Origin of the sequence: Streptomyces sp. NPDC046931, from assembly GCF_040644655.1 — a bacterium.
GTDB lineage: Bacteria > Actinomycetota > Actinomycetes > Streptomycetales > Streptomycetaceae > Streptomyces.
The window spans coordinates 394,472-500,057 of the sequence record NZ_JBEYWX010000003.1; the positions used below are offsets into that span (position 1 = coordinate 394,472).

The window sequence follows — 105,586 nt, forward strand, 5'->3', positions numbered from 1 at the left end:
GGCGCGCTCGCAGCACGGGGGTTGAGAGCCCGGGGGCCTGCGATCCCGTAGGCGGACAACTCGTGGGGGAACATCCTGCGGGCGGATGTCCGGTGGCGGATGTCCGGTGGCGGATGTGGGCGGACTGTCTCCTGCGGGCGGACGTGAGCGGATCGTCTCCTGCGGCCGATGTGCTGTGCACGGATGTCCGGTGGGCGGATGTGGGCGCAGGTCCTGTCGTGGGCGCAGGTCCTGTCGGGAGGCGGACGGGTCCGCGGACATTGCCGGCGCATGGACCGTCGTTGAGATGTGCGCCCGCTTGCCGGGCAGCGCTTGGGGGGTTCATGGAAGAGCGTCCCCGGACGTCGGTCCGCGTTCAACCGGTGTTCAGGCCCGGGCGGGACCGTGTGCGCGGCATTGAGGTCCGCCGAGCCACCCCCCGACCGACTTCGCCTTCCACAGGAGACAGCATGTCGCTCACCCGCAGGGACTTCGCCAGACGGTCCGCGCTCACCGGCACCGGTATAGCCCTCGCCGGCAGTGTCGGTGCCCTCGCCACCGCTCCGGGCGCGCTCGCCTCCACGGACACCGAGACCGCGGGCGACCAGGGGGAGGACCACCACCCCCGCATCGGCTACGGACCGCTCCTCCCCGACCCGGACGGCATCCTCGCGCTGCCCGCCGGTTTCTCGTACCGGATCATCACCTACAGCGGGAAGACCAAGCTGGAGTCCGGGGAGTTCACCCCCTCCAACCACGACGGCACCTCCACCTTCGACGGCCCGCGCGGCGCGACCCTTCTCGTCAACAACCATGAACTGAGGGGCCCGCGCGCCGACTGGGCGCACCCCGTGCCGCTCACCGAGGGACTCGTCTACGACCCGGCCGCGTCCGGTGGCTGCACCGTCGTCGAGGTCCGCCACGACCATGTCGCCGAGTGGGTCGGCATCGCGGGCACCTCCACCAACTGCGCCGGTGGCAACACCCCGTGGGGAACGTGGCTCACCTGCGAGGAGACCGAGGACAGGGCCGGCCAGCACGGCATGACCAAGGACCACGGCTATGTCTTCGAGGTCGACCCGGAGGACCGCCGGGCCAACCGCGACCCCAAGCCGATCAAGGCGCTGGGCCGCTACGCCCACGAGGCCGTCGTCGTCGACCCCAAGCGCGGCCACCTCTACCTGACCGAGGACGCGTCCGCCCCGAACGGCCTGTTCTACCGCTGGACCCCGCCCGAGGGCTTCCGCCACGGCCGCGGCAGGCTGCGCACCCTCGCCGACGACGCGGGCCGTCTCCAGGCCTTCAAGTGTTTCGACTCCGGCGGCCGGTACGTGGACGACCTCTCCCGGGCAACGAAGATCGGCACGGTCTACGGCGTCGACTGGATCGATGTCCCGGACCGTGACGCCAAGACCGTCTCCGTCCGCAAGCAGTTCGCGTCCGGCGAGGTCACCCGCGCCCGCAAGCTGGAGGGCATGTGGTGGGGCGACGGCGGTACGTACATCGTCTCCTCGTTCGCCCGCGACGAGAGCCCCGTCCAGCACGACGGCCAGGTCTGGTTCTACGACCCCCGGCGCCGCACCCTCACCCTGAAGGTCCTGCTCGGTGTGAACGCGGACCCGGCGCGGGACGGCGCCTTCGACGGCCCGGACAACATCACCGTCTCGCCGTACGGCGGTCTGGTCATCGCCGAGGACGGCGAGGGTGTCCAGCACCTCTTCGGTGCCACCGACAGCGGCCGCACATATCCGATCGCCCGCAACGAGCTGAACATGGGCTCCGCCGAGAAGCCCGAGTACAGCGAGTTCACGGGCGTCACCTTCTCGCCCGACGGAAAGACCCTGTTCGCCAACATCCAGGAGCCCGGCATCATGCTGGCCATCACGGGCCCCTGGAAGCGCCAGAAGCGCGACTGACATCCGGCGGCCGCCACCCGGTCCGGTCCTCGCCCGGACCGGGCGGCTCGCGCCGACACCGTCCGTGTACACCTCCAGGACCCGCCTCGGGCCCGGGAACCGGGGATTGTCTCCGCTCGTTGCCCGATAAGGTACGGCGGGATCCCCGGTTCGCAAGGAGTATCCGGATGGCACAGGTCAGGCCTATGCGAGCGGACGCCCGGCGCAACTACGAGCGGTTGCTCAAGGCGGCGGCCGTCGCCTTCGCCGAGCACGGTGAGAACGCGTCGCTCGACGACATCGCCAAGCGGGCGGGAGTCGGATCCGGCACCCTCTATCGGCACTTCCCCACGCGACAGGCCCTGCTGGAGGCGGCCTACGTCGACCGGATCGAGGCGATCGCGGTCAGGGCCGACGAGCTTGCGGCGGAACTGCCGCCGGGCGAGGCGCTGACGGAGTGGCTGAACGAACTCTGCGTCGGGACCATCCAGGTGCGCGGACTCAAGGCCCTGGTGGGCTCGGCCGTGGCGGACGGCGGCTCGGCGGCGCTCACGGTCTGCGGCACCTCGATCAAGGGGGCCGCGACGCGTCTGGTGGAGGCGGCGCAGCGGGAGGGGACCCTGCGTCCGGACATCGAGCCGATCGAGGTTCTGCGGCTGGCGCACGGGGTGGCCACGGCCTCTGAACTGGCGGACGGGGAGGGCAGGCGTATCCGCCGCTATCTGTCGCTGCTGACGGAGGGGTTGCGGCCCTGACACCGGCAGCCACACCCTTGCGGACCCCGAGGGGCCCGCAGGGTGGCGGGTGACTGCCTAGAGGGCCTGCGCCGCCGGGTTCACCATGTTCCGCACCGTGCGCGCCTTGACGAAGTCGCCCATCGCGGTCATGTCCCACTCCCCGGAGAACTGCCGGACCAGCTTTGCCATCATCACGCCCGTCTGTGGCTCGGCCTGCGTGAGGTCGAAGCGGACCAGTTCCTGGTCGGTCGCGGCGTCCACGAGACGGCAGTAGGCCTTGGCGACCTCGGTGAACTTCTGCCCGGAGAAGGAGTTCACCGTGAAGACCAGGCCCGTGACCTCCTGGGGAAGGCGTCCGAGGTCGACCGTGATGACCTCGTCGTCGCCTCCGCCCTCGCCCGTGAGGTTGTCGCCGGAGTGCTTGACCGCGCCGTTGAGAATGGTCAGCTTGCCGAAGTAGCAGCTGTCGATGTGGTTGCGCTGCGGGCCGTACGCGATGACCGACGCGTCCAGGTCGATGTCCTTGCCGTGGAACGCGGGCTCCCAGCCGAGGCCCATCCTGACCTGGGACAGAAGAGGGCTGCCGCCCTTGACCAGGGACACCGTCTGGTTCTTCTGTAGGCTGACCCGGCCCTTGTCGAGGTTGATCTTCCCGGCGCCGGGGACCGGGGCGGGCGGAGCCGGGGGCTGCGTCGCGGGCGCGGGCGGGGTCACGGGCTGCGGAGGCGCGGCCGGCTCCTCCACCGTGACGCCGAAGTCGGTGGCGATGCCCGCCAGCCCGTTCGCATACCCCTGGCCGACGGCGCGGGCCTTCCACACGCCGCCTCTGAGGTAGACCTCCACGACCACCAGGGCCGTCTCGGTGCCGAGCTGCGGCGGCGTGAACGTGGCCATGATGCTGTTGTCGTCCGCGTTGCGGATGGTGGCCGTGGGCTCGATGCCCTGGAAGGTCTGGCCCGCGGCGTCGGGGCTCGCCGTGACGACGATCTTCTCGATGCCCGTGGGGACGGTCGCGGTGTCGACCATGATCGAGTCGGGACTCGTACCGCCGCCGGAGCGGTAGGTGACGCCCGGGCCCATGGGCTGGTTGTAGAAGATGAAGTCGTCGTCGGAGCGCACCTTGCCGTCCGCGGTGAGCAGCAGGGCCGATACGTCGAGGCGCACCGGGGCGGCGACGTCGACGGTCACACGGGTGGCTCCGAGCGGGATGTTCGAGCCGGGGGTCATAGCTGTCATGCCCCGTGAACGAACGGGGCCGCTTTACCGTTCCCTTACCGACGGCCGTATGGCTGAGGAGTGGACCCCGGGCCCGGGCCGCTACGGCACGACCACGATCTTGCGCCCCACTCCCGCCGCGAACTGCTCCAGCGCCTCCGGATAACGCTCCAGCGGGATACGGTCGCTGATGAACACGCCGGGATCGAGCACCCCGCCCGCGAACAGCTCGGCCGCCCGCTCGAAGCTGTGCAGCACCGCCATCGAACCGGTGATCGTGATCTCCTGGTTGTAGATGCGGTACGGGTCGATCGTGACCCGTGTCGCGTAGTCCGCCACCCCGAACTGAAGGAACGTGCCCGCCTTCGCCACCCGCCCCAGGCCGTCCTGGATCGCCGCCGCGTTGCCGGTGGCGTCCACCACCAGGTCCCAGCCCTGCGGGCGGTCCAGTTCCTCGGCGCTCGCCGCGGTACCGCCGACACCGAGCCGGCGCGCGGTCTCCAGGCGCGCCGGGTTCACATCCACCACGTCCACGCCGGCCGCGCCGGTGCGCTTGGCCAGTTCCAGCATCATCAGGCCCATCGTCCCGGAGCCGTAGATCAGCACGTGCGAGCCCAGCTGGGACTTCAGGACGTCGTAGCCGCGCACCGCGCAGGACAGCGGTTCGATCAGTGCCGCGTCCTCGGTGCGCACGTGCTCGGGGAGTTTCACACAGTTGGCCACGGGTGCCACCGCGTACCGCGCCGCCCCGCCGGCCGTCGTCACACCGATCGCGGCCCACCGCTCGCAGAGGTTGTTGTGGCCGGTACGGCAGTACCGGCACTCGTAGCAGTACAGGGACGGGTCCACGGCCACCCGGTCGCCGGCCGACACCTCCGTGACCCGGGTGCCGACCCCGACCACCTCGCCCGCGAACTCGTGCCCGGGCACGATCGGCAGCTTGGGCGCGAACTCGCCCTTGAGGATGTGCAGATCCGTGCCGCACAGCCCGCACGCAGCGACCTCCACGACGACTTCCCGGGGGCCGGGCGTCGGGTCCGGGATCTCGGTGACGACGGCGCGGCCCACGGACTCGATGACGGCGGCCTTCATTTCACGGCTCCCAACGACAGGCCCTGGACCAGCTTGTCCTGGGCGGCGAACCCCGCGGCGAGCACCGGCAGGGAGATGACGAGCGACGCGGCGCACACCTTCGCCAGGAACAGGCCCTGGCTGGTGATGAAGCCGGTCAGGAAGACGGGGGCGGTCTCGGCGACCACGCCCGTCAGGACTCGGGCGAAGAGCAGCTCGTTCCAGCTGAAGATGAAGCAGATCAGGGCGGTCGCCGCGATGCCCGGCAGAGCGATCGGGGCCACCACCCGGGCGAGGATCACCGGCAGGCGTGCCCCGTCCACCCGGGCCGCCTCGATCACCGCGACCGGCACCTCGGCGAGGAAGGACTGCATCATCCATACCGCGATCGGCAGGTTCATGGAGGTGTAGAGGACGGCCAGCAGCCAGATGTTGTCGAGCAGCCCGGCGTTCTTGGCGAACAGATAGACGGGCAGCAGGCCCGCCACGGCCGGCAGCATCTTGGTGGACAGGAAGAAGAACAGGACGTCCGTCCACTTCCTCACCGGCCGGATCGACAGCGCGTACGCCGCAGGCAGGGCGAGCAGCAGAACGCAGAGGGTCGAGACCAGCGAGGCCACCGTGGAGTTGATCAGCGCCGGCCACGGGCTCGCCCCACCGCCCGACCCGAAGAACTCGCGGTAGCCGTCCAGGGTGAGGGAGGCGGTGAAGGAGGGCGGGTTGGCCGCCGCGTCCGCCTCCGAGTGGAAGGACGTCAGGGCCATCCACGCGATGGGCAGGAAGAAGACGATGCCGGCCAGCCAGGCCACCAGGCCCAGGCTGCTTCCTCTGCGTACCCGGCGCCACGGAGCCGTTGTGCTCATGCGCGGGACACCTCCTCACGGAAGAGGGACGACACCACGCGCAGGGCGAAGGTCGTGATGATGATCGAGCCGATGACCACCAGGACGCCGGCGGCCGAGGCGAGGCCGTTCTCATGCGCCTGGTAGAAGCTCTGGTACACGGTGTACGGGAGGTTCGCCGTGCCCAGTCCGCCGGACGTGATCGTGAAGACCGCGTCGAAGTTCTGCACGATGTAGATCGAGCCCAGCAGGCCGCCGAGTTCGAGGTAGCGACGCAGGTGGGGCAGGGTCAGATGGCGGAAGATCTGCCAGTCGCTCGCGCCGTCGACCCGGGCGGCCTCGATCTGCTGCTGGTCCCGGCTCTGGAGCCCGGCCAGCAGGATCAGCATCATGAACGGCGTCCACTGCCAGACCAGAGAGGCCTCGACCGCCAGCAGCGGGCTGTTCGAGATCCAGTCCGGCTGGGGGCCGCCCACAGAGTGCAACAACCCGTTGAACAAGCCGTATTCGGGGTTGTAGAGCACATGCTTCCAGAGCAGGGCCGCGGCCACGGGCACCACCAGGAACGGGGCGATGAGCAGGGTGCGGACGACACCCCGGCCGCGGAACCGCCGGTCCAGCAGCAGGGCCAGTGCCAGGCCGAGGACCAGACTGGCCAGCACCACCCCCACCGTGAGCAGCACGGTCGTCCACACCGAGTGGCGCAGGTCCGCGTCGGTCAGCACCTGGCGGTAGTTGTCGACGCCGATGAAGTGGCGGGCCTTGGGGTAGAGGGCGTTCCAGTCGAAGAAGGAGATCACCAGCGTGGCCACGAACGGCAGCTGGGTCACCACGATCATGAAGACCAGGGCCGGCAGCAGCGGGGCCCGGGTGGCCCAGGCGCGCAGCCGGGCCGAGGGCTGTTTCACCGTCCGCACGGGAGTGCCCGCGAGGGGAGCCGTCGTCGCTGTCATCGTCCCTCGTACTCCTTGGAGATCTTCTCGGCGAGTTGCTGGGACTTCTTCAGGGCCACGCCTGTGGACTGGCGCCCGGCGATGGCCGCGCTGATCTCCTGGGAGACCTTGGTGCCGAGGTCGGTGAACTCGGGGATGCCGACGAACTGAATGCCGGGCGCGGGGCGCGGCTGCACGCCGGGGTCCTTCGGGCGGGCACTCTCGATGGCCTGCTCGGTCATCTCCTGGAAGGCGGCGGCCGACTTGCGGTAGTCGGCGTTCGTGTACGTCGACGCCCGCTTGCCCGCCGGGACGTTCGACCAGCCGCTCGTCTCACCGACCAGCTGCTCGTAGCCCTTGCCCGAGGCCCAGGACACGAACTTCCAGGCCTTGTCGGGATTGCGGGAGGCCTTCTGTATGCCCCAGGCCCAGGTGTAGAGCCAGCCGGACGAGTCCGTCCTCTCGACGGGGGCGGGGGCGTAGCCGAGCCTGCCCTTGACTGGGGAGTCGGCCGCCTCCAGCAGTCCGGCCGCGGACGTGGCGTCGTACCACATGGCGACCTTGCCCTGGGTCATGTCGTTGAGGCATTCGGCGAAGCCGGACTGGGCCGCGCCGGACTCGCCGTGGCTGCGGACGAGGTCGACATAGAACTTCGTCGCTTTCTCGAACTCGGGGGAGTCGAGACGGGCCTTCCAGTCCTTGTCGAACCAGGTGCCGCCGAAGGTGTTCACGACGGTGGTGAGCGGTGCCATCAGCTCGCCCCAGCCGGGCAGCCCGCGCAGACAGATGCCCTTCATACCGGGCCGCGCGCCGTCCACCTCGGCGGCGAGGCCGGCCACCTGCCGCCAGGTGGGGTGCGCGGGCATCGTCAGGCCCTTCGCGGCGAATACGTCCTTGCGGTACATCAGAAAGGACGACTCACCGTAGAAGGGCTGGCCGTAGAGCTTGCCGTCGTCGCCGGTGAGGGACTGGCGCATGGGCGTGAGGACGTCCTGTTCGTCGTAGACCGGATCCCTTGCGGTGTACGAGTCCATCTCGTGCAGCCATCCGTTGCGGGCGTAGATCGGTATCTCGTAGTTGGACAGGGTGGCGACGTCGTACTGCCCCGCCTGGTTGGCGAAGTCCTGACTGATCTTGTCGCGGACGTCGTTCTCGGGCAGGACGGTGAAGTTCACCTTGATGCCGGTCTCCTTGGTGAAGTGCCGGGCGGTGAGCTTCTGCAACTCCACCATCTGAGGGTTGTTGACCATCAGGACGTTGAGGGAGCCGCCGCCTGAACCGGACCCGCCCGCACCGACCCAGCAGCCGGAGAGCAGCGGTACGAGCAGCGTCCCTGCGGCGGCCGTGGCGAGTGTGGCTCGCGGCCTTCGTCGGCTGTGGGTTCGCATGGATCGCTCCTGGATGTATCGGGATACAAAGGGCGCTCATCGGGAGTAAGCGGCCCTGTGGGTGGGCGGGTTCGACGTTCAGACCCGGATGACCTGCGGGCCCAGAAGGGAGTAGCGGTGGGCCTCGGCGGCCGGCAGCAGCGTGCTCGTCACGATCGCCTCCAGCGCGCCGACCTCGGCGAAGCGGCAGAAGCTGACCGCCCCGAACTTGGTGTGCACGCCCGCGAAGACGGTGCGCCGCGCGGCACGGATGGCCTGGGCCTTGACCTCGCTGACCGCGGGGTCGGGGGTGGTCAGGCCGTGTTCCCGGGAGATGCCGTTGGCGCCGATGTAGGCGAGGTCGACCACGAAGCCGGCCAGCATCTTGGTCGTCCAGTGGTCGACGGTCGCCAGCGTGCCGGCGCGGACCCGCCCGCCGAGGAGCAGGACCGACACGTTCCCGGCCCCGGCGAGGGCGCCCGCGACCGGTAGCGACGCGGTGACCACGGTCAGCGGCCGGTCCGTCGGCAGGGCCTCGGCGATCAGCTGCGGGGTGAACCCCTCGTCCACGAAGACGGTCTCGGCGTCCTCCAGCAGCTCGGCCGCGGCGGCCGCGATCCGGCGCTTCTCGGGCACATGACTGGTGGCGCGGAAGGCGAGGGTCGTCTCGAAACCGGCGCTCTCCACGGGATAGGCGCCGCCGTGCGTGCGGCGGACGAGCCCATGGTCCTCCAGGGCACGCAGATCCCGCCGGACGGTCTCCTTGGCCACGCCCAGTTCCGCGGCGAGCGTGGTGACGTCGACCGAGCCCGTGCGGCGGGCGGCCCTGACGATCTCACGCCGGCGCTCTTCCGCGGTCATCGTCGTCATCGTCGCCTCCCGCCTTCGGTCCGCTGTTCCTCGTGGCCGGGTTTCGCCCATGGCTTGTTTCGTCCATGGACAGCTCCAGCCGGTGCCCGTTCGGGCCCGGTGGGCCCCTTGGGGGCTTTTCTACAGCGGGTGTGCGGGTGGTGACCAGGTCCGTTCCCTGCCCGCGGGTGCCCGACCCCGCCCGTTCGGCGGATGCCGTGCCCGTCGCGGACCTGCGATGGAGCGGGGTGGCCCTGTGGGATCGGGCAGCCCTCGTGCCCGGTATACGGGGCGGGCGGGCCCGTTCGGTGCCCGCCCGCACCGGAGCGCTCGGTCAGGAGGGCCAGATCGGCGGGTCGGTGACGAAGTGGCCGCCGAGGTGCGCGTGCGCCGGGTTGTCCGGGTCCAGTTCGCCCTGCTCGGCGATCAGATGGGCGGCGAAGGGCTCGGAGTCGTCCTGCGGCTCGTAGCCGAGCGCCCGCGCGCTCGTGAGGTCCCACCACAGACGGGTGTTGGCGGAGGAGCCGTGGACGACGGTGTGTCCGACGTTCTCGGCGGTCAGGGCGGCGTGGAACAGGCGGGCGCCGTCCTCGGGGCTCATCCAGACGGAGAGCATGCGCACGCTGGTCGGCTCGGGGAAGCAGGAGCCGATGCGCACGGAGACCGTCTCCAGGCCGTGTTTGTCCCAGTAGAGCTGGGCGAGGTCCTCGCCGAAGGACTTCGACAGTCCGTAGAAGGTGTCCGGGCGGCGCGGGGTGTCGACCGGGATCAGCGGGTCGTCGCCCCGGGGGCGCGGGGTGTAGCCGACCGCGTGGTTGGAGGAGGCGAACACGATCCGGCGCACGCCCTCCTCGCGTGCCGCCTCGTACAGGTGGTAGGTGCCCTCGATGTTCGCCTTGAGGATCTTCTCGAAGGTGGACTCCAGGGAGATGCCCGCGAGATGGATGATCGCGTCGACGCCCCGCACGGCCCCCCGCAGCGCATCCCGGTCGGCGAGATCCGCGGTGATCGCGTCCGGCTCGTCCTCGATCGGCCTGAGGTCCAGAAGCCGCAGTTCGTAGCCGTACCGGGGCAGCAGTCCCCGCATCAGGGTGCCGAGTCCGCCGGCGGCGCCGGTGAGCAGAACGGTACGGGGAGCGGGCATCCTCGGATCTCCTTGTCTTCCGGCTCGTTCGCCTACGGGGCGCGCCCCTCCGGCTTGGTCGTAGTCCGCATACATATAACGAATTCACATCCGTGGAGACGCTAGGGACCCTCGAACCGGCCCGTCAAGTGTCGCGCGGGCGCCGTCCACATCAGCGGCGGCGGCCTCGGCGCCTGGGAGTTCGCGTTCACCGCGCTCCTGACCTACGTCGCCCACCGGGGCCCGGAGTCGTGGACCTTCATCGGCATCGGCTGGCTGCTGCACACCGCCTGGGACGTCGTGCACCATCTCAAGGGCAGCCCCATCATCCCCTTCGGCCACAACTCGTCACTGGGCTGCGCGATCTGTGACCCGGTGATCGCCCTGTGGTGCCTGCGCGGCGGGCCCTCGCTGCGCGACCTCGTGCACGGCGGGCGGCGCGCCGCCGCCCCGGACCGGAGGGCCGCCTGAGCGGCGCGCGACGGCCTCGCGAGCGTGATGGGCGGCAACGGGCCCGTCACATCCGCCGAAAAGGTATCGATCACGCAACGAGCCTCGCGCTGGGAGGGGTGACGCGCGTAGAAAACCTGTCATGCATAAGCCACTTCGCATCGCGGCCCTCGTTGCCGCCTGTGCCCTCGCCGGCGGCGCCCTGTACGGCGCCGGCGCGGCCACCGCCGGTCAGTCGACGGCGAACTCCACCCACGAGCCCTACAACATCGGGCTCCTGGTCAAGGACATCGACACCTACTACGGGGCCACGCTCGACAGCAACGGCGTCTACCAGGCGTCCGCGGACAGCCCGTACGCCAAGGACCTGGCGCGGATCGAGTCCGACGCCAAGCGCTACATCGACAGGGCGGCCCGCAAGGCGCACCGCCACGGCGAGAAGCCCGCGGTCGTGTTCGACATCGACGACACGCTGCTGCTCAGCCTCGACTACGAGAAGAAGACCAACTACACGTACAACTCGACCACTTGGGCCGAGTACGTGGCCAAGGCCGACCGCCCGTCCGTCCCCGGCACCCCGGCGCTCGTCCGGTACGCCGAGAACGAGGGCGTGGAGGTCTTCTACAACTCGGGCCTCAAGGAGTCGCAGCGCTCCGCGGCCGTCGCGAACCTGAAGAAGGTCGGCGCCGACATCAACCTCGACGCCGAGCACATGTTCCTCAAGAACGCGGACAACCCGCCGTCCTACCTCAAGGACTGCGCCACTCCGGGCACCTGGACCTGCACCACCGTCCAGTACAAGTCCGGCACCCGCGAGCACATCGAGGACCTCGGGTACGACATCATCGCCAACTTCGGCGACCAGTACTCGGACCTCGACGGCGGTTACGCCGACAGGACGTACAAGCTGCCGAACCCGACGTACTTCGTCAGCTAGGGTCTTTCGTTCGGATCAGTCCGGATCAGAAAGCGGGGTCTGGTGCCGTGCATCACAAAGCGGCGGAGGGCGTCATGGCGGAGCCATGGCAACCGACGACAACGCGGCGAGGCGCGGTGCCAGACCCCGCGAGCCCGGCGTGATCCGAACGAGAGGCCCCAGTCCCCTGCGCGGGCCCGAACGGGCCTGATCGATTCCACGGGCCCATCCGGGCGAACGCCCCCGCCGGTCGTCACCGGCGGGGGCGTTCCTTCTGTCCGGCCGAGGGGGGCTCAGGCCGGCAGCTCCGCCCGGTAGGACGGCGGCGGCGCGGCCGGGGTTGCCTGCGCCGCCCATGTTCTTCGGGCGCGGGGACACGGGGCGCGGGGACGCTGGACGCGGGGACACGGGGCGCGGAAGAGGCCGGACCGAGCTCGACCCGTAACACGGAGAAAACCTGAATCCGGTTCACCGGGGGAACAATCCAGCCAACATCCCGCACTGCTTCCCCAGTCAACGAGGAGTGTCGCCATGCCCGACAGACAGCAGGTGGCCGAACGGTCGAACACCGCACCCCCCGAAGTGAACGGTGTCGACCGGTTCTTCAGGATATCGGAACGGGGCTCCACCTTCGGCCGTGAGATACGCGGCGGCTTCGCCACGTTCTTCACCATGGCCTACATCCTCGTCCTGAATCCGATCATCCTGGGCAGCGGGAAGGACAAGTTCGGCCATCACCTGGATGCCGGCCAACTGGTCACCGCGACCGCCCTGGTCGCCTGTGTGATGACCGTGGTCATGGGTGTCGGCGGCAATCTGCCGCTCGCCATCGCCGCGGGCCTCGGCCTCAACGCGGTCGTCGCCTTCCAGCTCGCCCCGCTGATGAGCTGGGCCGACGCCATGGGTCTGGTCGTCATCGAGGGCGTGCTGATCTGTGTGCTGGTCGTCACCGGGCTCCGGGAAGCGATCATGAACGCGATCCCGCAGCAGCTCAAGCAGGCAATCGGCGTCGGCATCGGCCTCTTCATCGCCTTCATCGGCTTCGTCGACGCCGGGTTCGTCAGCCGCATCCCTGACGCAGCCCACACCACGGTGCCGGTGCAGCTGGGTGCCGTCGGGCGGCTGACCGGCTGGCCCGTGCTGGTGTTCTGCCTCGGTGTGCTGCTGACCATCGCCCTGCTCGCGCGCAGGGTCAGGGGCGCGATCCTGATCAGCATCGTGACCATGACGGTCGTCGCCATCGTCATCGAATCCGTGGCCGGCATCGAGAACTGGGGCCTGACCACCCCGAAGGTGCCCGACAAGCTCGTGGCCACCCCCGACTTCGGACTCCTCGGCCACTTCAGCCTGTTCGGTGCCTTCGGGAAGGCCGGGGCGCTCACCGTCGTCCTGCTGGTCTTCACCCTGATCCTGTCGGACTTCTTCGACGCGATGGGCACCATCGTCGGCATCAGCGCGGAGGCGGGGCTGCTCGACGAGAACGGCAAGGTGCCGGGCATCGGCCGGGTCCTGTTCATCGACGGCGCCGCCGCGGTGGCCGGCGGTGTCGCCTCCGGCTCGTCCAACACCGCCTACATCGAGTCGGCGGCCGGCGTCGGCGAGGGGGCCCGCACCGGCTTCGCCAACCTGATCACCGGCGGTCTCTTCGGCCTCGCGCTGTTCCTCACCCCGCTGCTGACGATCGTGCCGCTCCAGGCGGCGGCCCCCGCCCTGATCGCCGTGGGCTTCCTGATGATGACGCACGTCAAGCACATCGACTGGGACCGGTACGAGATCGCCATCCCGGCCTTTCTGACCATCGCCGCGATGCCGTTCACGTACTCCATCACCGACGGCATCGGTGCCGGGTTCCTGTCGTACGTCGTCATCAAGGCGGTCCTCGGCAAGGCCAAGGAGGTCAACTGGCTGCTGTGGGCCGTGTCGGCGCTGTTCCTCGTGTACTTCGCGATCGATCCGGTGGAGCAGATCCTCGGCGTCAAGTGAGCCGCGGGGACGCCCCGGTGGGGACGGCCCGGCCGAGCCGCCCCCACCGCTCTAGTTCTTCAGTGCCGCCTGCATCACGGACCTGGCGACCGGTGCCGCCAGCCCGTTGCCGCTGACCTCCGACCGCGCCGCGTCCGACTGCTCGACCATCACCGCGACGGCGACCTCCTTGCCGTTCGTGTCGGACTTCGCGTACGACGTGAACCAGGCGTACGGCGTCTTGCTGTTGTTCTCGCCGTGCTGGGCCGTGCCCGTCTTGCCGCCCACCGTCGCGCCGGGGATCCGCGCGTTCGTGCCGGTGCCCTGCTCGACCACCGTCCGCATCGCGGACCGCAGCTGCTCGGCGGTCGACGAGCCGACGATCCGCCGGGTCCCGGGGTCCTCGTCGTAGTCCTTCAGCACATCGCCACCGCTGTCGGTGATGCGCGCGACCATATGCGGGGACACCAGCTTTCCGTCGTCGGCTATCGCCGCCGACACCATGGCCATCTGGAGCGGGGTCGCCGTGACGTCGAACTGCCCGATGCCCGACAGGGCCGTCTGCGCCCGTTCCATGCCCTTCGGGTACACGCTCGGGTACGCGCGCACCGGCACGTCCTGCCGGTCGTCGTCGAAGCCGAACTTCTCGGCCATCGCCCTGACCTTGTCCTGGCCCAGGTCGACGGCCATCTTGCCGAAGACGTTGTTGCACGAGTAGCGCAGGGCCACGCGGATCGAGGCGTTCGTACAGGGGGCGGCCGGGTTCTCGTTGGACAGGGCGCGGGTCGTGCCCGGCAGGGTGTACGGGTCCGGGCTGTCCGTCTTCTGGTCCACCGAGGAGTACAGCCCGTCCTCCAGTGCGGCCGCCGCGACGACGAGCTTGAACGTCGAGCCGGGCGGGAGCGGCTGGCGCAGCGCACGGTTCGTGAGCGGTTTGTCCGCATCGGCGTTGAGCTGCTTCCAGGTCGCCCCGGCGGTGCCGGCGTCGGTCAGTGCCGACGGGTCGTAGGAGGGGGTCGACACGACCGCGAGGATCCGGCCGGTGGTGGGGTCGATGGCCACGGCCGCGCCCTTGTTGTTCCCCAGTGCCCGATAGGCCGCTTTCTGGACGTCCGGGTCGACGGTCGTCACCACGTTGCCCGGGTCGGCCCGCTTGTCCGTGATGGTGTCCATGGCGGTCTTCAGCCGGCTGTCCGTGCCGTTGAGCACATCCTGGTAGATGCCCTCCAGCTGGGTCGGCGCGTAACTCTGCGAGGCGTAGCCCGTCACCGCCGCGTACAGCTTGCCGTCCGTGTACGTGCGTCTGTAGGCGAGGTCGCTGCCGCCGGTGCGCGCCGAGCCCGTGATCGACCGGCCGGCCACGATGATGTTCCCGAGCGGTGCCGCGTAGGTGTCGATCGCGTTCCGCCGGTTGTCCTTGTCGTCCGCGAGCGCCTTGCCGTCGTAGAACTGCACCCAGGTGGCTCTGACCAGCAGAGCGAACACGAGGAGCAGTGCGAAGACCGATGCGCGTCTGATCGTCTTGTTCATCCCGTCCAGGAGACGTACGGGAACGAGTGGATCGTTCCCTTCCGCCCCGTTTTCTCATCGGGACTTCATGAACCGGGCCCGGCGCTCAGCCCTTCAGGACGAGGACGACCTCCTCGATCTCCGCGCCACGGGCGTGGGCGTACCCCCTGACCCGGGCCGTCTCCTCGAAGCCGCACTTGCGCAGCACCCGGCCGGAGGCCACGTTGTCGGCCGCCGCCCGGGCGTACAGGGGGCGCTCCGGCACCTGCTCGAGGAGCGTCCGCAGGGCGGCCGTCGCGATGCCCCGGCCCCAGTAGGCACGGTCGATCCAGTACGTGACCTCGCGCTCGCCCGGCTCGCCGTAAACCGCCGCGCTGCCCACGACGTCCCCGTCCGCGAGCACCGTCCGCACGTCGACGTCACAGGAGCCCCGCAGCCGTGCCCAGTGGGCCTCGAATCCGGCCGGGTCGGCCAGGTCCTCGGGGGTGAACGCGGCCATCCGGAGCGCCACGGGGTCGTTCATCTGGCGCCGGAAGACCGGCAGGTCGCTGTCGTGGACCTCGCGCAGCGCGACCTCCATGTCACAGCCTCCGCGTCGCGAGCGTCAGCCGGTCCCGGGCGTCGAACAGCGAGTCCTTGATCATCTGTTCGTGGGCCGGGGTCAGCCGGGCCACCGGGACCGAGCAGCTGATCGCATCGCGGGCCGGTGTGCGGTAGGGAATGGCGACTCCGAAGCAGCGCAGCCCGAGCGTGTTCTCCTCGCGGTCGACGGCGAAGCCCTGCTCGCGGACCTGGTGCAGCTCCTCGATGAGCCTTTCCCGGTCCGTGATGGTGTGTTCGGTGAGCGCGGGGAGCGTCTCGGGGAGCATCTTGCGGACCTGCTCGTCCGTGTAGGTGCTCAGCAGCGCCTTGCCCAGCGAGGTCGAGTGGGCGGGCAGCCGGCGGCCGACCCTGGTGAAGGGGCGCAGGTAGTGCTGCGACTGACGGGTCGCGAGGTACACCACGTTCGTGCCGTCCAGCCGTGCCAGGTGGATCGTCTCCGTCGTGTCGTCCGACAGCCGGTCCAGGGTGGGCCGGGCCGCCGCCACCACCTCGTCCCCGTCGATGTAGGAGGTGCCGACCAGCAGCGCCCGCACCCCGATGCCGTAGCGCGTGCCGGTCGCGTCCGTCTCCACCCAGCCCAGCTCCACGAGCGTGCGCAGCAGCATGTACAGGCTGGACTTCGGGTAGCCCACCGCCTCCTGCACCGCGGCCAGGGAGTGCATACCGGGGCGGCCGGCGAAGTACTCGAGCAACTCGACCGTCCGCACCGCGGACTTGACCTGTGCTCCGCCGCCTGTCTCGCCTGCCGACATCGCCCTTGACCCCTTCGCTCGACGGGAAGCCGGAGATATAGTCTCCGAGCACCATATTCACCATCAGAGACATTGTTCAGTATATCGAACGACTCTGCTGGCCGGCGGACGAACTGCGGCATGACATCTGGAGGGACCCGCGGTGGCAGCAGCACCAGTCTGGAGTGTCGACCCCCGTACCGGGAAGCAGCGTGAACAGGTTGCGGTGGAGGCCACCGCCCGGTCCGTGGACGCCGCCGTCCGCGCGGCCCACGCCGCACGCGGAGCCCTCGCCGACCGCACGGTCCGCTCCGCCTTCCTGCGCACCGCGGCCGAGCGGCTCCAGGCCGAGGCGGAGAGGCTCGTCGGGACCGCCGACGCCGAGACCGCGCTGGGCCCGGTTCGCCTCACCGGCGAACTCGCCCGGACCTGCTACCAGTTGCGGGCGTTCGCGGACATCGTCGACGAGGGCGCCTTCCTCGACGTGATCATCGACCACCCCGACGCCACGGCGACCCCGCCGGTCCCCGACCTGCGCCGCTACAAGGTCCCGCTGGGCGTCGTCGCGGTCTACTCCGCCTCCAACTTCCCCTTCGCCTTCTCGGTCGCCGGCGGCGACACCGCGAGCGCCCTGGCGGCCGGCTGCCCGGTGGTCGTCAAGGCACACCCGGACCACCCCGCCCTGTCCGAGCAGGTCGCGAGGATCCTGCGCGAGGCCGCCGCCGAGCACGGGATCCCCGAGGGCGTCCTCGGCCTCCTCCACGGCTTCGAGGCGGGCGTCGAGCTGGTCAGGCACCCGCTGGTCGCGGCGGCCGGGTTCACCGGTTCCGTGCGCGGCGGCCGTGCGCTCTTCGACACGGCGGCCGCGCGCCCCGTGCCGATCCCCTTCCACGGCGAACTGGGCTCGCTCAACCCGGTCCTGGTCACCGAGGCGGCGGCCGCCGAGCGCGCCGAGGCGATCGGGGCCGGGCTCGCCGGCTCCATGACGCTGGGCGTCGGCCAGTTCTGTGTGAAGCCCGGTCTGGTTCTCACCCCCGTCGGCGCGGCGGGCGACCGGCTCGTGAAGTCCCTGACGGACGCGGTGTGCGGCGTCGAGGCGGGGGTCCTGCTGGACCACCGCATGCGCGACGCCTTCCTCGCCGGAGTCGCCGAGCGCGCCGGGCTGCCGGACGTGGAGTCCCCGGTGATGCCGGGCGCGGGCGGCGAGCACACGGTGAGCCCGGGCTTCCTGACGGTCCCGGCCGGGAGACTGACCGCCGGCGCCGCCTGGGACCTGCTGCTCGAGGAGTGCTTCGGCCCGGTCACGGTGGTCGCCCGGTACGAGGACGAGGACGAGGCGAACGCCGTGCTGTCCCGGCTTCCCGGCAACCTCACGGCCACCGTGCACCTGTCCACGGAGGAGGCCGCCGGCAAGGGCCGCGGCGCGGAGATCCTCGCGGAGCTGACCCCGCTCGCGGGCCGCGTCCTGGTGAACGGCTGGCCCACGGGGGTGGCGGTGGCGCCCGCCCAGCACCACGGCGGCCCCTACCCGGCGACGACCTCCACGTCCACGTCGGTCGGCGGCACGGCGATCGAGCGGTGGATGCGGCCCGTCGTCTACCAGGGCACTCCCGAGGCGCTGCTGCCGCCGGAGCTGCGGGACGACAACCCGCTGGGGCTGCCGCGGCGGTTCGACGGTCGTGCGGAGCGCTGACGCTCCCGCCCGGCGGGGCCGGGCCTGGGGCGCTCCCGGGCCTGCGACACTCTCCCCATGGACCTCGAACTACCCGAACTCCCCTTCCCCTTCCGCACGTACGGGCCCGATGGCCACTGGTCCTACGAGGACGGGGTGCTCACCGGCTGGGCGGGGGCCCGGCAGGATCGCTTCGTGCCGCCCACCGGTGAGGGGCTCGACCCGGCCTCGGACGCACCCAGGCTGCTCGGTGCGCCCGAGGGCGACTTCCAGCTCATCGCCCGCGTCACGGTCGGGTTCGGCGCGTCCTTCGACGCCGGCGTGCTGTATGTGCACGTGGGGGAGCGGTCCTGGGCGAAGCTGTGCCTGGAGTACTCGCCGGACGTGCCCACCGTCTGCACCGTGGTCACCCGCGGCCACTCCGACGACGCGAACTCCTTCACCGTGGAGGGCAGTTCGGTCTGGCTCCGGGTGAGCAGAACGGGCCGGGCGTTCGCGTTCCACGCGTCCCGGGACGGGAAGCGGTGGACGTTCGTCCGTCTGTTCACCCTGGCCGACGAGGAACCGACCTCGGCGGCCCTGGTGGGCTTCATGGCGCAGTCGCCGGTGGGGGAGGGCTGCGTGGTCACCTTCGACCATCTGGAGTACCGGCACTCCTGGCCGGAGGGCCTGCGGGACGGCTCGTAGGGAACCGCGCCGGGGGCGGTCACGTCCTCCGTCGCATGATCGAAGACCGTGTGACCGGACGCCGCGTGATCCGTACCGCGCTGCCCGCCGACGCGCGGGCCGTCGCCGCACTGCACGCACGAGCCCGGGCGACCTACTACCCGGACGGCCTGCCGCAGGACGGCATCGACTGGCTCGACGCCTGGCGGAGCGCCATCCGGCGGCCGGACGGGCTCGTGCTGTGCGCCGTCGTGCAGGGCGGCGTCGCCGGCATCGCCTCCTTCCGCACCCCGGACGGCTCCCCCGCCGACACCGTCAAGCTCTTCCAGTTCCATGTCGACCCGGGCCACTGGCGCCACGGCATCGGCACCGCACTGCACGCGGCCTGTGTGGAGCAGTGGCAGGCCGACGGCAGGCGGACGGCCGTCCTCGACGTGCATCGGGACAACGGGCGGGCCCAGGCGTTCTACGGGCGTCTGGGCTGGGTCCCCGACCCGGAGAACCCGCCCGCCGAGGAGGACCACCACCTCTTCCTCCGGTACGCGGTCCCCGGGGAATGAAACCGGACCCTTGAATGTTCACGTACGCGGCGGAGGGAGGCTCCGTACCCGTACGGACTGGAGAGAAGCCGAACACATGCGCGTCGAGATCTGGAGCGACATCGCCTGCCCCTGGTGCTACGTCGGCAAGGCCCGCTTCGAGAAGGCGCTGGAGGCCTTCCCGCACCGGGACGAGGTCGAGGTGGTGCACCGCTCCTTCGAGCTGGACCCCGATCGGGCCAAGGGCGATGTCCAGCCGGTCCTGGGGTTGCTGGCCAAGAAGTACGGGATGACCGAGGCGCAGGCGCAGGCCGCGGAGAACAACCTGGGAGCGCAGGCCGCCGCCGAGGGCCTGGACTACCGCACCACCGGCCGCGACCACGGCAACACCTTCGACATGCACCGGCTGCTGCACCTCGCCAAGGAGCGGGACAGGCAGGACGAGCTGATCCAGATCCTGTACCGGGCGAACTTCGCCGAGGAGCGTTCCCTCTTCTCCGAGGGCGACGACCGGCTGGTGGAGCTGGCCGTGGAGGCCGGACTCGACGCCGACGACGCCCGCGGGGTGCTCGCCGATCCCACCGCGTACGCCGACGCCGTGCGCGCCGACGAGCGCGAGGCCGCCGAGCTGGGCGCGAGGGGCGTGCCGTTCTTCGTCCTGGACCGCACCTACGGTGTCTCCGGTGCCCAGCCCGCCGAGGTCTTCACCCAGGCGCTGACGCAGGCGTGGGGCGAGCGCTCTCCGCTGCGGCTGATCGAGGACGGCGGAGCGGAAGCCTGCGGTCCGGACGGCTGCGCCGTTCCCCGGAGCTGAGCTACGACGCAGGTCACGGCGGTCGTATAAGCGTTCCTTCGCGGAACCACGCAGGAATTGGCAATGGACGGGGACTTCACCGGGCCGCACAGTGGTCCCATGGAGACCTTCGAGACCCTCGTACGTGCCGAGTTCGCCCCGAAGAACACCTATCTGAACACCGCGAGCACCGGGCTGATGCCGGCCCGCGCGGTGGACGCCATGCGGACCGCCCTGGAGGCGGCGGCCGCCGGGCAGCCGACCGACATGTTCGCGGACGTCGAGGCCGCCCGCGCCTCGTTCGCCCGGCTGGCGGGGGTCCCCGTCGGCCGGGTGGCGGCCGGGGCCTCGGTCGCCGTCTACACCGGGCTGATCGCCGCCTCGCTGCCCGAGGGGGCCGAGGTGGTCACCGCGGAGGGCGACTTCAGCTCCGTGGTGAACCCCTTCCACGTCCGCCGCGATCTGAAGGTGCGCAGTGTGCCCCTGGAGCAGGTCGCCGAGGCGGTGCGGCCCGGCACCGCGCTGGTCGCCGTGAGCGCCACGCAGTCGGCCGACGGCCGGGTCGCCGATCTGCCCGCGATCCGTGCCGCGGCGCACGCGCACGGGGCGCGTACGTACCTCGACGCGTCGCAGGCCGCGGGCTGGCTGGACCTGGATGCCGGCGCGTACGACTACGTCGCCGCCGTCGCCTTCAAGTGGCTGCTGTGCCCGCGGGGCGTGGCCTTTCTGACCGTCCCGGAGGACCTCGGCGGACTCAGCCCGCTGTTCGCGGGCTGGGTGGCGGGAGAGCGGCCCTGGGACAGCTGCTACGGCCCGGTCGGCGAACTCGCCCACTCCGCCCGGCGTTTCGACGAGAGCCCCGCCCTCTTCTCCTACGTCGGCGCCCGTCGTTCCCTGGAATTCGTCGAGGAGCTCGGCGTGGACGCCGTACGGGCCCATGACCTGGCTCTGGCCGGACGGTTCCGCGCCGGACTGCGCTCGCTCGGCCACGAATCGATCCCCGCGCCGGGCTCCGCCATCGTCTCCGTGCCCGGACTCGGCCACCGGCGGGGCGAGTTGAGCGGGTCGGGCATCGAGGTCTCCGACCGCGAGGGCAATCTCCGCGCCGCCTTCCACCTGTACAACACGCCCGAGGACGTCGACCGGCTGCTGGAGGCGCTGGCCGGATGACGACCGGGCCGGGGCCTTTCGTCCCACACGAGGAGGCCCCGGCCCGGATCGTTCCGGGATCACGCCGGCTCAGCGCACCGGCGTGAAGTCCCTCGCGCCGATGAACTCCGGCCGCCGCACCGGTGCCGCGAACGGCTCCACCGCCGTGTTCTCCACGCTGTTGAACACGATGAAGACGTTGCTGCGCGGGAACGGGGTGATGTTGTCCCCCGAACCGTGCATACAGTTGCAGTCGAACCAGGTCGCCGAACCGGGCTTCCCCGTGAACAGCTTGATGCCGTACCGGCCCGCCATCTCGGTCAGCGCCTCGTCGGACGGAGTGCCGGCGTCCTGCATCTGGAGCGACTTCTTGTAGTTGTCCTTCGGCGTCGCGCCGGCGCACCCAAGGAACGTCCTGTGCGACCCGGGCATGATCATGAGCCCGCCGTTGGTGTCGTGGTTCTCGGTCAGCGCGATCGAGACGGACACCGTCCGCATGTTCGGCAGGCCGTCCTCGGCGTGCCAGGTCTCGAAGTCGGAGTGCCAGTAGAAGCCGCTGGCCCCGAAGCCCGGCTTGACGTTGATCCGCGACTGGTGCACGTACACGTCCGAGCCGAGGATCTGCCGTGCCCGGCCGACGACGCGCTCGTCGCGGACCAGCCCCGCGAACAACTCGCTGATCTTGTGGACCTCGAAGACGGAGCGGATCTCCTTCGACTTCGGCTCCACGATCGACCGTTCGTCGGCGCGGATCGCCGGGTCGGTGACGAGCCGGTCCAGCTCACGGTGGTAGACCTCGACCTCTTCCGGGGTGATCAGCTGGTCGACGGCGAGGAAGCCGTCGCGCTCGTACGCCTGGAGGTCGGCGGTCGAGACCGGGCCGGGCGTGTCGGGGGAGCCCCAGACGACCGGGTCCTGACGGGGGACGGACACCTCGGTGGTGCCGCGGCTGGGGTACAGGTCGGTGACGTTGGTCGTCACGGTCACTTCACACCTCCTCGGTCAGCAGTGGATAGACGCCGTTCTCGTCGTGGTCCTCCCGTCCGGTCACGGGCGGGTTGAACACGCAGATGCAGCGGAAGTCCTCCTTGACGCGCAGCGTGTGCCGCTCGTGCCCGTCGAGGAGGTACATGGTGCCGGGGGTGATCGAGTACGTCTTCCCGGTCTCGTGGTCGGTGAGTTCGGCCTCACCCTCGACGCAGACGACGGCCTCGATGTGGTTGGCGTACCACATCGACGTCTCGGTGCCGGCGTACAGGACCGTCTCGTGGAGGGAGAAGCCGACCCGCTCCTTGGCGAGGACGATGCGTTTGCTCTCCCAGGTCCCGGACGCCGCCTTCACATGCCGGTCGGTGCCTTCTATGTCCTTGAACGAACGGACGATCACGGTGGTGTTCTTCCTCCTTGCTGGACGGCCGGACGGCTAGACGGTTTCCCGGATGGCCCGGGCGAGGGTGCTCAGGCCCTCGTCCAGTTCCTCCGGGGAGATGGTGAGCGCGGGCAGCAGCTTGACCACCTCGCTCTCGGGGCCCGAGGTCTCCACGAGCAGCCCGAGGTCGAAGGCGCGGCGGGCGATCCGGCCGGCCCGCTCCTTGTCGTGGAACTCCAGGCCCCACACCAGTCCGCGCCCGCGGTACTCCTTGACGTCGGCGAGGTTCTCCTCGGTGATCGAGATCAGCCCCTGCTCGATCTGCTCGCCGCGTGCCCGGGTCTGCTTCTCCATGGCGGACCCGTCGGCCCAGTACGTCTCCAGGGCTGCGGTGGCCGTGACGAACGCCGGGTTGTTGCCGCGGAAGGTGCCGTTGTGCTCGCCCGGCTCCCAGACGTCCAGCTCGGGCTTGAACAGGCACAGAGACATGGGCAGTCCATAGCCGCTGATGGACTTGGACACGGTGACGATGTCCGGCACGATCCCGGCCTCCTCGAAGGAGAAGAAGGCGCCGGTACGGCCGCAGCCCATCTGGATGTCGTCGACGATCAGCAGCATGTCACGGCGCGCGCACAGGTCGGCGAGCCCGCGCAGCCACTCGGGCCGGGCGACGTTGATGCCGCCCTCGCCCTGCACGGTCTCGACGATCACGGCGGCGGGGCGGTTGAGCCCCGACCCCTGGTCCTCCAGCAGCCGCTCGAACCACAGGAAGTCGGGGACCCTGCCGTCCAGGTAGTGGTCGAAGGGCATGGGCGTCCCGTGTACCAGCGGGATCCCGGCACCGGCGCGCTTGAAGGCGTTGCCGGTGACGGCGAGGGAGCCCAGGGACATGCCGTGGAAGGCATTGGTGAAGGACACGATGGCCTCGCGTCCCTTCACCTTGCGCGCCAGCTTGAGGGCGGACTCCACCGCGTTGGTGCCCGTGGGGCCGGGGAACATGACCTTGTAGGGCAGGTCGCGGGGCCGCAGCACCAGATCCTGGAACGTCTGGAGGAACGACCGCTTGGCGACGGTGGACATGTCGAGGCCGTGGCTGACGCCGTCCCGCTCCAGGTAGTCGATCAAGGCCCGTTTGAGTACGGGGTTGTTGTGGCCGTAGTTGAGGGAGCCCGCGCCGGCGAAGAAGTCCAGGTACTCGTGGCCGTCCTCGTCGTACATACGGCTGCCGCGTGCGCGGTCGAAGACGGTGGGCCAGCCGCGGCAGTAGCTGCGCACCTCCGACTCGAGGGTCTCGAAGACGCTGAGGTCCGGCTGGGTGATGGTCACGGCGAAATCGCTCCTCGTGCGTGGGGGGGAGTGGGTTCGGTGCGTACTGGTGGGCTGAGGGGGCGTCGTGGGCGGAGCCAGACGGAGAGGGGGTCGTGGGGGGAGTCAGACGGAGAGCGGACCGATGCGGTAGAGGACTTCCGGGTCGTGCGGTCCGTCGGGGAACTGGCCCGTCTCGAAGAGGACCTCCGTCTCGACGGCCGCGCCGTGGCGCCGGGCGTACGAGGTGAACAGGCGCTCGGAGGCGGTGTTGCCCGGGGTGATGGTCGTCTCGATCGCGGTCACTCCGTACTCGTCCGCGACCCGTGCCGTCAGTCCGTCCAGCAGCCGGGCCGCGAGACCGCGCCCGCGCTGGTCGGCATCCACGGCCACCTGCCACACCAGGAGGGTGTGCGGACGGTCGGGCCGGAGATAGGCGGTGACGAAACCGACGGGCCGGCCCTCCGGTCCGCTGCGTGCCACGGCCGAGGTGCCGGCGAAGTCACGGCACCACAGCAGATAGCTGTAGGAGGAGTTCAGGTCGAGCTTTCCGGAGTCCCTGGCGATGCGCCAGAGTGCGGCCCCGTCCGCCACCTCCGGACGGTCGATCCGCAGTCCTTCCGGCATTTCCAGGAATTCCGCTTGCAGGTCTGCTTGTGCGGCGGTCATGTCGTTGCAACTTACCCAGCAGAATTGAAAATTGCATCGTCGGGCGGGGTTACGGACCGGCAATATATATGTTATCGCGCGGGCGCGTGCCTGCATGCGAGCCGGGCCACGTTTGCACCGCTAATGCCCGGAAAATACCGGGCGAAAGGGTTGAGGTGTGGAGTCGGTCACACCTGCGCGATCATCACGAGATCTACTCGAATTAGGCCGCCGGATGTTCGCAGAATCTTTGCGTTTAGCCTGCGGAAGATCGGGCAGAAGGATATGGGATTCTGTCCGTCACTAATTCGATAATTGCGCGTAAAGATGCGGGATGCAATGCAGATTTTTTCACGGGGCGGGGATGGGGATGCCGGGCCGTGCGCAGGGTCCGCAGTGACCGCGGGCTCACGGAGTGTGGCGTGAGGCTCTGCCGTACGGCCCGTTGATCACGACCATGCGAAGACGGGCCTCGTCGTCGGGTGGTTCACCCTTTCGACCGGTTGGTTCTTAGGTAGGAGGGCCCCGGAGCCATCAGATTAATTTGGGACACTCAAACTTCTCCTTATAATCAGACCCTGCACATCCCCCACACCCCACAGAGAGGTCCCCCGTGAAGACGCTCCTCGGCCGCCGGGCCCGCTTCCTGGCCGCCATCACCGCGACGGCCGGTGCCGTGCTCGTGGCCGGCTGCACCTCGAGCGGCAGCGGCGGCAGCGCAGGCGACACGGCCGCCGGCGGGGTCGACCTCGTCAAGGCCGGTCAGCTCACCACCTGCACACACCTGCCCTACCCTCCCTTCCAGTCGGAGATCGACGGCAAGGTGCAGGGCTTCGACGTCTCGCTGATCGACCTGGTCGCCAAGGACCTCGGGGTCAGGCAGCAGATCCTCGACACGCCCTTCGAGAACTTCAAGACCGGCGCGTTCCTCAACTCCGGCGAGTGCGACCTGGCCGCCGCCGGCATGACGATCACCCCCGAGCGCAAGAAGAACGTCGACTTCTCCGACCCGTACTTCGACGCCACCCAGGCCGTCCTCGTCGACAAGAAGAGCGGCGTCGGCTCGCTGGCCGACCTGAAGGCCAAGGGCAGGAAGCTCGGCGCCCAGGCCCAGACCACCGGCGAGGACTACGCCAAGAAGCAGGGCCTCGACCCGATCTCCTTCGAATCCTCCGACGCCGTCCTCAACGGCCTGCGCACCGGCCAGGTGCAGGCCGTCGTCATCGACTACCCGGTCGTCCAGGGCTGGCTCAAGGACAAGGCCAACGCGGACGCCTTCAAGGTGGTCGACAACCTCAACACCGGTGAGCAGTACGGCTTCACGGTGAAGAAGGGCAACGCGAAGCTCCTCGCCGCCGTCAACAAGGCGATCGCCGGTGCGAAGGCCGACGGCACGTACAAGAAGCTGTACGAGAAGTGGATCGGCCCGTACACCCCGTCCACCCCCTCGCCCTCGGCCTCATGAGCGATCCCACGGACACGGCCGGGTCCGTCGTCGCGCCGCGCAGGAAGGGCCTGACCCGGCGCGGGCGGCACAGGCTCTCCCGCGGCGCCCAGTACACCCTCTTCGTCGCCGCCGTGGTCGCTCTGGCGGCCTCGGCGGACTGGGGCCGGCTTCGGAACCAGTTCGCGCAGATGGACATCGCCCGGCAGATGTTCCCGGACGTCATCACCCTGGCGTTGAAGAACACCGTGCTGTACACCCTGTCCGGCTTTGCCGTCGGCCTGGTGCTCGGCATGGTCATCGCGCTGATGCGGCTGTCGTCCGTGGGCCCCTACCGCTGGGTCGCCGGCATCTACATCGAGATCTTCCGCGGCCTGCCCGCCCTGCTGATCTTCATCTTCGTCGGGGTCGCCGTGCCGCTGGCCTTCCCCGGGATGGAGATCGTCGGCGGCACCTACGGCAAGGTGGCCCTCGCGCTCGGCCTGGTGTCGGCCGCGTACATGGCGGAGACGATCCGCGCGGGCATCCAGGCCGTACCCAAGGGACAGATGGAGGCGGCCCGTTCGCTGGGCTTCTCGCCCGCCCGGGCCATGGTCTCGATCATCATTCCGCAGGCGTTCCGGATCATCCTCCCGCCGCTCACCAACGAACTGGTCCTGCTCTTCAAGGACTCCTCGCTGGTGCTGTTCCTCGGCGTCACCCTGGAGGAGCGCGAACTGTCCAAGTTCGGCCGCGACCTCGCCAGCCAGACCGCCAACTCCACGCCGATCCTGGTCGCCGGCCTGTGCTACCTGCTGGTCACCATCCCGCTCGGCTTCCTCGTACGCCGTATGGAGGCCAAGGCCCAGGAGGCCGTCAAGTGAGCCGTACCCCAGAGATCCGGATCCGGGGCCTGCACAAGTCCTTCGGGGACAACGAGGTGCTGCGCGGCATCGACCTGGAGATCGGCCAGGGCGAGGTGGTCTGTGTCATCGGCCCGTCGGGCTCCGGCAAGTCCACCCTGCTGCGCTGTGTGAACCTCCTGGAGGAGCCCACCAGGGGGCAGGTCTTCGTCGGCGGCAACGAGCTGACCGACCCCGACGTGGACATCGACGCCGTACGCCGCCGCATCGGCATGGTCTTCCAGCAGTTCAACCTCTTCCCGCACCTCACGGTCACCGAGAACCTCACCCTGCCGCAGCGCCGCGTCCTCAGGCGGGACAAGGCGCAGGCCGCCCGCACCGCCGCCGAGAACCTGCGGCGGGTGGGCCTCGCCGAGAAGGCGGACGCCTACCCCTCCTCCCTCTCCGGCGGCCAGCAGCAGCGCGTGGCGATCGCCCGCGCGCTCGCCATGGGCCCCGAGGTGATGCTCTTCGACGAGCCGACCTCCGCGCTCGACCCCGAGCTGGTCGGCGACGTCCTCGCCGTGATGCGGATGCTCGCCGACGAGGGCATGACGATGATGGTCGTCACCCACGAGATGACCTTCGCGCGGGAGGTCGCCGACCGGGTCGTCTTCATGGACGGCGGTGTGGTCGTCGAGGACGGCACGCCCGACCAGGTCATCGGCAACCCCCGTCACCAGCGCACCCGGCACTTCCTCTCCCGGCTCCTCGACCCCGCGATGGCCGAGGTGGAGGAGGGGATCTCCGACCGGGCGGGCAAGAGCGAGTAGCGGGCGGACTAGGGTGCGGTACATGAGGGATCACGCGGTACTGCACGTGAAGGGGCGGGTGCTCGCCGGACCGGAGGAGGTCCGGGACGGGCTGTGGGTGATCGACGGCCGGATCTCCTACGACCGGCCGGCCGGAGCGAGGGACGTCCGTACCGTCGAGGGCTGGGCGCTGCCCGGTCTGGTCGACGCGCACTGCCACGTCGGCCTCGACGCCCATGGACCGGTCTCCGAGGACGTCGCCGAGAAACAGGCGCTGACCGACCGGGACGCGGGCACCCTGCTGATCCGGGACGCGGGCTCCCCGTCGGACACCCGCTGGATCGACGACCGCGACGACCTGCCCGCGATCATCCGGGCCGGCCGGCACATCGCGCGCACCCGCCGCTACATCCGCAACTACGCCTGGGAGATCGAACCCCAGGAGCTGGTCGCGTACGTCGCCCAGGAGGCCCGGCGTGGCGACGGCTGGGTCAAGCTCGTCGGCGACTGGATCGACCGGGAGACCGGGGACCTGTCCGCCTGCTGGCCTCGCGAGGCGGTCCAGGCCGCGATCGCGGAGGCCCACCGGCTGGGGGCGCGGGTCACCGCGCACTGTTTCGCCGAGGACTCGCTGCGCGACCTGGTCGAGGCGGGCATCGACTGCATCGAGCACGCGACGGGCCTCACGGCGGAGACGATCCCGCTGTTCGCGGAGCGGGGCGTGGCGATCGTCCCGACCCTCGTGAACATCGCGACCTTCCCCAGGCTCGCACGGGGCGGGGAGACGAAGTTCCCGCGCTGGTCGGCGCACATGCGAAGGCTGCACGACCGGCGGTACGACACCGTGCGCGCCGCGTACGACGCCGGGATCCCGGTGTACGTCGGCACCGACGCCGGCGGTTCCCTGGCGCACGGGCTGGTGGCCGGTGAGGTGGCCGAGCTGGTCACCGCCGGTATCCCGCCGGTTCAGGCACTGTCCGCGACCACCTGGGGCGCCCGGCGGTGGCTGGGCCGGCCCGGCCTCGAGGAGGGGGCGCCCGCGGACCTCGTGGTGTACGAGGCGGACCCCCGCGCGGACGTCCGGGTGCTGGCGGCGCCCCGGCGGGTGGTGCTGAACGGGCGGATCGTCGGGTAGGCGCCAAGGCGCCTCCACGCGACGACCACGCGCCCCCGGTGTGGGGGATGTGCTGGGGACGCGGGGGAACAGACGTGCCGCATATTTCGAAAAAGTTCGCGAAAGATCCCCGATGGGGTGAAGCCGTGCCGTATCGCTGACGGTGCGTTCCCGGTGCCGCGATTCTTTCCGGGTCCCAAGCCTGACTTCCCTGGGGGTCCCACCCGTGAACGGCACCACCTTCCGCATGCCCGCACGCCGTCTGGCCACCGTCGCGGTGGCCACCGCCCTGGCCACAGGTCCCACGGTGCTCGGTGCCGCCGGTTTTGCCGGCGCCACCGAGCAGCACGGGCACGCGAGCGCCGTGGTGCTGCGCACCGGACTCGATGTGTCCCTGCTCAACAAGACCGTGAACGCCCCGCTCACCGTCTCCCTCAACGCCGTCGAGGCCCCCCGGAGCGCGGACCGGACCGCGCTGTCGGCACGTCTCGACGGCGTGGACGGCGGGCGGCCGTTCAGCGTGCTCACCGCGGAGGCCGCCACGGCGAGGGCCACGGTGTCCGCGACCGGAGCGGAGGCCTCCACCAGCCTGGCGCACGCACGGGTCCATGTGCCCGGGCTGCCCCTGCTGTCCCTGATCGAGGTCGACGGCGTCACCTCGAAGGCCGTGTGCGAGGCCGGGAAGAAGCCGGTCGCCACGGCGAACCTGCTGGGCGCGGTGACGGTGCTCGGCAGGAAGACGAGGGTGACGGCGGGCGGCCCCACGGACGTGAAGGTGCCGGGCGTGGGAGAGGTACGGCTGGAGGTGTCGCCGACCCGTACGACCTCACGGACGGCGGCGGCCTCCGCGCTGCGGCTGACGGTGACGGTGAACCCGGCGAAGCTGAACGTGGCGGAGGTACAGGGGGCGCTGACGCTCGGCGGCGTCTCCTGCGAGGCGCCGTCGGCCCCCGCCGCGGCGGGCGGCACACCGGCCGCTCCCACCGCCTCCGCCACACATCCCGCCGAGGACCTCAGGCCGCAGGGGGCGCCCGGGAGGAAGGCCGGCCTCGCGGAGACCGGCGGAAGCGCGGTGACGCCGTACGCCGTGGCCGGGGCGGTCGTGATGCTCCTGGCCGGTGCGGGAGCAGTGGTCCTCGCCCGCCGCCGGCGCGGCTGACCCCACGCCGGGACCGGCTCGTCCGGCGTTCTCCCTCACCGCCCCGCCAGTGTCACCGCACGGTCCAGGGCCTGCACGAAGCGGTTCACCGTCGCCCGGTTCCGTACCGCCAGCCGCAGCCACTCCTCGTTCAGGCCCGGGAACGTGTCCCCGCGGCGCACCGCGAAGCCCAGATCCCGCAGATGGCGGCGCACCGCCGCCGCACGCGCCAGGCGGACCAGGACGAAGGGGCCCTCGGCCGGCTCGACCACATGCAGCCCGTCGGGCCCGAACTCCCGCAGTCCCGCCACCAGATGCGCCCGGTCCGCCGCCACCCGGTGCGCCGCGTGCGCCGCCTCCGCCAGCGCCCGGGGCGACACACACGCCTCGGCCGCCGCGAGCGCGGGCGTGGACACCGGCCACAGCGGCTGCGCCCGTTCCAGTTCGGCGATCGTCCCGGGGTCGGCCAGCACGTAGCCGATGCGCAGGCCCGCCAGCCCCCAGGTCTTGGTCAGGCTGCGCAGGACCACGAGACCGGGCACGTCCGTGCGGCCCGCCAGCGCCTCCCGCTCCCCGGGCACCGCGTCCATGAACGCCTCGTCGACCACCAAGGTGCGCCCGGGGCGGGCCAGTTCGGTGATCGAGGCCGCCGGGTGCAGCACCGACGTCGGGTTCGTCGGGTTGCCTATCAGAACCAGGTCCGCGTCCTGGGGAACCAGTGCCGGATCCAGGCGGAAGCCGTCCTCCTGCCGCAGCAGGACCCGGCCCACCGCATGCCCGGCATCCCGCAGCGCCGCCTCCGGCTCGGTGAACTGCGGGTGCACCACGACCGGTCGACGGGCCTTGAGGGCACGCGCGAGCAGGACGAACGCCTCGGCCGCGCCCGCCGTGAGCAGGACCCGCTCGGCGGGCAGCCCGTGCCGCGCCGCCACCGCCGCCCGGGCGGTCCGCCCGTCGGGGTACGCCGCGAGCCCGTCCAGCGACCCGGCGATCACCTCGCGCAGCCATGCGGGGGGCGTGTCCGCCCGCACGTTCACCGCGAGGTCGGTGAGCGCCGCGCCGCCGTCCCGGACCTCGGCGTCCCCGTGATGCCGCAGGTCGTGCGGACCGCCCTCGTGTTCCGTGTGCATGGAGGTGTCAGTGTGCATGGGAGTGTGTGTGCCCACCGTGGTGGTGATGCCCATGACCGTGGTGGTGGCCGTCGTCGTCCGGGTGGAAGTGCGGCTGCTGCGGCAGCCCCACCTTGTTCTCGAAGCCCGGCAGCGCGATCCGGTACACACACGAGTCGCAGTTCATCCGAAGATCTCCCTTCACCGCCTCCTCGTACCGCTCCATCACCAGGTCGAGCAGCTCCGGCTCCGGCCCGATGACGTCCGCCGAGCGCACCTCGACGTCCGGGTGCGCCTCCGCCCAGCCCTCCGTCTGCTGCCGCACCCGGTCCGGGAGGATCCCCGTGAAGAGGAAATACGGCAGGACCACGATCCGCCTCGCGCCCAGCTTCGCGCAGCGGTCGAGGCCGCTCGGCACATCCGGCGCCGCCAGGGACACGAACGCCGTCTCCACGCCCGCGTACCCGCGCCCCTCCCACAGCAGTCGTGCCGCCTTGTACACCTCCGCGTTCGCGTCGGGGTCGGTGGAGCCCCGGCCCACCAGCAGCACGGTCACATCGGCCCGGTCCTCCGGCGTCCGGGCAGAGCCGCCCAGCGCCTCGTCCAGCCGCCGTTCCAGCACCGACAGCAGCGCCGGGTGCGGGCCGAGCGGACGTCCGTACGTGTACGAGAGCCCCGGGTGCCGCTCCTTCTCGCGGGCCAGTGCCGCCGGGATGTCCCCCTTGGCGTGACCGGCTGACACCAGCATCAGCGGCACGGCGGCGAACCGGCGCACCCCCCGCTGCACCAGCTCGGCCACCGCCTCGCCCAGCGGCGGCGGCGACAGCTCGATGAAGCCGCCCGCGACGGGCAGTTCGGGGTGGCGGCGCCCCAGTTCCCGCACGAAGTCGCGGAACGCCTCGGCGCCGGCCTCGTCCCGGGTGCCATGGCCGGCGATGAGCAGGGCGGGCGGCGGGGTGGTCACAGGGTCTCCTTCGAAGTGGGGTGGTACAGCAGGGCGTTGAGCGCGGCGGCGGCGACCGCCGAACCGCCCTTCTCGGACACGTTGCTCACGGCGGGCAGCCCGCTCTCGCGCAGCGCCGCCTTGGACTCGGCCGCGCCGACGAAACCGACCGGCAGACCGATGACGAGTGCGGGGGAGGCGTCCAGGGTCAGCAGCTCCTCCAGGGCGGTCGGCGCGCAGCCGATCACCCAGAGCGCTCCGGGGCCGACCTCCTCGTACGCCAGCCGGATCGCATGCGCCGACCGCGTCAGCCCGGGACCGGACCTGGCGTCCTTCAGACGGCAGACCGTCTCGCGCCGGGTGATTCCGGCCGCCACCATCTCGACGTCCACGACCACCGGCGCCCCGGCGTGCAGCGCGGTGTGCGCCCCGACCAACTCCGCCTCGTCCAGCACGAGATCCGTCGCGTACTCGAGGTCGGCGGCGGAGTGGATGACCCGCTCCACCACCGCCCGCGTCAGCGGAGCGAAGTGCGAGGTGTCCAGACGGGCGCGCAGCCGCCGGAACGACTCCTGCTCGATCGGGTGGACCACACGGTTCACTTGGGCTCCTTCTGCCAGCGGTAGCCGCGCGGCGTCACCATGCGCCCCGCGATCTCCCGGGTCGCCGTGTTGCCGACGGTCACGACCGTCATCATGTCGACCGTCGCCGGGTCGAGACCGGCCAGGGTCGTCACCCGGGCGGACTCGTCCGGCCGCGACGCGTTCCGTACGACACCGACCGGCGTGGTGGGTGTCCGGTGCGCGGCGAGGATCGCGAGCGCCTTCGGCAGCTGCCAGTCCCGGCCCCGGCTGCGCGGGTTGTAGAAGGTCACCACGAGGTCGGCCTCCGCCGCGGCCCGTACCCTGCGCTCGATGACCTCCCATGGGGTGTGCAGGTCGGAGAGGCTGATCGACACATGGTCGTGGCCCAGCGGCGCGCCGAGAATCGCCCCGGCCGCGAGCGCCGCCGTGACCCCGGGCACCCCCACCACGTCGATGTCGTCGGACGCCTCGGCCAGCGCGGGCGACGCCATCGCGTACACCCCGGCGTCGCCGCTGCCGATCAGCGCCACCGTATGCCCCTTCCGGGCCTCGGCGACCGCCGTACGCGCCCGCTCCTCCTCGGCACCGAGCCCCGACTCGAGGATCCGGGTGCCGGGCCGCAGCAGATCGCGGATCTGGTCGACGTACTGGTCGAGCCCGACCAGCACCGACGCGCGCCGCAACTCCGCCCGGGCGCGGGGCGTGAGCAGGTCCCGGGCGCCGGGGCCCAGCCCGACGACGGCGAGCCGTCCGCGCCCCGGCCTGCGGACCACGGCACAGGTCGCCATCGCCGGAGTCCCGGCCGACCTGCGCTTGGGGACCAGGAGCTCACCGCCGCCGACCAGCGCGGCCGCCTCCGCCACGGACGGCGTGCCGACCGCGGCGAGCGGCGCGTCCGAGGGGTTGGGCACCTCTACCTTCGCCAGCTCCTCGGCCGGATACGTCACCAGGGGCACCCCGAGCCGCTCGGCCGCGCCCAGGATGCCGGGCTCCTCGGCCTTGGCGTCGACGGTGGCGAGTTCGGCGAGCGACGCTGGGCAGAGCCCGGCGTCCCGCAACGCGTCCTGCACCAGGGCGAGGACCTCGTCGACCGGAGCGCCCCTGGACGCGCCGACGCCGACGACCAGGGACGGCGGCCGCAGCACGACCTCGTGCGCGGCGGGCTCCACGGCCCGATCCGTCACCCGGATCGTGTACGCGCCCTCCGCCGCGACCGGCAGCGGCGGCAGCGGCCAGCTCACCTCCGCCGCCAGGGCCACCGACTCCCCGTCGAGCAGCGCCCGCGAGACCCCGGAGACATCGCCCTGAACGGGGAGCCCCAGCGTGTCGAGGCCCGGCAGCCCCACCGCGTCCGTCGCGGTCGTCACCACGGGCTCGGTCTCCAGCACCTCGCCGACCGCCCGGGCGAGTTCATTGGCCCCGCCCGCATGCCCGCCGACCAGGGACACCGCGAACCGGCCGCCCTCGTCGACACACACCACGCCCGGGTCGGAGACCTTGTCCGCCAGCAGCGGGGCGACCAGCCGGACGACCGCCCCGGTCGCCAGGAAGCACACAAGCTGCTCGCACTCCGCGAACGCGGCCCGCACGGCGTCCCCGACCGGGCCGTCGTACACCCGCGTCCGGTCGGGCCACGCCGCCGCCAGCCGGTCCCGCGCAGCCGCCCCCGCCACGGTGGCGGAAATGAGGCCGATCACTGAGCAACTCCTTCGGTACGCGCCGGAGGCCGCGTGCCCCACAGCAGGAAAACAGGGTTGGTCGCGGCGAGCCGGGTCACGTCCCCCGGCAGCGGCGCGAGCCGCGACGACTGCAACAGCACGCCGTCGCAGGTGAACCCGGCCGCCATGAGCGCCTCACGCGCCGCGGGTACGCGGTCCAGCGCGGCCATGGCGATCACCACCGCACGCCGGGCCCGCCGCGCGCACGCGGTCACGATGGCGGGCAGCTCGCGTCCGCCGCCCCCGATGAACACGGCGTCGGGCTCGTCCAGACCGCCCAGCGCGCCGGGCGCGGCGCCGTGCACCACCCGCACGTCGACGCCGTGCGCCGCGGCGTTGGCGCGGATCCGTGCGACACCGTCCGTGGTCTTCTCGATCGCGGTGACGGCCGCACCGAGCCGGGCGCACTCCACGGCCACCGACCCGGAGCCCGCGCCGACGTCCCAGACCAGATCGCCGAGGCGCGGCCCCAGCCGGGCCAGCGCCAGGGCACGGACCTCGAACTTGGTGATCATCGAGTCGCGGTGGGCGAACGCGCTCTCCTCCAGGGCCCAGACGGCGGGACCGGGCTCCGGCCCCGCCACCGTGCGCACCGGCCCGAGGGCCGCCGCCGGGTCGAGGCACAGCACCACGCTGACCGCCGCGCCCCAGTCGCGCCGCGCGGCTTCGGCGGGCGTCAGGCGCTCCACGCGCTCCTGCCCGGGATCGCCGAGCGCGCTGGCCACGACGAGGACCCGCTCGCCGGGGCCGCCGGCGAGCGCCGCCCCCAGTTCGGCGGGGCCGGCACCCGGACCGGTCAGCACGGCCACCTTCGGCCGTGCCCGGCACACCTGCACCGCGGTCCGGAGATCACGGCCGTGTGCGCTCACCACCACCGCGTCGTCCCACGGCAGCCCGAGCCGTGCGAAGGCGGTGGCCACGGAGGACACACCCGGCCGCACGTCCAGCCGCTCCGGCCCGAACCGCTCGGCCAGCGCGCGGACGATCCCGAAGAAGGCGGGGTCCCCGGAGGCGAGCACGGCCACCCGTCGCCCCTTGTCGAGGTGGCGCTCGATCGCGTCGAGCGCGGGCGCCAGCGGCCCGAGGACGATCCGCTGTGCGTCCCCGGGCAGCCGGGCGGCCGCCAGATGCCGGCGGGCGCCCACCACCAGGTCCGCCCCGGCGACCGCGTCCGCGGGAAGGGGCGTCCCGGTGCCCGTGCCGACGACGGTGATCACGTGCTTGCGCCGCGAGCGCGCAGCGCCTTGCGGGCCTCGGGGTCGGCCTTGCGGTAGCCGTGGAAGTGACCGGGGTGGTACAGGTGCGAGCGGGTGCCGCGCGCGTCGAGCGCCGGGCCGACCAGGAACAGGGTGTGCTTCCACAGCCTGTGTTCCTTGACGGTCTCCTCCAGCGTGCCGATGGTGCACCTCACCATCAGTTCCTCCGGCCAGGTCGCCTGGTAGGCCACCACGACCGGGGTGGTCGTCGGATAGCCGCCCTCCAGCAGCTCCCGTACCAGCTGGCCGCTGCGGGCCGCCGACAGGAAGATCGCCATCGTGGTGCCGTGCCGGGCGAACTCGCGCACCTCCTCCCCGGGAGGCATCGGTGTCTTGCCGCCGCCGAGCCGGGTCAGCACGACGGACTGGGCGACCTCGGGGATCGTCAGCTCCCGCTGTGCGAGCGCGGCGACGGCGGAGAACGCGGAGACACCCGGCACGACCTCGGTCTCGATGCCGATCCCGGCACACCGGTCGAGCTGCTCCTGCGTGCCGCCCCACAGGGCCGGGTCGCCGGAGTGGATACGGGCCACGCGCAGGCCCTGCGCGTGCGCCCGCTCGTACACGGCGACGACGTCCTCCAGGGACAGGGTCGCCGAATCCAGGATCTCGGCGCCCTCGCGCGCGTGCTCGAGGACCTCCGCCTGCACCAGGCTGGCCGCCCAGATCACGACGTCGGCCTCGGCGATGGCGCGCGCGGCACGGAACGTCAGCAGGTCGGCGGCGCCGGGGCCGGCACCGACGAAGGTCACCTTGCCGGTGGGGGCATCGGCCATGGGAATCGGTCCTCTCCTACGAAAAATCGGGTGGTGCGGAACGCGGCTGCGCACACGACCGGCGTTCGTCCGGCCGTCGGCGCTCCTCGCGCGCCGGTCTGCCGACGGTCACAGCTTGCCGCCGCGGGTGCCGTCGCGCCGGGCCGGCGAGATGAGGGTGGACAGGTAGGGGAGCGGCCGGCCGTCGAGGTCGGAGGCCGGCCGGACGGACTCCTCCGGCAGCCCGAGCGAGGCCCCCCACACGGCGTCGTCGATGCGCCCGGTCTCGCGCAGCGCCTCGGCCACCTCGTGCGCCTGCCGCCCGAACTTGTAGGCGACGACGGTACCGGGACCGCCGAGGGCGTCCTTGAGCGCCGCGGAACCGGCCGTGACGGGCACAAGCGTCAGCGGTTCGGTGCCCTCGGTCAGCACGGCACCCGACCGTGCGGCGAGGTCCTGCATCGCGGTGATACCGGGCACGGTCTCGATGCGCGTTCCCGGCACCAACTCCTGCACGGTGTGCGCGAGGTAGGTGAACGTCGAGTACACGTTGGGGTCGCCGATGGTGGCGAAGGCGACGGCGGAGTGCCGCCCCAGGAGCCGGGCCACGCGCTCTCCGGCCGCGTCCCAGGCCGCCTCGCGCCGCGACCGGTCGGTGCGCTCGTTGAGCGCGAACACGACGCGGACGACCTTCTCCTCGGGCACGTAGTGCAGCACGGTCGCCTCGGCGCGCCCGCGCTCGCCGCCGTCCGCTCCATCGGGGGCACCCATCACGGGGACGACGACGACGTCGGCCTCCCGCAGAGCGTTGACGCCCTTGACGGTCACCAGCTCGGGGTCGCCGGGGCCCACCCCGACTCCGATCAGCCTGCTGTTCATGACGTCCGGCACCTCTCCACGAACCGACGGGCCGCACCGGGCGCGGCGGCCCAGTGCGTGTGCAGATAACTCGCGTGCACACCTTGCTGTACAAAACCTTCGACGCGGCGCACGGGGGCGCGCACCCCCCAGGCGGGAGCCGCCCCTGCCGCGGGCTCGACCACGGTCCGGTGGAACTCGTGGCCCCGCATCCGCGTCCCCGCCACGGCGAGGACACTGTCGCTCACTGCCACCGCGTCCCGGTAGCCGAGGGTCAGCCGTTCGCTCATCCTGGCGCTCGCGTCGAACACCCCGCACATGGGCTGGCCGTCCAGCTCGCGGCACAGGTACAGCAGTCCGGCGCACTCGGCGGCGACCGGGGCGCCGCCGAGCGCCAGCTCGGTGACGGCCTTGCGGAGGGGCTCGTTGGCGGACAGTTCGGCGGCGTACACCTCCGGGAACCCGCCGCCGATGACCAACCCGGCCGTGCCGTCCGGCAGTCGCTCGTCCCGCAGGGGGTCGAAGACGACGACCTCGGCGCCGGCGGCGGTGAGCAGTTCGCCGTGCTCGGCGTAGGAGAACGTGAAGGCGGGGCCGCCGGCCACGGCGACCACGTCCCGTGCGCCGGTCCCGGAGACCGGCGGCTCCCATGGGGCCTCCGGCAGCGCGCCCGCGCTCCGCGCCAGCGCGTACAGCGCGTCCAGATCGCACCCCTGGCGCACCTGCTCGGCCATCGCGGCGACCGCCTCGACCGCCTCCGCCCGTCGCTCGGCCACCGGCACCAGCCCGAGGTGCCGCGACGGCGTGCCGATCCGGGCCGCCCTGCGCAGCACCCCCAGCACCGGCACCCCGGACGCGTCCAGCGCGTCCCGCAGCAGCTCCTCGTGGCGGTCCGAGGCGACCTTGTTGAGGATCACGCCCCCGATCCGCACCTCCGGATCCCACGACGCGAACCCGTGCACCAGCGCCGCCACCGACCGCGACTGCGAGGACGCGTCCACGACCAGCACCACGGGCGCCCGCAGCAGCTTGGCCACCTGCGCCGTGGAGGCCAGCTCCCCCTCGCCGGCGGCCCCGTCGTACAGCCCCATCACGCCCTCGACCACGGCCAGGTCGCAGCCGTGCGCGCCGTGCAGGAACAGCGGCGCGATCAGCTCCGGCCCGCACAGGTACGCGTCGAGGTTCCGTCCCGCGCGCCCGGTCGCGAGCGCGTGGTACCCGGGGTCGATGTAGTCGGGCCCCACCTTGTGCGGGGACACGGCGAGCCCCCGCCCGGCGAAGGCCGCCATCAGCCCCGTGGCCACGGTGGTCTTGCCGCTGCCCGAGGAGGGCGCGGCGACGACCAGCCGGGGGACGGAGGAGGGGGAGGACATCACCACTCGATGCCCTTCTGGCCCTTCTGCCCCACGTCCATCGGGTGCTTCACCTTGGACATGTCGGTCACCAGGTCGGCGAACTCCACGAGCTGCCCGGGCGCGTTCCGCCCGGTGATCACCACATGCTGGGTGCCGGGGCGGGCACGCAGCACCTCGACGACCTCCTCGGTGTCGACCCAGCCCCAGTGCATCGGGTACGCGAACTCGTCCAGCACGTACAGCCGGTACGTCTCCGCGGCCAGGTCACGCTTGACCTGCTCCCAGCCCTCCCGGGCCTTCTCCTCGTTCGTCGCGTTGTCCCCCTGGAGGTCGCGCTGCACCCACGACCAGCCCTCGCCCATCTTGTGCCAGTCGACGGTCCCGCCCTGACCGGACGCCCCCAGCACCCGTAGCGCGTTCTCCTCGCCGACCTTCCACTTGGCCGACTTGACGAACTGGAACACCCCGATCGGCCAGCCCTGGTTCCAGGCGCGCAGCGCGAGCCCGAAGGCGGCGGTCGACTTGCCCTTGCCGACGCCCGTGTGCACGACGACGAGCGGACGGTTGCGGCGCTGACGGGTCGTCAGTCCGTCGTCAGGTACGACACTCGGCTGTCCCTGCGGCATTACGCGGCCCTCCTCGTGGTCCTCTGAGTGCCCTGCACATCCCGTACGAGCCCGGCGATGCTGTCCGCGCGCAGCTCGTCCAGCGTCACCGCCGTACCGCCCAGCTCCTCGGCGAGCCGACCGGCGAGCCCCAGCCGCACCGGCCCCGACTCACAGTCCACGACCACGGCCGCGACACCCTCGGCGGCCAGCAGCCCCGCCGCACGCCCGGCGAGCGCGACCGGATCGGTGCCGCCGGTGGCCCGTCCGTCCGTCACCACCACGACCAGGGCGCGCCGCGCGGGGTCCCGCAACCGCTCGACCCGCAGCACGTCATGGGCCTTGAGCAGCCCGGCGGCCAACGGCGTCCTGCCCCCGGTCGGCAGCGACTCGAGCCGGGCCGCCGCCGCGTCCACGGACGAGGTCGGCGGCAGCGCGACGTCGGCCGCCGAGCCGCGGAAGGTCACCAGGCCCACCTTGTCCCGCCGCTGGTAGGCGTCGAGCAGCAGCGACAGCACGGCGCCCTTCACGGCACTCATCCGCTGCCGGGCGGCCATCGACCCGGAGGCGTCGACCACGAACAGCACGAGATTGCCCTCGCGGCCCTCCCGCGTCGCCTGCCGCAGATCGTCCCGGCGCACCACGAGCCCGGGGCCCGACCGCCCGCGCGCCCGCTGATGCGGTGCCGCCGCCTGCACGGTCGCCGCGAGGTGCAGCTTGGTCAGCGCTCCCCGGGGCCGGCGTGCCCCCGTGGTCCGCCCGTGCTCGGTCCGCGCCCGGGACCGCCGCCCCGCGGCGCCGTCACCGAGTCCCGGAACGGTCAGCACCTTGGCGCGGAAGGGCTCACCCGAGCGCACGGCCTGCTGCTCCCCGGAGCCCGAGGACTGGGGCTGCCCGCTCTCCCCGGCCTCGGGCCGCGCGGCTGTGTCACCGCCGGCCTGTGGACCGTCGTCCGGCGCGGGCCGGCCGCCCCCGCCGCCGGGCCCGTCCGGACCCGGATCGTCGTCGTCCGAACCGCCGAACTGCTCCAGCGTCTCGTCGAGCCTGTCCTCGTCGAGTCCCGGAGCGTCGAACGGGTTGCGCCGCCGCCGGTGCGGCAGCGCCAGCAACGCGGCCTGCCGCACGTCCTCGGCGAGCACATCGGTCCGCCCCGCCCAGGCGGCCAGCGCCGTGGCCGTGCGCGCCATCACGATGTCCGCGCGCATGCCGTCCACCTCGAACGCGGCGCAGGTCGCCGCGATCTGCCGCAGCGCCCCGTCCCCGAGCCGCACGGACGGCAGCAGCTCCCGCGCCGCCACGATCCGCGCCCGTACGGCGGCCTCCTCCTCGGCCCAGCGTGCCGCGAAGCCCTCGGGGTCGTCGTCGTAGGCGAGCCGCCGCCGTACGACCTCCACACGCTGGTCGGGCTCGCGCGAGGCGGACACCTCGACCGTCAGTCCGAACCGGTCGAGCAGCTGCGGCCGCAGCTCGCCCTCCTCCGGGTTCATGGTGCCGACGAGCAGGAAACGGGCGGCGTGCCGTACGGAGACGCCCTCGCGCTCGACGTACGAGGCGCCCATCGCGGCCGCGTCGAGCAGCAGGTCGACCAGGTGGTCGTGGAGGAGGTTGACCTCGTCGACGTAGAGGATCCCGCGGTGCGCGTCGGCGAGCAGCCCCGGCTCGAACGCCTTCACACCCTCGGCCAGCGCACGCTCGATGTCGAGGGCGCCCACGAGCCGGTCCTCGGAGGCGCCGACCGGCAGCTCCACCATGCGCGCGGGCCGTCGCGTCCCCCCGCCGGCCTCGTGCGGCCCGTCCGGGCAGCGCGGGTCCGGCGCCGCGGGGTCACAGGAGAAGCGGCACCCGGGGACCACGTCCACCTCCGGCAGCAGCGCCGAGAGGGCGCGTACGGCGGTGGACTTGGCGGTGCCCTTCTCACCGCGTACCAGCACTCCGCCGACCGCCGGCGACACGGCGTTCAGCAGCAGTGCGAGCCGCAGGTCGTCCTGGCCGACGACGGCCGTGAACGGAAAGGGAGTACTCACTTCTCGTCGCCCTCCAACTCGCCTTCCAGCTCCAGGTAGGTGGCGCGCAGCCGTTCCAGCGTGTCCGCGTCCGGCTCGGCCCACAGGCCCCGGTCGGCGGCCTCGAGGAGCCGCTCGGTGATGCCGCGCAGCGCCCACGGGTTGGACTTCTTCATGAAGTCGCGGTTCTCGGCGTCGAAGACGTACTCCGCGCTGAGCTTCTCGTACATCCAGTCGTCGACGACTCCGGCCGTGGCGTCGTAGCCGAAGAGGTAGTCGACGGTGGCCGCCATCTCGAAGGCGCCCTTGTAGCCGTGGCGCCGCATGGCAGCCATCCAGCGCGGGTTGACGACACGGGCGCGGAAGACCCGGTGCGTCTCCTCGCCCAGCGTGCGGGTCTTCACCTGGTCGGGCACGGCGGAGTCGCCCACGTACGCCTCCGGGGAGGCACCGGTCAGATGCCTGACCATCGCGACCATTCCGCCGTGGTACTGGAAGTAGTCGTCCGCGTCGACGAGGTCGTGCTCACGGGTGTCCACGTTCTTCGCCGCGACGGCGATCCGCCGGAACGCGGTCTCCATGTCCCCGCGCGCCGCCCGACCGTCGAGCCCGCGCCCGTACGCGTAGCCGCCCCACACCGCGTACACCTCGGCGAGGTCGGCGTCGGAGCGCCAGTTGCGGGCGTCGATCAGCGGCAGCAGACCGGCGCCGTACGCGCCCGGCTTGGAGCCGAAGACACGGGCCGTGGCACGCCGCCGGTCGCCGTGCTCGGCGGTGTCCTCGTCGGCGTGGGCGCGGACGAAGTTCTGCCCGGCGGGCTCGTCCAGCTCGGCGACGGTGCGTACGGCGTCGTCGATGAGGCCGACGACGTGCGGGAAGGCGTCCCGGAAGAAGCCCGAGATGCGCACCGTGACGTCGATGCGAGGACGGCCCAGCTCCGCCGGGGGGATCACCTCGAAACCGGTCACCCGGCGCGAGGCGTCGTCCCAGACCGGGCGGCAGCCGAGCAGCGCGAGGATCTCGGCGATGTCGTCGCCCTGGGTGCGCATGGCCGACGTGCCCCAGACGGTGAGGCCGACGGACTCGGGGTACTCGCCGGTGTCCTGGAGGTACCGCGCGACCAGCGAGTCGGCCAGCGACTGCCCGACCTCCCAGCTCAGCCGGGACGGAATGGCCTTGGGGTCGACGGAGTAGAAGTTCCGGCCGGTCGGCAGGACGTTGACCAGACCACGGGTCGGGGAGCCCGAGGGACCGGCCGGGACGTAACCGCCGTCGAGCGCCTTGAGGATGTGCCCGATCTCGTCGGTGGTCCGGGCCAGCCGGGGCACGACCTCCGTGCACGCGAACTCGAGGACCGCGACGGCGTCCGGCAGGTCCGCGCCGAGCACCTCACGCACCAGCCCCGGCGCCGCCGACACGTCCCAGGCCCGCTCCTCCATGCCCTCCGCGATACGGCGGCACAGGACCTCGAGCAGGTCGATCGCGTCCGAGGCGGTCCGGGAGGGGCCGTCGACAAGGTTCGTCAACTCGGCCGGCACCTTCACCGGCGCCCCCGGCTCGGCGAGCAGCTCCTTCTCCACCAGCCCGAAGTGGTCGGCGAGCGAGGCCCGCAGGCCCGGAAGGGCGTTCGCCTGCCCGCCCCACACCTGCGAGGCGCGCAGCACGGCGAGCACGAGGTTCACCCGGGGCTCGCCGACGGGGCCGCCGCCCAGGATGTGCAGACCGTCACGGATCTGCACATCCTTGATCTCGCACAGATAGCCGTCGATGTGCATGACGAACTCGTCGAAGTCGCCGTCCTCCGGCTGCTCGTCCACATGCAGGTCGTGGTGCAGCTCCGCGGTCTTCACCAGGGTCCAGATCTGGGCCCGCACGGCGGGCGCCTTGGCCGGGTCCAGGTCCGAGACGAGCGCGTACTCGTCGAGGAGCTGCTCCAGCTTGGCCAGGTCGCCGTAGGTGTCGGCGCGCGCCATCGGCGGCACGAGGTGGTCGACGACCGTGGCGTGCCCGCGCCGCTTGGCCTGGGTGCCCTCGCCGGGGTCGTTGACGATGAACGGGTAGATCAGGGGCAGCTCGCCGAGGACGGCGTCCGGGGCGCACCCGCGCGACAGCCCGAGGCCCTTGCCCGGCAGCCACTCCATGGTGCCGTGCTTGCCCATGTGGACGATCGCGTCGGCGCCGAACGAGTTCTCCAGCCACCTGTACGCCGCCATGTAGTGGTGCGACGGCGGCATGTCGGGGTCGTGGTAGATCGCGATCGGGTTCTCGCCGAAGCCGCGCGGCGGCTGGATCATCACCACGACGTTCCCGAACCGAAGGGAGGCGAGGACGATGTCGTCCCCGTCGACGTACAGCGAGCCCGGCGGCTCCCCCCACGCCTCCACCATCGCCTCCCGCAGCTCGGGGTCGAGCGTGTCGAACCACGCCCGGTAGTCGGCCAGCGGCACCCGCGCGGGCGCGGCGGCGAGCTGCTCCTCCGTCAGCCACTCCACGTCGTGGCCGCCGGCCCCGATGAGCCGGTGGATCAGCTCGTCGCCGCCCGCCGGGTAGTCGGTGAGGCCGTACCCGGCGTCCCGGAGCGCGTCCAGCACGCGGACGGCCGACGCGGGCGTGTCCAGGCCGACCGCGTTGCCGACCCGCGAGTGCTTGGTCGGGTAGGCGGTGAACACGAGCGCCAGCTTCTTCTCGGCGTTCGGCTTGTGCTTCAGCCGGGCGTGCCGTACGGCGATTCCGGCGACGCGCGCGGCCCGCTCGGGGTCGGCGGCATACACCGGCACCTCGTCCGGGCCCTGTTCCTTGAAGGAGAAGGGGACCGTGACGAGACGGCCGTCGAACTCCGGGATCGCCACCTGCATCGCCGCGTCCATGGGCGACAGCGCGGCGTCGGACTCGTCCCACGCGGCGCGCGAGGAGGTCAGGCACAGGCCCTGCAACACGGGGACGTCCAGGTCGGCGAGCGCCCCGATGTCCCAGGCCTCCTCGTCACCGCCCGCCGACGCCTGAGAGGCGTGCGTGCCGCCCGCGGCGAGGACGGTGGCCACGAGCGCGTCGGCCTTCGACAGCAGCTCGTACAGCCCCGGGTCGGCGCCGCGCAGGGAACCGCAGTACACCGGAAGGGCGTTGGCGCCCCGCTCCTCGATGGCGTCGCACAGCGTGTCCACGAACGCGGTGTTGCCGCCGAGTTCGTGGGCCCGGTAGAAGAGCACGCCCACGGTGGGGCGGCCCTCGACCCACGGGCGCTCCCCGTGGACGCCGTACTCGGGCATCCTCTGCGGCTCGACGAAGCCCTCGCCCGTCAGCAGCACCGTGTCGGACAGGAAGCGGGCCAGCTCCGTGAGGTTGGCAGGACCGCCCTCGACCAGGTACCGCAGCGCCTCCGCCACGACGCCCGCGGGCACGGACGACTCCGCCATCAACTCCGCGTCGGGGACGGCCTCCCCGCCGAGCAGCACCGTGGGGATGCCGGCGGACCTGAGCGCGGCGAGCCCGTCCTCCCAGGCGCGCTTTCCGCCCAGCAGCCGTACCACGGCGACGTCCGCGCCCTCGATCAGCCCCGGCAGCTCCTCCGCGACGTCCACGCGGGCCGGGTTGCCGATCCGGTAGGGCGCGCCGGAGGCACGGGCCGCCAGCAGATCGGTGTCGGCGGTCGACAACAACAACACTGTGCTCATGCAGGCGCTCCCGGTGGAATGAAAGGCAGTCCTTGCGGCGCGCCCGACTCGATGAGCCGCCACAGCGCGTCCGTGTCCGCGTGCTGTTCGATCAGGTCGCCGAGCCGGTCGAGCTGCTCCTCGCGCAGCGCGGCGAACGACGTGCCCGGGGCCGGCACGAAGCGGCGGCCCGCGGCGGCCGCCACCTTGCGCAGGAACGCCCGCCGGAAACCGTCCGACTCCAGGGAGCCGTGCCAGTGGGTGCCCCAGACGGCGCCCACCCGGCAGCCGTCCAGGAAGGGCTCTCCCCCCAGGACATCGGCGACCCCGTGGTGGATCTCGTATCCCCCGACCCGCTCGCCGAGCGCCTCGCCGACCGGACGGGTCAGGGTCTTCTCGCGCGCGAACCGCACCCGCACGGGAAGCACCCCGAGCGCGTCCACCGGGCCCCGGCGACTCTCGACGTCGTCCTCGATGTGCTCGCCGAGCATCTGGAAACCGCCGCAGATGCCGAGCACGGGCCGCCCCTCGGCGGCCCTCCTGACGATCGCCTCCGCCAGCCCCCGCTCCCGCAGCCAGTCGAGGGCCCGGACCGTGCCCCGGGTGCCCGGGAGTACGACGAGATCCGCGTCGGCCAGTTCCTCGGGCCGGTCCACGAACCGCACGACGACGCCCGGTTCGGCGGCCAGGGCGTCCACATCGGTGAAGTTGGACATCAGCGGGACGGCGCACACGGCGACCCGCAGTACGTCCTCGCCTACGGGCGCGGCCACCTGCGACTCGCGGACCGCGCCCCGCAGCGACACCCTCAGCCCGTCCTCCTCGTCGATGCCGAGGCCGTGCCGGAACGGCAGAACCCCGTACGTCCGTCGCCCGGTGAGGCCGTGCAGCATGTCGAGCCCCGGCTCCAGCAGGGAGACGTCGCCGCGGAACTTGTTCACCAGGAACCCGGCGACCAGCTCCTGGTCCTCCCGCGAGAGCAGGGCGAGGGTCCCGAAGAAGGAGGCGAACACACCGCCGCGGTCGATGTCGCCGACGACGAGCACGGGCAGCCGCGCGCCCCGCGCGATGCCCATGTTCACGATGTCCGTCCGCCGCAGATTGATCTCGGCGGGACTGCCGGCCCCCTCACAGATCACCGCGTCATACGTGCCCCGCAACTCGGCGAGGCAGTCCAGGACGGTGCCGAGGAGCCGCTGCTGCCGCCCGCCGTGGTAGCCGCGCGCGCTCAGCTCGCCGACCGGCTTGCCGAGCAGCACGACCTGACTGCTCTGCTCGCCGCCCGGCTTGAGCAGCACCGGGTTCATCAGCGCGGTCGGCTCGATGCGGCAGGCTGCCGCCTGCATGGCCTGCGCCCGCCCGATCTCGGCGCCTTCGCGGGTGACGAACGAGTTGAGGGACATGTTCTGCGCCTTGAAAGGCGCGACCTTGACCCCCTGCCGCACCAGCCACCGGCAGATCCCGGCGGTCACGACGCTCTTGCCCGCGTCGGAGGTGGTGCCGGCGACGAGGAGACCGCCGCTCATGACGTACGTCCCTTCGCGAGAACCCTACGGGTGAGGAGGCGACCGGCGACGGTGACGCCGAGCGCGAGCGCGGTCACGCGGCGGGAGAGCCGCACCGCTCGTTCGATGTCGTCGATGCGGACGGCCCGCCCCCGGGCGTTGAGCAGCGGCCGGTGCTCGACCCGCCCCGCGTACGACAGCGTCCCGCCCAGCCGCAACCCCAGCGCCCCGGCGAACGAGGCCTCCACGGGCCCGGCGTTGGGGCTCGGGTGCCGTCCGGCGTCCACCCGCCAGGCGTGCACCGCCCCGCGCCGGTCCGGACCCGTCGCCGCCGCGAGGAGCGCGGTCAGCCGGGCCCCGGGCCAGCCCACGAGGTCGTCGAGACGCGCCGAGGCCCACCCGTAGCGGCGGTAACGGGGCGACTTGTGCCCGACCATGGCGTCGAGGGTGTTGACGGCCCGGAAGCCGACGAGCCCGGGCACCCCGCCCACGGCTCCCCACACCAGCGCGCCCACCACGGCGTCCGAGGTGTTCTCGGCTACGGACTCGACCACGGCCCGCGCGATCCCGTCGGCGTCGAGCGCCTGCGGATCCCGCCCGCACAGGTGCGGCAGCCGTGCGCGGGCACCCTCGACGTCGCCCGCCGCGAGGGCACGCCCGATCACCCGGGCCTCGCGCGCCAGCGAAGTCCCCCCGACGACGGCCCAGGTGGCGGCGGCGGTCAGCGCGACGGACGCGGTAGGGGAAGGACGTACAACCCGTGCGGCGAACGCCGCGGACGACACGGCGCCTCCGGCGCACAGGGCGGTGTGCAGCGTGCCCCATCCGCGGTGGTCCCGCCACAGCACCCGCTCCACGGCAGCCGCGGCCCGTCCGAACGCGGCGACCGGGTGCCCGCGGCGCGGATCGCCGAGGAGAAGGTCGCCGAGGAGGCCGGCGGCGGCGCCGTACGCGAAAACGCGATCGGCACCCATCGGCTCAGCCGAGCGTGGGGTGGGGAAGGATCCGGGTACGGGTACGGGACCTCAAACGGCGGCCGCGCATGGCGATATGTCCTCACTCAGGGTGTCCACGCCCTGGATCGACGAGACCGGCGGCGAGAGTTCCTGGCTCCCGGGGCGTGTGGTGCCCCGGTGACAGTGGCGGGACCGCGCCGGACTCGCACCGGCTTCCTCTCCTGCCGCCGTATTGGCTCCGGCAGTCCACCACGCACCCCGAACACCCGTCAACTTGCTCTTGACCTGCGACGCAGCGGTGTGCTGAGACCCACATCGCCGAAATGTCGCCAGCCACTCGAATCGGCGCTTTCTGCGCTCTTTCCTGGCGGGCAACCTGGGAACAACACTCAAGGGAGCGGCAGGACGAACGCGAAAGAGCGCCGACGAGCGGCATTGGGTGATTCGTTGCGGGGAGACGACCCTGGTGTGGCCGGCCTCTGCTGCCCCGGGCAGCGGTGGGGCACGGCGCTCGGGAGCGTCGCGGTGAGGACGCCGGGTCGGTGCGCTGACTGATGAGACGGAGGTCGGTGTGATCGGCAGGGTGGCGTCGGCGCGTGTGTGGCGGAAGAGCAGTCATTCGGGTGGTGACCACACCGACTGTGTGGAGGTGGCCGTCGAGGGGGCGCACATTCTGGTGCGTGACTCGAAACGGCGCACCGGCCCGGTGCTCGTCTTTCGCCGTACCGCGTGGTGTGGTTTGCTGGCTGGACTCGAGGACCCGGCAATGGACGGTTTCTGAAGGTCCGTCCGGAGGACGGGAGGGACCCGCATGGGGGACAGTGCCAAGGAAGTCCGGGCGCGCGCGGGAGGTCCTCACACGCCGCGCACCGCTCTGTCGGCGGCGGCCCCGCTGGCGCTCTTCTCCCTGACCACGGGGGTGTTCGCGGTGGGCGTCGGAGCGCTCGCCGCACTGCTCGTGCCGGGTTCCACGGCACGGGCCCTGGTCTGGCTGGTGGTGACGATCGTCGCGGCGGCCGGCGCCGGCCTGTGGTGGGGCCTCACCCCGGTCACGGAACGTCTCCGTGTTCTCGACCGGGCTGCGGCGACTGTTCGTCCGCGGGGCTCGGGGACCCGCTGACCTCCGGGGCGCGCGCCGCTCCCGAGCGGCCGCGCAGCGCCCGTCCGATCCGTGCGGCGAGGGCGGTGACCACGGCCGCGCCGAGCGTTGCCAGCACCGTCTCGGTCAGGGGGGTCAGGACGCCCGTGCCGAGGCCGGTGGCCACCCGGGCCGACACGGCGATGCTCAGCAGCAGGACGCTGCCGCACGCCGTGCCCAGCAGCAGACGGGTCGCGGGCGGGTGTATCCCGCCCTCGGCGGGGGAGTCCCCCTCCTCCGCCAGGGGCCCCGCCCCGCCCGCGGCGGCGGTTCCCGCGGCGGGGCCGGGCGGGTCACCCGCCGCCGGGAAGCGGAACGCGCGCAGCTGCCTGTACCACTCAAGGAACCCGAGGACCGCCATGGGTCTTTCCTCCCCGTTGTCCGCCCGGGCCGTCCTCCCGGACTTCAGCTGTTGCCGAGACTCTCCTTGACCGCGTCGATCAGCTCGACCATCCGGTCGCCCTCGTACGCCTTGGTGCTGATGTCCTCGAAGCACTCCTGGTAGCGGGCCGTGAGGCCGAGGTCCTCACGGTTGGCCACGCTGCCGGTGGCGCCTTCCAGGTAGAGCAGGTCGTCGCCGTCCGTGAAGCCGAGCAGGGTGAAGGACGCGCCCATGCTGTAGTGCGCGCCGGCCGTGAACGGCAGCAGGCGCAGGTCGACCCGGGGATGCCGGGACATCGTCTTGAGGTGTTCCAGCTGACGGCGCATCACCCCCGGGCCGCCGATGACCCGCCGGACGGCCGCCTCGTCCATGACGATCTGCACGTCCGGGCCGTTGTCCCCGTCGAAGATGCGTTCCTGTCGCGTCGCGCGCAGTTCCGCCGAGCGGCGGGCCAGATCCCCGTTCTCGCGAGGTGCGAGCTGGGCCAGTGTGTAGTCCTCGATCTGGAGCAGCGAGCAGACGACGGACGGGTGGTAGAAGCGGATCGAGGTCGCGGCGCCCTCGTAGCCCAGGTACTGGGCGAACTGCGGCCGCACCATGTCGTTGTACGGCGCCCACCAGGACGGTCCCTTCGACCCGCGGGCGGCGTCTTCGAGCTCTGCCACCAGCCCCGGGTCGGTGACGCCGTACAGCTGGAGCAGTGCGCGCAGGTCCGTGACGCTCAGGCTGACCGTCCCGGCCTCCAGCCGGATCAGCTTGGACAGCGACCATTCCAGCGCGTCGGCGGCCTCGCGCTGGGTGAGACCGGCATCCTCGCGCGCCCTGCGCAGTTCGATGCGGAGCCTGCGCCGGTTCAGGCTCGGATCGATGTCCCTGGCCATGTCGCTCCTTGCCACACGTCGGGGGTCGGGCGGCCGACGTCGAGCAGCAACTCACCCATCAGACTAGGTGGATTGGGCGTGCGCGGCCAGACCACTTCGTTCTGACACCTGTCTTTTCGACGCGGTCGCGATGCGGTGTAGAACGTAGCAAACCGGCACATGTCCCGCCAAAGACCAAGCCCCCACAGTGAGGCTCACTGCGGGGGCTCGACGTGTGCCCGTGCGGGCGGGGGTGCGGGGTCAGGACACGATCAGATAGATCCCGTACGCCACCGCCGCCGCGCACGCCGCGAAGCAGGCGTATGCGCCGGTGGCCGCGAGCGCGGCGCCGCCCCGGGGCGACTCCTTCTTCGCGAGTCCCACGACGCCGAGGGTGAACAGGCCCACCAGGGCCACGGTGACCACGAGGCTGACGCCGAAGACGGAGCCGAGTGCCGCCCAGTCGATCTTCATGAGAGGTGTGCTTCCTTAAACCGTCGCGGGGCTGGTCGGCTCCGCGGAGGGGCCGGTGGTCTGGGCCGGGATGGTGGCCTTCGGACCGGTGTTCTGAGCCGGGATCGTGACCTTCGGGCCGGGGGCCGGGGCCGTCGGGGCGTCGGCCGTGGCGAGCTGGCCCGCCGGCGGCGGGGTCACCGCGGCGATGGCCGTCGTGACGACGCCGGCGGGCTCCGTCTCGACGTCGTTGACGTTGTCGACCGTGACCGGCTTGCGGCGGGACAGGGACCAGATGGCGCCGGCGCCGGCGACCAGCAGCACACCGGTGGTGACGGTGCCCCAAGTGCCCTGCTTGGTGAGGAGTTCGGCGCCCGCGCCGACCAGACCGGCGGCAGGGAGGGTCAGGCCCCAGGCGGCGAACATCCGGGTCGCGGTGGACCAGCGGACCACTCCGCCCTTGCGGCCGAGGCCGGCGCCCATGACGGCACCGGAGCAGACCTGGGTGGTGGAGAGCGAGAAGCCGATGTGCGAGGAGGCGAGGATCGCGGTCGCCGCGCTGGTCTGGGCGGCGAAGCCCTGCTGCGGCGCCAGGTCCGTCAGGCCCTTGCCCAGGGTGCGGATGATCCGCCAGCCGCCCAGGTAGGTGCCGAGCGCGATGGCCAGGCCGGCGGAGACGATGACCCAGGTGGGAGGGTTCGAGCCGGGGGCGATGACGCCACCGGTGACGAGCGCGAGGGTGATGATGCCCATCGTCTTCTGGGCGTCGTTGGTGCCGTGCGCCAGGGAGACAAGACCGGCCGAGGCGATCGACCCGGCGCGGTAGCCCTTCGCGGTCGCCTTCTCGTCGGCGCGGCTGCCGACGGCGTACGACAGGCGCGTCGCCAGCATGGCGGCGAGTCCCGCCACGATCGGCGCTGCGACCGCCGGGATCAGGACCTTGGTGACGATCGTCGAACCGTTGACCGCGGACCAGCCGGCCGAGGAGACGGCGGCGCCGATCAGACCGCCGAAGAGAGCGTGGGAGGAACTGGAGGGCAGGCCCAGAAGCCAGGTCAGCAGGTTCCAGAGGATGGCGCCCACCAGGGCCGCGAAGATCACTTCGACGCGTATGCCCTCTTCCTTGATGATGCCGCCGGAGATGGTCTTGGCGACCTCGACGGAGAGGAAGGCGCCGACGAGGTTCAGCGCGGCGGACATGGCCACCGCCGTCTTGGGCTTCAGAGCGCCGGTCGAAATGGTCGTCGCCATCGCGTTGGCAGTGTCGTGGAAACCGTTCGTGAAATCGAACACGAGAGCGGTGACGATCACGATTCCGAGGAGGAGCGTGATGTGTTCCATTTACCCAGGCTTCTGTGGGAGGTCAGTGGCAGCTAGACCGTAGGCAACCTGGGTGAACGGAAGATGAACTGAGGTGTACCTGGGGGTATATCAAACGGGGTGTTCCCCCTCCGTTTACGGGCCGTGACGACGGCGCCGCTCTCGAACGAAGGCGGAACTTTGCCCTCCGAGGGCCTTGGTGGGCTCGGCTACACCTTGGTGAACGTCTTCAGCCGGGCCAGGGAGCCGTTGAAGAGATTTTGGTCACCCGGCAGGCTGCCGCCGTTGTCGTACTGCCGGAAGGCCCAGAACGACCACCCCGCGGGAAACGCCCCCGCGCCCGGCGCGCCATGGCGGGCGATCCACAGCGCGTGGTCGGCCGCGAAAACCGAGCTGCCGCCGGTGCAGTTGTCCCACCAGCGCGCGGTGGTGTAGATCACAGGGCGGCGGCCGGTCTCGCGCCTGACCTCCTCGCTGAAGGACTTGATCCAGCCGACCATCGCGGCTCTGCTCAGCGCGTAGCACGTGCGCCTGCGGTCGTACGGGTTGTCCTCGAGGTCGAGCGCGGGCGGCAGGGTCCAGCCGTCCGCGCGCCAGGCGCCGCCGTGGCGCACGGAGTACGCGGCCTGCCTGGCGCCGGAGGACCGCTCGGGTGCGGCGAAGTGATACGCGCCACGGATGATGCCCGCGGCGCGGGCACCGTCGTACTGCCGGGTGAAGTAGGGGTTGCGGTAGGTGGTGGACTCGGTCGCCTTGATGTAGACGAACCTCGCGCCCCTCGCCTTGGCGCCGGCCCAGTCCACGTTCTTCTGGTGCGAGGAGACATCGTGTCCCCTCGGTGCGCCGGCCGCCGACGCCGCACTCCCGGTGAGGGATCCCGCGAGGACGAGTGCCGCCGCGGACACCGCGGCGCCGGCGACGCGGACGAAACGGCGGGACGATGTGCGATCACGGGCCATGATTCCCCCCGGAATGGCAACGTGTGCGACAAATCGTCCAGACGCTACTGGAAGATCGCCGGAAGCCGGTCCGGCACCGGCCATTCCGCTCCTAGGGCCGCCTCCACGGATGCACGCCCTTACGGACGCACGGCTTCCGCCCTGCTGTGCGCCGGAGCACCGGCGGACCCGGCGCCCGCCTGGGAAGATCGCGGCATGGCTGAGCAGCGACACGGCGCACGGGACACGCGGGATCCACGGGAAGACGTACGAGGGGAAGCGGGGAAGGGGGCGCCGGACACGAAGGACGAGGTCGCACGGGCCTGGGACGAGCTCGTCGCGACGGCCCGCCGGACCGTGGCCGACGGACTGGTCGTCGGCACGTCCGGCAACGTCTCCGTACGCATAGGCGACACCGTGCTGGTCACACCCACCGGAGTGCCCTACGAGCGGCTGGCGCCCGGCGACGTCGTCGGTGTCGGACTCGACGGCCGGCAGGTGCTCGGCTCCCTGCGGCCGACGAGCGAGCTGCCGATGCACCTCGCCGTCTACCGTGCCACCGGGGCGCGGGCCGTCGTCCACACGCACGCCGTGCATGCGACAGCCGTCTCCACCCTGGTACCGGAGCTGCCGCTGATCCACTACATGGCGGGAGCGCTCGGTGGTGCGGTCAGGGTGGCCCCCTATGCGACCTACGGCACCGAGGAGTTGGCCGAGAACATGCTCGGCGCCCTGGCGGACCGCACCGCGTGCCTCCTGCAGAACCACGGCACGATCGCCTACGGATCGTCACTCACCCAGGCATACGACCGCACCGCACAGCTGGAGTGGATGTGCCGGGTATGGCTCACGGCGTCGTCGGTGCCGGGCCTCACCCCCGCCCTCCTCACTCGTGAGCAGCTGGCGGAGGCTGAGCAACGCTTGCGGGGGTACGGACAGCAGTAGCAGCAGTGGAGGGGCCGCGGGCGCGGCCGCACGGTGCACCCCCGCACAGTGCCCGCGCCGTCCTCCCGCTGGCCGGGGGCGACCTGCGACGGGAGACTGGACAAGTGCGCACTGTGAAAGCGGCGGCCGCAGCCGTCACCGTAGCCATCGCCGCGGGCGCGGCCGGTATCGCCGCGGGCCGCTTCGCCAGCAACGCCGCGCTCAAGGCACCGCCGGGCCGCCCGCTGCCCACCGAACCCCGCCTCACCGTGCACTCCACGGCCGCCGGGCGGATCACGCTCACCCGCGACCTGGCCTCCCGGCGCCCCGGCGTCTACGGACTGTCCGGGGACGGCTCCCACGCGGTCGTCGGCCCGGTGCTGAACACCGCACCCCACTCCGCCGACACCGTCGTACGCCGCCTGGAGCGCGTCACCCACGGCACGCTGGAACCCGGCGACAGGACTTGGCTCACCCCGAACCTCTACATCGGCGACCCGGGCACCGCCCTCGGCCTCGACCACACCGACGTCGACGTGCAGGGCGAACTCGGCGCCCTGCCCGCCTGGTTCGTGCCCGGGGCCCGCGACACCTGGGTGATCACCGTGCACGGGCTCGGCACCACCCGGGAACACCCGATGAACGTCATGGAGTTCCTCAACCGGCAGCAGTTCCCGGTGCTCGACCTCGCCTACCGCGGCGACCCCGGGGCGCCACGCCCCCTGGACGGCCTGAACCACCTCGGGGAGACCGAGTGGCGCGACGTCGAGGCCGCCATCCGCCACGCGGTGCACCACGGCGCCGAGCGCGTCGTCCTGTACGGCTGGTCCACCGGGGCCACCATGGCCCTGCGCGCCGCCACACACTCCCCGCTGCGCGCGCGGGTCTCCGGACTGGTCCTGGACTCGCCGGTGCTCAACTGGGAGGCCACGCTGCGTTCCCTCGCCGTGGCCCGCCGCACCCCGGGCGCGCTGCTACCGCTGGCCGTCCGTGCCGCCCAGGGCCGCACCGGTCTGTACGGCGACCACGTCCACGGGCCCGCCGACCCGCGGCAGCTCACGGTGCCCGCCCTCATCTTCCACGGCCCGGACGATGCGGTCGCACCCTGGGCACCCTCACGCCGCCTCGCGGAACGCCGCGGGGACCTCGTCACCCTGCACACGGTGCGGGACGCTCCGCACGGAGCGATGTGGAACGCCGACCCCGAGGCCTACGAAGAGGCCCTGCGCCGCTTCCTGACCCCCCTGATGTGACCCACCGGGTCCCGGCCTCGCGTACCGCGCCAGGCCCCGGCACCGCGCCAGGCCCCGGCACCGCACTGGGCCCCGTCCCCCCCACACCCCATCGGGCCCGCTGACGTATCCCCACCCCGGGCCGCGCTGACGCACCCCGCGGAGCCCTCGTGCCCCGGCCCGCCCCAGCCCCTTCCGCTTAGCTCCTCCCGAGGGGCCCTTCACCCTCGCTCCCCGTCTTCGGGACCAGTGCGTTGGCCAGCCCTGTCGCCCGCCGTGACATTCCGTTTGGGTTTTCGGACCGTCAACCGGAAGACTGCCCCTGTGACGTCCCGTACCCCGCGCGACTCCAGGCTCCGACTCGTCCGCCCGCGGCCGCTCGCCGCCGCTCCCCGAGCGGTGGCCCAGGGCCGCTCGCGCCGCCCCGCACCCCGCCCGCCCGAGGGCACGCCCCCGCCCGCGGAGCTGGCCGGAATGGCCCGTGCCCGCCTGGCCGACGCCGCCCGTGTCGCCCGCTGGGCCGACGTCTCGCTCGGGCGGGGCCGTGACGGCGCGACGTCCGACGGCAAGGGCACGCTCTCCGACGCCACCGCCGAAAAGGCCGCCGCCGACCTGGGCCTGACCCCCGCTCAGGTGCGTGCCCACTGGGACACCGCGCGCCTGGCCGGCCTCGTCGAGGTGCACGGCGACATCGCCCGCCCCGGCTGGCGGCTGCGTGCCTGGAACCGCGACGACTCCGCGGTCCTGCGCGGCTGGGTCGCCCTCTTCGACGCCTGGTCGCTCGCCTACCCCGAGCCCGCCGGCCGCGAGCACGCCGCCGTCGCCGAGGTCGTCTCGGCCATGCCCCAGGTGCTGTCCTTCCTCCAGCTGTCCGCAGGCCCCGTCCCCGTCGAGCAGCTCCTCGACCTCCTCGAACAGCGGGTGACCGAACTGCGTACCGAACGGTGCGAGATCGCCTACGTCCCGCCCGTCGCCCCGCACCTCTGCGACGACAGGGTGCGTGCCACCCCCGCCGGTCCCGGGACGGCACCCGCTCCGGCCCAGGACACCCCGCTCGCCCCCCTGCTCGACTGGGCCCTCGACGCGCTCGCCTGCGTCGGGGCGCTCACCTGTGCCGACGGGCAGGCCACCCTGACACCGCTCGGCAACTGGGCGGTCTGGGTCAAGCTGGAGCAGATCTGCGTCGCCGCGCAGAGCCCCGCCGGGAACATCGAGCAGAACGCGGAGGACATGCTGCGCGGCTGCGCCGGGCTCCGCCCGAACGCGGCCCGCGCCGAGTGCCGCGCCTGGCTCGCCGCCCGCCCCGTCGGCAGTGCCGTCACCGAACTCCTGGACGCCGCCCGCGGCGAGGACGCCCTGCTGCGCGGACTGGCCTTCGAGGCGCTGCGCGTGGTCGGGGCGCCCGCCGAACCGGATGTGCGGGCCGCCGCCGAGGAGACCACCCTGCGTCCCTACGCGCTGATCTGGCTCGCCGAACAGGAGGGCACCGATCCCGAGGACGCACACGAGGTGCTCACCCGGGAGGAGGCCACCTGGCTGTGGGTCGACACCGCCGCGGCCGTCGCCGACCACGGCGAGGCCCCGCTGCTGGTGCGCCACCTGGAGTCCGCCGTGCAGGCCACCGTGCCCACGCTCCTCGACGAGGTCCGCGCGGTCGGGCATCCCCGCACCGTGCAGGTCCTGGTCGCGCTCGCCGCCGCCCACCCTGACCCGGCGCTCGCCAGGGCCGTGCGCCGCGCCGCGTTCCAAGTGCACACCGGTGGAAGCTGACCGCCGCTCAGACGGCTGTCTCGGGAGCGTAGGTGCCGAAGCTCCAGATGTTGCCCTCGATGTCGCGGGCCATGTAGTCCCGCGAGCCGTACTCCTGGTCCGTCGGGGGCATCAGGATCTCCGCACCGTGCTCCACGGCCCGCTGGTGGTGGGCGTCGACGTCGTCCACGACGACGTACACCGCGCACGGGCCCGCCCGCTTCATGGCCTCGTCGAAGGGGCCGCCGCGGCCCTTCGATCCGAGCATCACCGCGCCGTTGCCCTGCACCAGCTCGGCGTGCAGCACCGAGCCGTCGCCCTCCTCGTCGCTCTCGTACACCGACAGCTCCGTGAAGCCGAACGCCTCCGTGAGCTGTCTGATGGCCGCCTTCGCGTCCGCGTACAGCAACGCCGGGTAGATACTCGGACGCCTGCCGTCCATGCCCGCCATCCCGCTCATCCCTCCTGCAGTCCCGCCCGCAAACCCGGCCTTTCCCCAGTCTTGCACCGGGCACCGACAGCGCCTCCCGGCGCCGCGAGGACGGGCCCGCCCGGCCCGGCGGGCGCGCCACCCGCCGTGTACACCGCCCCGCGGCGCATCCTGGTACGCCCCCGGCAACGGGTGGCGACCCGCTTACCCGGACGAGGGACATCCCGGCCGCGTCACCGCACGGTCCGCCGCCCCCGCGCATACCCTCCGGTCCCGCACAGCAATGAGCATCACAGTGCCGACGACCGCGTACAGAACAAAGCGCTTGCATGCCCCCGTTAGACTGGGGCCCATGGCCATTCTCCTCGCGCATTAGACGGCGGGAACGTCCTCAGCCGCCCATCCCGCCATCCCTCCCGCTCTGGAGTCTGTCCGTGATCTCTGCTTCCGGCATCGAGCTGCGCGCCGGTGCCCGCATCCTCATCGAGAACGCCAGCTTCCGTGTCGCCAAGGGTGACCGCATCGGCCTCGTCGGCCGCAACGGCGCCGGCAAGACCACCCTCACCAAGGTCCTCGCCGGTGAGGGCATCCCCGCCGCGGGCACCGTCACCCGCTCCGGCGAGGTCGGCTACCTTCCGCAGGACCCGCGCACCGGCGACCTGGACGTGCTGGCCCGCGACCGCATCCTGTCCGCGCGCGGCCTCGACGTGCTGATCCGCAAGATGCGCGACAACGAACAGCGCATCGCCGGCGGCAAGGGCGCCACCCGCGAGAAGGCCCTCAAGCAGTACGAGCGCCAGGAGACCGAGTTCCTCACCAAGGGCGGGTACGCCGCCGAGGCCGAGGCCGCCACCATCGCCGCCGCGCTCAACCTGCCCGACCGTGTGCTCGGCCAGCCCCTGCACACCCTCTCCGGCGGTCAGCGCCGCCGCATCGAGCTGGCCCGCATCCTGTTCTCCGACGCGGACACCCTGCTGCTCGACGAGCCCACCAACCACCTCGACGCCGACTCGATCGTCTGGCTGCGCGACTACCTGAAGACCTACCGCGGCGGCTTCATCGTCATCTCGCACGACGTGGACCTGGTCGACACGGTCGTCAACAAGGTGTTCTACCTGGACGCCAATCGCGCCGCGATCGACGTCTACAACATGGGCTGGAAGCTCTACCAGCAGCAGCGCGAGGCCGACGAGAAGCGCCGCAGGCGCGAGCGGCAGAACGCCGAGAAGAAGGCCGCCGCGCTGAACGCGCAGGCGGACAAGATGCGCGCCAAGGCGACCAAGACGGTCGCCGCGCAGAACATGGCCCGCCGGGCGGACAAGCTGCTCGCCGGACTGGAGGCCGTCCGCCAGTCCGACAAGGTCGCCAAGCTGCGCTTCCCCGAGCCGGCCCCGTGTGGCAAGACCCCGCTGATGGCCGAGGGCCTGTCGAAGTCGTACGGCTCGTTGGAGATCTTCACCGACGTCGATCTGGCCATCGACAAGGGCTCCCGGGTGGTCATCCTCGGCCTCAACGGCGCCGGCAAGACCACCCTGCTGCGGCTGCTCGCGGGTGTCGAGCAGCCGGACACCGGTGCCGTCGTCCCCGGTCACGGCCTCAAGCTCGGCTACTACGCCCAGGAGCACGAGACCCTCGACGCGGACCGCACGGTCCTGGAGAACATGCGCTCCGCGGCACCCGACATGGACCTCGTGGAGGTCCGCAAGGTGCTCGGCTCGTTCCTGTTCTCCGGCGACGACGTCGACAAGCCGGCCAGGGTCCTCTCCGGCGGCGAGAAGACCCGCCTCGCCCTCGCCACCCTCGTGGTGTCGTCGGCGAACGTGCTGCTGCTCGACGAGCCGACCAACAACCTCGACCCGGCCAGCCGCGAGGAGATCCTCGGCGCGCTGCGCACCTACAAGGGCGCCGTCGTCCTGGTCACCCACGACGAGGGAGCGGTCGAGGCACTCGAGCCGGAGCGGATCATCCTGCTGCCCGACGGCGTCGAGGACCTGTGGGGCGCCGACTACGCCGACCTCGTCACCCTCGCCTGACACCCCCGTCGGCGCGGTCAGCCCCGGTTGATCGCACGGGTGATCACCTGCGTATGGATCATTCGGCCGATCCGTGATCCATCATCTGTGTGAGATCTCCTCGTACCGGGGTGTGTCCTACACACAATCGACGGTCGAGCCCTTCTGTCCCAAGGGATCGGCCGTCGTGCGTCGCTGACCTGGGGGTTCCCGGATGAACCCGTTCGGGCGTACGCACACGACCGGTCGGAACCCCGGATTCCGTTCGTGGGGATGTGCTCCTGTCGTCACAACCTTGTGGCACGGACCTTGCCGAATGGGTGGCCATCGCGCCTCCGAGGGGTGATCATGAGGAGACCAGAGCGCACTTCCCATGAGGAGGCACGGGTGGCCGAGACTCTGAAGAAGGGCAGCCGGGTGACCGGCGCCGCGCGCGACAAGCTCGCGGCAGACCTGAAGAAGAAGTACGACTCCGGTGCGAGCATCCGGGCGCTGGCCGAGGAGACCGGCCGCTCGTATGGCTTCGTTCACCGGATGCTCAGCGAGTCGGGTGTCACGCTGCGAGGGCGTGGCGGGGCGACGCGGGGCAAGAAGGCCCCGACGGCCTGACGCCGGGCGGCCCATCGGCTTCGGCGGTGGCCACCCGGTCGGTCGGGCGACCGGCCGGGTGGTTACTGTGCAGTCACTTGCGGATGTCCTCGTGTGGCATCCCCTTCTGACCGCACCCATCGGAGGCGCCGTATGGCTTCGCTCGACCCGGAACTCGACAAGGACGGCCCGGTACTCGACAAGGACGGCGTACGGCTCACCGTCGACGACGCGATCGCCACGGTGACGCTGACCAACCCCGCCAAGCGCAACGTGCAGAGCCCCGCTCTGTGGCGGGCGCTGGCGGAGGCCGGACGCACGCTGCCCGGTTCCGTCCGTGTGGTCGTGCTGCGCGCCGAGGGCAAGTCGTTCTCGGCGGGGCTCGACCGTCAGATGTTCACTCCCGAGGGAATCGCGGGGGAACCGACCTTCATCGACCTCGCGCGCAGCAGCGACGGCGAGCTGGACGCGGCCATCGCCGGATTCCAGGAGGCGTTCACCTGGTGGCGGCGCAACGACCTCGTGTCCATCGCCGCCGTGCAGGGGCACGCCATCGGCGCGGGCTTCCAGCTGGCTCTCGCCTGCGACCTGCGTGTCGTAGCGGACGACGTGCAGTTCGCCATGCGCGAGACCGGCCTGGGCCTCGTACCGGACCTCACCGGCACGTACCCGCTGGTGAGCCTGGTCGGGTACGCCCGCGCGCTCGAGATCTGCGTGACGGGCCGCTTCGTCCTGGCCGACGAGGCCGTGACCACCGGGCTCGCGAACATCTCCGTGCCCCGCGAGGAGCTCGACGGCACCGTGCGCGACCTGGCGTCCGCCCTGCTCGCCGCGGACCGGCAGGCGGTCATCGAAACCAAGGCACTGCTGCGCGGGGCACAGGAGCGGACCTACGAGGAGCAGCGCGCCGCGGAGCGGGCCGCGCAGTCCCGGCGCCTGCGGGACCTGGCCGGCACCGGCGACTGAGGCACGAGCGACGCATCACGCGCCCCGCGGTCCGGGCGGACGCGTCCGCCCGGCAGCGGAGGCGCGAGGGGTCGTGCCGTCCGGTCTTCCTGGAAAGTGCCGGATTCCTAGAAGCCGTGCCGGAAGCCGCCGTCGACCGGGAGCATGATGCCCGTGAGGTACGAGGCCGCCGGCGACAGCAGGAACGCGGCGGCGCGGCCGAACTCCTCGGGGGTGCCGTAGCGGCGCAGCGGGATCCGGGCCTCGTTGGCCGCGCGCGTCGCCACCGGGTCCGCCGAGAGCGCGTCCAGCTCACGCACCCGGTCGGTGTCGATCCGGGCCGGGAGCAGCCCGACGACACGGATGCCGCGCGGGCCCAGCTCGTCCGCGATGGACTTGGCGAAGCCCGCGAGGCCGGGGCGCAGACCGTTGGAGACGGTCAGGCCCGGGATGGGCTCGTGCACGGAACCGGACAGCACGAAACCGATGACACCACCCTCGGTGAGCTCCTCGGCGGCCGCGCGGGCCAGCCGTACCGCGCCCAGGAACACCGACTCGAAGCCGGCCCTCCACTGCTCGTCCGTGATGTCGGCGAGATAGCCGGGCGGTGGCCCGCCGACGCTGACGAGGATGCCGTCGAAGCCGCCGAAGTGCTCGCGCGCCGCCGAGATCAGTCGGGCCGGCGCCTGCGGATCGGCGTTGTCGACGGCCACGGCCACCGCGTTCGCGCCCAGCTCGGCGGCGGCCTCGGCGGCCCGCTCCCGGTCGCGGCCCGTCACGATCACCTTCGCCCCGTCGGCGACGAGTTCCCGCGCGGCCGCCTTGCCCAGTCCGCCGGTGCCGCCGGTGACGACGTACACCCGGTCCTTCAGTCCAAGATCCATGACCCCTATCCTGCCGCCCCGTTCCCATGAGGGCGAGAGTGGTCGCCACCCCGGGGCGCTTCGCCGGCAGAAAGCCCAGAGCGGTCAGGCCGTGGCCGGTGCCGGTTCCTCCGTCGGCTGCTCCGCCGCCGCCCGGCGTTCGCGGGCCTCCCGGCGGGCCAGGACGAACCAGCCGAAGGGGACGCCCGCCGAGAACAGCCACCACTGAACGGCGTAGGCCATGTGCGGGCCGATGTCGCTGTGCTCGGGGTCGGGCAGCAGCTCGGGGCCGCCGCCCTTCGGGGCGGGCGAGGTCAGCTCGATGTAGCCGCCGAGGACCTGCTTGCCGAGACGCCGCGCCTGCTGCTCGCTGCCGATCAGCATGACCTGGCGGTCCGGCAGGCCCCGCACGTTCTTGATGCCGCTCTCCGCGGTCGTCTCGTCCGGCATCAGCCGGCCCGTGACGGTGGTCTCGCCCTGCGCGGGCGCCGGGATCCTGGGGAAGTCGGTCTGCGCTCCGTTGGCCGGGATCCAGCCCCGGTTGACCATCAGGACCTTCCCGTCGTCGAGGACGAAGGGGGTCAGGACGTGGTAGCCGACCTCGCCGTCGGCGTTGGTACGGCGGCGCACCACGACCTCCCGGGCCGGGTTGAAGGTGCCCTTCGCCGTCACCCGGCGGTAGAGGTTCTTGTGTGTGACCGTCGCCCCGGGCGAGGTGAGCGACTCGGCCGGAACCGGTGTCGCCGTCAGCGAGTCGGCGATCACCTTGTTCAGCGCGACCTTGTGCTCGTGTCGGTGCAGCTGCCAGAAGCCCAGCTCGATCATCGTCGGGATGAGCGCGAGGGCGACAAGGGTGAGGATCACCCATTGCCGGGACAACAGGAAGCGGTACACCCCACGACCGTACATCTCGGGACGTGGGGCGCCGGCACGGGGGTCTCTCAGACCCGGCCGACGATCCCCACCTTCCCCTCGGCACGGGCGCAGTGGGCTCCGCAGTACCAGTGGCCGTCCGCCTCGACACCTTCTGGCCATGTCAGCGCAGTCCATCTCTCACCTGATCGAGCAGACCTACATGGCAGGCTCGGCGTTTCTCACCGTGGCTGTCTCCTGCATCCCGCCTCTGGTGATCGGCCACCTCATCCACATGGCTGAGACGCCCTCTCAGGCCGTCTCCGCTTCAGAGGAGATAGACGAGCTGAGAGAGGCCAACTCTCACCTGCTCACGGCCTTGATCGAGCACGAGGGGAAGGCTCTGCTCTCTCGCACCGTGGCCGTTCTCGGCGTGACCAGGCACCTTGAAGGCCGGCGCAGCCGCTGAAGAAGCCGCGGAGACCATCGACAGCATCGAGCTGAACATGGCCCCGAGGAAGCGCGGCGGTAGGCGAGTGACGGGCCAGGACATCGAGGAAGCCCGCGAGAGGCTGGCCAGGGACAGCGGTGAGAAGCCGACCGTGGCCCATGTCTGTGAGTTCCTGGGGATCTCTCAGGCCACCTACTACCGCCACAAGCCCTCGGAAGAGTCCGCGGCCGGTGCTCTGTTCGCCAGTGCCTGACAGTCCTAAAGCTGGGGTAGGAGATGCGCCTCGGGCTGAGAGACGGAAATAGATTGCCCCCGGCCTTCTGGCCGGGGGCCTCTCTGCGTGACGGAACTGGTCCGTCCTAACTCTCCGGTCATCACTACTCCCAGGACTGCTTGGGGATGGGCATGAAGTCCCGCAGCGCACTGACGCACCCTCGCGACCAGTCAACCAACTGCTCATCGCTCCAGCCGAAGGTTTTCGCATCCAGCTCGTTGAGCACTCGGTCGTGCGCCACGCCCGCTTCGCAGTCGTACAGGGCTGTGTCCGGGTCCTCGTAGATGGTCGACCAGTCGTAAGCGTCCTTGCGCCCTTCCTTGAACGCGGGCGACCAGGAGCCCGGCCCGCTGTCGTCAGTCACGGACTTGACCACTCCGACGAGGATGACCACGGCCCAGGCGCAGCCGATGACCGCCCATACCCGCTTCTTGCCGTATCTCTGGGTGAGCGTTTGCATGTAGATGTACCCCCCACATGGTTCGTGTGGTCGCTGATCATAAGTGGTTGATCTATTAACAAGAAGAGGGGGGCTCGTGAAGACAGCACTCCCTACTCCCGGCACCATCGCCGGCCGGTCTGACCCTCCGACAGGCCCGCCCCTGTGGGGCGGGCCTGTCACACCTTGGTGAGAGAGGGGCAGGGGGGAGTGGGACGGACCGGAAGGCCAGCGCATCCGGTCCGTGGTGTCCTGCAGCGCGAGTGCTGCCGAGGACCGCAAGACGGTCCTGGAGGACGAGGGACACACGGACGTCACGGTGGTTGCCGTGCCGATCTTCGGGGGGAAGAACTGATGGACGCGAAGAATGGCCCCGGTTGCCATTAGGCAGCGGGGAGCTTTTCTTGTTCCCGGATCAGTATTTGTGCTCTACGTTCAGGTCCCCAAGGTGGTCGACCGTGATCCTTACGGCGCCTTCGGACTCCCAGGCTTGCATGGGTCGGCTCTCCGCCGAGAAGGAGCTATACAGGAAGGTCATGAGCAGGCGGGCTGTCTCCCACTTCTTCTCGGAAGGGATGGAGAGCGTCGCGTCATAGTTGCCGTTTCCCTTCCGCTCGCCGGCCTCGATCTCAAAGTCTCTATGATCCAAGCCGGCGAACGCGGTCTGGAACATCACCCAGTTATCCAGGTTAGTTCTGCCCTCTTTCACGTCAACCCTCCCAACTCTGCTGAGGCACCTGTCCGCCTTGTAAGCCTCACGGACCTTTGCGCTTATGCGCCCCTTCGAGGCACAGGGCACACCGTTGGCCTTGGCCCAGGCCCGGATCGCTTCCGGGCTACCGACCTCGGGCTCAGTGCTGCGACCGGCGTAGACCTTGGCAGGTGCCGGAATCTCATGCGGGAACGTCAGGACACCAGACTGAACGGCAGCCTTGAATGTGCCCGGCTGCTCAATCGTGCTGAGGCACGGGAGCGTCTTTTCGTTACCGGTCACTGCCAGATGCATTGCGGTTGGCGTCACTCCGAAGTCCTCGGCCAGAGCAGATGCATCCATGAATTATTTGAGACGGGATTTCGAGTATTGCGACTGACCTACTCAAGGTGTTGCCGCGTTAGTAAGCCACTGTGGGGGGTGTGTGACAAAGGAAGAGTGGCTTGAGAGATGGTTGTCCGATGCTCCGGTCCTCGGTGAGGACCAGGCGGACGAGATCCTTGAACTCATGGACTTGAAATGACCCCTACGCTGACCAGGGGTCATACCTGGCTAGCGCGGCGCTGTCAGCTTGCGAGCGCCTTCCTGATGGCTGACCATGCCGCTTATGACACGTTGCGAAGTGTGCGGGAATGACTACGAGCTAGCGTTCACCGTGGAGACCCAGGACGGTGCTCGTCACGTCTTCGATTCGTTCGCCTGTGCCATCCACCGCATGGCACCCATCTGCGAGCACTGTCGTGTTCAGATCATCGGCCAGGGTGTCGAGGTCGACGGACATTTCTACTGCGGAGCCCACTGCTCCCGTGCGGAGGGGAAAGTGGGGATCGTCGACAAGGTTGGATCACCGGCATAGAAAGCGGCCCCTCTCCCGTGGGAGGGGCCGCTTTCTCGTTTCAGGCGGCATGGAACACCGGCTTAACTCGCGCGGGATCGAACCTGCCTCCCCGGCTCTTGGCCGGGTGAATGAGCACCGCCCGGAGCACCTTGCGGACGATGATCCGTTGCCGTTCAATCGACAGATTTTGCCAGCCGTGCGACAGCAGCTCTTGAGTGATCGAACGAGTGCCGGCCGGGACGGCGTGGTACGCGCGGTCTGCCAGCAGTTCGTTCTTGCGAGCGTTCAGGTCGTCCAGGGCCATAACGTACGAGGCGGCCCGGACCTTCTTGGCCTTCCATAGCGCCTGAAGCTCGGTGATGTCGCCCTCGACCTCTGCAAGCTCTACTTCACCCGGCCATGGCTCGGCGGCCTCCGGGACATGGTGCGATCAGGTCGGCATGTGAAGATTCTTTGAGGGGGACGACAGGGGTGAGTAGTCAGTTCAGTCAAACGCTAGTACCTCGCCCTGCGCGTGCACCTCGAAGGTCATTCCGTAGTCGTTGCCGCACACTTCACATCTCGCCATGCGCCACAGGGTGAGCCGTGGCCGTCACGCGGGCGAGCGGTCGGCGGGCCAGTCGCACGGCAATCACCGGTAAGTCCGTCAGCGGCCGCCGAGCGAGTGCTCCACCGCGGGCTCGACGTCTCGCAGCAGCTGGCCGAACGCCGCCTCGTCCACCACCGGCGTGCCGTACTGCCGCGCCTTGACGGCCTTGGACGTGCCCGAGTCCGGATCGTTGGTGACCAGCAGGCTCGTCAGCCGGGACAGGCTCGTCGCGACATGCAGGCCGGCCTCCGTCGCGCGGTCCTCCAGCAGTTCCCGGTCGACCGAAGTGTCCCCGGAGAAGGCGACCCGCATGCCCTGCTTGAGCCGTTTGCCTTCTTCGTACCGCCCCGGGTTGGGATAGGGACATGCGGGCCTTCTGCGGGAGGGGCGCCAGCTGCCGGGAGGGTAGCCGCCGTAACCGCCCCCCTGCCGTCCGATGCGCGGCGCGGGCCCGTCCGCCCATTCGGTCAGCGGCCGGCACTCGTGCAGCGGCAGCCGCAGAGCCCCCGCCGCCGCGGCCCGCAGACTGGGCCGGAACGCCTCCGCCAGCACGCGCGCGTCGTCGAGCGCGTGGTGCGCGCGCCGCTGGACGACGCCGAAGTGCGCCGCCAGCGACTCCAGCTTGTGGTTGGGCAGCGGAAGGCCCAGCTCCTTGGAGAGCACGATGGTGCACAGCCGCTGGCGCACCGGAGCCTCGCGCTGCGCACGCGCGTACTCCCGTGCGATCATCTGCCAGTCGAAGACGGCGTTGTGCGCGACGAGCACCCGGTCCGCCAGCCGGGAGGAGAACTCCTCGGCGATGTCCCCGAAGAGCGGGGCGCCTTCGAGCATCTCGCTCGTCAGACCGTGGATCCACACCGGGCCCGGGTCGCGCTCCGGGTTGACCAGCGTGTACCAGTGGTCCTCGACCTCGCCGCGCGCGTCCAACCGGTAGACGGCCGCGGAGATGATGCGGTCGTTGCGGGCCAGGCCGGTGGTCTCCACGTCAACGACCGCGTATCCCTTGGGGTACGCGGCCGGCCACACTGTGGGTGAGGACGCTGCGGTCGCACGGTCTTCGAGCATGGTCACTGAGGATACGGGCCACGACCGACAGCGGTGCTCCCACCCGGCCCGGCGGAGCCCGTCGCGCACCCTCGCGCGGGGGTGCGCACAACCCTTCTGCCTGCCACCGGAGTTCGCCTCGAGGCCGAGGGACACGTGCCGCCCGCCGTCCGCGGAACCGACGGAGCGAGGCGCTGCGCCGAACGCAACTCCGGTCCGGCCCGGACCATTTGACGGAGGCGGACACGGCCGGGCTCGCCCCGTATGCTCCGCCGGGCGCACCGGCCGCCGGAAACCACCTTCGGCCTCCGTCGGCGTGGCCCGCCGTCGCTCCCCGCCCGGAATGAGACCCTCCCGGCGTGAACGATGCGGTACCGGGTGGAACGCCCGCCGGCGGCCGGGCGCACCAGGAGGCTCACCACGGCGCGCTCGGCTCGCGGCTGAACTGGCTGCGCGCCGCGGTCCTCGGCGCGAACGACGGCATCGTCTCCACCGCGGGTCTCGTCGTCGGTGTCGCGGGCGCCACGACCGACCGCGCGGCGCTGCTGACGGCAGGGCTGGCGGGTCTGCTCGCCGGCTCCATGTCGATGGCGGCGGGCGAGTACGTCTCCGTGTCGACGCAGCGGGACTCGGAGAGAGCGGCGCTGGCCCTGGAGCGGCGGGAGCTGACGGAGCAGCCGGAGGCGGAGCTGGAGGAGCTGACGGAACTGCTGGAGCGGAGGGGCCTGTCCGGGGAGGTGGCCCGCGAGGCGGCGGCCCAGCTGACCGAACGGGACGCGTTGCGCGCCCACGCGCGTGTGGAGCTCGGTATCGACCCCGACCAGCTGGCGAACCCGTGGCACGCGGCAGGGGCCAGCTTCCTCGCCTTCACGGTGGGGGCCCTGCTGCCGCTGCTCGCCATCGTGCTGCCGCCCGCGGCCTGGCGGCTCCCGGTGACGGTGGTGTCCGTGCTGGCCGCCCTGGTCGTCACCGGCTGGGCCAGTGCCGGCCTGGGCGCGGCGAAGCCGGGCCGCGCCGTGGCGCGGAACGTGGCGGGCGGGGCGCTGGCGATGGGCGTCACGTACGCGGCGGGGACGCTGCTGGGGGCGGCGGGCGTGTAGGGGGAGGGTCCCGCGCCGTACCGCGTGCGCAGCCCGCCGCGAATCAACCCGCTGGTCCGGGGCACCCTCGGCGCGCGAGGGGTGACGGTGACGCCGTACCGTGAAGGTGCGCTCGACCACCCCCTGAGTGCACTTTCGCAACGTTCGCACGAGAAGGATCCTCGCCATGCGCGCCACCACCATCCACGCCCCCTACGACATGCGGGTGGAGGACGTGCCCGAGCCCGTGGTGCAAGTGCCCACCGACGCGATCGTCCGCGTGCTGCGGGCCTGCATCTGCGGCAGCGACCTCTGGGCGTACCGCGGTGAGGCGCCCCGGCAGCCGGGGCAGCGGATCGGGCACGAGTTCCTCGGTTTCGTGGAGGAGACCGGCTCCGAGGTCACCGGCGTCCGGCGCGGCGATCTCGTGGTCGCGCCCTTCATGTGGTCCGACGGCGTCTGCGACTACTGCAGTGAGGGACTCACCACTTCCTGTGAGCACGGTGGCTTCTGGGGCTCGGTCGGGTACGACGGCGGACAGGGCGAGGCGGTGCGCGTTCCCTTCGCCGACGGCACCCTCGTCCGGCTGCCCAAGGAGGCCGCCTCGGACGACCGGCTGCTGTCCGCGCTGCTGACGCTCTCCGACGTCATGGGCACCGGGCACCACGCCGCCCTCGGCGCGGGAGCCCGCCCGGGTGCCACGGTCGCCGTGGTCGGGGACGGGGCCGTCGGACTGTGCGCCGTGCTGGCCGCCAAGCGGCTCGGCGCCGAGCGGATCATCGCCCTGGGGCGCCACCAGGTCCGTACGGACATCGCCCGCCGCTTCGGCGCCACCGACGTCGTCGCCGAACGCGGGGACGCCGCCGTGGAAGCCGTCCGTGAACTGACGCGCGGTCAGGGCGCGCACGCCGTCGTCGAGGCCGTCGGCACCGAGCAGTCGATGCGGACCGCCGTGAACATCACCCGCGACGGCGGTGCCATCGGCTTCGTCGGTGTCCCGCACGGGAGTGGCACCGGACTCGACCTGGGTGTCATGTTCGACCGGAACATCGCCCTGCGCGGCGGCGTCGCGCCGGTGCGCGCGTACATCCCGGAGCTGCTGCCCGACGTCCTCGACGGCACCATCGACCCCTCGCCGGTCTTCGACCGGACGGTCGACCTGGAGGGTGTGCCCGAGGGCTACAAGGCGATGGACGAGCGCACGGCCCTCAAGGTGCTCGTCACGGGCAGCTGAGCGCAGCGCCCACGGCAACGCGGCGCCCGCCCCAGGGGCGGGCGCCGCAGGTCCGCAGCGAGTGCGGCAGACAGCCGGCACTCCGCCCCGGGAGACACCCGGCGCACTCCGCCCCCGGGGGGATCTCCGGCCCGTTCAGCCTTCCGGCGAGGCCGTGCTCCAACGGGCCGGATCCCGGCCCCACCGACCGGGCGGTCGCGCCCAGTCGGACGGTCCGTCCGTGAAACGCAGCGGCGGCAGGGCGTACCGCAGCCGCCCCAGTGCGCTGTCGTTCTCCCCGAGCCAGGGCTCCGGGCCGCCGTACGCGGCCGTGATCGCCGGGCCGTCGTACACCGCCCCGCCGCGCCCGGCTCCCCGGTCCCTTCCGTCCGTCAGCCAGGCCGCCGTCCGCGCGAGCGCCAGCCGTACGATCCGGCTTCCGCCCTCCTCCGTCTGCTCGGTGAGGGATCGCAGGACCGCTGCGGCCAGCAGATATCCCGTGCCGTGATCCAGGACCTGTGCGGGCAGGGCCCCCGGCCGCTCCGCCGAGCCCTCGCTCACCGCGATTCCGGTGGCGGCCTGCACCAGGCTGTCGAAGCCCCGCCGCCCGCCCCAGGGCCCGTAAGCACCCCACGCCGACAACTGCGCCAGCACGAGTCCGGGCCGCCGCTCGGCCAGTTGTTCGGGGGCGAGTCCCCACCGGTCGAGCGCGCCGGGCCGGTAGCCCGTGACGACCACGTCCGCCTCCGCCAGCAGCTCCTCGAAGGTCCGCCGGTCCGCGGTCGCCGCCAGGTCGAGGAGGGAGGAGCGCTTACCGAAGTCCATGTCGGCATGCTGATCGGGGAGTTCCGGCAGGTGCGGGGTGTCGATCCGCAGCACGTCCGCGCCGAGCAGCGCCAGCGCCCGGGTGGCCACCGGGCCCGCGATGACCCGGGTGAGGTCCAGCACCCGCAGACCGGCGGCGGGCAGCAGCGGCTGTCCGGCGGAGCGTTCGAGCGGGATCAGCGGGCGTACGGGCGCCTCATCGAGCCGTTCACGGCTCACCAGAGGATGCGCGGCGACCGCACGCCCCTGCTCGTGCGCCGCCCACTCCCCGGGCGTGCGCAGTGCGACCGCGAGCCCTCCGGCCGCGTACACACCGTCCTCCACCTCGGCGGCCGACCGCTCGGCGACCGCGGCGGCCACGGATTCCACGGACGCGTCCGCCGCCAGCCCGAGGGCGCCGAGCAGCCGCTCGCGGTGATGCGGATAGTTCGCGTGCGTGCGCACCCAGCCGTCCGCCGTGCGCCAGAAGCGGGACAGCGGTGCGAAGTTGACCGGCTCCCGGCCGTCGAGCCGCAGATGCCGCTCGCTGTGGAAGGCGGTGGCCACGGCCCCGTCGTCCACCCGGACCTCGGGCACGACCGGCAGTCCGGCCCGTCGTGCGCCCCACTCGGCGGCGGCCAGCGCACAGGCGCCGACACAGGCCCGCGCCACCTCCCGTACGGGCAGCCGCGAGGACAGCGTCCCCTCCCGCGCGACGTACGAGATCCTGCCCACCAGTGCCGGGTCTCCGCCCAGCGCCGCCCATGTCATGTCCGTATCGGTCATGGGGGCACTGTGCCGGATGTACTCGATCAACATGGCGGCAGGTCCCGGGGCAGCTACTGCACCGGGACCTGCCCGCCGACGGCGGGTTGCGCTACTTCACCGCGCGCAGCGCGTTGACGATGCCGAACCCGTAGAACCCGTTCACCCGCTTGCCGCCCACGCAGGTGGCGTCCACGACCCCGTCCCCGTTGCCGTCGTAGGGGCCGGCCGGGCAGCCCGGGTTGTCGGCCTGCGCCTTGAGCAGCGCCTGGAGCTGGTCCGGGCTCGCCCACGGATGCGCCGACTTCAACAGCGCGGCCACGCCCGCGACGTGCGGCGATGCCATCGAGGTGCCCTGGAGGAAGCCGTACTGGCCGCCCGGCATGGTGGAGAGGATGCGACCGTTCTTCGACGGCGTGTCTGGGATCTGGTACTTGTCGCCGCCGGGCGCCGCCACGTCGATCACGCCGTCGCCGTAGCTGGAGTAGTACGACTTGGCCTTCGAGACACCCGTCGCGCTGACCGTGACCACGCCCGGCAGCTGGGTCGGCACGTCGAAGCACTCGTGCGGGTCGACGGTGCGGTTCACCGCGGTGGAGTCGTCGGGGCTGGAGGCGTCGGCCAGGGAGTGGGAGTCGAGGTCGTCGTTGGAGTTGCCCGCCGAGGCGACGCTGAGAGTGCCCTTGCGCTGGGCATACCGCTGGGCCCGGTTGACCGCGTCGACGATGGCCCGCTGGTCCGGGTCGTCCATGCAGTTGTAGAGCCACGGGTCGACGTAGTAGCTGTTGTTCGTGATCTCCACACCGTGGTCGGCGGCGAATACGAACGCGCAGACGACGCTCTCGGGGTAGAAGAGTTCGCTGACCGGGTCGGCCACCTTGATGGCGGAGACCTCGACGTTCGGCGCGACACCGGCGACCCCGATGCCGTTGCGGGCCGCCGCGATCTCACCCGCGACATGGGTGCCGTGGTAGTGCTCGGGCTTCGCGGGCCGCCAGGCGCCGTAGGAGGTGTCCGCCTTGCCGCCGACGCAGCTCGCGGACTGCGACGCGGAGAAGTTCGGGGCGAGGTCCGGATGGGTGTCGTCGACTCCGGTGTCGATGACGGCGACGGTGACCTTCCGGCTGCCGGGGTTGATCTTCGCGGCCTGGTCGGCGCCGATCGCGCGCAGGTCCCACTGGTCGGCCTCGAGGGGCTCGCTCTCGCCCGAGGCCGCCGAGGCGCTGGAGAGCCTGGCCGCCTGATCCTTCGTCAGGTACTGCGCGGCGCCCTCGTCCGTGGTGCCCGCCGCGGTCAGCGGGGCGGTCCGGGTCGCGCCGGCGGACTGCACCCCGGGAACGGTACGCAGGGTCTTGGCGAAGTCGGGGTTCGCGGAGTGGACGACGAACACACCGATCCGGTCGTATGTCACCACGATCGTGCCATCGGCCGCGGCGATCGCCTGCTGCACCGATGCGATCGTATGACGGTCCGTCCGCGCGTTGACCACGTAGGCGAGTTCGGGCCCGTCGGCGGTCCGCGCCATGGGGGCGGTACTCGGGGCGGCCGACGCCGTGCCCGGCAGGAAGCCCAGGGAGGCGGTGAGCGACAGCACGACCGGCACAGCGAGGGCGAGGCGGCGTCTGGAACGCAGATGAGCCATGGGATCTCCACATCATCCGGAAACGTGAACAAGCCGGAATGCTGTGGCATCCCGGCAGGTACATGACGGGTGGTGCAGGGTGACGCTATCCGCCGTCCCGGGCCGTCAGCAATGACTTCGGGCGACTACGTAAAAAAGAAACCAAGGGAGTTGAACCGGCCCACGAGGCGCGCCGTGACCTCGGGCAGGGGGTACCCAGGCGGCTGCCGCCCCCTGTCGGATCACACACCGGAGCGCTAGCGTCGCACCCCGGTGATGTGACCCACATCACTATGAGGTCCGTAATGCGAGGAGACACCCGTGGCCACCGACGCACCTCCCCCGTCCAAGACCGAAGCCGGCCATCCGACCACCGAAGCGTTCCTCGCGGTCCAGGAGAGCGCCGAATTCGGTGAACTGCGCCGCTCCCACCGTTCGTTCGCCTTCCCGCTGACCGTGGCGTTCATCGCCTGGTACCTGGTCTATGTGCTGCTGTCGAACTACGCGGACGGGTTCATGGGCATCAAGCTGTTCGGCAACGTCAACGTCGCCCTGGTGCTCGGCCTCGCCCAGTTCCTCACCACGTTCCTCATCGCGTGGTGGTACTCCCGCCACGCCGCAGCCCGGATCGACCCCAAGGCCGAGGCCATCAAGTCCCGGATGGAGGCAGGCGCATGAGCCCGGCAGTCCTCCTGGCCGCCGGTGAGGCGAGCAAGCACCGGCCGCTCATCGTCACCCTCTTCGCGGTGTTCGTCGCGGCGACCCTCGTCATCACCGTCTGGGCCGGCCGCCAGACCAGAAACGCCGCCGACTTCTACGCGGGCGGCCGCCAGTTCACCGCCTTCCAGAACGGACTCGCGGTCTCCGGCGACTACATGTCCGCCGCGTCCTTCCTCGGCATCGCGGGCGCCATCGCCCTCTTCGGCTACGACGGCTTCCTGTACTCCATCGGCTTCCTGGTCGCCTGGCTGGTGGCCCTGCTGCTGGTCGCCGAGCCGCTGCGCAACTCCGGCCGGTACACCATGGGCGACGTGCTGGCGTACCGCATGCGCCAGCGCCCGGTCCGCACCGCGGCCGGCACCTCCACCATCGTCGTGTCGATCTTCTACCTGCTGGCCCAGATGGCGGGCGCGGGCGTCCTGGTCTCGTTGCTCCTCGGGATCACCAGCGACGGCGGCAAGATCGGTATCGTCGCCCTCGTCGGCGTGCTCATGATCGTGTACGTCACCATCGGCGGCATGAAGGGCACCACCTGGGTGCAGATGGTCAAGGCCGTCCTGCTGATCGCGGGCGCCCTGCTGCTGACCTTCCTGGTGCTGCTGAAGTTCCACTTCAACCTGTCGGACCTGCTCGGCAAGGCCGCCGCCAACAGCGGCAAGGGCTCGCCCTTCCTGGAGCCCGGACTGAAGTACGGCGCCACCGGCACCAGCAAGCTGGACTTCCTCTCCCTGGGCATCGCCCTGGTACTCGGCACCGCGGGTCTGCCGCACATCCTGATCCGCTTCTACACGGTGCCCACCGCGAAGGCCGCCCGGAAGTCGGTGAACTGGGCGATCGGCCTCATCGGCGTCTTCTATCTGATGACCCTCGCCCTCGGCTTCGGCGCCGCCGCCCTGATCAAACCCGACGAGATCATCGCCTCCAACAAGGCGGGCAACACGGCCGCGCCCCTGCTCGCGCTTCACCTGGGAGGCACGGACTCCAACGGGGGCGCGATCCTGCTGGCCTCCATCTCGGCGGTCGCCTTCGCCACGATCCTCGCGGTGGTCGCGGGCCTGACCCTCGCCTCGTCCTCGTCGTTCGCGCACGACATCTACGCCAACGTCATCAAGAAGGGGCAGGCGAGCGAGAAACAGGAGGTGAGCGCGGCCCGCTGGGCGACCGTCGGCATCGGAGCCGTCTCCATCGCCCTCGGCGCCCTTGCCCGCGACCTGAACGTGGCGGGCCTGGTCGCCCTCGCCTTCGCGGTCGCCGCCTCCGCGAATCTGCCGACGATCCTCTACAGCCTCTTCTGGAAGCGGTTCACCACCTCCGGGGCCCTGTGGTCGATCTACGGCGGCCTGGTGACCGCCGTCGGCCTGGTGCTGTTCTCGCCGGTGGTCTCGGGGAAGGAGACGTCGATGTTCCCGCACGCCGACTTCCACTGGTTCCCCCTGGAGAACCCGGGCCTCATCTCCATTCCGGTCGGGTTCCTGCTGGGCTGGCTCGGCACGCTCCTGTCGAAGGAGCAGCCGGATCCCGGCAAGTACGCGGAACTGGAGGTACGGTCCCTGACCGGCACCGGGGCCCACTGACCGCCCCGCACCGACGGCCGCGTCGTAGGGATCTACGACGCGGCCGTGGCACACCTGGTGGGTTCGGGCGCTGTTGTTGTCGGTGCCGTCACGTAGGCTCGCAGTTGACGGAAAGACGATCCGTGACGAGGGAGGGGGCCCGAGTGCTCATCGACACCTACGGCCGGACGGCCACCGACCTGAGGGTCTCGCTGACCGACCGGTGCAATCTGCGGTGCACGTACTGCATGCCGGAGGAGGGCCTGAAGTGGCTCGCCAAGCCCGACCTGCTGACGGACGACGAGATCGTCCGCCTGATCGGCATAGCGGTCACCTCCCTCGGAATACAGGAGGTCCGCTTCACCGGAGGCGAGCCGCTGCTGCGCCCCGGCCTCGTCGGCATCGTGGAGCGGGTCGCCGCGCTGACCCCCCGGCCCCAGACGTCCCTCACCACCAACGGCATCGGCCTCGGACGCACGGCGGCGGCCCTGAGGACGGCGGGCCTGGACCGGGTGAACGTCTCGCTGGACACCCTGCGCCCGGACGTCTTCAAGGCGCTCACCCGCCGGGACCGCCACCAGGACGTCCTCGACGGCCTCCGGGCCGCGCACGAGGCGGGCCTCGCCCCGGTCAAGGTCAACTCCGTCCTGATGCCGGGGCTCAACGACGACGAGGCCCCGGACCTCCTCGCCTGGGCGATCCGGCACGACTACGAGCTGCGCTTCATCGAGCAGATGCCCCTGGACGCCCAGCACGGCTGGAAGCGCGAGGGCATGGTCACCGCGGGCGATGTACTGGCCTCGCTGCGTACCCGTTTCCAGCTGACCGCCGAGGGCGCCGAGGAGCGCGGCTCCGCCCCTGCCGAGCGCTGGATCGTCGACGGCGGCCCGCACCGCGTCGGGGTCATCGCCTCGGTCACCCGCCCCTTCTGCGCGGCCTGCGACCGCACCCGTCTGACGGCCGACGGCCAGATACGCACCTGTCTGTTCGCCACCGAGGAGACCGACCTGCGCGAGGCGCTGCGCTCCGGCGCCCCCGACGAGGAGATCGCCCGCATCTGGCGGCTCGCGATGTGGGGCAAGAAGGCGGGCTCGGGACTGGACGACCCGTCGTTCCTCCAGCCCGAGCGGCCGATGTCGGCCATCGGCGGCTGAGCCCGATCGGAGGCCGAGCCTGATCGGCGGCTGAGCCCGATCGGAGGCCGAGCCTGATCGGAGGCCGGACCCCGGGGCCGAGTCAGCCCGCCGAGGGACTCGTGCCGGGGGACTCCCAGTCCTCCAGCTTCACGACGTCCTTGAGAAACCCGCGTACGCCGAGGAACTTCGACAGATACTCGCGGTGCTCCTCGCACGCCAGCCAGGTCTTGCGGCGCTCCGGCGTGTGCAGCTTCGGGTTGTTCCAGGCCAGCACCCACACGGCGGCGGCACGGCAGCCCTTGGCGGAGCACATGGGCGCATCGGGATCAGGGACCATCACATGCCGACCCTAGCGCGATCCCGCGCATGCTCCACGAGCCGGGAACCGAGGGCGGGGCCAGCGACACGTGACAACACGATCGCGCCCAAAAGGCGACGCCGAGCAGCCACGGGGGGAGCTGCCCGGCGTCGGTCTGTCGCTCCGACGGGGGATGCGGAGCGCGTACGCAGTATGTCACGGGTAACCCGGTGCCCGGCACCGGAACAACATGATTGTCCTGAGCTTTTCCTGAGCTTCACGGGGGATGCGGTTCCGCATCCGGCGGCCGCCGTGGTCAGGTCCGTTCGCGCGGCTCGCTCCCGGCGTCCGCCGCAGGCTCGGCCGGCGCGTCTTCCGGGACGGATTCCGTGTGCTTGTCCTGAGCGGGCGGTGCGATCATCGGGCGCGCCGGGACATTGAGGAACGAGGACGGCAGAGACGGCGCGTTCTCGCGTCCCGCGTTCGCGATGACCACCGCGACATAGGGCAGGACCGCCCCCAGGACCAGCGCGATGATGGCGAACGGCCGCTCCACGTTCCACAGGGTGGCCGCGAGAATCACCGCGACCGTGCGGATGCTCATGGAAATGACGTAACGACGCTGCCGGCCGCGTACGTCGGCGTCGAGTCCCTGCCGGGCACCCGTGATCCGGAACACCGGGGGCTGCCCGCCGCTGGTCAGCTTCCGCATCACCTTCCACCACCCGTCTGCCCCGGACTCTCCCCGGCCCGTACCTGGTCCGTACCCGGTCAGGGGCCGAGCCCGAACACCCACCACGTTACGCCGCGCGTGCGACGGCTTCGAGACCGGGGCCACCCCTGCCTGGGGGATGAGCTGGGCACGCGCGCGTACGGATGCATCCGACATGCGCCGTATGGCGGACCGATCGAGACTGGGCGTACCGCTCGCGTCGAGCCGTACGAGGAGGCAGCCATGGGCTGGTTGTGGGCGATCATCGTCGGATTCGTGCTGGGCCTGCTGGCCAAGCTCATCCTGCCGGGCAGACAGCACAGCCCCCTCTGGCTGACCACCCTCATGGGCATCATCGGCGGCATCATCGGCAACGCCATCGCCCGCTCCATCGGGATCGCGGAGACCCGGGGCATCGACTGGGGCCGCCACGGTCTCCAGCTCGCCGCCGCGGTCGTCCTCGTCTTCCTGGGGGAGATGGCGTACATGTCGATGAAGGGCAGAGGCAGGGAGAGAGTCTGACGGCACGGGCAAGGGGGGCGGCCCCGTCTCCCGACGGGGCCGCCCCCCTTGCCCGTCCGGCTGTGTGCACGCACCCGGCCCGCGCGGCCGGGAGTGCCTCAGGCGCCCGTGACCTCGACCGCGGCCAGGTTCTTCTTGCCGCGGCGCAGCACCAGCCAGCGGCCGTGCAGCAGGTCCTCCCGGGCGGGCACCGCGTCCTCGGCGGTGATCTTGGTGTTGTTCACGTAGGCGCCGCCCTCCTTCACCGTGCGGCGCGCGGCCGACTTGCTGGGCACCAGGCCGACCTCGGCGAACAGGTCCACCACCGGCTCCAGCTCGAAGACCCGGGCGTTCGGCACCTCGGAGAGGGCCGCGGCCAGCGTCTTCTCGTCGAGGTCCGCCAGCTCGCCCTGCCCGAACAGCGCCTTGGACGCGGCGATCACGGCGGCCGTCTGGTCCGCGCCGTGCACCAGCGTCGTCAGCTCCTCGGCGAGCGCACGCTGGGCGGCGCGGGCCTGCGGGCGCTCCTCCGTCTGCTGCTCCAGCTCCTCGATCTCCTCGCGCGACCTGAAACTGAAGATGCGCAGGAACTTCGAGACGTCCCGGTCGTCCGCGTTCAGCCAGAACTGGTAGAAGGCGTACGGCGTGGTCAGCTCCGGGTCGAGCCAGACCGTGCCGGACTCCGTCTTGCCGAACTTGGTGCCGTCCGCCTTCGTGATCAGCGGCGTCGCCAGCGCGTGCACCGCGACGTGCGGCTCCACCTTGTGGATCAGGTCCGCGCCCGCGGTGAGGTTGCCCCACTGGTCGCTGCCGCCGGTCTGCAGCGTGCAGCCGTACCTCCGGTACAGCTCCAGGAAGTCCATGCCCTGGAGGATCTGGTAGCTGAACTCGGTGTAGCTGATACCCGCGTCCGAGTGCAGCCGGCGGGAGACGGCCTCCTTCGAGATCATCTTGTTGACCCGGAAGTGCTTGCCGATGTCGCGCAGGAAATCGATGGCCGACAGGCCCTGGGTCCAGTCCAGGTTGTTGACCATCGTCGCCGCGTGCGGCCCCTCGAAGTCCAGGAACTTCTCGATCTGGCCCCGCAGCCGCGCCACCCAGCCGGCCACCACCTCGGGGTCGTTCAGCGTGCGCTCGGCGGTCGGCTTCGGGTCGCCGATCAGGCCCGTGGCACCCCCGACCAGGCCCAGCGGCCGGTTGCCCGCCTGCTGGATCCGGCGCATGGTCAGGATCTGCACGAGGTTGCCGAGGTGCAGGCTGGGAGCGGTCGGGTCGAAGCCGCAATAGAACGTGACGGGACCGTCCGCGAACGCCTTGCGCAGTGCGTCCTCGTCCGTGGAGAGGGCGATGAGCCCCCGCCACTTCAGTTCGTCGACGATGTCCGTCACGGTTCTCGTATCTCCTTGGCAGGTCTTCGGGTGGTCGAGTGACCACCGGACTACGAGGTTATACGCCCTGGCTGACAGAGCTCATATTGAAGTCCGGCACCCTCAGCGAGGGCATCGCAGCCCTAGTGAACCAGTCGCTCCACTCCCTCGGCAGCGTCTTTTCGGTACGCCCGGCCTCCGTGGCACGGCCCAGCAGGTCCACCGGGGACTCGTTGAAGCGGAAGTTGTTCACCTCACCGGTGACCTCGCCGTTCTCCACGAGGTAGACGCCGTCCCGGGTCAGGCCGGTCAGCAGCAGCGTCGCCGGGTCGACCTCACGGATGTACCACAGGCACGTCAGCAGCAGCCCCCGCCGGGTGTCCGCGACCATCTCCTGAAGGGACCGGTCGGCGCCACCGTCCAGGACCAGGTTCCCGATCGACGGCGCGAGCGGAAGCCCGGTCAGGGCCGCGCTGTGCCGGGTGGTCGTCAGATGCCTCAGCTCCCCGTCGCCGATCCACTCGGTGGGCTTCAGCGGCAGTCCGTTGTCGAAGACCGACGCGTTGTCGCCGGAGGCGTGCGCGATCACGAATGGTGCCGTCTCCAGACCCGGCTCGTCCGGGTCGCTGCGCAGGGACAGCGGCAGCCCGGAGAGCTTCTCGCCGACGCGCGTGCCACCCCCGGGCTTGCCGAAGACCGTGCGGCCCTCGGCCGCGTCCCGGGCCGTCGAGGACCACATCTGGTAGATCAGCAGGTCCGCTACCGCGGTGGGCGGCAGCAGCGTCTCGTAGCGGCCCGCGGGCAGCTCGACCCTGCGCTCCGCCCAGGCCAGCCGCTGCGACAGCTCGGCGTCCAGCGCCCCCGGGTCGACGTCCTTGAAGTCCCGCGTCGAGCATCCCGCCCACGCCGAACGCGTGCGGTCAGGCGACTTGGCGTTGAGCTCCAGCGTGCCGCTCGGCTGGTCGTGTCGCAGCCGCAGTCCGGTCGACGTACCCATGTACGTCGAGACGACGTCGTGGTTGGCGAAGCCGTACAGCTCACGGCCGCCCGCACGCGCGCGTGCGAAGGACTCGCCGAGCGTCGGCGCGAAGTCGGTGAAGACGGCGGACGAGGTCTCCGCGGGCGCGTCCGTGAAGTTCGGGGACTGCGGCACGCCTGTCATCAGCGGCTGCGCGTCCTCGGCGGGGCCCGCGCCACGTGCGGCGGCCTCCGCGGCCCGCACCAGCGACTCCAGCTCGTCGGCGGTGACGGCCGAGCGGGAGACGACCCCCGACGCCGTACCCTGCGCGCCGTCGAAGGTCGCGATGACGGTGAGGGTGCGCCCGCGGGTGACCCCGTTCGTGGTCAGCGCGTTGCCCGCCCAGCGGAGGTTGGCGGTGGAGTGCTCGTCGGCGATGACGACGCACCCGTCCGCGCGGGACATCTCGAGGGCACGCTCGACGATCTCGTGCGGCTTGTTCGTACGGGCGCTCATCGACCGGCCTCCTGGGTGGTGTTGAGGATGTTGACCCCCCTGAAGAGGGCGGACGGGCAGCCGTGCGAGACCGACGCGACCTGGCCCGGCTGGGCCTTGCCGCAGTTGAAGGCGCCGCCGAGGACATAGGTCCCCGGACCGCCGACGGCCGCCATGGAGCCCCAGAAGTCGGTGGTCGTCGCCTGGTACGCGACATCCCGCAGCTGGCCGGTGATCCGCCCGTTCTCGATCCGGAAGAACCGCTGGCCGGTGAACTGGAAGTTGTAGCGCTGCATGTCGATGGACCAGGAACGGTCCCCGACGACATAGATCCCGCGGTCCACGCTGCCGATCAGATCCTCGGTGGACAGTCCGGCCGGGTCCGGCCGGAGCGACACATTGGCCATGCGCTGCACGGGAACGTGCGCGGGCGAGTCGGCGTAGGCGCACCCGTTGGAGCGCTCGAACCCGGTCAGCCGGGCGATGCGCCGGTCCATCTGATAGCCGACCAGCGTGCCGTCCTTGACCAGGTCCCACGACTGCGCCTCGACGCCCTCGTCGTCGTAGCCGATCGTCGCGAGGCCGTGCTCGGCGGTGCGGTCGCCGGTGACGTTCATCAGCTGGGAGCCGTACCTCAGCTTGCCCAGCCGGTCGAAGGTGGCGAAGGACGTGCCGGCGTAAGCGGCCTCGTAGCCGAGCGCCCGGTCCAGCTCGGTGGCGTGCCCGATGGACTCGTGAATGGTCAGCCACAGGTTGGACGGGTCGACGACCAGGTCGTACACACCCGCCTCCACGCTCGGCGCGCGCATCTTCTCGGCGAGCAGTTCCGGGATCTGCTCCAGCTCGGCGTCCCAGTCCCAGCCGGTGCCCGTCAGGTACTCCCAGCCGCGGCCGACCGGCGGCGCAAGGGTGCGCATCGAGTCGAACTCCCCCGTGGAGTCGTCGACCGAGACCGCGGTGAGCTGGGGGTGCAGCCGCACGCGCTGCTGGGTCGTCACGGTGCCCGCGGTGTCGGCATAGAACTTGTTCTCGTGGACGGTCGTCAGTGAGGCGTCCACGTGGTCGACCCCGTCGGCCGCGAGCAGCCGCGCGCTCCAGTCGGCCAGCAGCCCCGTCTTCTGCTCGTCGGGCACGGTGAAGGGATCGATCTCGTACGAGGAGACCCAGGTCCGCTCCGCGTGGACCGGCTCCTGCGCCAGCTCCACACGCTCCGTGGACCCGGCCGCCTTGATCACCTGCGCCGAGAGCCTGGCCATCGACACCGCCTGCGACGCGACCTTGGCGGCGGCGTCGAGCGTCAGATCGACGCCCGAGGCGAATCCCCAGGTCCCCCCGTGCACGACCCGCACCGCGTACCCCAGGTCGGTCGTGTCCGAGGACCCGGCCGGCTTCCCGTCGCGCAACCGCCACGCGGCACTGCGCACCCGCTCGAACCGGAAGTCCGCGTGCTCGGCCCCCAGTGCACGCGCGCGTGCCAGCGCGGCGTCGGCCAGGGCCCGCAGCGGCAGTGCCGCGAAGGCTTCGTCGATGGAATGCGGCACGGAGGTCTCCCTGCTGTCGTGGCCTGTCGGATCCGATCATGTCTCCCGAGGGACCGAGCGGACCATATCTTTCCGTCCGACGACCGGACCTTTGCCTCCGACGACCGCCCCGGCTCACTCCACGGCCACCACTTCTGTAGGGATCCGACAGTGAGTCCCCTACGCCACTGTCGGTGCCCGATTGTCCGCGCGGGGCGCCGGACCGATAGGTTTTCGACGAAGGCGCCTGTCCTGCAGGGGTTCCAGACCGCTATCGAAAGGGTGATCCGTTGAGCCGCTCGGTTCTCGTCACTGGAGGCAACCGGGGCATCGGCCTCGCCATCGCCCGCGCGTTCGCCGACGCCGGCGACCAGGTCGCGATCACATACCGCTCGGGCGAGCCGCCGGCCGGCTTCCTCGCGGTCAAGTGCGACATCACCGACACCGAGCAGGTGGAGCAGGCCTACAAGGAGATCGAGGCCCAGCACGGCCCGGTCGAGATCCTCGTCGCCAACGCGGGCGTCACCAAGGACCAGCTGCTGATGCGTATGTCCGAGGAGGACTTCACCTCGGTCATCGACACCAACCTCACCGGCACCTTCCGCGTCGTCAAGCGCGCCAACCGTGGCATGCTGCGCGCCAAGAAGGGCCGCGTCGTGCTGGTCTCGTCGGTGGTGGGGCTGCTCGGGTCCGCCGGGCAGGCGAACTACGCCGCCTCCAAGGCCGCCCTGGTCGGCTTCGCGCGCTCCCTCGCCCGTGAGCTGGGCTCGCGCAACATCACCTTCAACGTCGTCGCCCCCGGCTTCGTCGACACGGACATGACCAAGGCGCTCACCGACGAGCAGCGGGCGAACATCATGTCGCAGGTGCCGCTCGGCCGTTACGCGCAGCCGGAGGAGATCGCCGCGACGGTGCGGTTCCTCGCCTCCGACGACGCCTCGTACATCACTGGAGCCGTCATCCCCGTTGACGGCGGACTGGGAATGGGTCACTGATCACCATGAGCGGAATTCTCGAGGGCAAGCGCGTCCTGATCACCGGTGTGCTGATGGAGTCCTCCATCGCGTTCCACACCGCGAAGCTGGCCCAGGAGCAGGGCGCCGAGATCATCCTGACCGCGTTCCCGCGGCCCACGCTGACCGAGCGCATCGCCAGGAAGCTCCCCAAGCCCACCAAGGTCGTCGAGCTCGACGTCACCAACAACGAGCACCTCGCGCGCCTGGCCGACATCGTCGGCGAGGAGCTGGGCGGCCTCGACGGCGTCGTGCACTCCATCGGTTTCGCCCCGCAGGACGCCCTCGGCGGCAACTTCCTCAACACGCCGTTCGAGTCGGTCGCCACCGCCATGCATGTCTCGGCGTACTCCCTGAAGTCGCTGACCATGGCCTGCCTGCCGCTGATGCAGAACGGCGGCTCGGTCGTCGGCCTCACCTTCGACGCGCAGTTCGCCTGGCCGCAGTACGACTGGATGGGCCCGGCCAAGGCGGCCCTGGAGGCCACCAGCCGCTACATGGCGCGCGACCTGGGCAAGCAGAACGTCCGCTGCAACCTCATCTCCGCGGGCCCCATCGGCTCCATGGCCGCCAAGTCCATCCCCGGCTTCGGCGAGCTGGCCTCCGTGTGGGACAGCCGCTCCCCGCTGGAGTGGGACCTGAAGGACCCGGAGCCGGCCGGCCGGGGCGTCGTCGCCCTGCTGAGCGACTGGTTCCCGAAGACCACCGGCGAGATCATCCACGTGGACGGCGGTCTGCACGCCATCGGCGCCTGAGCCGCCCCTCCCACGAGGCCTGAGGGCTTGCGCGTCCGCTGATGCGCCCCTTGGCCCTGTCGTACCAGGTCGATGCCCCGTTCCCCGCTCCGTGCGGGAAGCGGGGCGTCGCCCGTTCGGAGTACCCGGCCGGGCGCCCGCGAGTGACCGGCACGCACGCTGGGAGTACGCACCGCCCCGCAGCCGTACGGCCTGGGAGGTCCCGTTGTGCGCTTGTCCCGCCGCTTCGCCCCGGTCTTCCTCGCCCTTGCCCTGGTGACCGTCCTGCCGTACGAGGCGATGCCGCACGCGCGCGGGGAGCCCACTGGGCCCCACGCGCGCGGGATGAGCGGGAGGTCCGCCGATACGAGGCCCTTCGAGGCCGAGTGCCGCGTCCGTGTGACCGGTCCGGACGTCGTCGCCCACTGCCACAACCCGTATCCCCGGACCGACCATGTGAGCCTGCACATCGAGTGCGACCCCTGGTGGGACCTGGACACCGACACCGCCCCGGCCGACGTCGGACCCGCGATGACCGTGCGGCTCACGGGCCGCTGCTGGGCAAAGGTCCGCTCGGCGTGGGTCGGCCACGCCTGGTGAGTCCGCTCAGCGCGCCGCGGTCCGCGACCGCCCAGGGCGGCACATGAACGGATAACTCGCGGCCTCGGCGGCCGCCGAGGCCGCGTCGCCCGTGCGGATCGCGTCCACGAGCCCCGTGTGGTCCATGTACGTCTCCGGCGTCAGCTGCCCGCCGACGTCGTCGCGCAGCCAGTCCCGCAGCACCTCGCCCAGGTCCGCGTACATCGCCGTCATGACATCGTTGTGGGACGCGGCCACCACCGCCATGTGGAAGGTCGCGTCGGCGGTCACGAACGCCTCCACGTCCCCGGACCCCCAGGCCTCCTCACGGCGCAGCAACAGCGCGTCCAGCTGCTTGAGGTCGCGCTCGGTGCGCCGCCGTGCGGCGAGCTGGGCGGCACCCGACTCCAGGGTCGCGCGCAGCTCGGCGATGTGGGTGGGGTCGGCGTCGGCGAACCGCCGGTGCATCACGCCCGCCAGCTCGCTGGTCGCCGCCACATAGGTGCCCGACCCCTGGCGGATGTCCAGCAGACCGTTGTGCGCGAGCGCGCGGACGGCCTCGCGGACCGTGTTGCGCGCGACCCCGAGCTGGTCGACCAGCTCGGACTCGGTCGGGATGCGCGAGCCCACCGGCCATTCGCCCGAGGTGATCTGGTTCCGCAGTCCGGCGATGACCTGTTCGGACAACGCGGATCGGCGGGGGTGGCTCAGCGGCATGACGGTCCTTCGTGCGGCGGGCCTGGGTGCGGGGCCGGAGATCGGGAGCGTAACGCAAGGGGGTGCTCCCTGAATCATCCCATGATTCTATGATGAGCGGTATGGCATCCGACGAGGCACCCGGGACGACCGCGTCCGCACCGATACCCATGAACACGCCGGTGCGCGGCTCCGGGCCCGTCCCCGGCGCCGCGGTGCCGGGGACCGAGGGCGGCGCGGCCGGCCCGCGCGCGTGGACGACGCGTCTGCTCCTCGTCGGCATCGTCCTCACCGCGCTCAACCTGCGGCCCGCCATCACCAGCCTCGGCGCCCTTCTCGAAGAGGTGCGTGACGGGCTCGGCATGAGCGGCAGCCTCGCCGGACTGCTGACCTCCGTACCTCCGTTGTGCTTCGCCGTCTTCGGCGCCACGGCCCCGCGGCTGGCCCGTCGGTTCGGCCCGGCCGCCGTGGTCTGCGCCGCAATGGCCGCGATCACCGCCGGGCTCGCGATCCGCCCGTACACGGGGAGCACCACGGGCTTCCTGGCCGCCAGCGCGCTCGCCCTGATGGGTATCGCCGTCAGCAACGTCCTGATGCCGGTGATCGTCAAGCGCTGGTTCCCGGACCGGGTGGGTTCCGTGACCGGCCTGTACTCGATGGCGCTGGCCCTCGGCACATCCGCTGCCGCGGCGGCCACGGTCCCCATGACCGGTGCCCTGGGCGGTGGTTGGCAGTCGGGCCTCGCCGTCTGGGCGGCACTGTCGGCGGCGGCCGTCCTGCCGTGGATTCCGTTCGTACGCGTGCGGGGTGCCCGTTCCGCCCAGAACGCCTCCGAGGGCGGCACGCTCGTCGCCGACTCCGACCGGGGCGAGGCCGAGGGGCCCGGGATGATCCGGAGTCGTACCGCATGGGCGCTGGCCGTCTTCTTCGGGCTCCAGGCCACGGCCGCCTACATCACGATGGGCTGGATGGCGCAGATCTTCCGTGACGCCGGGGTGTCCGCGGGCACGGCCGGAATGCTGCTGGCGGTCACCATGGTGGTGGGCGTGCCCCTCGCCTTCGTCATCCCACGGCTGGCCACCCGGCTGCCGCACCAGGGTCCGATCGTGGTCGCGCTCGGGGTCTGCGGTCTTGCCGGGTACGCCGGCCTGTACTGGGCCCCGGCGGCCGGCGCCTGGGCCTGGGCGCTGCTGCTCGGCGTCTCCAACTGCGCCTTCCCGCTGGCCCTCACCATGGTGGGCATGCGGGCCCGGACGGGTGCCGGGGTGGCCAGGCTGTCTGCGTTCGCGCAGAGCACCGGCTATCTACTGTCGATCCCGGGGCCGCTGCTGGTGGGCGTCCTCTATCAGCACAGCGGCGGCTGGGGCCTGCCCATCGCCCTGATGGCCGGGCTGATGCTCCCGCAGGTCGCGGCGGGCGTCCTGGCGGGCCGCGACCGGACCGTGGAGGACGAGGCGACGGCGCGCTGAGCGGACATCCGGCGCGCCGGCGCAGGACCCCGCCGGGCCACGCGGCCCGGCCGGGACCGGGTCCTGGGGGTGACCCGTTCGGCGGCGACCCCGCCGGAGGCAGGGCGGGGGAGGGGTGCGAAACTGACCGTATGCCCGTGCTCGACCCGAATCCCCCGAACGGCCAGAAGAAGATGCTGCTCGTCTTCGGCACGTTCTTCGCCATCTTCGTGATCATCGCCGTCATCGCCACGATCGCCTCCCCCTGACGGAGGGCGCCCCCAGGCCCGGGGTGGGGCCTGCCCCAGCATCCCCTAGGGGGTGAGTGTCAGGGTCAAGTGGGTGGATCACCGGATGGGTTGAGGGCTGCCCAGTCCCTACCTTCGAGGTGTGGCCGCCGACGGCGGACCACGGACCGTCCGCAGACCCACGGAGGCAGTCATGCCGGCCCGCACGCACACCCGGCCTCACCCGGCGACCACGGGCGGCATCGACATGCGGCTGCCCTGGTGGGCCCTCGCGCTGCCCACACTGGCCTTCGTGGTCCTGCTGGCGCTGATACTCAATCCGGCGGACACGCGGGCGGGCGGCGACCCCGCTCTCGGCCGGCTCGTGGAGGGCATCCAGCAGACGATGACGCACCACGCACGGTGACACCTCCCCCCGCACGGCGCCCCGCCCGCCGGACCCGGACGGGAGCCCCCCGGGGGCCCGGAGTCCCCGGGCCCGGCGGCCGGGGGCCGCTTGTGCCCAGGCAGGCGGCGCGCAGGCCCGATCCGCCATGTGCGCGAGCGCACTTCCGACGCCGTCAACTCCCTGCGCTCCCTGTCCTCTTTCATGCGAAGCTGGGACGCATGAGCTCCGCAGAACCCCGCAGGATTGTCCTCTTCCGGCATGCGAAGGCCGACTGGCCGCAGGTGGCCGACCACGAGCGGCCCCTCGCAGACCGGGGCCGCAAGGACGCGGCCGTCGCAGGCCGCAAGCTGGCCGACACCGGCATCCCCTTCGACCTGGCCCTCTGCTCCACGGCGACGCGTGCCCGCGAGACCTGGAAGATCGCGGTCCAGGAGCTTCCGCACCGGCCGAAAACCGTCTACGAGGAGCGGATCTACGACGCCTCGCCCGGCGAACTGATCACCGTGCTCAACGAAAGCCCCGAAGACGCCCAGAACGTGGCTCTCATCGGTCACAATCCGGGCATCCAGGGTCTCGCCGAGGTCCTCTCGGGGGAAGCGGAGGCCGAGGCGCGCGAGCGGATGAGCCGACGCGGCTTCCCCGCCGCCGCCTTCGTCGTGCTCTCCTTCGACGGCTCCTGGAAGTCCCTGGAACCGGGCACGGCCACCCTGCTCGACTACTGGGCGCCGAGCGAGTAGACCCTCACGGAAGCAGCGGGGCCCGGCTCCGGTCACGGTGCCGGGCCCCGGCGACGTCCTACGCGGCCGTAGGTGACACCGCGCGGCGGGGACCTCAGCCGGTCTCGTCGTGTATGTCCGCCGCCTCGACCTCTTCCCGGGTGACGCCGAGCAGATACAGGACGGTGTCCAGGAAGGGGAAGTTCACCGCGGTGTGCGCGGCCTCGCGGACCACGGGCTTGGCGTTGAAGGCGACGCCCAGACCGGCCGCGTTCAGCATGTCGAGGTCGTTGGCCCCGTCCCCGATCGCCACGGTCTGCGCCAGCGGCACTCCCGCCTCGGCGGCGAACCGGCGCAGCAGCCGGGCCTTGCCCGCCCGGTCCACGACCTCGCCGACGACCTTGCCGGTCAGCTTCCCGTCGACGATCTCCAGCGTGTTGGCCTGCGCGAAGTCCAGGCCGAGCCGCTCCTTGAGGTCATCGGTGACCTGGGTGAAGCCGCCGGAGACCACTCCCACCTGGAAGCCGAGTCGTTTCAGCGTGCGGATCAGAGTGCGCGCGCCCGGGGTGAGCCGCACCTCGGCGCGCACCTTGTCGATCACCGACGCGTCCAGTCCCTTGAGCAGCGCGACGCGCGCGTGCAGCGACTGCTCGAAGTCCAGCTCGCCGCGCATGGCCGCCGCCGTCACCTCGGCGACCTCCGCCTCGCAGCCCGCGTGCGCTGCGAACAGTTCGATGACCTCGTCCTGGATGAGCGTCGAGTCCACGTCCATGACGACCAGACGCTGGGCCCGCCGGTGCAGACCGGCCGCGACGACGGCGACGTCGACACCGAGTGCCGCGGCGTCGGTCACCAGGGCGGTGCGCAGCGGCTCGGTCTCCACGCCGGACACGGCGAACTCGACGGCCGTGACGGGGTACTTGGCGAGCCGGAAGATACGGTCGATGTTGCCGCCGGCGGCGGCGATCCGGGCGGCGATGGCGGCCGTCGACTCGGCCGTCAGCGGATGGCCGAGCACGGTGACCAGGGAACGTCCGAGACCTCGCGGACGGTTGTCGCCGATCCCGGAGATGATCTCGGCCTGCATCTTCATGGACTCCGCCCAGCTGTGGACGGTCGCCCGCAGATCACCCTCGAGCCCGGACGGCGGCGTCGTCACCAGGGCGCACAGCACCATCCGGCCCCGGGTGACGACCTGCTCGATGTCGACGACGTCGACGTTGTAGGCGGCCAGCGTGTCGAACAGGCCGGCCGTCAGGCCGGGCCGGTCCTTGCCGAAGATCTTGACAAGGAGAGTGGGGGCGTCGGAGGTCTGCGAAGCACTCATGGTGTTTCCACCGTATCCGGCACCCAGTGCCCTCCGCGTGCCCGGTCCGTCTAGCGGACACGGAACAGTGGATGGCGGGCGGGTGACGAGCGGCTTGACCGGCGACGAAGGCGCAGGGTGCGGGAGGGGAAGCGGCCGGTCGGGCGGAGCCTCCTCAGCCGCGCCCCCGGGGCGGCCCGGGTGGTGGAGGCGGGGGAGGCGGCGGGGGCACCTGGTCCGAGGGCGACGAGGTCCCCGGGGTACGGCGTCGGGAGGGCGGTCCGGGTGGCTCGATCGGCTGGATCACCGTGGGCGCGCCGTACATGTCACCAGGGGCGGGCCGAGACATGTCACCAGGGGCGGGCCGAGCGCCTCCCTCCGGCGGTTCCCCGGCGGCCCGCGCCCGCGCACCTTCGCCGCGCCGCGCGTCTTCTCCCGCCCGCGCGTCTTCTCCCGCACCTGCGCCCTCACCCGGCCGTGCGTCCTCCGGTCCCCGGAGCGCCTCGGGCAGCCGTAGATAGGGATTGGTGGCCGGGTTCGGCGGGCGGTAGGGCGTGCCCGGAGTGTAGGGACCGGCCTCCTGCCGCACCGTCGTGCGCGGGGACGCGGAAGTCGCCCATGACCCCATGTCACCCCGTGCCAGGGGCGCCGTCCGGCTTCCCGCCGCCCCGGTCGCATACGCGAGCAGCGCCCCGGCCGCCCCGGCGCCCGCACCCCACACCGCGCCCAGCAGCAGCGCCGCGCCGAGGTCCCCGTGCAGCTCGACCCCGGCGCCGAAGGCGTCGAATCCGAACAGGGACAGCGAGGCGTCCACCGACACATCCGTCAGCAGGACCAGCAGCGGCAGTGCCACGGCCGTCACGATCCCGAGCCGAAGCGCGCAGTGCCCTGCGAAGCCGAGGGGACCCGGGGCCCGTACGGCGGAAGCAGCCGCATCCGGTACGGCCGCCGCATCCCCGCCTCGTACGACAGGCGTACGTGCCGCCGTCAGCACACCGGCGAACAGCATCATGAGCGCCGCGGCGACCGCCAGCAGCCACACCTTGCCGTCCAGCCCGGCCAGGCGGTCCAACGTCACCGACTGGCCGGTCCGCACGCTCAGCAGCCGGTCCAGCGGGTCCGGCAGGAGTTTGGCCAGCTCGCCCGTGGCCTTCCCGTCCCACGGTACGAACAGGCCGAGCGGGACGCCCAGCCACACCCCGTTCGGCGCGCCGAGCAGCGCCGCCCCCGCGATCCGCGCCGGATGGTCGTCGCCGATCGCCGCGTACGCCGCCGCCGCGAGGCCGGCGAACACCGCCGTCAGCACCACCGCCACCAGCGCCGACACGGCCGGGCGCACGACCCGGTGCACGGCCTGCCAGCCCCGCGGCAGGGGTGTGCGTCGCGACGCGAGCAGCGCGATCACCAGGACCCCCGCCGCCCAGGCCGCGCCCCCGAGCAGCGTGGGCACCGTGTCGACGCTGAAGCCGACCGAGGCCTTGGCCTGGACGAGGTCCCCGATCCGGCTCGGCAGCAGCCCTCCGATGTCGCCGAGCCCCGGGATACCGATGCTCCCCCCGCCCCTCCCGCCGGGCAGCCTGTCGAGTCCGAACGAGCCCCCGTCGATGGTGACGACGTCATGGCCGGCCCAGGCGAGACCGCCCAGCATCGCCACGAACAGCGCCACCACCGCGCTCGCCCGCGCGAGGAGTTCGGACGGGGCGACGACCACACCCGCCGCACGCAGCGAACGCAGGAAGAACCAGGACAGCAGCAGCGCACCCACCAGCCCCACACCCAGTGGCGTGATCTGGACGGCGGTCGTCGCCTCGGCTCCCTTCAGACCGAACGCCGACACATTCCCGGACGGCCTGACCGACCCGTTCGCCCCCAGCGCCACGACGGCCGCCGTCATCGGCCCGAGCGAGCCGGCCGCATCCGCCCGGAGCAGATGCAGACCGAGCGCCGCCGTCCCCGCCATCCCGATCAACGCCCAGCTCACGGACGCGATCGCGGACAGCAGCACATCCGTCCAGGGCAGCCTCCTGCCGTGTTCCGCGGCCTCGTTGCGCATCGTCAGACCCCCGGTCCGCGCCGCGGTGATCCACCGCGGATGTCCCCCTCGCGTCGGATTACCACTCTCCGGCCCGGTTTCACCTCCGTCAACGGCGCGCGCCCGGCCACCCGTTCACGTTCGTCACAAGGCCCGACTTTCAGTCAGAGCGCCAAGCCTGAAATAGTTCCCCACGATGTTCGACATCCCTACACTCCCCGTGATGGGGGTAACTCGGGGGACAACTCAGTGGGGCATGGAGTGCCTGAACTCGTAGTGGAATTCAATGGACGCACCTGGACGCTCGACGCGTCCAGGCCGTACACCCTCGGACGTGATCCGCAGGGGGACATCGTGCTCGAGGACGCCAGGGTCTCCTGGCGCCACGCCACGATCGGCTGGAACGGCCGCGGTTGGGTCGTGGAGGACCGGGGGAGCACCAACGGCACATTCGTCGGGGGCCGGCGCATCCACCAGCTGGAGATCGGCGGGGCCACGACCGTGCACCTGGGCAACGCGACCGACGGGCCGGGTCTGAACCTCTCCGGTGCCGCGGCCGCGGTGGCCGCGCCGCAGTCCGGGCCTCAGCAGCAGCCGTACGCGGCACAGGGCGCGGGCGCCGGCTGGGCGCAGCAGGCACCCCAGCAGCAGGCACCTCGGCAGCAGGCCCCCCAGCAGAGCCGGCCGATCCCGCAGCAGCAGGGCCCCGGCGGTGGCGCGGGCGCGCCGCCGGTCTACGGCGACCGCAGCCCGACCACGTTCCACCAGCTCGCCCTCGGCCGGGTGATGCGCATCGGCCGTGCGCTGGAGAACGACCTGGTCGTCTCCGACCTTCAGGTCTCCCGCAACCACGCCGAGTTCCACGCCACGCCCGACGGCCGTTTCGAGATCCGCGACCTGGGCTCGCACAACGGCACGTTCGTCAACGGCATGCCGATCGGCAAGGGCGGCTCGGCGCTGCTCGGCCCGAACGACATCGTCGGCGTCGGTCATTCGACGTTCCGTCTGGTCGGCGACCGGCTCGAGGAGTTCGTCGACACCGGCGAGATCTCCTTCTCCGCCCGCCATCTGACCGTGACGGTCGACGGCGGCAAGCAGATCCTCAAGGACGTCTCCTTCGGCGTGCCGGAGAAGTCCCTCATCGCGGTCATCGGCCCCTCCGGCTCCGGCAAGTCGACTCTGCTGAAGGCGCTCACCGGTTACCGCCCCGCGAACCAGGGCGACGTCCTCTACGACAACCGGAATCTGTACAAGCAGTTCGCCGAGCTGCGCCAGCGCATCGGCCTGGTCCCGCAGGACGACATCCTGCACAAGGAGCTGAGCGTCAAGAAGGCCCTCAAGTACGCGGCCAAGCTGCGCTTTCCCGCCGACACCACGGCCGCCGAGCGCGAGGCCCGCATCGACGAGGTGCTGCGCGAGCTGAAGCTGGACGTGCACAAGGAGAAGAAGGTCACCTCCCTCTCCGGCGGTCAGCGCAAGCGTGTCTCGGTGGCCCTGGAGCTGCTCACCAAGCCGTCGCTGATCTTCCTGGACGAGCCGACCTCCGGTCTCGACCCGGGCATGGACCGCGATGTCATGCAGCTGCTGAGGGGCCTCGCCGACGACGGCCGTACGGTCCTCGTCGTCACCCACTCCGTGGCCGAGCTGGCGCTGTGCGACAAGCTCCTGGTGATGGCGCCGGGCGGGGCCGTCGCCTACTTCGGCCCGCCCGAGGAGGCGCTGAACTTCTTCGGCTACGAATCCTGGGCCGATGTGTTCTCCGCCTTCGAGAACTACCGCGACTACGACTGGGCGGGTCGCTGGAAGGGCTCGGGGCACTACCAGATGTACGCCGCGGACATCGACGCCGTGGCCCCGCAGTCGGTCCATATGCCGCCCCCGCAGGCGATCAAGCCGCCCAAGCCGCAAGGCTGGCTCTCCCAGCTCGGCACCCTGATCCGGCGGTATGTCGCGGTCATCGCCTCCGACAGGGGCTTCCTGGCGCTGACGGTGGTCCTGCCGGCGGTGCTCGGCGCGGTCAGCCTGCTCATCGACAGTGACAAGGGCCTGCTGGTCAACCCGGTCAACCCGAAGACCGGCGTGCCCGTCCCGAACGGCACGGCCACCACGGTCCTGCTGATCCTCGCGGTCGGCGCGTGCTTCGCGGGCGCCGCCAACTCCGTCCGCGAGCTGATCAAGGAGCGGGTCATCTACGAGCGGGAACGCGCCACCGGCCTGTCCCGCTCGGCGTATCTGATGTCCAAGGTGGTCGTGCTCGGCGCCGTCACCGTGCTTCAGGGCCTGATGGTGGGCCTGATCGGCTTCTCCAGCCGGGAGATCCCCGACGAGGGCGTGGTCCTCGGCCATGGCACGCTGGTGGAGCTGTGCCTGCCGGTCATGGCGCTCGGCTTCACCTCGATGATGTTCGGCCTGGTCATCTCCTCGCTGGTGAAGACCGCCGAGAAGACGATGCCGCTGCTGGTCATGTTCGCGATCATCCAGGTCGTGTTCACCGGCTGTCTGTTCACGCTCAACGGCACCGTCGGCGTCAATCAGTTCTCCTATCTGATGCCGTCCCGCTGGGCGGTCGGGGCCGCCGGTGCGACGCTGGACTTCAACAACATCGCCCCGAACACGGACGACCCGGCCAGCACGGACCCGCTGTGGGACCACACGGCCTCGGCCTGGACCCTGGACATGATCGCGCTGATCGCGCTCGGCGTGCTCTGCGGCTTCCTGGTGGCCCGCTTCCTGCGCCGCCACGAACCCGAGGTCATGCGGAAGTAGTCCACCCCCAACAGGCGGAAGGGCGGCACCCGGTGGGTGCCGCCCTTTCTTCCGTCAGGCGAGAAGAGGTCCGCGCCGGCCTCAGTACGCGCTGTTGACGTTGTCCATCGAACCGTAGCGGTGCGCCGCGTAGTTGCAGGCGGCGGTGATGTTGGCGACCGGGTCGTAGATGTTCCAGGACGTGCCCTCAACGTGGTACGTGTTGAAGGTCGGCTGGATGACCTGGAGCAGACCCTTGGACGGGATGCCGTTCTGGGCGTTGATGTCCCAGTTGTTGATCGCCATCGGGTTGCCGGAGGACTCCCGCATGATGTTGCGGTACAGGCCGTTGTAGGAGCCCGGGATGCCCTTCTGCGCCATGATGTCGAGCGACTGGCGGATCCAGCCGTCCACGTTGTTGGTGTAGCTCTTCGGGGCCGGGGCGGCCTGCCGGACCTGCGGGCGCTCGGCGGAGCGGCTCGCGGCCTGCTGGACCGGGCGCTGCTGCGCCGCCGGCCGCTGGGGCTGCGCGGCGGCCTGCTGCGGAGCCGCCTTCTTGGCGGCGGCCGCGGCGGTGGCCTTCTGCTTGGCGGCGATGGCCTCGGCCTTGAGGGCGGGGGCGGCCATCTGGTCGGTGACGGCGGCCTTGATCTGCTTCGCCGGCTGGTTGCCGAGCTTCACCGGGGCCGCGGCGACGGGGGCCGCGGTGACCTTGCTCTGTGCCTCACTCGGGGCCGCGGTGACCGCGAGGGCGCAGCAGCCGAGGGCGGCCACACCGGCGATCGACATCTTGTGGGCCTTGGTCAGCTCACGACTGCGGGCACGGAGAGCGGTGATGGTCTTGGGCATGCGGAGGGACCTCTTTGTGTAGCGCGGAGGCCGCTCTGGTGCCGGCGGAAGACGGATGTTTCCAGCACAAGCGCCGCGGGTATTGCCCACGGCGCCGAGCGACGTGAGCAATTCTTAGCTGCCGCAAAAAGGCCAGGCAAAGGTGTGACGTACGATCCCCGGTAGTGGACCCGGGCGGGGGATATCGGGGCAGACGGCCCTGTCTTCCCCGTTCATCACGGGCTTCTTTGTCTCCTATAGGGCCTCGTACGTGACGTACGTCCTATGCGCGGCCTCACATCCCGGGCGCGCGAACCTCACCATTAGTTGCTGGAGCAACGCTCTGCGTGAGGCGGCTCCTCCTGAAGGACGAGGTGCGTGTCACCGAACTCGTGCCACAGGTAGAGACCGGCCAGCGCCGCCTCGTAGCCGCGGTCGATCGCCTCCCGTCCCGCGACGGCCTCCAGCATCAGCAGATGCGACGCCTCGGGCTCGTGCAGCCCGGTCAGCAGCCCCTCGACCACCCGCACCCCGCGCTCGGGCGTCACCACCAGATCGGTCCAGCCCTGCCGCGCCCGTACGACACCGTCGGCGCCCGCCGCCGACTCCACCGCCCGCACGGCCGTCGTCCCGACCGCGATCACCCGTCCGCCCGTCCGTCCCGCAGTACCGCCCTTCCCGGCAAGCGCCCCGCGCCCCCTGCGCCCGGCCCGTACCGCATTGATCAGCCGCGCCGACGCCTGCGGTACCGCGAAACGCTCCGGGTACGGCGGCTCGTGCGCCTCCGCCGACGCCACCCCCGTGTGCAGCGTGACCGGTGCGAACAGCACGCCCCGGCTCACCAGCTCCGCCACCATGCGCGAGGTGAAGGGACGCGCCGCGCTCGGCATCTCGGCGCTGCCCGCCCCGTCGGCGGACGGCAGTGCGAACACCGTCTGGTACGCCGACAGCGGCTGGTCCCGCTCCGTATAGGAGTAACGAATGGGGCGCCCGTGCCGGGCCAGCAATCCCACCACGTCCGGATCGGACGGACGGGCCCACCACAACCGGTCACCCCTGGGCGATACGGGCTCCTCCAGGACCAGCCGTACGCCGTCCGGAAGCCGTACCTCTATACCGGCGGCGTTTGGTGCCCTGCCCGACGCATGTGCCCGCGTGGTACCCCGTCCGTCCGGGTCCCGCAGCTCGACCGCCCAGCGCCCGTCGTCCCCGCACGTCGAGAAGTGCACCACCACACGCGCGTGCCCGGCCGTGGCGTCCACCGCGGCCGCCAGCGTCGCAGAGGTGTTGACGACGAGCACATCCCCCGCCCGCAGCAGCCGCGGCAGCTCCGCGAACGCGTGGTGCGCCACCTCCTTCCCCCGCGAGACCAGCAGTCGTACGGAGTCCCGGGCCAGCCCGGCCCCGCGCTGCTCGACCGGTACCCGCGCCGACAGCTCCTCGGGAACCTTCCCCCACCGTCGGGCCCGCTCCGGCGACGGGACCCCCGTCGCCGTGCTCATCGCTCCTCCAGCAGGGAGGGCGCACCGTAGCGGCCGCTTGCCGGGCGCTCGTCCAGCAGCCTGAGGAACGCGGGCACCACCTCCTCCGGCGCCGGCCGTGGACCGTCGTCATCGGGTACGGCCGCCGCATACAGGTCCGTGGCCATGTCCCCGGGGTCGACCGCCCACACCCGCAGCCCCGGCTCCTCCACGCCGAGCACCGCCGCCAACTGGTCGAGCGCCGCCTTGGACGCGCCGTACCCGCCCCACGTCCCGTACGCCTCGGCCGCCGCGTCCGAACTGACGGCGATCACCGCGCCCACCTCCGACGCCCGCAGCAGCGGCAGCGCCTCCTGGACCAGACCCAGCGCGGCGACCACGTTCACCTCCAGAGCCCGCCGCAGCCCGTCCAGCCCCAGCTCCGCGAGCCGCACCAGCGGCTCCGCACCCAGCGCGCTCGCGTTGTGCACCAGCAGGTCCGGCCCGCCCAGCCCGCGGGCCGCCGCCACCAGGCCCGCCCGGTGCCCGGCGTCCGTGACATCACCCGGGAGCGCCTCCACCCGCGTCCCGTAGGCCGACAGGGCTCCCGCCGTCTCCTCGAGGACGGACCCGGTCCTGGCATCCACCACCAGGTCCCAGCCGCGCTCCGCCAGGGCCGCGCCCAGCGCCCGCCCCAGCCCCTTGGAAGCCCCCGTGATGATCGCAACCGGCATGTCCACCGTCTCCTCGTCCCTCGGCCGCCGGTGATCGGCGGTGACCTCACCGTAGGAACGGCACGGCTCCGGCCGCCTCGGCCGCGGGCCGCAGGGAGGCGGGGCCCTTCGGCTTAGGCCCACGGGTGTAGGAGGGGGCGGCCACCTGCCGGATACGCGCTGTCACATCTCGCCGGTACGGTGACTTCATGAGCCATGGACCCCGGTCGGGCCTGTACGCGGTGAGCTCCGCGCTGCTGGCCATGAGCAGGCATCTGGAGGTGCGCGACGTCCTCAAGACGATCGTCGCCTCGGCCCGCGAGCTGCTCGACGCCGAATACGCGGCGCTGGGCGTCCCCGACGACCACGGGGGCTTCGCCCAGTTCGTCGTGGACGGAGTCACCGACGAGCAGTGGAAGGCGATCGGCCCGCTCCCGCGCCAGCACGGAATCCTGGCCGCGATGCTCCGCGAGGCGAAGCCCGAGCGGCTCGCCGACGTCCGCCAGGACCCTCGCTTCGAGGGCTGGCCGGACGCCCACCCGGAGATGTCCGACTTCCTCGGCCTGCCCATCCGCGACGGCGACGAGATCATCGGTGCGCTGTTCCTGGCCAACAAGAGGTGCGCGAAACGACAGGGCAGCTGCGGCTTCACCGAGGACGACGAGGAACTGCTCTCGATCCTCGCCCAGCACGCCGCGATCGCCCTCACCAACGCCCGGCTGTACGAGCGCAGCCGGGAGCTGACCATTGCCGAGGAGCGCTCCCGGCTGGCCCACGAGCTGCACGACGCGGTGAGCCAGAAGCTCTTCTCCCTGCGGCTCACCGCCCAGGCGGCGGCCGCGCTGGTCGACCGTGACCCGGGGCGCGCCAAGAGGGAGCTCCACCAGGTCGCCGCGCTGGCCGCCGAGGCCAACGACGAACTGCGCGCCGCCGTGGTCGAGCTGCGCCCCGCCGCGCTCGACGAGGACGGCCTGGTCAACACCCTGCGCACCCAGGTCCAGGTCCTCGACCGCGCCCACGCCGCGCGCGTGACCTTCAGCAGCCTGGGTGTCCGGGCCCTGCCGGCCGCCCAGGAGGAGGCGCTGCTGCGCGTCGCCCAGGAGGCACTGCACAACGCCCTGAGGCACTCCGGTGCCGAGCGCGTCGAGGTGGTCCTGGAGAAGTGCGGCCCGGGTGCCGTCCTGCGGGTCATGGACGACGGCAGCGGGTTCGAGCCCCTGGCGGTGCGCCGGGCGGGACGCCACCTCGGCCTGGTCTCCATGCGCGACCGGGCGGGCGGGGTCGGCGGCACGCTGACCGTGGAATCGGCGCCCGGGAAGGGCACCACGATAGAGATGGAGGTCCCTGGTGGCTGACGCAATCAAGGTGCTGCTCGTCGACGACCACCAGGTCGTCCGTCGCGGACTGCGCACCTTCCTCGAGGTGCAGGACGACATCGAGGTCGTCGGAGAGGCCTCCGACGGCGCCGAGGGGATCGCCCGGGCCCAGGAGCTGACACCCGACGTCGTCCTCATGGACGTCAAGATGCCGGGAATGGACGGCATCGACGCGCTTCGCAGGCTCCGCGCGCTCGATCACCCCGCGCGCGTGCTGATCGTGACCAGCTTCACCGAGCAGCGCACCGTGGTCCCGGCCCTGCGTGCGGGCGCCGCCGGCTATGTGTACAAGGACGTGGACCCCGACGCCCTCGCCGGAGCGATCCGGTCCGTGCACGCGGGGCACATCCTTCTGCAACCGGAGGTCGCCGATGCGCTGCTTTCCCAGGAGGAGACCAACTCGGGGCAGGGGAGAGGCGGTTCGCTCACCGAGCGGGAGCGCGAGGTGCTGGCCCTGATCGCCGACGGCCGGTCCAACCGGGAGATCGCCCGCGCGCTGGTGCTGTCGGAGAAGACGGTCAAGACCCATGTGTCGAACATCCTGATGAAACTGGATCTGGCGGACCGCACCCAGGCCGCGCTCTGGGCGGTGCGGCACGGTGTTAACGGCTGAGCGGATCTTCATACCGTCGGGTGGATGTCCCCCGGGTGGCGCATCCTCTCCGGATCCCGGCCGTTCTCCAGGGCGTGCTGCGGCGCCTGCCGCAGTGATCGCAAGGAGAGGGCTCAGAAGTGAAGAACCTGAAGAAGGCCGCAGCCGTCACCATGGTGGCCGGTGGACTGATCGCCGCCAGTGCCGGCCTCGCCTCCGCCCACGACGGGGCTCACGCCGGCGGACGGGCCGTGGGCTCTCCGGGCGTCGTGTCGGGCAACGTCATCCAGGCTCCGGTCCACGTCCCCGTCAATGCGGTCGGCAACACCGTGAACGTGATCGGCGTCCTGAACCCGGCCTTCGGAAACCTGGGCCTCAACCACTGAGGCTCGTCCGCTCTTCCTGAGCGGCCTTCCCGGAGTCCCGGGAGGCCGCTCCGGTGCGGCAGCGGATCATCGCATGTCCCGCTGCTCCACGATGGAGTTGTAGGCCGCCACCTGCGCCCGCCGGGCCGTCCGCTCCACCGGCCGCAGCGCCTCGGCCCGGGCGGCCATCTCGGAGGCGCTCACCGCGCCTCCGTGCCCCTTCTCGTACGCGACCGAGATGAGCATCCCCACGCGCCGGGCCAGCTCCAGCACCCGCACCGCCCGCGGCGGATAGCCCGGTGCCAGGACCTCCCGCCCCCGCTCGGCCCGCGCCCGGTACGCGTCGATGGCCGCCTCCGCCACCGGCCCCGAACCCGCCACGTCCAGCCGCGACAGCACCTCCGTCGCCTCGCGCAGCGCCTCCGCCAGCTCCCGCTCCGCCTCCCCGAGCGAGGGCACATCGGCAGGCGGCGCCTCCCGCACCGGCAGACAGTGCCAGACGACCTCCACGTGCACATCGCCGTCCGGCCCCGCCTCGTGAACCTCCGGCACGAGCCCGAACGCGGCCCCGTGACAGACCGCCGCCTCCTCGGCCTGCAGCGCCCGCGCGTTGAACTCCGGCGGGCCGCTCAGCCCCAGCGGATGCCCCGGCGCGGGAAGCGCCACCCGCAGCCCGGTCACCCCGAGCCTCCGCAGCCGCCCCAGCGCGAGGGTGAGACCGACGGGCGCCGACTCGTCCGGCAGCCCCTCCACCCGGTGCACCGCATCCTCGCCGACGATGGCGGACGCAGCGTCGTCCGGCGAAACAAACCCGGCCAAAAGGGCATTTCCCCATGCGGCCAACCGACCTGAGCGTGGTTCCGAGAGCATGCCCCCACCCTACGGACCGGGCCTATGGAATCGACCTGGCGACCAGTGGCGTAGATTTCTCGGGGGGCTGCGCCCACCGGCGTGGCGGACCACGCCCACGGGCGTACGCGAGAGCCGACACTGGCCACACTGCAAGGGGAGACAACGCGCTCATGAGCGATGTTCTGGAGCTGGAGGACGTATCCGTGGTCCGCGAGGGCCGGGCTCTCGTGGACCAGGTCTCCTGGTCGGTCAAGGAGGGTGAGCGCTGGGTCATCCTCGGCCCCAACGGCGCCGGGAAGACCACTCTCCTGAACGTCGCCTCCAGCTACCTCTACCCGACCACCGGCACCGCCACCATCCTCGGCGAGACCCTCGGCAAGCCCGGCACCGACGTCTTCGAACTGCGCCCGCGCATCGGCGTCGCCGGCATCGCCATGACGGAGAAGCTCCCCAAGCGCCAGACCGTCCTGCAGACCGTGCTGACCGCCGCGTACGGCATGACGGCCGGCTGGCAGGAAGAGTACGAGGACGTCGACGAACAGCGCGCCCGCGCCTTCCTCGACCGCCTCGGCATGAGCGAGTACCTGGACCGCAAGTTCGGCACCCTCTCCGAGGGCGAGCGCAAGCGCACCCTCATCGCCCGCGCCCTGATGTCCGACCCCGAGCTGCTGCTCCTCGACGAGCCCGCGGCCGGTCTCGACCTCGGCGGCCGCGAGGACCTCGTACGCCGTCTCGGCCGCCTCGCCCGCGACCCGATCGCACCCTCCATGATCATGGTCACCCACCATGTCGAGGAGATCGCCCCCGGCTTCACCCACGTCCTGATGATCCGGCAGGGCAAGGTGCTCGCCGCGGGACCGCTGGAGCTGGAGCTGACCTCCCGCAACCTCTCGCTCTGCTTCGGCCTCCCGCTCGTGGTGGAAAACGTCGGCGAGCGCTGGACCGCTCACGGTCTGCCCCTTTCCTGATCCCGAAACCCCCTGACGGAAGGCCCCGGCAAGCTCCCGCGACCCGGACTGCGCCCTGTCCGCGACCGGACCCGCGGCCCTACCATGACCAGGTGGACATCGACGCGTGGGTATGGTGGCTGATCGGCGCGGCGGGGCTCGGCATCGGGCTCGTGATCACCGCGATGCCGGAGCTCGGGATGCTCGCGGTGGGCGCGGTCGCGGCCGCCGTGGTCAGTGCTCTGGGCGGCGACGCCGTCTTCCAAGTCCTGGTCTTCGCCGCCGTATCCGTCGCACTCATCGCCGTGGTCCGGCCCATCGCGGCCCGGCACGGCGCCCAACGGCCCCGACTCGCCACCGGGATCGACGCGTTGAAGGGCAGGCAGGCCGTCGTCCTCGAGCGCGTCGACGGCAACGGCGGCCGGATCAAGCTCGCGGGGGAGGTCTGGTCGGCGCGCTCCCTCAACACCGAACTCACCTATGACGTCGGCCAGGAAGTGGACGTCGTGGACATCGACGGAGCCACGGCGATCGTGATGTGACCTCGTAGGACGTAACTCACCCGAACACCCCACGAGGTACGCGACGGTCTGTCAGACTCGACCAGCAAGATCTTCAACAACCATAAGATCTTCCACAGGCGCCGAGGCGGAGAAGGGTACGGGGAATCACGATGGAACCGATCATCATCGTCCTGATCATTCTGGTGGTGTTGGTCTTCATCGCCCTGATCAAGACGATCCAGGTCATCCCGCAGGCGAGCGCGGCCATCGTCGAGCGTTTCGGCCGCTACACCCGCACGCTGAGCGCGGGCCTGAACATCGTGGTCCCGTTCATAGACTCCATCCGCAACCGCATCGACCTGCGCGAGCAGGTGGTGCCGTTCCCGCCGCAGCCGGTGATCACCCAGGACAACCTGGTCGTCAACATCGACACCGTCATCTACTACCAGGTGACCGACGCCCGGGCCGCGACATACGAGGTCGCCAGCTACATCCAGGCCATCGAGCAGCTCACCGTCACCACACTCCGCAACATCATCGGCGGTATGGACCTGGAGCGCACCCTGACCTCCCGCGAGGAGATCAACGCGGCCCTGCGCGGCGTCCTCGACGAGGCCACCGGCAAGTGGGGCATCCGCGTCAACCGTGTCGAGCTGAAGGCCATCGAGCCCCCGACCTCCATCCAGGACTCGATGGAGAAGCAGATGCGCGCCGACCGTGACAAGCGCGCGGCGATCCTCACCGCCGAGGGTACGCGGCAGGCCGCCATCCTCACCGCCGAGGGCGAGAAGCAGTCCCAGATCCTGCGCGCCGAGGGTGAGGCCAAGGCCGCCGCCCTGCGCGCCGAGGGCGAGGCCCAGGCCGTCCGTACGGTCTTCGAGGCGATCCACGCCGGCGACCCCGACCAGAAGCTGCTCTCGTACCAGTACCTCCAGATGCTCCCGAAGATCGCCGAAGGCGACGCCAACAAGCTCTGGATCGTGCCCAGCGAGATCGGCGACGCACTGAAGGGCCTCTCCGGCGCCATGGGCAACTTCGGCCCCCTGGGCGGCGGTTCGGGCAGCGGTGGCTCCTCCGGAGCGTCGGGCGGCGCCGGTTCGGGCACGGCGGCCGAGCGCCGCGAGAAGCCGTCCATCGACTGACCGGACAGCGGTCGTCGTACGAGACCGGGGCCCGCCTCCCGACGGAGGCGGGCCCCGGTCCGCGTTCCCCGGCTCACGGCCTCCCGAGCGGCCGTTGCGCGCACCCTAGGCGGCGGGCTGACCCAGCCACTCCGGCAGCGCCTCGAACTCGTCCTGCCCCAGCGCCAGCAGCATCGCGTCCGCGGGCGTCGGCTCGAACGGCTGCCGCAGCAGCGGCATCCCCGCCTCCTCCGGCGTACGGTTCGCCTTGCGGTGGTTGTCCTCGGCACAGGAGGCGACCGTGTTCAGCCAGGTGTCACCGCCCCCCTGCGACCGCGGCAGCACATGGTCCACGGTCGTCGCCCGCCGCCCGCAGTACGCGCACCTGTGCCGGTCCCGCACCAGGACACCCCGCCTCGACCAAGGAGCTTGTCTTCGGAAGGGCACCCGGACGTACCGGCAGAGCCTGATGACCCGGGGCGCGGGTATATCCACAGCGGCGCCCCGCATACGGAGTTCGGGGTGGGCCTGCTCGACCACGGCCTTGTCCTGCAGCACCAGAACGACGGCTCGGTTCAGCGTCACCGTCGACAGCGGCTCGAAGCTCGCGTTCAGCACCAGCGTGTCACGCATCCAGCCCACCTCCTGTGTGCATCCGCCCACCCCCTGGCGGGCTTGGATCAACTCTGGACGGGCACGCCGAGATGGACAACGCAATAAAAAATGCCCGCCTCCGATCACTTCCAAGACCAGAGGCGGGCAAACGTTCAATGAACGTCAGTCTTCTGTGTCAGCCCTTGGCAGGGTTCTCGTACTCACCGATGAGCTGTGCGCGTGCCAGCGCGTGGAACCGCAGATTGAAGCCGACCACCGCGGGAGAGGCGTCCGAGTCCGGACCGAGGTTCTCCCGGTCGACGGCGTACACCGTGAAGACGTACCGGTGCGGCCCGTCCCCGGGCGGCGGCGCGGCACCGCCGAAGTCCTTCGTCCCGTAGTCGTTGCGGGCGTGCACGGCACCCGAGGGCAGCTCCTCGAACTTCCCGCCGCCCGCGCCCGCCGGCAGCTCGGTGACCGACGCGGGGATGTCGAACAGGACCCAGTGCCAGAACCCGCTCCCCGTCGGGGCGTCCGGGTCGTAGCACGTCACGGCGAAGCTCTTGGTCTCCGGCGGGAAGCCCTCCCAGCGCAGCTGGGGCGAAGTGTTCCCGGCCGCGTGGACCTGAGCGTCCTTGAGCGTGGCCCCCGGTTCGACGTCCTCGCTCGTCACCGTGAACGACGGCACGGGCGGGTGGAAGTCATGGGGCAGGGGCCGCCTCTTCAGCTCGGTCACCTCGGCACCTCCAAATCGGTGGATCAACCGGTTGCGGTTGATCCAGAGCCTAGAACCAGCTGCGCTTGCTGCCGACCTCCGACAACCACTGGTGGAGGTATGCGGCCCAGTCCGTGCCGTGATAGTCGTGCAGACCGACCTGGAAGGCGCGGTAGGAGTCGCTGCCCTCGCTGAACAGACCCGGCTTCTTGTCCATTTCCAGGATGACGTCCATCTCCCGGTCGTCCGCGACGAAGCTCAGTTCCACCTGGTTCAGACCGCGGTACTGCGAGGGCGGGAAGAACTCGATCTCCTGGTAGAACGGCAGCTTCTGCCGCGTACCCCGGATGTGACCGCGCTCCATGTCCGCGTTCTTGAAGCGGAAGCCCAGCTGGATGAAGGCGTCCAGGATCGCCTTCTGCGCCGGCAGCGGATGCACGTTGATCGGGTCCAGGTCACCCGAGTCCACGGCACGCGCGATCTCCAGCTCCGTCGTCACCCCGATGTGCATCCCGCGCAGCGCCTGCCCGTCGATCATGGTGACCGGCGTCTCCCAGGGGATCTCCAGCCCGAACGGCACGGCGTGCACGGCGCCCGCCTGGAGCTCGAAGGCACCGCCGAGCCGTACCTTGGTGAACTCGATGTCCTGCTTGTACTCCGTGTCGTCGTGACCCTCGACCTCGACCTTGGCCTGGAGCCCCACGTTCAGACCCTCGATCGACTGGTTCACGGACCCGCCCTGGATCCGCACCTCGCCCTGGACCACGCCACCGGGCACCACATTGACCTCGGTCAGAACCGTCTCGACCGACGCCCCGCCGGCACCCAGGCTCGCGAGCAGCCGCTTGAATCCCATGAGTCTTCCCTCCCAGGCGACGCCTGTTCCGCCGCCCCGCCCCTTGCAGGCGTACGCGGATCCTTGATCCCTACAAACGCGATCCGGCCCCCGGCCGGTTCCGTGTCCTCACCCTTCCAAGGGCGAGGACCCTTGACCACCCCTTGGTACGCACCCATCTGGACTACGCTCGTACGCCGTGATCGCGACCCCCGACCGTACGCCCCTCCCCAGGGAGTTCTTCGACCGCCCTGTCCTGGACGTCGCCCCCGGCCTGCTGGGGCGCATTCTCTTCCGCACCACCCCGAACGGCCCGGTCGAACTGCGCCTCACGGAGGTCGAGGCCTACGACGGCCCCAATGACCCCGGCTCCCGCGGGTATCGCGGCCGCACGGCCCGCAACGATGTGATGTTCAGTCCGCCCGGCCATATGTACGTCTACTGCACCTACGGCGTGTCAAGGCGGTCAGCATGAACGTTGCCCTCCTTGCTCGCCCTGCTGAAGAAGTCGCCCCCAAGCTGCTCGGTGCCGTCCTCACCCATGAGACTCCCGAGGGAACCGTGCGCATCACCATCACGGAGACCGAGGCGTATGCCGGTACGGCCGACCCCGCCTCCCACGCCTACCGGGGCAGGACACCCCGCAACGCCGTGATGTTCGGGCCCGCAGGACATCTGTACGTCTACCGGTCTCACGGTCTGCACTGGTGCGCCAACATCGTCACCGGAACAGACGGCATCGCCTCGGCCGTCCTCATCCGCGCAGGCAGGGTCGTCGAAGGGGAAGACCTGGCACGCAAGCGGCGAGGGGCGAAGGTCGAGAGCCGACGCCTTGCGCGGGGTCCGGGGAACTTCTGCCAGGCGCTCGGCATCACGGCAGAACACAACGGCACAGACCTGCTGACGGGCGCCTCGGTAGTGCTGTCCGAGGGCGAGCCAGTACCCGCTGCGCTCATCCGGGTTGGTCCTCGGGTAGGCGTGAGCAGAGCCCACGACTGGCAGCACCGCTTCTACCTCGCCGGTGATCCGACAGTCTCGGCGTACCGACTGAGCCCGAGAGCCAAGCCGTCCGGCGGGGCCTGAGCCACTGTGCGCCTCGCCCGCGGCTCGCCGCCGAGTCGGCGCGGAGTCGGTCCCGAAGACGCGTGATCGCTCGTGTGCGTGGCGTGTGGCGCACCCCCGGCCGGTCCGGTGACTGTCGACGGGTGCCGACTCGGGCCGGAAAGGTGGGGGATACCTCCGATGCGAGCAGCCAGACGACCCGATGGCGTCGCCAAGTCCAGGACGCCCTGAGCCTGTGCGGCGGCCGGGTGAACGCCGGTCTCCTCGGCCCGGCCCACCCCTGTGCGGCCCGGAGGGCAGGGCGAGCGCGCTCCTGCTCCGTGCCGGGGAGATCACCGAGGGCGCCGAGCTCGCCCGTCAGCGACGACTCTCGGCCCGTAACGACAAGGAACTGGCCAAAGGCCCCGCCCGCCTGGCGACGGCCCTGGGCGTGGATCGGGCACTGGACGGTATGGAAGCGTGCACGGCGGGGGAGCCCCCGTTGCGGATGCTGACGGGCACTCCAGTGCCCTCCGACCAGGTACGCAACGGTTCCCGCACCGGTGTCGCGGGGGACGGAGGTGTTCACCCGTGGCGCTTCTGGATCGCCAACGACCCGACGGTGAGCCACTGTCGGGCCCCCACACCCCGCCGCCTGCGAAGTTGACGCGTCCCTGGAAGGTGCGTAATGTAGCCCGAGCCGCTTGAACGGGTACGGCGATCAGCCAGCAGCCGGAAGCGGCCAACCCACTACTTACGTCACCCCTCGCAAAGGGTGGATTCGGCGTGTCCGCATGTCCGAATTCATACTTTCGGAACTCGATTATGAGTCGCGACGGAAATCGGCTAACGTAGTGAATGTCGAAAGGCCGCGCGGCGAAAGCCCGGGGCTCAAGACGATCCCGCCGACCGGGAATCGGATCGAGAAAAGATCTGATAGAGTCGGAAACACCGAAGGGAAGCGCCCGGAGGAAAGCCTGAGAGAGTCTCTCGGGTGAGTACGAAGGAAGCGTCCG

At 71.3% G+C, this 105,586-nt stretch carries 103 protein-coding genes, 3 pseudogenes and 1 riboswitch (1 of these 107 only partly in view); of the genes and pseudogenes, 50 read left to right on the forward strand and 56 right to left on the reverse strand.

What is annotated here, in order from left to right; all coding sequences use genetic code 11:
• The 3 genes from ABZ876_RS09205 to ABZ876_RS09215 all read left to right on the forward strand — a co-directional run.
• Positions 1 to 25, forward strand: the end of a protein-coding gene (locus tag ABZ876_RS09205; RefSeq protein WP_361776709.1) for a hypothetical protein. Its footprint begins 1,403 nt before the window's first position; 25 of the gene's 1,428 nt are visible here — the last part of the coding sequence; the start codon falls outside the window, past its left edge; the stop codon is at positions 23 to 25.
• Positions 26 to 449: 424 nt separating this feature from the next.
• The gene (locus tag ABZ876_RS09210) at positions 450 to 1,895 is read left to right on the forward strand and encodes an alkaline phosphatase PhoX (RefSeq protein WP_361776712.1); all 1,446 of its coding nucleotides are present in this window, start codon (positions 450 to 452) and stop codon (positions 1,893 to 1,895) included.
• 167 nt (positions 1,896 to 2,062) lie between these two features.
• On the forward strand, positions 2,063 to 2,629 hold the full coding sequence (locus ABZ876_RS09215) for a helix-turn-helix domain-containing protein (protein WP_361776714.1): 567 nt from the start codon (positions 2,063 to 2,065) through the stop codon (positions 2,627 to 2,629).
• 57 nt (positions 2,630 to 2,686) lie between these two features.
• Here the strand turns inward: ABZ876_RS09215 and ABZ876_RS09220 are convergent, their stop codons facing one another.
• From ABZ876_RS09220 to ABZ876_RS09250, 7 genes are all read right to left on the reverse strand, one after another.
• A complete protein-coding gene (locus tag ABZ876_RS09220; RefSeq protein ID WP_361777015.1) occupies positions 2,687 to 3,838 on the reverse strand; it encodes a TerD family protein in 1,152 nt (383 codons plus the stop codon).
• A 90-nt stretch (positions 3,839 to 3,928) separates the two neighbouring features.
• Complete coding sequence (locus ABZ876_RS09225; protein WP_361776717.1) at positions 3,929 to 4,918, reverse strand: zinc-dependent alcohol dehydrogenase family protein; 990 nt, start codon at positions 4,916 to 4,918, stop codon at positions 3,929 to 3,931.
• Complete coding sequence (locus tag ABZ876_RS09230) at positions 4,915 to 5,760, reverse strand: carbohydrate ABC transporter permease (RefSeq protein ID WP_361776720.1); 846 nt, start codon at positions 5,758 to 5,760, stop codon at positions 4,915 to 4,917. Before ABZ876_RS09230 ends, ABZ876_RS09225 begins: the two co-directional genes overlap by 4 nt.
• Positions 5,757 to 6,692, reverse strand: coding sequence for a sugar ABC transporter permease (locus ABZ876_RS09235; protein WP_361776723.1), 936 nt, complete (start codon positions 6,690 to 6,692; stop codon positions 5,757 to 5,759). Before ABZ876_RS09235 ends, ABZ876_RS09230 begins: the two co-directional genes overlap by 4 nt.
• On the reverse strand, positions 6,689 to 8,059 hold the full coding sequence (locus tag ABZ876_RS09240; RefSeq protein WP_361776726.1) for a sugar ABC transporter substrate-binding protein: 1,371 nt from the start codon (positions 8,057 to 8,059) through the stop codon (positions 6,689 to 6,691). The genes ABZ876_RS09235 and ABZ876_RS09240 overlap by 4 nt, the downstream gene beginning before the upstream one ends.
• Before the next feature lie 78 nt (positions 8,060 to 8,137).
• Entirely contained in the window at positions 8,138 to 8,908 is a 771-nt protein-coding gene (locus ABZ876_RS09245; protein WP_361776729.1) for a DeoR/GlpR family DNA-binding transcription regulator, read from the reverse strand.
• Between the two features lie 313 nt (positions 8,909 to 9,221).
• Entirely contained in the window at positions 9,222 to 10,031 is an 810-nt protein-coding gene (locus ABZ876_RS09250) for an NAD(P)-dependent oxidoreductase (protein WP_361776732.1), read from the reverse strand.
• A 135-nt stretch (positions 10,032 to 10,166) separates the two neighbouring features.
• Here ABZ876_RS09250 and ABZ876_RS09255 point away from each other — a divergent pair.
• From ABZ876_RS09255 to ABZ876_RS09265, 3 genes and pseudogenes are all read left to right on the forward strand, one after another.
• Positions 10,167 to 10,481 (forward strand): annotated as a pseudogene (locus tag ABZ876_RS09255) (DUF6010 family protein); the annotation flags it as partial.
• A 121-nt stretch (positions 10,482 to 10,602) separates the two neighbouring features.
• Entirely contained in the window at positions 10,603 to 11,397 is a 795-nt protein-coding gene (locus ABZ876_RS09260; protein WP_361776735.1) for an HAD family acid phosphatase, read from the forward strand.
• Positions 11,398 to 11,907: 510 nt separating this feature from the next.
• Positions 11,908 to 13,359 carry an NCS2 family permease gene (locus tag ABZ876_RS09265; RefSeq protein WP_361776738.1) on the forward strand — a complete coding sequence of 484 codons (1,452 nt, stop codon included), beginning with the start codon at positions 11,908 to 11,910 and terminating at the stop codon, positions 13,357 to 13,359.
• A gap of 51 nt (positions 13,360 to 13,410) precedes the next feature.
• On the opposite strand, the gene ABZ876_RS09270 is transcribed toward ABZ876_RS09265, so the two are convergent.
• The 3 genes from ABZ876_RS09270 to ABZ876_RS09280 form a co-directional block, all read right to left on the reverse strand.
• Positions 13,411 to 14,868, reverse strand: coding sequence for a penicillin-binding transpeptidase domain-containing protein (locus tag ABZ876_RS09270; RefSeq protein ID WP_361776741.1), 1,458 nt, complete (start codon positions 14,866 to 14,868; stop codon positions 13,411 to 13,413).
• Between the two features lie 85 nt (positions 14,869 to 14,953).
• Positions 14,954 to 15,427, reverse strand: a complete 474-nt coding sequence (locus ABZ876_RS09275) for a GNAT family N-acetyltransferase (protein WP_361776744.1) — start codon at positions 15,425 to 15,427, stop codon at positions 14,954 to 14,956.
• Between the two features lies 1 nt (position 15,428).
• Positions 15,429 to 16,202 (reverse strand): IclR family transcriptional regulator, encoded by a 774-nt coding sequence (locus ABZ876_RS09280; protein ID WP_361776747.1) that lies wholly within the window; start codon positions 16,200 to 16,202, stop codon positions 15,429 to 15,431.
• A gap of 142 nt (positions 16,203 to 16,344) precedes the next feature.
• Between ABZ876_RS09280 and ABZ876_RS09285 the strand changes: the two genes are divergently transcribed.
• The 5 genes from ABZ876_RS09285 (at position 16,345) to ABZ876_RS09305 (ending at position 21,021) form a co-directional block, all read left to right on the forward strand.
• Positions 16,345 to 17,874 (forward strand): aldehyde dehydrogenase (NADP(+)), encoded by a 1,530-nt coding sequence (locus tag ABZ876_RS09285; RefSeq protein ID WP_361776750.1) that lies wholly within the window; start codon positions 16,345 to 16,347, stop codon positions 17,872 to 17,874.
• A gap of 57 nt (positions 17,875 to 17,931) precedes the next feature.
• Entirely contained in the window at positions 17,932 to 18,540 is a 609-nt protein-coding gene (locus tag ABZ876_RS09290) for a DUF1349 domain-containing protein (protein ID WP_361776753.1), read from the forward strand.
• 35 nt (positions 18,541 to 18,575) lie between these two features.
• On the forward strand, positions 18,576 to 19,079 hold the full coding sequence (locus ABZ876_RS09295; RefSeq protein WP_361776755.1) for a GNAT family N-acetyltransferase: 504 nt from the start codon (positions 18,576 to 18,578) through the stop codon (positions 19,077 to 19,079).
• Between the two features lie 76 nt (positions 19,080 to 19,155).
• Positions 19,156 to 19,872, forward strand: coding sequence for a DsbA family oxidoreductase (locus ABZ876_RS09300; protein ID WP_361776758.1), 717 nt, complete (start codon positions 19,156 to 19,158; stop codon positions 19,870 to 19,872).
• A gap of 99 nt (positions 19,873 to 19,971) precedes the next feature.
• A complete protein-coding gene (locus tag ABZ876_RS09305; protein WP_361776760.1) occupies positions 19,972 to 21,021 on the forward strand; it encodes an aminotransferase class V-fold PLP-dependent enzyme in 1,050 nt (349 codons plus the stop codon).
• Between the two features lie 69 nt (positions 21,022 to 21,090).
• Here ABZ876_RS09305 and thpD read toward each other — a convergent pair whose 3' ends face one another.
• From thpD to ectA, 4 genes are all read right to left on the reverse strand, one after another.
• Positions 21,091 to 21,987, reverse strand: a complete 897-nt coding sequence (gene thpD, locus ABZ876_RS09310) for an ectoine hydroxylase (protein ID WP_361776763.1) — start codon at positions 21,985 to 21,987, stop codon at positions 21,091 to 21,093.
• A 1-nt stretch (position 21,988) separates the two neighbouring features.
• Positions 21,989 to 22,387 carry an ectoine synthase gene (locus ABZ876_RS09315; protein ID WP_361776766.1) on the reverse strand — a complete coding sequence of 133 codons (399 nt, stop codon included), beginning with the start codon at positions 22,385 to 22,387 and terminating at the stop codon, positions 21,989 to 21,991.
• A 36-nt stretch (positions 22,388 to 22,423) separates the two neighbouring features.
• Positions 22,424 to 23,695 (reverse strand): diaminobutyrate--2-oxoglutarate transaminase, encoded by a 1,272-nt coding sequence (gene ectB / locus ABZ876_RS09320; RefSeq protein WP_361776769.1) that lies wholly within the window; start codon positions 23,693 to 23,695, stop codon positions 22,424 to 22,426.
• Between the two features lie 105 nt (positions 23,696 to 23,800).
• On the reverse strand, positions 23,801 to 24,343 hold the full coding sequence (ectA, locus tag ABZ876_RS09325; RefSeq protein WP_361776772.1) for a diaminobutyrate acetyltransferase: 543 nt from the start codon (positions 24,341 to 24,343) through the stop codon (positions 23,801 to 23,803).
• A gap of 592 nt (positions 24,344 to 24,935) precedes the next feature.
• Here ectA and ABZ876_RS09330 point away from each other — a divergent pair.
• From ABZ876_RS09330 to ABZ876_RS09350, 5 genes are all read left to right on the forward strand, one after another.
• On the forward strand, positions 24,936 to 25,787 hold the full coding sequence (locus ABZ876_RS09330; protein ID WP_361776775.1) for a transporter substrate-binding domain-containing protein: 852 nt from the start codon (positions 24,936 to 24,938) through the stop codon (positions 25,785 to 25,787).
• The gene (locus ABZ876_RS09335; RefSeq protein ID WP_361776778.1) at positions 25,784 to 26,629 is read left to right on the forward strand and encodes an amino acid ABC transporter permease; all 846 of its coding nucleotides are present in this window, start codon (positions 25,784 to 25,786) and stop codon (positions 26,627 to 26,629) included. The genes ABZ876_RS09330 and ABZ876_RS09335 overlap by 4 nt, the downstream gene beginning before the upstream one ends.
• Positions 26,626 to 27,420, forward strand: a complete 795-nt coding sequence (locus ABZ876_RS09340) for an amino acid ABC transporter ATP-binding protein (protein ID WP_361776780.1) — start codon at positions 26,626 to 26,628, stop codon at positions 27,418 to 27,420. Before ABZ876_RS09335 ends, ABZ876_RS09340 begins: the two co-directional genes overlap by 4 nt.
• Positions 27,421 to 27,442: 22 nt before the next feature.
• On the forward strand, positions 27,443 to 28,534 hold the full coding sequence (locus ABZ876_RS09345) for an amidohydrolase family protein (RefSeq protein ID WP_361776783.1): 1,092 nt from the start codon (positions 27,443 to 27,445) through the stop codon (positions 28,532 to 28,534).
• A 205-nt stretch (positions 28,535 to 28,739) separates the two neighbouring features.
• Positions 28,740 to 29,672: an SCO1860 family LAETG-anchored protein gene (locus tag ABZ876_RS09350; protein ID WP_361776786.1), complete on the forward strand. Its 933-nt coding sequence runs from the start codon at positions 28,740 to 28,742 to the stop codon at positions 29,670 to 29,672.
• Between the two features lie 35 nt (positions 29,673 to 29,707).
• Here the strand turns inward: ABZ876_RS09350 and cobC are convergent, their stop codons facing one another.
• The 13 genes from cobC to ABZ876_RS09415 all read right to left on the reverse strand — a co-directional run bounded on the left by cobC (position 29,708) and on the right by ABZ876_RS09415 (position 46,966).
• A complete protein-coding gene (gene cobC / locus ABZ876_RS09355) occupies positions 29,708 to 30,799 on the reverse strand; it encodes an Rv2231c family pyridoxal phosphate-dependent protein CobC (protein WP_361776788.1) in 1,092 nt (363 codons plus the stop codon).
• Positions 30,789 to 31,724 carry a sirohydrochlorin chelatase gene (locus ABZ876_RS09360; protein WP_361776790.1) on the reverse strand — a complete coding sequence of 312 codons (936 nt, stop codon included), beginning with the start codon at positions 31,722 to 31,724 and terminating at the stop codon, positions 30,789 to 30,791. The genes cobC and ABZ876_RS09360 overlap by 11 nt, the downstream gene beginning before the upstream one ends.
• Complete coding sequence (locus ABZ876_RS09365; RefSeq protein ID WP_361776793.1) at positions 31,721 to 32,305, reverse strand: precorrin-8X methylmutase; 585 nt, start codon at positions 32,303 to 32,305, stop codon at positions 31,721 to 31,723. Before ABZ876_RS09365 ends, ABZ876_RS09360 begins: the two co-directional genes overlap by 4 nt.
• A complete protein-coding gene (gene cobJ / locus ABZ876_RS09370; protein WP_361776795.1) occupies positions 32,302 to 33,984 on the reverse strand; it encodes a precorrin-3B C(17)-methyltransferase in 1,683 nt (560 codons plus the stop codon). The genes ABZ876_RS09365 and cobJ overlap by 4 nt, the downstream gene beginning before the upstream one ends.
• Positions 33,981 to 35,222: a precorrin-6y C5,15-methyltransferase (decarboxylating) subunit CbiE gene (gene cbiE / locus ABZ876_RS09375; RefSeq protein ID WP_361776798.1), complete on the reverse strand. Its 1,242-nt coding sequence runs from the start codon at positions 35,220 to 35,222 to the stop codon at positions 33,981 to 33,983. Before cbiE ends, cobJ begins: the two co-directional genes overlap by 4 nt.
• Positions 35,219 to 36,037, reverse strand: a complete 819-nt coding sequence (gene cobM / locus ABZ876_RS09380; RefSeq protein WP_361776800.1) for a precorrin-4 C(11)-methyltransferase — start codon at positions 36,035 to 36,037, stop codon at positions 35,219 to 35,221. The genes cbiE and cobM overlap by 4 nt, the downstream gene beginning before the upstream one ends.
• Positions 36,038 to 36,145: 108 nt before the next feature.
• Complete coding sequence (gene cobI / locus ABZ876_RS09385) at positions 36,146 to 36,895, reverse strand: precorrin-2 C(20)-methyltransferase (protein WP_361776803.1); 750 nt, start codon at positions 36,893 to 36,895, stop codon at positions 36,146 to 36,148.
• Positions 36,892 to 38,247 (reverse strand): cobyrinate a,c-diamide synthase, encoded by a 1,356-nt coding sequence (locus tag ABZ876_RS09390; protein ID WP_361776805.1) that lies wholly within the window; start codon positions 38,245 to 38,247, stop codon positions 36,892 to 36,894. The genes cobI and ABZ876_RS09390 overlap by 4 nt, the downstream gene beginning before the upstream one ends.
• Positions 38,247 to 38,855 (reverse strand): cob(I)yrinic acid a,c-diamide adenosyltransferase, encoded by a 609-nt coding sequence (gene cobO, locus ABZ876_RS09395; RefSeq protein WP_361776807.1) that lies wholly within the window; start codon positions 38,853 to 38,855, stop codon positions 38,247 to 38,249. Before cobO ends, ABZ876_RS09390 begins: the two co-directional genes overlap by 1 nt.
• On the reverse strand, positions 38,855 to 40,858 hold the full coding sequence (locus ABZ876_RS09400; protein ID WP_361776809.1) for a putative cobaltochelatase: 2,004 nt from the start codon (positions 40,856 to 40,858) through the stop codon (positions 38,855 to 38,857). The genes cobO and ABZ876_RS09400 overlap by 1 nt, the downstream gene beginning before the upstream one ends.
• On the reverse strand, positions 40,855 to 44,508 hold the full coding sequence (gene cobN, locus ABZ876_RS09405) for a cobaltochelatase subunit CobN (RefSeq protein ID WP_361776812.1): 3,654 nt from the start codon (positions 44,506 to 44,508) through the stop codon (positions 40,855 to 40,857). Before cobN ends, ABZ876_RS09400 begins: the two co-directional genes overlap by 4 nt.
• Entirely contained in the window at positions 44,505 to 46,013 is a 1,509-nt protein-coding gene (locus ABZ876_RS09410) for a cobyric acid synthase (protein WP_361776815.1), read from the reverse strand. Before ABZ876_RS09410 ends, cobN begins: the two co-directional genes overlap by 4 nt.
• Entirely contained in the window at positions 46,010 to 46,966 is a 957-nt protein-coding gene (locus ABZ876_RS09415; protein WP_361776818.1) for a cobalamin biosynthesis protein, read from the reverse strand. The genes ABZ876_RS09410 and ABZ876_RS09415 overlap by 4 nt, the downstream gene beginning before the upstream one ends.
• Before the next feature lie 126 nt (positions 46,967 to 47,092).
• Positions 47,093 to 47,168: riboswitch (cobalamin riboswitch) on the reverse strand.
• Positions 47,169 to 47,546: 378 nt separating this feature from the next.
• Here ABZ876_RS09415 and ABZ876_RS09420 point away from each other — a divergent pair.
• Entirely contained in the window at positions 47,547 to 47,729 is a 183-nt protein-coding gene (locus tag ABZ876_RS09420) for a DUF397 domain-containing protein (RefSeq protein WP_361777018.1), read from the forward strand.
• A gap of 30 nt (positions 47,730 to 47,759) precedes the next feature.
• Entirely contained in the window at positions 47,760 to 48,068 is a 309-nt protein-coding gene (locus ABZ876_RS09425; RefSeq protein WP_361776821.1) for a hypothetical protein, read from the forward strand.
• Here the strand turns inward: ABZ876_RS09425 and ABZ876_RS09430 are convergent.
• From ABZ876_RS09430 to ABZ876_RS09450, 5 genes are all read right to left on the reverse strand, one after another.
• The gene (locus tag ABZ876_RS09430; protein ID WP_361776824.1) at positions 47,998 to 48,447 is read right to left on the reverse strand and encodes a hypothetical protein; all 450 of its coding nucleotides are present in this window, start codon (positions 48,445 to 48,447) and stop codon (positions 47,998 to 48,000) included. The genes ABZ876_RS09425 and ABZ876_RS09430 overlap by 71 nt on opposite strands.
• Positions 48,448 to 48,491: 44 nt before the next feature.
• Positions 48,492 to 49,349 carry a helix-turn-helix transcriptional regulator gene (locus ABZ876_RS09435; protein WP_361776827.1) on the reverse strand — a complete coding sequence of 286 codons (858 nt, stop codon included), beginning with the start codon at positions 49,347 to 49,349 and terminating at the stop codon, positions 48,492 to 48,494.
• 240 nt (positions 49,350 to 49,589) lie between these two features.
• Positions 49,590 to 49,802 carry a hypothetical protein gene (locus ABZ876_RS09440; RefSeq protein ID WP_234516808.1) on the reverse strand — a complete coding sequence of 71 codons (213 nt, stop codon included), beginning with the start codon at positions 49,800 to 49,802 and terminating at the stop codon, positions 49,590 to 49,592.
• A gap of 15 nt (positions 49,803 to 49,817) precedes the next feature.
• On the reverse strand, positions 49,818 to 51,122 hold the full coding sequence (locus ABZ876_RS09445; protein ID WP_361776830.1) for an inorganic phosphate transporter: 1,305 nt from the start codon (positions 51,120 to 51,122) through the stop codon (positions 49,818 to 49,820).
• Positions 51,123 to 51,310: 188 nt separating this feature from the next.
• Entirely contained in the window at positions 51,311 to 52,060 is a 750-nt protein-coding gene (locus ABZ876_RS09450; protein ID WP_361776833.1) for a GH25 family lysozyme, read from the reverse strand.
• Positions 52,061 to 52,255: 195 nt separating this feature from the next.
• Here ABZ876_RS09450 and ABZ876_RS09455 point away from each other — a divergent pair, with 195 nt between their 5' ends.
• From ABZ876_RS09455 to ABZ876_RS09465, 3 genes are all read left to right on the forward strand, one after another.
• Complete coding sequence (locus tag ABZ876_RS09455) at positions 52,256 to 52,984, forward strand: class II aldolase/adducin family protein (RefSeq protein ID WP_361776836.1); 729 nt, start codon at positions 52,256 to 52,258, stop codon at positions 52,982 to 52,984.
• A 104-nt stretch (positions 52,985 to 53,088) separates the two neighbouring features.
• Positions 53,089 to 54,216 carry an alpha/beta fold hydrolase gene (locus ABZ876_RS09460; RefSeq protein ID WP_361776839.1) on the forward strand — a complete coding sequence of 376 codons (1,128 nt, stop codon included), beginning with the start codon at positions 53,089 to 53,091 and terminating at the stop codon, positions 54,214 to 54,216.
• Positions 54,217 to 54,519: 303 nt separating this feature from the next.
• On the forward strand, positions 54,520 to 55,965 hold the full coding sequence (locus ABZ876_RS09465; protein ID WP_361776842.1) for a hypothetical protein: 1,446 nt from the start codon (positions 54,520 to 54,522) through the stop codon (positions 55,963 to 55,965).
• A gap of 7 nt (positions 55,966 to 55,972) precedes the next feature.
• Here the strand turns inward: ABZ876_RS09465 and ABZ876_RS09470 are convergent, their stop codons facing one another.
• Entirely contained in the window at positions 55,973 to 56,395 is a 423-nt protein-coding gene (locus tag ABZ876_RS09470) for a VOC family protein (RefSeq protein ID WP_361777021.1), read from the reverse strand.
• Between the two features lie 413 nt (positions 56,396 to 56,808).
• Here ABZ876_RS09470 and ABZ876_RS09475 point away from each other — a divergent pair, with 413 nt between their 5' ends.
• The 3 genes from ABZ876_RS09475 (at position 56,809) to ABZ876_RS09485 (ending at position 59,940) form a co-directional block, all read left to right on the forward strand.
• Positions 56,809 to 58,407: an ABC-F family ATP-binding cassette domain-containing protein gene (locus tag ABZ876_RS09475; protein ID WP_361776845.1), complete on the forward strand. Its 1,599-nt coding sequence runs from the start codon at positions 56,809 to 56,811 to the stop codon at positions 58,405 to 58,407.
• Positions 58,408 to 58,773: 366 nt separating this feature from the next.
• A complete protein-coding gene (locus tag ABZ876_RS09480; protein ID WP_019885249.1) occupies positions 58,774 to 58,995 on the forward strand; it encodes a helix-turn-helix domain-containing protein in 222 nt (73 codons plus the stop codon).
• 132 nt (positions 58,996 to 59,127) lie between these two features.
• Positions 59,128 to 59,940: an enoyl-CoA hydratase/isomerase family protein gene (locus tag ABZ876_RS09485; protein WP_361776848.1), complete on the forward strand. Its 813-nt coding sequence runs from the start codon at positions 59,128 to 59,130 to the stop codon at positions 59,938 to 59,940.
• Positions 59,941 to 60,047: 107 nt separating this feature from the next.
• Here the strand turns inward: ABZ876_RS09485 and ABZ876_RS09490 are convergent, their stop codons facing one another.
• Both ABZ876_RS09490 and ABZ876_RS09495 read right to left on the reverse strand, forming a co-directional pair.
• Complete coding sequence (locus ABZ876_RS09490; protein WP_361776851.1) at positions 60,048 to 60,803, reverse strand: SDR family oxidoreductase; 756 nt, start codon at positions 60,801 to 60,803, stop codon at positions 60,048 to 60,050.
• Between the two features lie 84 nt (positions 60,804 to 60,887).
• The gene (locus ABZ876_RS09495; RefSeq protein WP_361776854.1) at positions 60,888 to 61,676 is read right to left on the reverse strand and encodes an SURF1 family protein; all 789 of its coding nucleotides are present in this window, start codon (positions 61,674 to 61,676) and stop codon (positions 60,888 to 60,890) included.
• A 139-nt stretch (positions 61,677 to 61,815) separates the two neighbouring features.
• Here ABZ876_RS09495 and ABZ876_RS09500 point away from each other — a divergent pair, with 139 nt between their 5' ends.
• Positions 61,816 to 62,103, forward strand: coding sequence for a hypothetical protein (locus ABZ876_RS09500; protein WP_361776856.1), 288 nt, complete (start codon positions 61,816 to 61,818; stop codon positions 62,101 to 62,103).
• Entirely contained in the window at positions 62,081 to 62,338 is a 258-nt protein-coding gene (locus tag ABZ876_RS09505) for a hypothetical protein (RefSeq protein WP_361776858.1), read from the forward strand. The genes ABZ876_RS09500 and ABZ876_RS09505 overlap by 23 nt, the downstream gene beginning before the upstream one ends.
• Before the next feature lie 124 nt (positions 62,339 to 62,462).
• Here ABZ876_RS09505 and ABZ876_RS09510 read toward each other — a convergent pair whose 3' ends face one another.
• Together ABZ876_RS09510 and ABZ876_RS09515 are read right to left on the reverse strand one after the other, a co-directional pair.
• A complete protein-coding gene (locus ABZ876_RS09510) occupies positions 62,463 to 62,819 on the reverse strand; it encodes a hypothetical protein (RefSeq protein ID WP_361776861.1) in 357 nt (118 codons plus the stop codon).
• A 394-nt stretch (positions 62,820 to 63,213) separates the two neighbouring features.
• Complete coding sequence (locus ABZ876_RS09515) at positions 63,214 to 63,852, reverse strand: histone-like nucleoid-structuring protein Lsr2 (RefSeq protein ID WP_361776864.1); 639 nt, start codon at positions 63,850 to 63,852, stop codon at positions 63,214 to 63,216.
• 265 nt (positions 63,853 to 64,117) lie between these two features.
• Here ABZ876_RS09515 and ABZ876_RS09520 point away from each other — a divergent pair, with 265 nt between their 5' ends.
• Positions 64,118 to 64,366: a hypothetical protein gene (locus ABZ876_RS09520; protein WP_361658075.1), complete on the forward strand. Its 249-nt coding sequence runs from the start codon at positions 64,118 to 64,120 to the stop codon at positions 64,364 to 64,366.
• Positions 64,367 to 64,406: 40 nt separating this feature from the next.
• On the opposite strand, the gene ABZ876_RS09525 is transcribed toward ABZ876_RS09520, so the two are convergent.
• Entirely contained in the window at positions 64,407 to 64,652 is a 246-nt protein-coding gene (locus ABZ876_RS09525) for a hypothetical protein (protein ID WP_361776867.1), read from the reverse strand.
• A gap of 342 nt (positions 64,653 to 64,994) precedes the next feature.
• Positions 64,995 to 66,002, reverse strand: a complete 1,008-nt coding sequence (locus tag ABZ876_RS09530; protein WP_361776870.1) for a DEDDh family exonuclease — start codon at positions 66,000 to 66,002, stop codon at positions 64,995 to 64,997.
• Between the two features lie 338 nt (positions 66,003 to 66,340).
• Here ABZ876_RS09530 and ABZ876_RS09535 point away from each other — a divergent pair, with 338 nt between their 5' ends.
• Both ABZ876_RS09535 and ABZ876_RS09540 read left to right on the forward strand, forming a co-directional pair.
• Positions 66,341 to 67,081, forward strand: a complete 741-nt coding sequence (locus ABZ876_RS09535) for a VIT family protein (protein WP_361776873.1) — start codon at positions 66,341 to 66,343, stop codon at positions 67,079 to 67,081.
• Between the two features lie 166 nt (positions 67,082 to 67,247).
• Complete coding sequence (locus tag ABZ876_RS09540) at positions 67,248 to 68,294, forward strand: zinc-dependent alcohol dehydrogenase family protein (RefSeq protein ID WP_361776876.1); 1,047 nt, start codon at positions 67,248 to 67,250, stop codon at positions 68,292 to 68,294.
• A 135-nt stretch (positions 68,295 to 68,429) separates the two neighbouring features.
• Here ABZ876_RS09540 and ABZ876_RS09545 read toward each other — a convergent pair whose 3' ends face one another.
• Positions 68,430 to 69,863, reverse strand: coding sequence for a CoA transferase (locus ABZ876_RS09545; protein WP_361776879.1), 1,434 nt, complete (start codon positions 69,861 to 69,863; stop codon positions 68,430 to 68,432).
• A 91-nt stretch (positions 69,864 to 69,954) separates the two neighbouring features.
• Entirely contained in the window at positions 69,955 to 71,484 is a 1,530-nt protein-coding gene (locus ABZ876_RS09550; RefSeq protein WP_361776882.1) for a S8 family serine peptidase, read from the reverse strand.
• A gap of 300 nt (positions 71,485 to 71,784) precedes the next feature.
• Between ABZ876_RS09550 and ABZ876_RS09555 the strand changes: the two genes are divergently transcribed.
• The 3 genes from ABZ876_RS09555 to moaA all read left to right on the forward strand — a co-directional run bounded on the left by ABZ876_RS09555 (position 71,785) and on the right by moaA (position 74,890).
• The gene (locus tag ABZ876_RS09555; RefSeq protein WP_361776885.1) at positions 71,785 to 72,141 is read left to right on the forward strand and encodes a DUF485 domain-containing protein; all 357 of its coding nucleotides are present in this window, start codon (positions 71,785 to 71,787) and stop codon (positions 72,139 to 72,141) included.
• The gene (locus tag ABZ876_RS09560) at positions 72,138 to 73,757 is read left to right on the forward strand and encodes a cation acetate symporter (RefSeq protein ID WP_361776887.1); all 1,620 of its coding nucleotides are present in this window, start codon (positions 72,138 to 72,140) and stop codon (positions 73,755 to 73,757) included. Before ABZ876_RS09555 ends, ABZ876_RS09560 begins: the two co-directional genes overlap by 4 nt.
• Before the next feature lie 143 nt (positions 73,758 to 73,900).
• Positions 73,901 to 74,890 (forward strand): GTP 3',8-cyclase MoaA, encoded by a 990-nt coding sequence (gene moaA / locus ABZ876_RS09565; RefSeq protein ID WP_361776889.1) that lies wholly within the window; start codon positions 73,901 to 73,903, stop codon positions 74,888 to 74,890.
• 82 nt (positions 74,891 to 74,972) lie between these two features.
• On the opposite strand, the gene ABZ876_RS09570 is transcribed toward moaA, so the two are convergent.
• Positions 74,973 to 75,209 (reverse strand): hypothetical protein, encoded by a 237-nt coding sequence (locus ABZ876_RS09570; RefSeq protein WP_361777025.1) that lies wholly within the window; start codon positions 75,207 to 75,209, stop codon positions 74,973 to 74,975.
• Between the two features lie 277 nt (positions 75,210 to 75,486).
• Complete coding sequence (locus ABZ876_RS09575; protein ID WP_361776892.1) at positions 75,487 to 75,882, reverse strand: DUF3099 domain-containing protein; 396 nt, start codon at positions 75,880 to 75,882, stop codon at positions 75,487 to 75,489.
• A 243-nt stretch (positions 75,883 to 76,125) separates the two neighbouring features.
• On the opposite strand from ABZ876_RS09575, the gene ABZ876_RS09580 reads away from it, so the two are divergent.
• A complete protein-coding gene (locus ABZ876_RS09580; protein WP_361776894.1) occupies positions 76,126 to 76,404 on the forward strand; it encodes a GlsB/YeaQ/YmgE family stress response membrane protein in 279 nt (92 codons plus the stop codon).
• A 98-nt stretch (positions 76,405 to 76,502) separates the two neighbouring features.
• Here ABZ876_RS09580 and tyrS read toward each other — a convergent pair whose 3' ends face one another.
• Genes tyrS through ABZ876_RS09595 form a run of 3 tightly spaced genes read right to left on the reverse strand, consistent with a single transcriptional unit; the run spans position 76,503 to position 80,744 of the window.
• A complete protein-coding gene (gene tyrS, locus ABZ876_RS09585; protein WP_361776897.1) occupies positions 76,503 to 77,771 on the reverse strand; it encodes a tyrosine--tRNA ligase in 1,269 nt (422 codons plus the stop codon).
• Positions 77,772 to 77,829: 58 nt separating this feature from the next.
• Positions 77,830 to 79,224 carry a metallopeptidase TldD-related protein gene (locus ABZ876_RS09590; RefSeq protein ID WP_361776900.1) on the reverse strand — a complete coding sequence of 465 codons (1,395 nt, stop codon included), beginning with the start codon at positions 79,222 to 79,224 and terminating at the stop codon, positions 77,830 to 77,832.
• Entirely contained in the window at positions 79,221 to 80,744 is a 1,524-nt protein-coding gene (locus tag ABZ876_RS09595) for a TldD/PmbA family protein (RefSeq protein WP_361776903.1), read from the reverse strand. Before ABZ876_RS09595 ends, ABZ876_RS09590 begins: the two co-directional genes overlap by 4 nt.
• Positions 80,745 to 81,013: 269 nt before the next feature.
• Here ABZ876_RS09595 and fabG point away from each other — a divergent pair, with 269 nt between their 5' ends.
• The 3 genes from fabG (at position 81,014) to ABZ876_RS09610 (ending at position 83,070) form a co-directional block, all read left to right on the forward strand.
• Positions 81,014 to 81,718, forward strand: coding sequence for a 3-oxoacyl-[acyl-carrier-protein] reductase (gene fabG / locus ABZ876_RS09600; RefSeq protein ID WP_361776906.1), 705 nt, complete (start codon positions 81,014 to 81,016; stop codon positions 81,716 to 81,718).
• A 5-nt stretch (positions 81,719 to 81,723) separates the two neighbouring features.
• Positions 81,724 to 82,491 (forward strand): enoyl-ACP reductase FabI, encoded by a 768-nt coding sequence (fabI, locus tag ABZ876_RS09605; protein WP_361776909.1) that lies wholly within the window; start codon positions 81,724 to 81,726, stop codon positions 82,489 to 82,491.
• A gap of 207 nt (positions 82,492 to 82,698) precedes the next feature.
• Positions 82,699 to 83,070 (forward strand): hypothetical protein, encoded by a 372-nt coding sequence (locus ABZ876_RS09610; RefSeq protein ID WP_361776912.1) that lies wholly within the window; start codon positions 82,699 to 82,701, stop codon positions 83,068 to 83,070.
• Between the two features lie 6 nt (positions 83,071 to 83,076).
• On the opposite strand, the gene ABZ876_RS09615 is transcribed toward ABZ876_RS09610, so the two are convergent.
• Positions 83,077 to 83,766 carry a FadR/GntR family transcriptional regulator gene (locus ABZ876_RS09615; protein ID WP_361776915.1) on the reverse strand — a complete coding sequence of 230 codons (690 nt, stop codon included), beginning with the start codon at positions 83,764 to 83,766 and terminating at the stop codon, positions 83,077 to 83,079.
• A gap of 101 nt (positions 83,767 to 83,867) precedes the next feature.
• Here ABZ876_RS09615 and ABZ876_RS09620 point away from each other — a divergent pair, with 101 nt between their 5' ends.
• The 4 genes from ABZ876_RS09620 to ABZ876_RS09635 all read left to right on the forward strand — a co-directional run bounded on the left by ABZ876_RS09620 (position 83,868) and on the right by ABZ876_RS09635 (position 86,566).
• Positions 83,868 to 85,214: a CynX/NimT family MFS transporter gene (locus tag ABZ876_RS09620; RefSeq protein ID WP_361776918.1), complete on the forward strand. Its 1,347-nt coding sequence runs from the start codon at positions 83,868 to 83,870 to the stop codon at positions 85,212 to 85,214.
• Between the two features lie 131 nt (positions 85,215 to 85,345).
• The gene (locus ABZ876_RS09625; RefSeq protein ID WP_361776921.1) at positions 85,346 to 85,462 is read left to right on the forward strand and encodes an SGM_5486 family transporter-associated protein; all 117 of its coding nucleotides are present in this window, start codon (positions 85,346 to 85,348) and stop codon (positions 85,460 to 85,462) included.
• A 172-nt stretch (positions 85,463 to 85,634) separates the two neighbouring features.
• Entirely contained in the window at positions 85,635 to 85,847 is a 213-nt protein-coding gene (locus ABZ876_RS09630) for a hypothetical protein (RefSeq protein ID WP_361776924.1), read from the forward strand.
• 200 nt (positions 85,848 to 86,047) lie between these two features.
• Complete coding sequence (locus tag ABZ876_RS09635; RefSeq protein ID WP_361776927.1) at positions 86,048 to 86,566, forward strand: histidine phosphatase family protein; 519 nt, start codon at positions 86,048 to 86,050, stop codon at positions 86,564 to 86,566.
• Between the two features lie 94 nt (positions 86,567 to 86,660).
• Here the strand turns inward: ABZ876_RS09635 and serB are convergent, their stop codons facing one another.
• Positions 86,661 to 87,872 (reverse strand): phosphoserine phosphatase SerB, encoded by a 1,212-nt coding sequence (gene serB / locus ABZ876_RS09640; protein WP_361776930.1) that lies wholly within the window; start codon positions 87,870 to 87,872, stop codon positions 86,661 to 86,663.
• Between the two features lie 154 nt (positions 87,873 to 88,026).
• Positions 88,027 to 89,904, reverse strand: a complete 1,878-nt coding sequence (locus ABZ876_RS09645; RefSeq protein WP_361776933.1) for a streptophobe family protein — start codon at positions 89,902 to 89,904, stop codon at positions 88,027 to 88,029.
• A gap of 240 nt (positions 89,905 to 90,144) precedes the next feature.
• Here ABZ876_RS09645 and ABZ876_RS09650 point away from each other — a divergent pair, with 240 nt between their 5' ends.
• On the forward strand, positions 90,145 to 92,649 hold the full coding sequence (locus ABZ876_RS09650) for an FHA domain-containing protein (RefSeq protein ID WP_361776936.1): 2,505 nt from the start codon (positions 90,145 to 90,147) through the stop codon (positions 92,647 to 92,649).
• An 81-nt stretch (positions 92,650 to 92,730) separates the two neighbouring features.
• Here ABZ876_RS09650 and ABZ876_RS09655 read toward each other — a convergent pair whose 3' ends face one another.
• From ABZ876_RS09655 to ABZ876_RS09665, 3 genes are all read right to left on the reverse strand, one after another.
• Positions 92,731 to 93,477 carry a transglycosylase SLT domain-containing protein gene (locus tag ABZ876_RS09655; RefSeq protein WP_361776939.1) on the reverse strand — a complete coding sequence of 249 codons (747 nt, stop codon included), beginning with the start codon at positions 93,475 to 93,477 and terminating at the stop codon, positions 92,731 to 92,733.
• 302 nt (positions 93,478 to 93,779) lie between these two features.
• The gene (locus ABZ876_RS09660) at positions 93,780 to 94,958 is read right to left on the reverse strand and encodes an S-adenosylmethionine:tRNA ribosyltransferase-isomerase (protein WP_361776942.1); all 1,179 of its coding nucleotides are present in this window, start codon (positions 94,956 to 94,958) and stop codon (positions 93,780 to 93,782) included.
• The gene (locus tag ABZ876_RS09665; RefSeq protein WP_361776945.1) at positions 94,955 to 95,650 is read right to left on the reverse strand and encodes an SDR family oxidoreductase; all 696 of its coding nucleotides are present in this window, start codon (positions 95,648 to 95,650) and stop codon (positions 94,955 to 94,957) included. The genes ABZ876_RS09660 and ABZ876_RS09665 overlap by 4 nt, the downstream gene beginning before the upstream one ends.
• A 188-nt stretch (positions 95,651 to 95,838) precedes the next feature.
• Between ABZ876_RS09665 and ABZ876_RS09670 the strand changes: the two genes are divergently transcribed.
• The 3 genes from ABZ876_RS09670 to ABZ876_RS09680 all read left to right on the forward strand — a co-directional run bounded on the left by ABZ876_RS09670 (position 95,839) and on the right by ABZ876_RS09680 (position 97,983).
• A complete protein-coding gene (locus ABZ876_RS09670) occupies positions 95,839 to 96,984 on the forward strand; it encodes a GAF domain-containing sensor histidine kinase (RefSeq protein WP_361776948.1) in 1,146 nt (381 codons plus the stop codon).
• Positions 96,977 to 97,618: a response regulator transcription factor gene (locus ABZ876_RS09675; protein ID WP_361776951.1), complete on the forward strand. Its 642-nt coding sequence runs from the start codon at positions 96,977 to 96,979 to the stop codon at positions 97,616 to 97,618. The genes ABZ876_RS09670 and ABZ876_RS09675 overlap by 8 nt, the downstream gene beginning before the upstream one ends.
• A gap of 119 nt (positions 97,619 to 97,737) precedes the next feature.
• On the forward strand, positions 97,738 to 97,983 hold the full coding sequence (locus ABZ876_RS09680; RefSeq protein WP_361776954.1) for a chaplin: 246 nt from the start codon (positions 97,738 to 97,740) through the stop codon (positions 97,981 to 97,983).
• A gap of 66 nt (positions 97,984 to 98,049) precedes the next feature.
• On the opposite strand, the gene ABZ876_RS09685 is transcribed toward ABZ876_RS09680, so the two are convergent.
• Positions 98,050 to 98,832: a hypothetical protein gene (locus tag ABZ876_RS09685; RefSeq protein ID WP_361776957.1), complete on the reverse strand. Its 783-nt coding sequence runs from the start codon at positions 98,830 to 98,832 to the stop codon at positions 98,050 to 98,052.
• Positions 98,833 to 98,984: 152 nt separating this feature from the next.
• Here ABZ876_RS09685 and ABZ876_RS09690 point away from each other — a divergent pair, with 152 nt between their 5' ends.
• The 3 genes from ABZ876_RS09690 (at position 98,985) to ABZ876_RS09700 (ending at position 101,406) form a co-directional block, all read left to right on the forward strand.
• Positions 98,985 to 99,782 carry an ABC transporter ATP-binding protein gene (locus ABZ876_RS09690; protein WP_361776960.1) on the forward strand — a complete coding sequence of 266 codons (798 nt, stop codon included), beginning with the start codon at positions 98,985 to 98,987 and terminating at the stop codon, positions 99,780 to 99,782.
• 92 nt (positions 99,783 to 99,874) lie between these two features.
• The gene (locus tag ABZ876_RS09695) at positions 99,875 to 100,303 is read left to right on the forward strand and encodes an NfeD family protein (protein ID WP_361776962.1); all 429 of its coding nucleotides are present in this window, start codon (positions 99,875 to 99,877) and stop codon (positions 100,301 to 100,303) included.
• A gap of 131 nt (positions 100,304 to 100,434) precedes the next feature.
• Positions 100,435 to 101,406 (forward strand): SPFH domain-containing protein, encoded by a 972-nt coding sequence (locus tag ABZ876_RS09700; RefSeq protein ID WP_361776965.1) that lies wholly within the window; start codon positions 100,435 to 100,437, stop codon positions 101,404 to 101,406.
• A gap of 105 nt (positions 101,407 to 101,511) precedes the next feature.
• On the opposite strand, the gene ABZ876_RS09705 is transcribed toward ABZ876_RS09700, so the two are convergent.
• The 3 genes from ABZ876_RS09705 to ABZ876_RS09715 form a co-directional block, all read right to left on the reverse strand.
• Positions 101,512 to 102,018, reverse strand: coding sequence for an HNH endonuclease (locus tag ABZ876_RS09705; protein ID WP_361776968.1), 507 nt, complete (start codon positions 102,016 to 102,018; stop codon positions 101,512 to 101,514).
• Between the two features lie 157 nt (positions 102,019 to 102,175).
• Positions 102,176 to 102,715, reverse strand: a complete 540-nt coding sequence (locus tag ABZ876_RS09710) for a YbhB/YbcL family Raf kinase inhibitor-like protein (protein WP_361776971.1) — start codon at positions 102,713 to 102,715, stop codon at positions 102,176 to 102,178.
• A gap of 49 nt (positions 102,716 to 102,764) precedes the next feature.
• Complete coding sequence (locus ABZ876_RS09715) at positions 102,765 to 103,550, reverse strand: sporulation protein (protein WP_361776974.1); 786 nt, start codon at positions 103,548 to 103,550, stop codon at positions 102,765 to 102,767.
• Between the two features lie 178 nt (positions 103,551 to 103,728).
• Between ABZ876_RS09715 and ABZ876_RS09720 the strand changes: the two are divergent.
• The 3 genes and pseudogenes from ABZ876_RS09720 to ABZ876_RS09730 form a co-directional block, all read left to right on the forward strand.
• Positions 103,729 to 103,986, forward strand: a pseudogene (locus ABZ876_RS09720) (DNA-3-methyladenine glycosylase); the annotation flags it as partial.
• A 14-nt stretch (positions 103,987 to 104,000) separates the two neighbouring features.
• Positions 104,001 to 104,612 (forward strand): DNA-3-methyladenine glycosylase, encoded by a 612-nt coding sequence (locus tag ABZ876_RS09725; RefSeq protein WP_361776977.1) that lies wholly within the window; start codon positions 104,001 to 104,003, stop codon positions 104,610 to 104,612.
• Between the two features lie 259 nt (positions 104,613 to 104,871).
• Positions 104,872 to 105,237: pseudogene (locus ABZ876_RS09730) on the forward strand (DNA-3-methyladenine glycosylase); the annotation flags it as partial.
• Between the last annotated feature and the right edge of the window lie 349 nt (positions 105,238 to 105,586).

What these genes read in the sequence shown, in the direction of transcription:
- ABZ876_RS09210 (WP_361776712.1), top strand. Translation starts at nt 450, where the DNA reads ATGTCGCTCACCCGCAGGGACTTCGCCAGACGGTCCGCGCTCACCGGC.
- ABZ876_RS09215 (WP_361776714.1), top strand. Translation starts at nt 2,063, where the DNA reads ATGGCACAGGTCAGGCCTATGCGAGCGGACGCCCGGCGCAACTACGAG.
- ABZ876_RS09220 (WP_361777015.1), bottom strand. Translation starts at nt 3,838, where the DNA reads ATGACCCCCGGCTCGAACATCCCGCTCGGAGCCACCCGTGTGACCGTC.
- ABZ876_RS09225 (WP_361776717.1), bottom strand. Translation starts at nt 4,918, where the DNA reads ATGAAGGCCGCCGTCATCGAGTCCGTGGGCCGCGCCGTCGTCACCGAG.
- ABZ876_RS09230 (WP_361776720.1), bottom strand. Translation starts at nt 5,760, where the DNA reads ATGAGCACAACGGCTCCGTGGCGCCGGGTACGCAGAGGAAGCAGCCTG.
- ABZ876_RS09235 (WP_361776723.1), bottom strand. Translation starts at nt 6,692, where the DNA reads ATGACAGCGACGACGGCTCCCCTCGCGGGCACTCCCGTGCGGACGGTG.
- ABZ876_RS09240 (WP_361776726.1), bottom strand. Translation starts at nt 8,059, where the DNA reads ATGCGAACCCACAGCCGACGAAGGCCGCGAGCCACACTCGCCACGGCC.
- ABZ876_RS09245 (WP_361776729.1), bottom strand. Translation starts at nt 8,908, where the DNA reads ATGACGACGATGACCGCGGAAGAGCGCCGGCGTGAGATCGTCAGGGCC.
- ABZ876_RS09250 (WP_361776732.1), bottom strand. Translation starts at nt 10,031, where the DNA reads ATGCCCGCTCCCCGTACCGTTCTGCTCACCGGCGCCGCCGGCGGACTC.
- ABZ876_RS09260 (WP_361776735.1), top strand. Translation starts at nt 10,603, where the DNA reads ATGCATAAGCCACTTCGCATCGCGGCCCTCGTTGCCGCCTGTGCCCTC.
- ABZ876_RS09265 (WP_361776738.1), top strand. Translation starts at nt 11,908, where the DNA reads ATGCCCGACAGACAGCAGGTGGCCGAACGGTCGAACACCGCACCCCCC.
- ABZ876_RS09270 (WP_361776741.1), bottom strand. Translation starts at nt 14,868, where the DNA reads ATGAACAAGACGATCAGACGCGCATCGGTCTTCGCACTGCTCCTCGTG.
- ABZ876_RS09275 (WP_361776744.1), bottom strand. Translation starts at nt 15,427, where the DNA reads ATGGAGGTCGCGCTGCGCGAGGTCCACGACAGCGACCTGCCGGTCTTC.
- ABZ876_RS09280 (WP_361776747.1), bottom strand. Translation starts at nt 16,202, where the DNA reads ATGTCGGCAGGCGAGACAGGCGGCGGAGCACAGGTCAAGTCCGCGGTG.
- ABZ876_RS09290 (WP_361776753.1), top strand. Translation starts at nt 17,932, where the DNA reads ATGGACCTCGAACTACCCGAACTCCCCTTCCCCTTCCGCACGTACGGG.
- ABZ876_RS09295 (WP_361776755.1), top strand. Translation starts at nt 18,576, where the DNA reads ATGATCGAAGACCGTGTGACCGGACGCCGCGTGATCCGTACCGCGCTG.
- ABZ876_RS09300 (WP_361776758.1), top strand. Translation starts at nt 19,156, where the DNA reads ATGCGCGTCGAGATCTGGAGCGACATCGCCTGCCCCTGGTGCTACGTC.
- ABZ876_RS09305 (WP_361776760.1), top strand. Translation starts at nt 19,972, where the DNA reads ATGGAGACCTTCGAGACCCTCGTACGTGCCGAGTTCGCCCCGAAGAAC.
- ectA (WP_361776772.1), bottom strand. Translation starts at nt 24,343, where the DNA reads ATGACCGCCGCACAAGCAGACCTGCAAGCGGAATTCCTGGAAATGCCG.
- ABZ876_RS09335 (WP_361776778.1), top strand. Translation starts at nt 25,784, where the DNA reads ATGAGCGATCCCACGGACACGGCCGGGTCCGTCGTCGCGCCGCGCAGG.
- ABZ876_RS09345 (WP_361776783.1), top strand. Translation starts at nt 27,443, where the DNA reads ATGAGGGATCACGCGGTACTGCACGTGAAGGGGCGGGTGCTCGCCGGA.
- cobC (WP_361776788.1), bottom strand. Translation starts at nt 30,799, where the DNA reads ATGCACACTGACACCTCCATGCACACGGAACACGAGGGCGGTCCGCAC.
- cobM (WP_361776800.1), bottom strand. Translation starts at nt 36,037, where the DNA reads ATGGCCGATGCCCCCACCGGCAAGGTGACCTTCGTCGGTGCCGGCCCC.
- cobI (WP_361776803.1), bottom strand. Translation starts at nt 36,895, where the DNA reads ATGAACAGCAGGCTGATCGGAGTCGGGGTGGGCCCCGGCGACCCCGAG.
- ABZ876_RS09390 (WP_361776805.1), bottom strand. Translation starts at nt 38,247, where the DNA reads ATGTCCTCCCCCTCCTCCGTCCCCCGGCTGGTCGTCGCCGCGCCCTCC.
- cobO (WP_361776807.1), bottom strand. Translation starts at nt 38,855, where the DNA reads ATGCCGCAGGGACAGCCGAGTGTCGTACCTGACGACGGACTGACGACC.
- cobN (WP_361776812.1), bottom strand. Translation starts at nt 44,508, where the DNA reads ATGAGCACAGTGTTGTTGTTGTCGACCGCCGACACCGATCTGCTGGCG.
- ABZ876_RS09410 (WP_361776815.1), bottom strand. Translation starts at nt 46,013, where the DNA reads ATGAGCGGCGGTCTCCTCGTCGCCGGCACCACCTCCGACGCGGGCAAG.
- ABZ876_RS09415 (WP_361776818.1), bottom strand. Translation starts at nt 46,966, where the DNA reads ATGGGTGCCGATCGCGTTTTCGCGTACGGCGCCGCCGCCGGCCTCCTC.
- ABZ876_RS09425 (WP_361776821.1), top strand. Translation starts at nt 47,760, where the DNA reads ATGGGGGACAGTGCCAAGGAAGTCCGGGCGCGCGCGGGAGGTCCTCAC.
- ABZ876_RS09430 (WP_361776824.1), bottom strand. Translation starts at nt 48,447, where the DNA reads ATGGCGGTCCTCGGGTTCCTTGAGTGGTACAGGCAGCTGCGCGCGTTC.
- ABZ876_RS09435 (WP_361776827.1), bottom strand. Translation starts at nt 49,349, where the DNA reads ATGGCCAGGGACATCGATCCGAGCCTGAACCGGCGCAGGCTCCGCATC.
- ABZ876_RS09440 (WP_234516808.1), bottom strand. Translation starts at nt 49,802, where the DNA reads ATGAAGATCGACTGGGCGGCACTCGGCTCCGTCTTCGGCGTCAGCCTC.
- ABZ876_RS09445 (WP_361776830.1), bottom strand. Translation starts at nt 51,122, where the DNA reads ATGGAACACATCACGCTCCTCCTCGGAATCGTGATCGTCACCGCTCTC.
- ABZ876_RS09450 (WP_361776833.1), bottom strand. Translation starts at nt 52,060, where the DNA reads ATGGCCCGTGATCGCACATCGTCCCGCCGTTTCGTCCGCGTCGCCGGC.
- ABZ876_RS09455 (WP_361776836.1), top strand. Translation starts at nt 52,256, where the DNA reads ATGGCTGAGCAGCGACACGGCGCACGGGACACGCGGGATCCACGGGAA.
- ABZ876_RS09470 (WP_361777021.1), bottom strand. Translation starts at nt 56,395, where the DNA reads ATGGCGGGCATGGACGGCAGGCGTCCGAGTATCTACCCGGCGTTGCTG.
- ABZ876_RS09485 (WP_361776848.1), top strand. Translation starts at nt 59,128, where the DNA reads ATGGCTTCGCTCGACCCGGAACTCGACAAGGACGGCCCGGTACTCGAC.
- ABZ876_RS09490 (WP_361776851.1), bottom strand. Translation starts at nt 60,803, where the DNA reads ATGGATCTTGGACTGAAGGACCGGGTGTACGTCGTCACCGGCGGCACC.
- ABZ876_RS09500 (WP_361776856.1), top strand. Translation starts at nt 61,816, where the DNA reads ATGTCAGCGCAGTCCATCTCTCACCTGATCGAGCAGACCTACATGGCA.
- ABZ876_RS09510 (WP_361776861.1), bottom strand. Translation starts at nt 62,819, where the DNA reads ATGCAAACGCTCACCCAGAGATACGGCAAGAAGCGGGTATGGGCGGTC.
- ABZ876_RS09515 (WP_361776864.1), bottom strand. Translation starts at nt 63,852, where the DNA reads ATGGATGCATCTGCTCTGGCCGAGGACTTCGGAGTGACGCCAACCGCA.
- ABZ876_RS09520 (WP_361658075.1), top strand. Translation starts at nt 64,118, where the DNA reads ATGACACGTTGCGAAGTGTGCGGGAATGACTACGAGCTAGCGTTCACC.
- ABZ876_RS09525 (WP_361776867.1), bottom strand. Translation starts at nt 64,652, where the DNA reads ATGGCCCTGGACGACCTGAACGCTCGCAAGAACGAACTGCTGGCAGAC.
- ABZ876_RS09530 (WP_361776870.1), bottom strand. Translation starts at nt 66,002, where the DNA reads ATGCTCGAAGACCGTGCGACCGCAGCGTCCTCACCCACAGTGTGGCCG.
- ABZ876_RS09540 (WP_361776876.1), top strand. Translation starts at nt 67,248, where the DNA reads ATGCGCGCCACCACCATCCACGCCCCCTACGACATGCGGGTGGAGGAC.
- ABZ876_RS09545 (WP_361776879.1), bottom strand. Translation starts at nt 69,863, where the DNA reads ATGACCGATACGGACATGACATGGGCGGCGCTGGGCGGAGACCCGGCA.
- ABZ876_RS09550 (WP_361776882.1), bottom strand. Translation starts at nt 71,484, where the DNA reads ATGGCTCATCTGCGTTCCAGACGCCGCCTCGCCCTCGCTGTGCCGGTC.
- ABZ876_RS09560 (WP_361776887.1), top strand. Translation starts at nt 72,138, where the DNA reads ATGAGCCCGGCAGTCCTCCTGGCCGCCGGTGAGGCGAGCAAGCACCGG.
- ABZ876_RS09570 (WP_361777025.1), bottom strand. Translation starts at nt 75,209, where the DNA reads ATGGTCCCTGATCCCGATGCGCCCATGTGCTCCGCCAAGGGCTGCCGT.
- ABZ876_RS09575 (WP_361776892.1), bottom strand. Translation starts at nt 75,882, where the DNA reads ATGCGGAAGCTGACCAGCGGCGGGCAGCCCCCGGTGTTCCGGATCACG.
- ABZ876_RS09580 (WP_361776894.1), top strand. Translation starts at nt 76,126, where the DNA reads ATGGGCTGGTTGTGGGCGATCATCGTCGGATTCGTGCTGGGCCTGCTG.
- ABZ876_RS09590 (WP_361776900.1), bottom strand. Translation starts at nt 79,224, where the DNA reads ATGAGCGCCCGTACGAACAAGCCGCACGAGATCGTCGAGCGTGCCCTC.
- fabI (WP_361776909.1), top strand. Translation starts at nt 81,724, where the DNA reads ATGAGCGGAATTCTCGAGGGCAAGCGCGTCCTGATCACCGGTGTGCTG.
- ABZ876_RS09615 (WP_361776915.1), bottom strand. Translation starts at nt 83,766, where the DNA reads ATGCCGCTGAGCCACCCCCGCCGATCCGCGTTGTCCGAACAGGTCATC.
- ABZ876_RS09620 (WP_361776918.1), top strand. Translation starts at nt 83,868, where the DNA reads ATGGCATCCGACGAGGCACCCGGGACGACCGCGTCCGCACCGATACCC.
- ABZ876_RS09625 (WP_361776921.1), top strand. Translation starts at nt 85,346, where the DNA reads ATGCCCGTGCTCGACCCGAATCCCCCGAACGGCCAGAAGAAGATGCTG.
- ABZ876_RS09630 (WP_361776924.1), top strand. Translation starts at nt 85,635, where the DNA reads ATGCCGGCCCGCACGCACACCCGGCCTCACCCGGCGACCACGGGCGGC.
- ABZ876_RS09635 (WP_361776927.1), top strand. Translation starts at nt 86,048, where the DNA reads ATGAGCTCCGCAGAACCCCGCAGGATTGTCCTCTTCCGGCATGCGAAG.
- serB (WP_361776930.1), bottom strand. Translation starts at nt 87,872, where the DNA reads ATGAGTGCTTCGCAGACCTCCGACGCCCCCACTCTCCTTGTCAAGATC.
- ABZ876_RS09645 (WP_361776933.1), bottom strand. Translation starts at nt 89,904, where the DNA reads ATGCGCAACGAGGCCGCGGAACACGGCAGGAGGCTGCCCTGGACGGAT.
- ABZ876_RS09655 (WP_361776939.1), bottom strand. Translation starts at nt 93,477, where the DNA reads ATGCCCAAGACCATCACCGCTCTCCGTGCCCGCAGTCGTGAGCTGACC.
- ABZ876_RS09660 (WP_361776942.1), bottom strand. Translation starts at nt 94,958, where the DNA reads ATGAGCACGGCGACGGGGGTCCCGTCGCCGGAGCGGGCCCGACGGTGG.
- ABZ876_RS09665 (WP_361776945.1), bottom strand. Translation starts at nt 95,650, where the DNA reads ATGCCGGTTGCGATCATCACGGGGGCTTCCAAGGGGCTGGGGCGGGCG.
- ABZ876_RS09670 (WP_361776948.1), top strand. Translation starts at nt 95,839, where the DNA reads ATGAGCCATGGACCCCGGTCGGGCCTGTACGCGGTGAGCTCCGCGCTG.
- ABZ876_RS09685 (WP_361776957.1), bottom strand. Translation starts at nt 98,832, where the DNA reads ATGCTCTCGGAACCACGCTCAGGTCGGTTGGCCGCATGGGGAAATGCC.
- ABZ876_RS09690 (WP_361776960.1), top strand. Translation starts at nt 98,985, where the DNA reads ATGAGCGATGTTCTGGAGCTGGAGGACGTATCCGTGGTCCGCGAGGGC.
- ABZ876_RS09700 (WP_361776965.1), top strand. Translation starts at nt 100,435, where the DNA reads ATGGAACCGATCATCATCGTCCTGATCATTCTGGTGGTGTTGGTCTTC.
- ABZ876_RS09705 (WP_361776968.1), bottom strand. Translation starts at nt 102,018, where the DNA reads ATGCGTGACACGCTGGTGCTGAACGCGAGCTTCGAGCCGCTGTCGACG.
- ABZ876_RS09715 (WP_361776974.1), bottom strand. Translation starts at nt 103,550, where the DNA reads ATGGGATTCAAGCGGCTGCTCGCGAGCCTGGGTGCCGGCGGGGCGTCG.
- ABZ876_RS09725 (WP_361776977.1), top strand. Translation starts at nt 104,001, where the DNA reads ATGAACGTTGCCCTCCTTGCTCGCCCTGCTGAAGAAGTCGCCCCCAAG.